Annotated in this window: 95 protein-coding genes and 8 pseudogenes (1 of these 103 cut by a window edge); 57 read left to right on the plus strand and 46 right to left on the minus strand. The window is 62.9% G+C overall.

Annotation, left to right across the window (positions count from 1 at the left end):
* The first annotated feature begins 114 nt into the window (after window positions 1-114).
* The 5 genes and pseudogenes from alaS (at window position 115) to ACHMW6_RS07495 (ending at window position 6900) form a co-directional block, all read left to right on the plus strand.
* On the plus strand, window positions 115-2724 hold the full coding sequence (alaS, locus tag ACHMW6_RS07475; RefSeq protein WP_395406482.1) for an alanine--tRNA ligase: 2610 nt from the start codon (window positions 115-117) through the stop codon (window positions 2722-2724).
* A gap of 157 nt (window positions 2725-2881) precedes the next feature.
* Entirely contained in the window at window positions 2882-3139 is a 258-nt protein-coding gene (locus ACHMW6_RS07480) for a sulfurtransferase TusA family protein (RefSeq protein WP_395406483.1), read from the plus strand.
* 158 nt (window positions 3140-3297) lie between these two features.
* Complete coding sequence (locus tag ACHMW6_RS07485) at window positions 3298-4047, plus strand: electron transfer flavoprotein subunit beta/FixA family protein (protein WP_395406484.1); 750 nt, start codon at window positions 3298-3300, stop codon at window positions 4045-4047.
* Between the two features lie 28 nt (window positions 4048-4075).
* Window positions 4076-5008, plus strand: a complete 933-nt coding sequence (locus ACHMW6_RS07490) for an electron transfer flavoprotein subunit alpha/FixB family protein (RefSeq protein WP_395406485.1) — start codon at window positions 4076-4078, stop codon at window positions 5006-5008.
* Between the two features lie 100 nt (window positions 5009-5108).
* Window positions 5109-6900 (plus strand): annotated as a pseudogene (locus ACHMW6_RS07495) (acyl-CoA dehydrogenase).
* A gap of 43 nt (window positions 6901-6943) precedes the next feature.
* Here the strand turns inward: ACHMW6_RS07495 and ACHMW6_RS07500 are convergent.
* Window positions 6944-7141, minus strand: coding sequence for a hypothetical protein (locus ACHMW6_RS07500; RefSeq protein WP_395406486.1), 198 nt, complete (start codon window positions 7139-7141; stop codon window positions 6944-6946).
* A 593-nt stretch (window positions 7142-7734) separates the two neighbouring features.
* On the opposite strand from ACHMW6_RS07500, the gene ACHMW6_RS07505 reads away from it, so the two are divergent.
* Together ACHMW6_RS07505 and ACHMW6_RS07510 are read left to right on the plus strand one after the other, a co-directional pair.
* The gene (locus tag ACHMW6_RS07505) at window positions 7735-8097 is read left to right on the plus strand and encodes a hypothetical protein (RefSeq protein ID WP_395406487.1); all 363 of its coding nucleotides are present in this window, start codon (window positions 7735-7737) and stop codon (window positions 8095-8097) included.
* Window positions 8098-8149: 52 nt separating this feature from the next.
* Complete coding sequence (locus ACHMW6_RS07510; RefSeq protein ID WP_395408556.1) at window positions 8150-8770, plus strand: LysE family translocator; 621 nt, start codon at window positions 8150-8152, stop codon at window positions 8768-8770.
* A gap of 6 nt (window positions 8771-8776) precedes the next feature.
* On the opposite strand, the gene ACHMW6_RS07515 is transcribed toward ACHMW6_RS07510, so the two are convergent.
* Window positions 8777-9760: an NADPH:quinone reductase gene (locus ACHMW6_RS07515; RefSeq protein WP_395406488.1), complete on the minus strand. Its 984-nt coding sequence runs from the start codon at window positions 9758-9760 to the stop codon at window positions 8777-8779.
* Between the two features lie 42 nt (window positions 9761-9802).
* Between ACHMW6_RS07515 and ACHMW6_RS07520 the strand changes: the two genes are divergently transcribed.
* Window positions 9803-10726: a LysR family transcriptional regulator gene (locus ACHMW6_RS07520; RefSeq protein WP_395406489.1), complete on the plus strand. Its 924-nt coding sequence runs from the start codon at window positions 9803-9805 to the stop codon at window positions 10724-10726.
* Between the two features lies 1 nt (window position 10727).
* On the opposite strand, the gene ACHMW6_RS07525 is transcribed toward ACHMW6_RS07520, so the two are convergent.
* On the minus strand, window positions 10728-11141 hold the full coding sequence (locus ACHMW6_RS07525; protein WP_395406490.1) for a glycine zipper 2TM domain-containing protein: 414 nt from the start codon (window positions 11139-11141) through the stop codon (window positions 10728-10730).
* Between the two features lie 94 nt (window positions 11142-11235).
* Window positions 11236-11652: an NINE protein gene (locus ACHMW6_RS07530; protein ID WP_395406491.1), complete on the minus strand. Its 417-nt coding sequence runs from the start codon at window positions 11650-11652 to the stop codon at window positions 11236-11238.
* A gap of 188 nt (window positions 11653-11840) precedes the next feature.
* On the opposite strand from ACHMW6_RS07530, the gene rpsP reads away from it, so the two are divergent.
* From rpsP to ACHMW6_RS07575, 9 genes and pseudogenes are all read left to right on the plus strand, one after another.
* A complete protein-coding gene (gene rpsP / locus ACHMW6_RS07535; protein ID WP_395406492.1) occupies window positions 11841-12086 on the plus strand; it encodes a 30S ribosomal protein S16 in 246 nt (81 codons plus the stop codon).
* Window positions 12087-12089: 3 nt separating this feature from the next.
* A complete protein-coding gene (gene rimM, locus ACHMW6_RS07540) occupies window positions 12090-12635 on the plus strand; it encodes a ribosome maturation factor RimM (RefSeq protein WP_395406493.1) in 546 nt (181 codons plus the stop codon).
* A gap of 15 nt (window positions 12636-12650) precedes the next feature.
* Complete coding sequence (gene trmD, locus ACHMW6_RS07545) at window positions 12651-13397, plus strand: tRNA (guanosine(37)-N1)-methyltransferase TrmD (RefSeq protein ID WP_395406494.1); 747 nt, start codon at window positions 12651-12653, stop codon at window positions 13395-13397.
* 101 nt (window positions 13398-13498) lie between these two features.
* Window positions 13499-13879: a 50S ribosomal protein L19 gene (gene rplS / locus ACHMW6_RS07550; protein ID WP_395406495.1), complete on the plus strand. Its 381-nt coding sequence runs from the start codon at window positions 13499-13501 to the stop codon at window positions 13877-13879.
* A gap of 139 nt (window positions 13880-14018) precedes the next feature.
* Complete coding sequence (locus ACHMW6_RS07555) at window positions 14019-14678, plus strand: CoA pyrophosphatase (protein WP_395406496.1); 660 nt, start codon at window positions 14019-14021, stop codon at window positions 14676-14678.
* Between the two features lie 125 nt (window positions 14679-14803).
* Window positions 14804-15764: pseudogene (locus ACHMW6_RS07560) on the plus strand (CobD/CbiB family protein).
* 115 nt (window positions 15765-15879) lie between these two features.
* On the plus strand, window positions 15880-16185 hold the full coding sequence (locus ACHMW6_RS07565) for a DUF3579 domain-containing protein (protein ID WP_395406497.1): 306 nt from the start codon (window positions 15880-15882) through the stop codon (window positions 16183-16185).
* Window positions 16186-16226: 41 nt separating this feature from the next.
* Window positions 16227-18938, plus strand: a complete 2712-nt coding sequence (locus ACHMW6_RS07570; RefSeq protein ID WP_395406498.1) for a M16 family metallopeptidase — start codon at window positions 16227-16229, stop codon at window positions 18936-18938.
* Entirely contained in the window at window positions 18935-19474 is a 540-nt protein-coding gene (locus ACHMW6_RS07575) for a GNAT family N-acetyltransferase (RefSeq protein WP_395406499.1), read from the plus strand. Before ACHMW6_RS07570 ends, ACHMW6_RS07575 begins: the two co-directional genes overlap by 4 nt.
* Before the next feature lie 176 nt (window positions 19475-19650).
* Here the strand turns inward: ACHMW6_RS07575 and ACHMW6_RS07580 are convergent, their stop codons facing one another.
* On the minus strand, window positions 19651-20391 hold the full coding sequence (locus ACHMW6_RS07580) for a GntR family transcriptional regulator (RefSeq protein WP_395406500.1): 741 nt from the start codon (window positions 20389-20391) through the stop codon (window positions 19651-19653).
* A gap of 508 nt (window positions 20392-20899) precedes the next feature.
* Here ACHMW6_RS07580 and ACHMW6_RS07585 point away from each other — a divergent pair.
* The 6 genes and pseudogenes from ACHMW6_RS07585 to ACHMW6_RS07610 form a co-directional block, all read left to right on the plus strand.
* A pseudogene (locus ACHMW6_RS07585) lies at window positions 20900-21118 on the plus strand (TonB-dependent receptor plug domain-containing protein); the annotation flags it as partial.
* 206 nt (window positions 21119-21324) lie between these two features.
* A complete protein-coding gene (locus ACHMW6_RS07590; protein WP_395408557.1) occupies window positions 21325-23436 on the plus strand; it encodes a TonB-dependent receptor in 2112 nt (703 codons plus the stop codon).
* The gene (locus ACHMW6_RS07595; protein WP_395406501.1) at window positions 23436-24260 is read left to right on the plus strand and encodes a cupin-like domain-containing protein; all 825 of its coding nucleotides are present in this window, start codon (window positions 23436-23438) and stop codon (window positions 24258-24260) included. Before ACHMW6_RS07590 ends, ACHMW6_RS07595 begins: the two co-directional genes overlap by 1 nt.
* The gene (locus ACHMW6_RS07600) at window positions 24257-24997 is read left to right on the plus strand and encodes a hypothetical protein (RefSeq protein ID WP_395406502.1); all 741 of its coding nucleotides are present in this window, start codon (window positions 24257-24259) and stop codon (window positions 24995-24997) included. The genes ACHMW6_RS07595 and ACHMW6_RS07600 overlap by 4 nt, the downstream gene beginning before the upstream one ends.
* Window positions 24957-25328, plus strand: a complete 372-nt coding sequence (locus tag ACHMW6_RS07605) for a hypothetical protein (RefSeq protein ID WP_395406503.1) — start codon at window positions 24957-24959, stop codon at window positions 25326-25328. Before ACHMW6_RS07600 ends, ACHMW6_RS07605 begins: the two co-directional genes overlap by 41 nt.
* A 20-nt stretch (window positions 25329-25348) precedes the next feature.
* Window positions 25349-26395: an acyltransferase family protein gene (locus tag ACHMW6_RS07610; RefSeq protein WP_395406504.1), complete on the plus strand. Its 1047-nt coding sequence runs from the start codon at window positions 25349-25351 to the stop codon at window positions 26393-26395.
* Here ACHMW6_RS07610 and ACHMW6_RS07615 read toward each other — a convergent pair.
* From ACHMW6_RS07615 to ACHMW6_RS07670, 12 genes and pseudogenes are all read right to left on the minus strand, one after another.
* Window positions 26392-27621 (minus strand): DUF5009 domain-containing protein, encoded by a 1230-nt coding sequence (locus ACHMW6_RS07615; protein WP_395406505.1) that lies wholly within the window; start codon window positions 27619-27621, stop codon window positions 26392-26394. The genes ACHMW6_RS07610 and ACHMW6_RS07615 overlap by 4 nt on opposite strands.
* Before the next feature lie 73 nt (window positions 27622-27694).
* Window positions 27695-28993 carry a tetratricopeptide repeat protein gene (locus ACHMW6_RS07620; protein WP_395406506.1) on the minus strand — a complete coding sequence of 433 codons (1299 nt, stop codon included), beginning with the start codon at window positions 28991-28993 and terminating at the stop codon, window positions 27695-27697.
* A gap of 93 nt (window positions 28994-29086) precedes the next feature.
* Window positions 29087-30184, minus strand: a complete 1098-nt coding sequence (locus ACHMW6_RS07625; protein ID WP_395406507.1) for an ABC transporter ATP-binding protein — start codon at window positions 30182-30184, stop codon at window positions 29087-29089.
* Window positions 30185-30187: 3 nt separating this feature from the next.
* Window positions 30188-31486: an MFS transporter gene (locus tag ACHMW6_RS07630; protein WP_395406508.1), complete on the minus strand. Its 1299-nt coding sequence runs from the start codon at window positions 31484-31486 to the stop codon at window positions 30188-30190.
* A gap of 9 nt (window positions 31487-31495) precedes the next feature.
* Window positions 31496-32983: a beta-N-acetylhexosaminidase gene (gene nagZ / locus ACHMW6_RS07635; RefSeq protein ID WP_395406509.1), complete on the minus strand. Its 1488-nt coding sequence runs from the start codon at window positions 32981-32983 to the stop codon at window positions 31496-31498.
* Window positions 32980-33783, minus strand: coding sequence for a carbohydrate ABC transporter permease (locus tag ACHMW6_RS07640; protein WP_395406510.1), 804 nt, complete (start codon window positions 33781-33783; stop codon window positions 32980-32982). The genes nagZ and ACHMW6_RS07640 overlap by 4 nt, the downstream gene beginning before the upstream one ends.
* Complete coding sequence (locus tag ACHMW6_RS07645; protein ID WP_395406511.1) at window positions 33780-34616, minus strand: carbohydrate ABC transporter permease; 837 nt, start codon at window positions 34614-34616, stop codon at window positions 33780-33782. The genes ACHMW6_RS07640 and ACHMW6_RS07645 overlap by 4 nt, the downstream gene beginning before the upstream one ends.
* 19 nt (window positions 34617-34635) lie before the next feature.
* Entirely contained in the window at window positions 34636-35976 is a 1341-nt protein-coding gene (locus tag ACHMW6_RS07650; protein WP_395406512.1) for an ABC transporter substrate-binding protein, read from the minus strand.
* A gap of 26 nt (window positions 35977-36002) precedes the next feature.
* Complete coding sequence (locus ACHMW6_RS07655; protein WP_395406513.1) at window positions 36003-37016, minus strand: SIS domain-containing protein; 1014 nt, start codon at window positions 37014-37016, stop codon at window positions 36003-36005.
* A complete protein-coding gene (gene nagA / locus ACHMW6_RS07660) occupies window positions 37006-38118 on the minus strand; it encodes an N-acetylglucosamine-6-phosphate deacetylase (RefSeq protein ID WP_395406514.1) in 1113 nt (370 codons plus the stop codon). The genes ACHMW6_RS07655 and nagA overlap by 11 nt, the downstream gene beginning before the upstream one ends.
* Window positions 38115-38793, minus strand: a pseudogene (locus tag ACHMW6_RS07665) (GntR family transcriptional regulator). Before ACHMW6_RS07665 ends, nagA begins: the two are co-directional and overlap by 4 nt.
* Before the next feature lie 60 nt (window positions 38794-38853).
* Window positions 38854-39723 carry a BadF/BadG/BcrA/BcrD ATPase family protein gene (locus tag ACHMW6_RS07670; RefSeq protein WP_395406515.1) on the minus strand — a complete coding sequence of 290 codons (870 nt, stop codon included), beginning with the start codon at window positions 39721-39723 and terminating at the stop codon, window positions 38854-38856.
* Window positions 39724-40014: 291 nt separating this feature from the next.
* On the opposite strand from ACHMW6_RS07670, the gene ACHMW6_RS07675 reads away from it, so the two are divergent.
* Together ACHMW6_RS07675 and ACHMW6_RS07680 are read left to right on the plus strand one after the other, a co-directional pair.
* The gene (locus ACHMW6_RS07675; protein WP_395406516.1) at window positions 40015-40350 is read left to right on the plus strand and encodes a YciI family protein; all 336 of its coding nucleotides are present in this window, start codon (window positions 40015-40017) and stop codon (window positions 40348-40350) included.
* Window positions 40347-41715: pseudogene (locus ACHMW6_RS07680) on the plus strand (RNA polymerase sigma factor). Before ACHMW6_RS07675 ends, ACHMW6_RS07680 begins: the two are co-directional and overlap by 4 nt.
* A 55-nt stretch (window positions 41716-41770) precedes the next feature.
* On the opposite strand, the gene ACHMW6_RS07685 reads toward ACHMW6_RS07680, so the two are convergent.
* Together ACHMW6_RS07685 and ACHMW6_RS07690 are read right to left on the minus strand one after the other, a co-directional pair.
* A complete protein-coding gene (locus tag ACHMW6_RS07685; RefSeq protein ID WP_395406517.1) occupies window positions 41771-43141 on the minus strand; it encodes a GIN domain-containing protein in 1371 nt (456 codons plus the stop codon).
* Window positions 43142-43379: 238 nt separating this feature from the next.
* Window positions 43380-43631 carry a hypothetical protein gene (locus ACHMW6_RS07690; RefSeq protein ID WP_395406518.1) on the minus strand — a complete coding sequence of 84 codons (252 nt, stop codon included), beginning with the start codon at window positions 43629-43631 and terminating at the stop codon, window positions 43380-43382.
* 128 nt (window positions 43632-43759) lie between these two features.
* Here ACHMW6_RS07690 and ACHMW6_RS07695 point away from each other — a divergent pair, with 128 nt between their 5' ends.
* The 10 genes and pseudogenes from ACHMW6_RS07695 to ACHMW6_RS07740 all read left to right on the plus strand — a co-directional run.
* The gene (locus tag ACHMW6_RS07695) at window positions 43760-44677 is read left to right on the plus strand and encodes a LysR family transcriptional regulator (RefSeq protein ID WP_395406519.1); all 918 of its coding nucleotides are present in this window, start codon (window positions 43760-43762) and stop codon (window positions 44675-44677) included.
* Between the two features lie 43 nt (window positions 44678-44720).
* Window positions 44721-44924, plus strand: coding sequence for a hypothetical protein (locus ACHMW6_RS07700; RefSeq protein ID WP_395406520.1), 204 nt, complete (start codon window positions 44721-44723; stop codon window positions 44922-44924).
* A complete protein-coding gene (locus tag ACHMW6_RS07705) occupies window positions 44888-45379 on the plus strand; it encodes a hypothetical protein (protein ID WP_395406521.1) in 492 nt (163 codons plus the stop codon). The genes ACHMW6_RS07700 and ACHMW6_RS07705 overlap by 37 nt, the downstream gene beginning before the upstream one ends.
* An 8-nt stretch (window positions 45380-45387) precedes the next feature.
* A complete protein-coding gene (locus ACHMW6_RS07710; protein WP_395406522.1) occupies window positions 45388-47106 on the plus strand; it encodes an AAA family ATPase in 1719 nt (572 codons plus the stop codon).
* A gap of 4 nt (window positions 47107-47110) precedes the next feature.
* The gene (locus ACHMW6_RS07715) at window positions 47111-48160 is read left to right on the plus strand and encodes a general secretion pathway protein GspB (protein ID WP_395406523.1); all 1050 of its coding nucleotides are present in this window, start codon (window positions 47111-47113) and stop codon (window positions 48158-48160) included.
* The gene (gene mobB, locus ACHMW6_RS07720; RefSeq protein ID WP_395406524.1) at window positions 48157-48678 is read left to right on the plus strand and encodes a molybdopterin-guanine dinucleotide biosynthesis protein B; all 522 of its coding nucleotides are present in this window, start codon (window positions 48157-48159) and stop codon (window positions 48676-48678) included. Before ACHMW6_RS07715 ends, mobB begins: the two co-directional genes overlap by 4 nt.
* Before the next feature lie 52 nt (window positions 48679-48730).
* Window positions 48731-48937, plus strand: coding sequence for a YjfB family protein (locus ACHMW6_RS07725; RefSeq protein WP_395406525.1), 207 nt, complete (start codon window positions 48731-48733; stop codon window positions 48935-48937).
* A 169-nt stretch (window positions 48938-49106) separates the two neighbouring features.
* Window positions 49107-49370 carry a DUF2282 domain-containing protein gene (locus ACHMW6_RS07730; protein WP_395406526.1) on the plus strand — a complete coding sequence of 88 codons (264 nt, stop codon included), beginning with the start codon at window positions 49107-49109 and terminating at the stop codon, window positions 49368-49370.
* A gap of 23 nt (window positions 49371-49393) precedes the next feature.
* Window positions 49394-50905: a DUF692 family multinuclear iron-containing protein gene (locus ACHMW6_RS07735; RefSeq protein WP_395406527.1), complete on the plus strand. Its 1512-nt coding sequence runs from the start codon at window positions 49394-49396 to the stop codon at window positions 50903-50905.
* A 91-nt stretch (window positions 50906-50996) separates the two neighbouring features.
* Window positions 50997-51314 (plus strand): annotated as a pseudogene (locus tag ACHMW6_RS07740) (hypothetical protein); the annotation flags it as partial.
* A 205-nt stretch (window positions 51315-51519) separates the two neighbouring features.
* On the opposite strand, the gene ACHMW6_RS07745 reads toward ACHMW6_RS07740, so the two are convergent.
* From ACHMW6_RS07745 to fumC, 3 genes are all read right to left on the minus strand, one after another.
* Entirely contained in the window at window positions 51520-51804 is a 285-nt protein-coding gene (locus ACHMW6_RS07745; protein WP_395406529.1) for a hypothetical protein, read from the minus strand.
* 26 nt (window positions 51805-51830) lie between these two features.
* Complete coding sequence (locus ACHMW6_RS07750; protein WP_395406530.1) at window positions 51831-52067, minus strand: RNA-binding S4 domain-containing protein; 237 nt, start codon at window positions 52065-52067, stop codon at window positions 51831-51833.
* 63 nt (window positions 52068-52130) lie between these two features.
* Window positions 52131-53528 (minus strand): class II fumarate hydratase, encoded by a 1398-nt coding sequence (fumC, locus tag ACHMW6_RS07755; RefSeq protein ID WP_395406531.1) that lies wholly within the window; start codon window positions 53526-53528, stop codon window positions 52131-52133.
* A gap of 194 nt (window positions 53529-53722) precedes the next feature.
* On the opposite strand from fumC, the gene ACHMW6_RS07760 reads away from it, so the two are divergent.
* Window positions 53723-55024, plus strand: coding sequence for a hypothetical protein (locus ACHMW6_RS07760; RefSeq protein WP_395406532.1), 1302 nt, complete (start codon window positions 53723-53725; stop codon window positions 55022-55024).
* A 426-nt stretch (window positions 55025-55450) separates the two neighbouring features.
* Here ACHMW6_RS07760 and ACHMW6_RS07765 read toward each other — a convergent pair whose 3' ends face one another.
* Together ACHMW6_RS07765 and ACHMW6_RS07770 are read right to left on the minus strand one after the other, a co-directional pair.
* Window positions 55451-55714 (minus strand): flagellar protein FliT, encoded by a 264-nt coding sequence (locus ACHMW6_RS07765; protein ID WP_395406533.1) that lies wholly within the window; start codon window positions 55712-55714, stop codon window positions 55451-55453.
* Window positions 55715-55829: 115 nt separating this feature from the next.
* Entirely contained in the window at window positions 55830-56645 is an 816-nt protein-coding gene (locus ACHMW6_RS07770) for an HDOD domain-containing protein (protein WP_395406534.1), read from the minus strand.
* Between the two features lie 194 nt (window positions 56646-56839).
* Between ACHMW6_RS07770 and ACHMW6_RS07775 the strand changes: the two genes are divergently transcribed.
* From ACHMW6_RS07775 to ACHMW6_RS07785, 3 genes are all read left to right on the plus strand, one after another.
* The gene (locus ACHMW6_RS07775) at window positions 56840-58891 is read left to right on the plus strand and encodes a M13 family metallopeptidase (protein WP_395406535.1); all 2052 of its coding nucleotides are present in this window, start codon (window positions 56840-56842) and stop codon (window positions 58889-58891) included.
* Between the two features lie 9 nt (window positions 58892-58900).
* The gene (locus ACHMW6_RS07780; protein ID WP_395406536.1) at window positions 58901-59515 is read left to right on the plus strand and encodes a class I SAM-dependent methyltransferase; all 615 of its coding nucleotides are present in this window, start codon (window positions 58901-58903) and stop codon (window positions 59513-59515) included.
* 69 nt (window positions 59516-59584) lie between these two features.
* Complete coding sequence (locus ACHMW6_RS07785) at window positions 59585-59800, plus strand: CsbD family protein (RefSeq protein ID WP_395406537.1); 216 nt, start codon at window positions 59585-59587, stop codon at window positions 59798-59800.
* Between the two features lie 6 nt (window positions 59801-59806).
* Here ACHMW6_RS07785 and ACHMW6_RS07790 read toward each other — a convergent pair whose 3' ends face one another.
* From ACHMW6_RS07790 to ACHMW6_RS07825, 8 genes and pseudogenes are all read right to left on the minus strand, one after another.
* Entirely contained in the window at window positions 59807-60466 is a 660-nt protein-coding gene (locus ACHMW6_RS07790; RefSeq protein WP_395406539.1) for a glutathione S-transferase family protein, read from the minus strand.
* Between the two features lie 61 nt (window positions 60467-60527).
* Entirely contained in the window at window positions 60528-61106 is a 579-nt protein-coding gene (locus ACHMW6_RS07795) for a class I SAM-dependent DNA methyltransferase (protein ID WP_395406540.1), read from the minus strand.
* A gap of 8 nt (window positions 61107-61114) precedes the next feature.
* Entirely contained in the window at window positions 61115-61222 is a 108-nt protein-coding gene (locus tag ACHMW6_RS07800; protein WP_395406541.1) for a hypothetical protein, read from the minus strand.
* 7 nt (window positions 61223-61229) lie between these two features.
* The gene (locus ACHMW6_RS07805) at window positions 61230-61685 is read right to left on the minus strand and encodes a nucleotidyltransferase family protein (protein ID WP_395406543.1); all 456 of its coding nucleotides are present in this window, start codon (window positions 61683-61685) and stop codon (window positions 61230-61232) included.
* A 9-nt stretch (window positions 61686-61694) separates the two neighbouring features.
* Window positions 61695-62203 (minus strand): annotated as a pseudogene (locus ACHMW6_RS07810) (hypothetical protein).
* A gap of 87 nt (window positions 62204-62290) precedes the next feature.
* Window positions 62291-62662, minus strand: a complete 372-nt coding sequence (locus ACHMW6_RS07815) for a glyoxalase superfamily protein (protein WP_395406544.1) — start codon at window positions 62660-62662, stop codon at window positions 62291-62293.
* A gap of 2 nt (window positions 62663-62664) precedes the next feature.
* Window positions 62665-62883, minus strand: coding sequence for a hypothetical protein (locus ACHMW6_RS07820; protein ID WP_395406546.1), 219 nt, complete (start codon window positions 62881-62883; stop codon window positions 62665-62667).
* The gene (locus tag ACHMW6_RS07825) at window positions 62880-63107 is read right to left on the minus strand and encodes a hypothetical protein (protein WP_395406548.1); all 228 of its coding nucleotides are present in this window, start codon (window positions 63105-63107) and stop codon (window positions 62880-62882) included. Before ACHMW6_RS07825 ends, ACHMW6_RS07820 begins: the two co-directional genes overlap by 4 nt.
* 55 nt (window positions 63108-63162) lie before the next feature.
* On the opposite strand from ACHMW6_RS07825, the gene ACHMW6_RS07830 reads away from it, so the two are divergent.
* The 3 genes from ACHMW6_RS07830 to ACHMW6_RS07840 all read left to right on the plus strand — a co-directional run bounded on the left by ACHMW6_RS07830 (window position 63163) and on the right by ACHMW6_RS07840 (window position 66972).
* The gene (locus tag ACHMW6_RS07830; RefSeq protein WP_395406549.1) at window positions 63163-63789 is read left to right on the plus strand and encodes a GNAT family N-acetyltransferase; all 627 of its coding nucleotides are present in this window, start codon (window positions 63163-63165) and stop codon (window positions 63787-63789) included.
* A 32-nt stretch (window positions 63790-63821) separates the two neighbouring features.
* On the plus strand, window positions 63822-64886 hold the full coding sequence (locus tag ACHMW6_RS07835; RefSeq protein ID WP_395406550.1) for a rhodanese-like domain-containing protein: 1065 nt from the start codon (window positions 63822-63824) through the stop codon (window positions 64884-64886).
* A 550-nt stretch (window positions 64887-65436) separates the two neighbouring features.
* Window positions 65437-66972, plus strand: coding sequence for a S8 family peptidase (locus ACHMW6_RS07840; protein WP_395406551.1), 1536 nt, complete (start codon window positions 65437-65439; stop codon window positions 66970-66972).
* A 68-nt stretch (window positions 66973-67040) separates the two neighbouring features.
* Here ACHMW6_RS07840 and ACHMW6_RS07845 read toward each other — a convergent pair whose 3' ends face one another.
* Together ACHMW6_RS07845 and ACHMW6_RS07850 are read right to left on the minus strand one after the other, a co-directional pair.
* Complete coding sequence (locus ACHMW6_RS07845; RefSeq protein WP_395406552.1) at window positions 67041-69527, minus strand: DUF5801 repeats-in-toxin domain-containing protein; 2487 nt, start codon at window positions 69525-69527, stop codon at window positions 67041-67043.
* Window positions 69421-72447 carry a DUF5801 repeats-in-toxin domain-containing protein gene (locus ACHMW6_RS07850; RefSeq protein WP_395406553.1) on the minus strand — a complete coding sequence of 1009 codons (3027 nt, stop codon included), beginning with the start codon at window positions 72445-72447 and terminating at the stop codon, window positions 69421-69423. The genes ACHMW6_RS07845 and ACHMW6_RS07850 overlap by 107 nt, the downstream gene beginning before the upstream one ends.
* 518 nt (window positions 72448-72965) lie before the next feature.
* Here ACHMW6_RS07850 and ACHMW6_RS07855 point away from each other — a divergent pair.
* Window positions 72966-73946 (plus strand): response regulator transcription factor, encoded by a 981-nt coding sequence (locus ACHMW6_RS07855; protein ID WP_395406554.1) that lies wholly within the window; start codon window positions 72966-72968, stop codon window positions 73944-73946.
* Window positions 73947-74065: 119 nt separating this feature from the next.
* Here the strand turns inward: ACHMW6_RS07855 and ACHMW6_RS07860 are convergent, their stop codons facing one another.
* The gene (locus ACHMW6_RS07860) at window positions 74066-76282 is read right to left on the minus strand and encodes a DPP IV N-terminal domain-containing protein (protein ID WP_395406556.1); all 2217 of its coding nucleotides are present in this window, start codon (window positions 76280-76282) and stop codon (window positions 74066-74068) included.
* 205 nt (window positions 76283-76487) lie between these two features.
* The gene (locus ACHMW6_RS07865) at window positions 76488-77870 is read right to left on the minus strand and encodes an MATE family efflux transporter (RefSeq protein ID WP_395406557.1); all 1383 of its coding nucleotides are present in this window, start codon (window positions 77868-77870) and stop codon (window positions 76488-76490) included.
* 135 nt (window positions 77871-78005) lie between these two features.
* Between ACHMW6_RS07865 and ACHMW6_RS07870 the strand changes: the two genes are divergently transcribed.
* Genes ACHMW6_RS07870 through ACHMW6_RS07880 form a run of 3 tightly spaced genes read left to right on the plus strand, consistent with a single transcriptional unit; the run spans window position 78006 to window position 80006 of the window.
* Window positions 78006-78734: a beta/gamma crystallin-related protein gene (locus tag ACHMW6_RS07870; protein ID WP_395406559.1), complete on the plus strand. Its 729-nt coding sequence runs from the start codon at window positions 78006-78008 to the stop codon at window positions 78732-78734.
* A gap of 48 nt (window positions 78735-78782) precedes the next feature.
* The gene (locus ACHMW6_RS07875) at window positions 78783-79700 is read left to right on the plus strand and encodes a DnaJ C-terminal domain-containing protein (protein WP_395406560.1); all 918 of its coding nucleotides are present in this window, start codon (window positions 78783-78785) and stop codon (window positions 79698-79700) included.
* 3 nt (window positions 79701-79703) lie between these two features.
* A complete protein-coding gene (locus ACHMW6_RS07880) occupies window positions 79704-80006 on the plus strand; it encodes a chaperone modulator CbpM (protein ID WP_395406561.1) in 303 nt (100 codons plus the stop codon).
* A 47-nt stretch (window positions 80007-80053) separates the two neighbouring features.
* On the opposite strand, the gene ACHMW6_RS07885 is transcribed toward ACHMW6_RS07880, so the two are convergent.
* Both ACHMW6_RS07885 and ACHMW6_RS07890 read right to left on the minus strand, forming a co-directional pair.
* Window positions 80054-80533: a hypothetical protein gene (locus tag ACHMW6_RS07885; protein WP_395406562.1), complete on the minus strand. Its 480-nt coding sequence runs from the start codon at window positions 80531-80533 to the stop codon at window positions 80054-80056.
* A gap of 102 nt (window positions 80534-80635) precedes the next feature.
* Window positions 80636-81552 (minus strand): annotated as a pseudogene (locus ACHMW6_RS07890) (LysR family transcriptional regulator).
* A gap of 107 nt (window positions 81553-81659) precedes the next feature.
* Here ACHMW6_RS07890 and ACHMW6_RS07895 point away from each other — a divergent pair.
* The 5 genes from ACHMW6_RS07895 to ACHMW6_RS07915 all read left to right on the plus strand — a co-directional run bounded on the left by ACHMW6_RS07895 (window position 81660) and on the right by ACHMW6_RS07915 (window position 87932).
* Window positions 81660-82274, plus strand: a complete 615-nt coding sequence (locus ACHMW6_RS07895) for an FMN-dependent NADH-azoreductase (protein ID WP_395406563.1) — start codon at window positions 81660-81662, stop codon at window positions 82272-82274.
* An 84-nt stretch (window positions 82275-82358) separates the two neighbouring features.
* Entirely contained in the window at window positions 82359-82853 is a 495-nt protein-coding gene (locus ACHMW6_RS07900; RefSeq protein ID WP_395406564.1) for a nuclear transport factor 2 family protein, read from the plus strand.
* Between the two features lie 46 nt (window positions 82854-82899).
* On the plus strand, window positions 82900-83757 hold the full coding sequence (locus tag ACHMW6_RS07905) for a cysteine hydrolase (protein WP_395406565.1): 858 nt from the start codon (window positions 82900-82902) through the stop codon (window positions 83755-83757).
* Window positions 83758-83760: 3 nt separating this feature from the next.
* Window positions 83761-84954 (plus strand): nicotinate phosphoribosyltransferase, encoded by a 1194-nt coding sequence (pncB, locus tag ACHMW6_RS07910; RefSeq protein ID WP_395406566.1) that lies wholly within the window; start codon window positions 83761-83763, stop codon window positions 84952-84954.
* Between the two features lie 125 nt (window positions 84955-85079).
* Window positions 85080-87932 carry a TonB-dependent receptor plug domain-containing protein gene (locus tag ACHMW6_RS07915; RefSeq protein ID WP_395406567.1) on the plus strand — a complete coding sequence of 951 codons (2853 nt, stop codon included), beginning with the start codon at window positions 85080-85082 and terminating at the stop codon, window positions 87930-87932.
* A gap of 123 nt (window positions 87933-88055) precedes the next feature.
* Here the strand turns inward: ACHMW6_RS07915 and ACHMW6_RS07920 are convergent, their stop codons facing one another.
* Entirely contained in the window at window positions 88056-89018 is a 963-nt protein-coding gene (locus ACHMW6_RS07920; protein ID WP_395406569.1) for a GlxA family transcriptional regulator, read from the minus strand.
* Between the two features lie 12 nt (window positions 89019-89030).
* Window positions 89031-90038: an SLAC1 anion channel family protein gene (locus ACHMW6_RS07925; RefSeq protein ID WP_395406571.1), complete on the minus strand. Its 1008-nt coding sequence runs from the start codon at window positions 90036-90038 to the stop codon at window positions 89031-89033.
* 216 nt (window positions 90039-90254) lie between these two features.
* Between ACHMW6_RS07925 and ACHMW6_RS07930 the strand changes: the two genes are divergently transcribed.
* Entirely contained in the window at window positions 90255-90581 is a 327-nt protein-coding gene (locus tag ACHMW6_RS07930; protein ID WP_395406573.1) for a DMT family transporter, read from the plus strand.
* On the opposite strand, the gene ACHMW6_RS07935 is transcribed toward ACHMW6_RS07930, so the two are convergent.
* From ACHMW6_RS07935 to ACHMW6_RS07950, 4 genes are all read right to left on the minus strand, one after another.
* Complete coding sequence (locus ACHMW6_RS07935) at window positions 90578-90877, minus strand: hypothetical protein (protein ID WP_395406574.1); 300 nt, start codon at window positions 90875-90877, stop codon at window positions 90578-90580. The genes ACHMW6_RS07930 and ACHMW6_RS07935 overlap by 4 nt on opposite strands.
* Before the next feature lie 124 nt (window positions 90878-91001).
* Window positions 91002-91301, minus strand: coding sequence for an antibiotic biosynthesis monooxygenase family protein (locus ACHMW6_RS07940; protein WP_395406576.1), 300 nt, complete (start codon window positions 91299-91301; stop codon window positions 91002-91004).
* Between the two features lie 197 nt (window positions 91302-91498).
* Window positions 91499-93583, minus strand: a complete 2085-nt coding sequence (locus ACHMW6_RS07945) for a TonB-dependent receptor (RefSeq protein ID WP_395406577.1) — start codon at window positions 93581-93583, stop codon at window positions 91499-91501.
* Window positions 93584-93699: 116 nt separating this feature from the next.
* Window positions 93700-93948, minus strand: a complete 249-nt coding sequence (locus tag ACHMW6_RS07950; protein ID WP_395406579.1) for a hypothetical protein — start codon at window positions 93946-93948, stop codon at window positions 93700-93702.
* A 222-nt stretch (window positions 93949-94170) separates the two neighbouring features.
* Between ACHMW6_RS07950 and ACHMW6_RS07955 the strand changes: the two genes are divergently transcribed.
* Together ACHMW6_RS07955 and mgtA are read left to right on the plus strand one after the other, a co-directional pair.
* Complete coding sequence (locus ACHMW6_RS07955) at window positions 94171-107166, plus strand: Ig-like domain-containing protein (protein WP_395406580.1); 12996 nt, start codon at window positions 94171-94173, stop codon at window positions 107164-107166.
* Window positions 107167-107477: 311 nt separating this feature from the next.
* Window positions 107478-110147, plus strand: coding sequence for a magnesium-translocating P-type ATPase (gene mgtA / locus ACHMW6_RS07960; RefSeq protein ID WP_395406582.1), 2670 nt, complete (start codon window positions 107478-107480; stop codon window positions 110145-110147).
* Here mgtA and ACHMW6_RS07965 read toward each other — a convergent pair whose 3' ends face one another.
* The gene (locus ACHMW6_RS07965; RefSeq protein ID WP_395406583.1) at window positions 110148-110894 is read right to left on the minus strand and encodes a hypothetical protein; all 747 of its coding nucleotides are present in this window, start codon (window positions 110892-110894) and stop codon (window positions 110148-110150) included. It abuts the gene before it with no gap.
* 126 nt (window positions 110895-111020) lie between these two features.
* On the opposite strand from ACHMW6_RS07965, the gene ACHMW6_RS07970 reads away from it, so the two are divergent.
* From ACHMW6_RS07970 to ACHMW6_RS07980, 3 genes are all read left to right on the plus strand, one after another.
* A complete protein-coding gene (locus ACHMW6_RS07970) occupies window positions 111021-112631 on the plus strand; it encodes a hypothetical protein (protein WP_395406584.1) in 1611 nt (536 codons plus the stop codon).
* 77 nt (window positions 112632-112708) lie between these two features.
* Window positions 112709-113089 carry a four-helix bundle copper-binding protein gene (locus tag ACHMW6_RS07975; RefSeq protein WP_395406586.1) on the plus strand — a complete coding sequence of 127 codons (381 nt, stop codon included), beginning with the start codon at window positions 112709-112711 and terminating at the stop codon, window positions 113087-113089.
* A gap of 36 nt (window positions 113090-113125) precedes the next feature.
* On the plus strand, window positions 113126-114169 hold the full coding sequence (locus tag ACHMW6_RS07980) for a LacI family DNA-binding transcriptional regulator (RefSeq protein WP_395406587.1): 1044 nt from the start codon (window positions 113126-113128) through the stop codon (window positions 114167-114169).
* Window position 114170: 1 nt separating this feature from the next.
* Here the strand turns inward: ACHMW6_RS07980 and ACHMW6_RS07985 are convergent, their stop codons facing one another.
* A protein-coding gene (locus ACHMW6_RS07985; RefSeq protein WP_395406588.1) for a glycoside hydrolase family 88 protein crosses the window boundary here: on the minus strand, window positions 114171-114918 show its 3' portion. The gene runs 452 nt beyond the window's last position; the window shows 748 of its 1200 coding nt (coding positions 453-1200); its start codon lies beyond the right edge, outside the window; the stop codon is at window positions 114171-114173.

A 114918-nucleotide genomic window follows, 5' to 3' on the forward strand; every position in this document is an offset into this window, starting at 1 on the left:
ACCCAGGTGGCAGGCACGATGTGCCAGCCACCTGGCATGGGCCACCTGCTTTTCGGTTCTGGGTTCACGTATAATCAACCCTTTGCACCAGCTTGCAACCTAATCCAATACGACATGAAATCTGCTGAAATTCGCGAAAAGTTCCTGAAGTTCTTCGAATCCAAGGGTCACACGATTGTCCGTTCCAGCCCGCTGGTGCCAGGCAATGACCCGACCATGCTGCTGACGAACTCCGGCATGGTGCAGTTCAAGGATGTGTTCCTCGGCCTGGACACCCGCCCTTACTCCCGTGCCACGACCGTGCAGCGCTGCGTGCGCGCCGGCGGCAAGCACAACGACCTGGAGAACGTGGGCTACACCGCGCGCCACCACACCTTCTTCGAAATGCTGGGCAACTTCAGCTTCGGCGATTACTTCAAGCGCGACGCGATCCAGTACGCCTGGGAGCTGCTGACCAAGGTTTATCAGCTGCCGGCCGATAAGCTGACCGTCACCGTCTACCAGGAAGACGACGAAGCCTACGATATCTGGGCCAACGAAATCGGCGTGCCGCGCGAACGCATCATCCGTATTGGCGACAACAAGGGCGCGCGCTACGCGTCCGACAACTTCTGGCAGATGGCCGACACCGGCCCTTGCGGTCCCTGCACCGAGATCTTCTACGACCACGGCCCGGATATCTGGGGCGGTCCTCCAGGCTCGCCAGAAGAAGACGGCGACCGCTTCATCGAAATCTGGAACCTGGTGTTCATGCAGTTCAACCGCGACGAAGCCGGCAACATGACCAAGCTGCCGAAGCCTTGCGTCGACACCGGCATGGGCATGGAGCGCCTGGCCGCCGTGCTGCAGCACGTGCACTCGAACTACGAGATCGACCTGTTCCAGAACCTGATCAAGGCCGCTGCGCGCGAAACCGGCGCGACCGACCTGGAAAACAAATCGCTACGCGTGATCGCGGACCACATCCGCGCCGCTTCCTTCCTGATCGTCGACGGCATCATCCCGAGCTCGGAAGGCCACGGCTACGTCCTGCGCCGCATCATCCGCCGCGCGCTGCGCCACGGCCACAAACTGGGCCAGGCCAAGCCATTCTTCTACAAGCTGGTGGAAGACCTGAACACCGAAATGGGCGCCGCTTATCCGGAACTGGCTGAAGCCAAGGACCGCGTGGCCCAGGTGCTGAAGGCCGAGGAAGAACGTTTCGGCGAAACCCTGGAACACGGCATGAAGATCCTGGAAGCGCAGCTGGCCAAGGATCCGAAGAACCTGGACGGCGCCACCGCCTTCACCCTGTACGATACCTACGGCTTCCCGCTGGACCTGACCGCGGACATCTGCCGCGAGCGCAACGTGACGCTGGACGAGGCAGGCTTCGACGCCGCCATGGAAAACCAGAAGAAGATCGCCCGCGCCGCCGGCAAGTTCAAGATGGCCGCCAACGTGGAATACAGCGGCGACAAGAACAAGTTCGTCGGCTACGACCAGCTGCTGCACACCTCGAAAGTGATCGCCCTGTACGCCAATGGCGCGCCGGTGCAGGAACTGAAGGCCGGCGAACAGGGCATCGTCGTGCTGGACATCACTCCGTTCTACGCCGAATCCGGCGGCCAGGTCGGCGACCAGGGCCTGATCCAGGCAGCCGGCGCCAAGTTCGCCGTGGAAGACACGCTGAAGATCCAGGCCGACGTGTACGGGCATCACGGTGAAGTGACCTCCGGCGTGCTGAAGGTCGGCGATGAAGTGGGTGCCGAAGTGGACCAGCACCTGCGCGGCCGCACCATCCGCAACCACTCCGCGACCCACCTGATGCACAAGGCCCTGCGCGAAGTGCTGGGCGGCCACGTGGCGCAGAAAGGCTCGCTGGTCGACCCGGACAAGGCCCGTTTCGACTTCAGCCACAACGCGCCGATGACTACCGAGCAGATCGCGCAAGTGGAAGCCATCGTTAACAAGGAAATCCTGGCCAATACCGCGACCGAGTCGCACCACATGTCCTTCGACGACGCAGTGAAGCATGGCGCGATGGCGCTGTTCGGCGAGAAGTACGGCGATGAAGTGCGCGTGATGGACATCGGTACTTCGAAGGAACTGTGCGGCGGTGTGCACGTGCACCGCACCGGCGACATCGGCCTGTTCAAGATCGTGTCCGAAGGCGGCGTGGCGGCAGGTATCCGCCGCGTGGAAGCTGTGACGGGCGAGGGCGCGCTGGCGCTGGTGCAGAACCTGAGCCGCAAGCTGAACGAAGCTGCCGCTGCGCTGAAGTCCAACCCTGAAGAACTGACCGCCAAGATCTCCGGCGTGCAGGACCAGGTGAAGGCGCTGGAAAAGGAGCTGGCTGCACTGAAGTCGAAACTGGCTTCCGGCCAGGGCGACGAACTGGTGACCAAGGCTGTCGATGTGAAAGGCCTGAAAGTGCTGGCTGCCACCATGGAAGGCGCCGACGTGACCGCGCTGCGCGAAACCATGGACAAGCTGAAGGACAAGCTGAAGTCCGCCGCCATCGTGCTGGCCTCCGTCAACGACGGCAAGGTAAGCCTGATCGCCGGCGTGACCCAGGACTCGATCGGCAAGGTGAAAGCCGGCGAACTGGTGAACTTCGTCGCCCAGCAAGTGGGTGGCAAGGGCGGTGGCCGTCCGGACATGGCCCAGGCCGGCGGCACCAATCCTGAAGCCCTGCCCGGCGCTCTCGGTGGCGTTGCAGCATGGGTTGAACAGCGCCTTTAAAATCAATAAAGCCGCGTGCCTTAAGGCGTGCGGCTTGTTAGAAATACAATCGCGTTGTGAGTTTGCAACGATGTACTAACTATTTTGGTGCGGTGCGTCACGCGCTGCGTTTTGGAGTAGTATGTCGTAGAACTAGTAGTAACCAAGTGAGATTTAGATGAGCGACACACTACTTGAACCCGAGACCATGGACTTTCACAAGGACCTCGACGCCAGAGGGCTGAACTGCCCATTGCCGATCCTGAAGGCAAAGAAGGCGCTGGCTGAACTGGAAAGCGGGCAGGTGCTGCGCATTGTTGCAACCGATCCGGGCTCCGTGCGCGACTTCCAGGCTTTCGCCAAGCAGACTGGTAACGCCCTGCTGTCCCACGTGCAGAACGGCACCGAATTCACCTTCCTGATGCAGCGCAAGTAAGCAGCGCGCTAAACCGTATGTATAATTCCGGCAGTGGATATTTTGTCGCCGGATCACGCTTGAAAAACGCACGATCGTGCTATTATTCGACTGGACAAGTTGAATTCAGCATATAATCTAGCCCACCTTTTACTTATCACTTTTTCAAAGGCACACCTATGAAAGTCCTGGTACCTGTCAAGCGCGTCGTCGACTTCAACGTCAAAGTGCGCGTCAAATCCGACGGCACTGGCGTGGATATCGCCAACGTCAAGATGTCGATGAACCCGTTCGACGAGATCGCCGTGGAAGAGGCGACCCGCCTGAAGGAAGCCGGTAAAGTGACCGAAATCGTGGCCGTTTCGGCCGGCGTGACGCAGTGCCAGGAAACCCTGCGTACCGCGATGGCGATCGGCGCCGACCGCGGCATCCTGGTGGAAACTGCGACCGAACTGGAGCCGCTGGCCGTGGCCAAGCTGCTGAAGGCGCTGGCCGACAAGGAACAGCCGCAGCTGATCATCCTGGGCAAGCAGGCGATCGACGACGACTCCAACCAGACCGGCCAGATGCTGGCTGCGCTGCTGGGCTGGCCGCAAGCGACCTTCGCGTCCAAGGTCGTGCTGGAAGACGGCAAGGCAACCGTGACCCGCGAAGTGGACGGCGGCCTGGAAACCCTGGCCCTGACCCTGCCGGCCATCGTCACCACCGACCTGCGCCTGAACGAGCCGCGCTATGTGACCCTGCCGAACATCATGAAGGCGAAGAAGAAGCAGCTGGATACCGTCAAGCCGGAAGACCTGGGCGTCGACGTGACCCCGCGCCTGAAGACCATCAAAGTGACCGAGCCTGCCAAGCGTTCCGCCGGCATCAAGGTGCCGGATGCAGCGACCCTGGTGGCCAAGCTGCGCACTGAAGCAAAAGTCATCTAATTCAGGCTAACTCAAAGGATTCTCCATCATGGTCGCACTCGTAATCGCAGAACACGACAACGCAAGCCTGAAAGGCTCCACCCACCACACCGTGACCGCAGCCGTACAATGCGGCGGTGAAGTACACGTGCTGGTTGCAGGCTCCGGCTCCGGCGCCGCCGCAGAAGCCGCCGCGCAGATCGCCGGCGTCACCAAGGTGCTGCACGCCGATGCCGCCCAATTTGCGGACGGCCTGGCCGAAAACGTGGCCGAGCAGATCCTGGCGATCGCCGGCAACTACTCGCACATCCTGGCGCCGGCAACCGCCTACGGCAAAAACATCCTGCCGCGCGTTGCCGCCAAGCTGGACGTGGCCCAGATCTCCGAAATCACCAAGGTCGATGCGCCGGACACCTTCGAGCGTCCGATCTACGCCGGCAACGCGATCGCCTACGTGCAATCGTCGGACAAGATCAAGGTCATCACCGTCCGCACCACCGGTTTCGATTCCGCAGCCTCCACCGGCGGTTCCGCTGCCGTGGAAAGCCTGGCAGCCGTTGCCGATTCCGGCAAGTCCGCCTTCGTCAGCCGCGAAGTGGCCAAGTCCGACCGTCCGGAACTGACCGCCGCCAAGATCATCGTTTCCGGCGGCCGCGGTATCGGCTCCGCCGAAAACTTCAAGGTCCTGGAACCGCTGGCCGACAAGCTGAACGCCGCCATGGGCGCCTCCCGCGCCGCCGTGGACGCAGGCTTCGTGCCGAACGACTGGCAGGTCGGCCAGACCGGCAAGATCGTCGCTCCGTCGCTGTACATCGCCGTCGGCATCTCCGGCGCGATCCAGCACCTGGCCGGCATGAAGGACTCCAAGACCATCGTCGCCATCAACAAGGATCCGGAAGCGCCGATCTTCTCCGTGGCCGACTACGGCATCGTGGGCGACCTGTTCGAAGTCGTGCCGCAACTGGTAAAAGAACTCGGTTAAAACCACCAGCTTGAACCGGGTGTCTGCCACATCGTGGCAGACACCTGCTTCACGCCTTTGGTTTTGAGATAGAAGCGGCCCTTCCGCTTTGGAGACATAGATGAGCTATCAAGCCCCAATGAAAGACATGCTGTTCGTGATGAACGAACTGGCCAACCTGTCCGGCGTGAGCGCGCTGCCGGGCTGCGAGGACGCAACGCCGGAAACCGCGGAAGCCGTGCTCGAAGAAAATGCAAAGTTCGTCAGCGGCGTGATCGCGCCGCTCAAATCACGAGGGCGACAAGGCGCCCAGCTCCTGGGCTGATGGCAAGGTAACGACCTCCAAGGGTTTCAAGGAAGCGTTCAAGCAGTTTGGTGAAGCAGGCTGGCAAGGCCTGCAGCACCCGACCGATTTCGGCGGCCAGGGCTTGCCGAAGCTGGTAGGCACGCCATGCGTGGAAATGCTGCACGGCTCCAACCTGTCCTTCGCGCTGGTCGCGCTGCTGACCGACGGCGCCATCGAAGCGCTGCTGACTGCAGGTACCGATGAGCAGAAAGCCCAGTACCTGGAGCCGCTGATCACCGGCAAATGGACTGGCACCATGAACCTGACCGAACCGCAAGCCGGTTCCGACCTGGCCGCCGTGCGCTCGCGCGCCGTGCCGCAGGGCGACGGTTCGTACAAGATTTCCGGCACCAAGATTTTCATCACCTACGGTGAGCACGACATGGCCGAGAACATCATCCATCTCGTGCTGGCGCGCACTCCCGATGCGCCACCGGGCGTGAAGGGCATCTCGCTGTTCATCGTGCCGAAGTTCATGGTCAATGCAGATGGCTCGCTGGGCGAGCGCAATGACGTGCACTGCGTGTCGATCGAACACAAGCTGGGCATCAAGGCTTCGCCGACCGCCGTGCTGCAGTTCGGCGACCATGGCGGCGCCACCGGCTACCTGGTGGGCGAAGAAAACCGCGGCCTGGAATACATGTTCATCATGATGAACGCGGCCCGCTTCGGCGTCGGCATGCAGGGCGTGGGCATTGCGGAACGCGCTTACCAGCAGGCCGTCAACTTCGCCAAGGAGCGCGTGCAGTCGAAGGACCTGGCGGGTTCGCCGGCGCCTGTGACCATCATCAACCACCCGGACGTGCGCCGCATGCTGATGTCCATGCGCGCCCAGATCGAAGGCGCCCGTGCACTGGCCTACGTTGCCGCGGGCATCTACGACCACGCACACCACGCCGCCGATGCCGATGAGCGCGCAACGAACCAGGCGATCTATGAATTCCTGGTGCCGATCGTGAAGGGCTGGTCGACCGAGATGTCGGAGAATGTCACCCGCGACGGCGTGCAGGTGCACGGCGGCATGGGCTTCATCGAGGAAACCGGCGCTGCGCAGCACTACCGCGATTCCAAGATCCTGACCATCTACGAAGGCACGACCGCCATCCAGGCGAACGACCTGGTGGGCCGCAAGACCTTGCGCGACGGTGGCGCTGTAGCCAAGGGCCTGATCGCCGAAGCCCGCGCCACCGCTGCCTCCCTGGCCGACGCGCAGGGCGCCGATTTCGCGGCGATCCGCAAGCAGCTGGAGCAGGGCCTGAATGATCTGTCCGATGTGGTGGACTTCGTGGTCAACAACACGAAGAGCGACATCAAGGCTGTCTTCGCGGGCTCCGTGCTGTACCTGAAGCTGGCCGGCGTCGTGCTGGGCGGCTGGCAGATGGCGCGCGCTGCACTGGTCGCGCAGCAGAAGCTGGACGCAGGCAGCGGCGATGCGGCCTTCTACAAGGCCAAAATCACCACCGCACGCTTCTTTGCTGAACACATCCTGTCGCAGTCGTCCTCACTGCGCACCGCCATCGTCGAAGGCAGCGCCGGCGTGCTCGGTCTGCCGGAAGATCAGTTCTGATCAGGGCTTAACCTTGTCGAGGGCGGCGATTTCATAGTCGCCGTCATCGACGAGGCGCTCGCCGCCGGGAAATTTGCGGCGTAGTGATGGTCCAATCCATCTCCTTGAACTGCGCAATCACATCATCGAGCCACATGGCGTTGATCAGGTTGTGGTGCAGCAGTATCACCTGAGCGATATCCCGTCCCTGGAGTTTTTGCGACAGCTCGCGGTAGGCGGCGCGGATCGCTGACGTCGGCATTAGCGTCAGCGCGCAGCGTGGCGACCAGGCGCTCGTTGAGCCGCCAGTCGCTGGTATCGAGACTGACGTAAGCATTGCGATAACCTTGCTCGCTCAGGAATGCGCGCATGCCATCGCGCTTCTCCGGCGTATTCCCTTCACGAAGAAAAGTAAGCCGGGCAGGGTGCTGATGATCCTGTCGCAGTCAAGCAGCAGCTGCTCGTATTGCGCTAACTCGGTCTTGTGCAGGTCCGGGTGCGTCATCGTATGGTTGCCTCTCCAGCGCCGCCAGCATGGCCGCGTTGCGCCGCGCGGTGCTCATGCGTGGAGTGGCTTCCATGTTTGGATCGTCATCGAAGGTGAAAGCTACCGACTGTGCATGTGCGTTGACGGTGCAAGCCAATGCGATGGCGGCCGCAATGCGGACCAGGTTAATGCACACTCCATTTCCTCCTCATGCATTCGCAGTTCATCCGCCTTGCTGGCGATTGAACCCTCAAAACTGACCATTCGTCGTTTCCGGCTGTGAACCGGCAGTTTCCTTTGCTACCTTAAGACCGTTCCCGCACATTAAAGAGATGCGGGAGCGCCCAGGCAACCAATCGGAAGAGATGATGAAAAAAGTTCTGTTCAGCGCTCTGGCGGCGCTCGCCCTCGCCAGCACAGGAGCTGCGTATGCAGCTGACGACTACCGGCTAAAGCCCGGCGAGTTCGAGAGTTTCGGCTATGGCTACAACCTGAGCACAGGGGACAAGGTCTACTTTTCCCAGCAAGGCAAGCAGCGCTTCTTCGTGCAGCTGGACAGCCAGAAGCGCGAGCGCATGTATGCCAGGTCCAAGGGCGTGTTCATAACCCAGAGCGGGGCCCGCGTGGAGTTCTCGGAGCAGGGCTTCGACGTCACGATTACTAACTTCGAGCTGATGTCACAGGCGGTTGCGCGGCAGGGACTGAAGAATATTGAGGTAGCCAGCCGCTGAGATTGCGGCGGCGTAGCTGAAGCGTCGTATAGTATCCATCACGGAGGCAATGATGGATATTTCGACGCTTTTAATCTTTGTGCCGGCCTGCTTCGCCCTGAACATGGCGCCGGGGCCGAATAACCTGCTATCGGTCAGCAATGCGACGCGCTATGGCTTCAGGCGCTCGTGCAGCGCAGGTGCGGGACGATTGCTGGCGTTCATGGGCATGATCGCGCTGGCGTCGGCGGGGCTGGCCGTGGTGCTGCATGCGTCCGAGCTACTGTTCTACGGGATCAAGACGGCGGGCGCGCTCTACCTGTTCTATCTGGCATGGCAGTTGTGGCGCGCGCAGCCGGGAGGGGAGGGCGCGCCAGCGCAGGCGAGCGTTGGATGGTGGCGCCTGGCGCGGCAGGAGTTCCTGGTGGCCGCGGGGAACCCCAAAGCCATCCTGATCTTCACGGCCTTCCTGCCGCAGTTCGTGGATCCGAATCGCCCGATGGCGCCGCAGTTTGCCGTGCTGGGCGCGCTGTTCCTCGTCCTGGAAGTAGTGGCGATGGCGATCTATTCGTGGATGGGCGCGCGGATGCGCCACTGGATCACGCAGCCGCGCGGCAAGCGCATCTTCAACCGCAGTTGCGCGGGATTGCTGGCCGGCGCGGGACTCGGCCTGCTGCTGTCGCGCCGCAGCTAGGCCGCGTCAGGCCACACGCAGCAGCGCCTTGCCGATGCCGCCCGCTTCCACGTGTCGGTGGGCCGACGCGATTTCGTCCAGCGCGAATTCGGCAACGGGCAGGTGGCGCAGGCGTCCCGACGCCAGCAGGGCGTTCATGGATTCCGCAATCGCTCGCCGCTGCTCCGGCGTGAAAACGTAAACCAGAAAGAAGTGCAGGCTGCCGAACACGCGCATCATGCCGCGGTAGCTGACAGGGATTTCCGCTGCCTGCGAGCCGTAAATGATCACGCGCCCGCCGTGCGCCAGCAGGTCGGCGTGGCCGGGCGCATTGTGGCCTGCGTTGACTTCGATGATCACGTCCACGCCGGCGCCGCCGGTCAGTTCGCGCACCGAGCGGGCGAGGGCGGCGGCATCGCCATATTCGAGTACATGGTCGGCGCCTGCTTCGCTCGCCAGGTCGGCTTTCGCTGCGCTGCTGACGGTGGCGATCACGCGGGCGCCGGCCAGTTTGGCCAGCTGGATGGCGTAGAAGCCGACGGCGCCGGCGCCGCCTGTTACCAGCACCGTTTTGTCGACCACGCTGCCGTAGCCGTGCACGGCGTGCCAGGCGGTCATCAGGGGAATGCCGATGGCGGCGCCGGCTTGCAGGGGCACGCCGTCGGGCAATGCAAGCACCTGCGAGGCAGGCAGGCAGACATATTCGGCCGCGGAGCCGTGCTGGCGCTGCCATTGGGCGAGGAAAAACCATACGGGGGCGCCGGGCGTGAGGCCGGACACGCCTTCGCCCAAGGCATCGATGATGCCGCTGCCGTCGCTGTGCGGCACCACGTAGTCGTAAGCCAGGGTGGGCACGCTGACGCCGGCGCGGGCCTTTACGTCCGACGGGTTCACGCCGGAAAAGGCAACGCGAACGCGCACCTCGCCCGGCCCCGGCTTGCATTTCGCCAGTTGAACTATACTCAAGACATCATCGGCGGGGCCGTTGCGGCGGTAGACGGCTGCTTGCATGAACGTGCTCCTGTTGAAAAGCCCATTCTAGGAGGCCGCATCGTGGCCACCAAAGATCAGAAAATTGCCGGCGCTGTCAAAAAAATGCCCTTGCACTGGGATGATTTGCTGACGCTGGCCACACTGGCGCGCGAGGGTTCCTGGCGCGAGGCGGCGGTTGCGCTCAAGCTGACGCGCAACACTGTCCTGCGCCGCATCCAGCGGCTGGAACTTTCCCTCGATGCGCAATTGGTGGAGGAGAGCCAGGGCAAGGTGGTGCTCACACCACGGGGGCAGGAGGCAGTGGCGGTGGCCCAGGAGATGGGGGAGCTGGCGGATGCCATTGGTGGCGCGGCAGCTGCAGCGGGCGCGCGGCGGCGGGACACAGCCGGCGGCGCAGCCGATGAAGTGCACGGCCTGGTGCGCATGACCGCGCCCGAAGGGATTTCGGCCCATATCATCGCTCCGGCGCTGGGCGGCCTGCTGCGCCAGTATCCGGCGCTGCGCATCGATCTCGTTGCCGCGTCGGCGGTGCTGAGCATCAGCCACAAGCAGGCGGACGTTGCAGTGCGCCTGACGCCGCCGGAAGATGAACACCTGATTGCACTGCGCGCGGGCACACTGACTTACGCCTTGTACGGCTCGGCGGATGCAGCCCATGGTGAAGGGCTGGTCGGCTATGACGCATCGGGCGCGCGCCATCCGGAAACCCTGGCGCTGCAACGAATGTTCCATGAGCGGCAGCAGCAGGTGCGCAGCAACAGCCTGCTGGCGCAAGTGGAAGCGGTGCGCGGCGGGGCAGGCGCTTCGCTGTTGCCGGACTATCTGGCGCGGCAGCTGGAAGGCCTGAGGAAGTTATCGGATCTGGTGCTGGAAAAGCCGGTGTTCGTGATCTTCCACGCGAAGCACCGTGACACGCCGCGGGTGCGGGCGGTGACGGCCTGGCTGCAGCAGCTGTTGCTGCGCAGCCTGGGCCAGGAGGACTAACTTAGATGCGGGCGAGGTCGCCGTTCTGGCGGCGTACGCGGTCGCCATTGCGCAGTTGCGGGTCGTGGCCCAGCACCACGGTGCCGTTCTTGCCGTTCTCGTAGTGGACGTTTACGTGCCACTCCTTGACCTTGTTCATCTTGCCTTCGATGGTCTTGCCGGCATAGGCGCCGCCGACGGCGCCGGCCACGGTGGCCAGCGTACGGCCCGTGCCGCCGCCAACCTGATTGCCCAGCAGGCCGCCGGCCAGGCCACCTGCCACGACGCCAGTCGCGCCGCCTTTGCCATCCTTCTCGATCATGCGCACGGAAGTGACGGTGCCGCACTCATTGCACACCGGGCGTTTGCCTTCAGCGTGGGCGCCGGTAACGGTGATGGCCAGCAGGGCCGGCAGGAGCAGATTGCGAATTTTCATTTTATATTCCTCGTACAAGTTCTTTGGTGAGTGTGAGTATAAGTCAACAATTTCCAAACGGAACACGCAATTGAAACAAGACGTTGCAGGAAAATCAGCCGTAGATCCCGCCGGTATAGAGCAGGTCGAACAGGCGTGCAATGGACGCGATCAGACCGAAGGCGCCGACCATGAGAGCGGCCACCAGCACCAGGGCCAGCGGCCAGCGCGAGTTTGATTGCTTGCCCGAAGCTGGATTGAATGTGGCATCCCATTTCTCATCCGACATCAGGCCCAGCACCAGCGCCTCCAGGAAGCCGACCAGCACGGAAATAATCAACGGCAGCAGTTTATAGAAAGGATCGGCGCCGGACGCGGTGAGCGCCACCAGTCCGGTGACGGGCAGGGCGGCCGCATGCAGCCAACCCCACTTGTCGCCGAAGCCACGCAGGTAGAAGCGATGCAGGCCGAGGCCGCCGCCAAGTGCCGCGAGCAGGGTGGCGAGGGTTTTGTTTTTGTGCGAAACAGGCATGATTTCCGGGCCGAAAATACTGAAAGCGTGCAGTATAGAGCAACAAAGCTGTTGCCGCCGAGGCCAGATCGGGGGATAATCTCGGATTGCCCCAACACTCACCCCTTGTTATTAATGCTTCCCGTCGGAGGAAAAGCACGCTATAATTTGCGGCTTTTTCCGGCTTAGCTCATTTTTTTGGAAATATTATGGTCGTTATTCGTTTAGCTCGTGGTGGCGCCAAGAAGCGTCCTTTCTACAACATCGTTGCAACCGATTCCCGCAATCGTCGCGACGGCCGCTTCGTTGAGCGTATCGGCTTCTACAACCCGATGGCTACCGGCCAGGCAGAAGGCTTCCGCGTTGCTGAAGACCGTCTGGCTTACTGGCAAGGCGTTGGCGCACAGCTGTCCCCAGCTGTTGCCAAACTGGTTGCTACCAAGAAAGCAGCCTAAGGCTTGAGCGAGAAAGCAGCATCCGGCGCCAAGGCCCCGGAAGATCTGGTGCAGGTAGGCTTCGTCTTCGGAGCCTACGGCATTGTCGGCGGAGTGAGGGTGCGTCCCTTCTCCGCGGAAGCAGATGCGCTGCTGCACGCGAAAACCTGGTGGATTGACAAGCCGAGCCTGCATGACGTCGACGTCAAGCGGGCCAAGCTGCATGGTGGCGACGTGGTCGTCACGATGTCCGGTGTTGCGGACCGCAATGCCGCAGAAGCGCTGAAGGGCGCCTCGGTCTTTATCCCGCGCAGTGAATTCCCCGCGCTGGACGAGGAAGACGAGTTTTACTGGGCCGACCTGCTCGGTCTGGCAGTAGAGAATCAACAGGGCGAAAGCCTTGGCACGGTCGCGGACATGATGAGCAATGGACCCCAATCCATCCTGCGCGTCGAGTACGAGGCCGAAGGAAAGGCGCAGGAGCGCCTGATCCCGTTTGTAGACCAGTACGTTATCAAGGTGGACAAGGACGCGAAGAAAATCATCGTGGACTGGGGCCTGGATTACTGATCCGGAACCGCAGCGATGCAATTCGACGTCATCACCCTGTTCCCTGAAATGTTCGCTGCCCTGACGCAGTCCGGCGTTACCCGCCGTGCGTTCGAGCAGAAGAAGTGGGGCCTGTCGCTGTGGAATCCGCGCGATTTCACCACCGACAATCACCGCACCGTGGATGACCGCCCCTATGGCGGCGGTCCCGGCATGGTGATGCTGGCCAAGCCGCTGGAAGCGACGATCAATGCCGCGAAACAGCGCCAGGTGGTCTCCGGACTGCCCGAGCCGCGCGTGGTGTTCATGTCGCCGCAAGGCAAGCAGCTGACGCACGAGCGCGTGATGCAGCTGAAGCAGGAACCCGGCCTCGTCGTACTGTGCGGCCGCTACGAAGCGGTGGACCAGCGCCTGCTGGACCGCTGCATCGATGAAGAAATCAGCCTCGGCGATTTCGTGCTGTCCGGCGGCGAGCTGCCTGCCATGGCCCTGATGGATGCCGTGGTGCGCCAGCTGCCCGGCGTGCTGAACACCGACGCTTCCGCCGTTGAGGACAGCTTCGTCAACGGCCTGCTGGATTCGCCGCACTACACGCGGCCCGAGATTTACGAAGGCGAGGGCGTGCCGCCGGTTCTGCTGGGCGGCAACCACGCCGAAATCGAGAAGTGGCGCCGTGAGCGCATGCTGGAAGCGACGGCGCGCAAGCGTCCCGACCTGCTGGTGAAGGCGCGCGAAGCGGGCCTGCTCTCGAAGAAGGACGAAAAGTTTTTGGCGGGTTTGTAAACCCGTCGTAGTACCGTGGCAGGCGTTTTTGCCTGCCGTGTTTAACCCCATCCTCTACCGGGCAACCTTGGCGCCGGCACGATGGTTTATGGAGTCATAAAATGAACCTGATTCAACAACTCGAGCAAGAAGAAATCGCTCGCCTGGGCAAGAACATCCCTGAGTTTGCTCCTGGCGACACCGTGGTCGTGAACGTGAACGTAGTCGAAGGCACCCGCAAGCGCGCCCAGGCTTACGAAGGCGTCGTGATCGCCCGCCGCAACCGTGGCCTGAACTCGAACTTCATCGTTCGCAAGATCTCGTCCGGCGAAGGCGTTGAGCGTACCTTCCAGCTGTACTCCCCGCTGATCGCTTCCATCGAAGTGAAGCGTCGTGGTGACGTACGTCGCGCCAAGCTGTACTACCTGCGCGACCGTTCGGGCAAGTCGGCTCGTATCAAGGAAAAACTGCCGAACCGCAAAGCTGCTGCAGCGGCAGAATAATCCAAGTCATAATGATTGGATCGAAGGGGCGCCGTCGGTGCCCCTTTTTTGTTTTAGGAAAACCAGAGGCGGAAGAGCAGGTGGCTGCCACGACGTGGCAGCCACCAGGGTCACGCCTCTGGTTTTGAAGGAGGACAGATTGGCCAGACCCCATTTCGACCCCACCCAACTCCCCGTCGAAGCCATCGCAGGCGAGGCGGCAGTGATGCTGGAGCGCCTGGCGCCCGCATGGCTGCGCGAGCGCTTCGCCAATCCGCCGGAATGGTCGCCGGAGGGCAATGAAACGGTCTTCCTCGACCATCCCAGCCCCACGGCCGCCTCCGTGCTGGTGCCCATCGTGTTGCGGGAGGAGGGCCTGACCATGCTGCTGACCCAGCGCACGGCCCACCTGAACGACCACGCCGGCCAGGTGGCCTTCCCCGGCGGCCGCGCCGAGGAAACCGATGCGGACGCCATCGACACCGCCCTGCGGGAAACGGAAGAGGAAATCGGCCTGGACCGCCGCCATATCGAGGTGATCGGCACGCTGCCCCTGTACTTTACGGGCACCGGCTATGAGGTCACGCCCGTAGTTGGCCTGGTGCTGCCGCCGTTCGAACTGAAGCGCGATCCGTTTGAAGTGGCCGAGATCTTCGAAGTGCCCTTATCCTTCCTCATGGATGGGCAGAATCACCAGCGCCTGTCCGCGCAGTTGCCGAGCGGACGCCGCAGCTTCTATGCGATGCCGTACGAGAATTATTTTATCTGGGGAGCAACGGCCGGCATGCTGCGCAATCTGTTTCATTTCTTGCGTGCTTAAGCTACCCTAGCGGGCATTGCGAGACTGTTAAAACCAACGGCGTAAACCAGCGCCGCGTGATAGGTGACTGCCACGTCGTGGCAGTCACCAGCTTCTGCCTTGGGTTTAAAAAAAAAAGGAATTCGATGACTTTTCTCTCCATTCTATGCGCATTGCTAATCGAGCAACTTAAGCCTCTGCGGGCCGACAATCCGATCTATGCCGAGATCAAGGCTCTGGCAATCCGCATGGAGACCTGGTTCAATGCCGGCCACGCAAGCCATGGCCGCATGGGCTGGTTCCTGATGATGGCCGCGCTGATGGTTCCTGCCGGCCTGATCTACTGGGTGCTGGTCAGCTACGGCCTGCTGCTCGCCGCTTTCGCCTGGAATGTGGTGATCGTCTACCTGACGCTCGGCTTCCGCCATTACAGCCACTACTTCACCTCCATCCAGCTCGCGCTGAACGCCGGCGATGAGACCGCGGCCCGTTCCCTGCTGGCCGAATGGACCAAGCTCGATACCGTGGGCATGGATGTTTCCGAAATTTCGCGTATCGCCGTCGAACGTGCCTTGATCACTACCCATCGCAATGTCTTTGGTGTGTTCTTCTGGTTCCTGATGCCGCTCGGCCCGACCGGCGCCATCCTGTACCGCGTGTCCGAATACCTGGCCCGCGCCTGGAACGAACCCGAGCACATGCGCAATGAAGCCTTCGGCGAGTTCGCCGCCAAGGCCTTCTACTGGATCGATTACATCCCGGCCCGCCTGACCGCCGTGGCCTTCGCCGTGGTCGGCAACTTCGAGGACGCCATCTACGCCTGGCGCAATTTCGCCCACCGCTGGAAGGATGAAGCGATCGGCATCATCCTGTGCGCCGGTGGGGGGCGCCATGGGCGTGCGCCTCGGCACGCCGATGGAGAACGCAGCCAAGATCGTCACTGCCGATGCGGCGACTGTCGACATCAGCGATATGGAAGTGGAAACCATGCCGGGCGAAGAGCCGGGCGTGCGTGCGCTGCAGAGCACGGTTGGCCTTGTCTGGCGTGCATTGCTGCTGTGGATGATGCTCCTGCTGCTGCTCTCCGGCGCGGCCTGGCTAGGCTAAAATGCAGGACTCGCGGCCGCTTTTTTTGCGGCTGCGGGGCGCGGGAAATAGCGCTTAGGTCTTCTATAAGATATAATACCTAAGTTCCACCACGCAACAGAAAGCGCCCCCCAATATGGACAGCGAGTTCTTCATTCTTGGCCTGACTGCCGAAGGCAAACAGTTCCGTCCCAGCGACTGGGCAGAGCGGCTGTGCGGTGTCATGGCCTGCGTTGCCCCTGCAGGCAGCGGCGGTCCCCATGCACACCTCGGTTACTCCTCGATGGTCACGCCCACCGTCGTCAACGGCGTGAAAGCCGTTGTCGTCAACCACAAGCTGCGCGAGATGCAGCCGATGGCGTACAACTTCGTCGTCGAATTCGCCAAGGATAACAATCTGCAGGTCGTGGACGCATGCCTGCTACCTGACGCAAAGGGCTGATATGGCGTAGCATAGGGTTTTGCCAATAAAAGCAGAATCCTATGCAAAAACGCCTAATCGCCGCGCTGCTGCTGTCCGGCGCCAGTTTCCTCCCTCCCGCCTTCGCGCAAACGCTGCCGAAGGGCGTCACAAAAGGTCCCTCGGTCGAGGGCATCACCGAATACCACCTGCCGAACGGCCTGAAAGTCCTGCTGTTCCCCGATGCGTCCAAGCCCACCGTCACCGTCAATGTGACTTACCTGGTCGGCTCGCGCCATGAGAACTATGGCGAGACGGGCATGGCGCACCTGCTGGAGCACCTGATGTTCAAGGGCGCACCCGGGCACCGCAATATTCCGCAGCAGTTCTCTGAGCGGGGCATGGAGTTCAACGGCACCACGTCCTTCGACCGCACCAATTACTACGAGGTGTTCCAGGCCAGCCAGGACAACCTGAAGTGGGCGCTGGAAATGGAAGCCGACCGCATGACCAGGTCCTTCATCGCGAAGAAGGACCTGGACTCGGAAATGACCGTCGTGCGTAATGAATACGAGAGCGGCGAAAACGATCCGTTCGGCGTGCTGGTCAAGCGCATGGAGAGCGTGGCTTACGACTGGCACAGCTACGGCCGTTCGACGATCGGCAACCGCAGCGATATCGAGAATGTGAAGATCTCGAACCTGCAAAATTTCTACCACACCTGGTACCAGCCGGATAACGCCGTGCTGCTGGTGGCGGGCAAATTCGACCCGTCGCAAACCCTGGCCTGGATCAGCAAGACCTTCGGCGCGATTCCCAAGCCCAAGCGCAAGCTGCCCGAATTCTGGACCGTGGAGCCGACCCAGGATGGTGAGCGCAACTTCACCGTGCGCCGCAAGGGCGACCTGCAGATCGTGCTGGTGGCCTACAAGATTCCGTCCGGCCTGCATCCCGATGCCGACCCGCTGGCCTTCATGGGCCAGATCCTCGGCGACACGCCGACCGGCCGCCTGCACAAGGCCCTGGTCGAAACGGGCAAGGCGGCCCAGGTGTTCAGCTTCGGCCAGACCGGCTATGCACCCGGCCTGCATATGTTCGGCGCGGTCGTGAAGGCGGGTCAGCCGGTGGAACAGGTGCGCGATGAACTGGTCGCCACGGTGGAAAGCTTCGGCAAGTCCGAGCCCACCGAAGAGGAAATGGAGCGCACCCGCCGCGAATACAGCAATATGATCGAGAAGCAGCTGAACAACCCGCAGCAGGTGGGCGTGGCGCTGTCCGAGCATATCGCGCTGGGCGACTGGCGCTTGCTGTTCCAGGGGCGCGACGACCTGCCGAAGATCACGGCCAAGCAGGTGGCCGATGCGGCCGCGCGCTACCTGAAGCGGGACAACCGCACCGTTGGCATCTTCCTGCCCGAGGACTCGCCGCAGCGTGCGGACATTGCGCCGGCGCCGACCGCGGTAGAGATCCTGAAAGACTTCAAGGGCAAGGAGAGCGCGCTCACGTCCGAGAACTTCGATCCTAGCCAGGACAACATCATGAAGCGCACGGAGCTCAAGCAGGTCAATGGCCTTAAGCTCGCGCTGCTGCCGAAGAAGAACCGCGGCGAGATGGTGTCAGTCGACCTACGCCTGCACTGGGGCGACGAGAAGAACCAGTTCGGCAAGCAGCTGATTGCCGCAGCCACGAACGAAATGCTGACGCGCGGCACCAGCAAGTACACGCGCACCCAGCTGGCGGACCAGATGTCGAAGCTGAAGATGTCCGGCGGCGGCGTCTATCACTTCGATACGACGCGCGAAAACCTGAATGAAGCGCTGCGCCTGGTGGCGCATGTGCTGAAGGAGCCGAGCTTCCCGGCGGCGGAATTCGAGCAGCTGCGCCAGCAGTGGATCGTGGGCATCGAGGCCATGCGCAGCGATCCGCAGGCAATGGCCTCGCAGTCGCTGGCCGAGTACTTCGACCACTGGCCGAAGGGTGACCCGCGCAGCGTGCTGACGATTGACGAGCAGATCGCCGGCATCAAGGCGCTCAAGCTGGAAGAGCTGAAGGCTTACCACGAGCAGTTCTACGGCGCTTCGCACGGCGAACTTTCCATCGTCGGCGATTTCGACAAGGCGGAAGCGGTGAAGACCATCGAGCAGGAACTGGGCGGCTGGCAGAGCAAGGCTTCCTATGCCCGCATTCTCGATACCTATGTCGACAAGCCTGCGACCAAGAAATCCATCGAGACACCGGACAAGGAAAACGCCTTCTACACGGCGCGCATGAACCTGGACCTGAAGACCGATGATCCGGACTATCCGGCGCTGGAGCTGGCCAACTTCATCTTCGGCGACGGCGGCCTGAAGTCGCGCCTGATGGACCGCATCCGCCAGAAGGATGGCTTGTCCTACGGCGGCGGTTCGCAGATCGAGGCCGGTGAACTGGACCGCGCGGGCAGCTTCAGCATCAGCGCCATCGCTGCGCCGCAGAACATCGCCAAGCTGGATGCGGCCGTGAAGCAGGAACTGGCGCGTGCGCTGAAGGATGGCTTCACCGCAGCCGAAGTGGCGGGCGCCAAATCGGGCCTGCTGCAGCAGCGCATCCAGAACCGTTCGAAGGACGGTATCGTGGCGTCGGCCTGGAACCGCTTCCTCGACCTGGGCCGCACTTTCGAGTGGAGCAAGCAGCATGAAGCCAAGCTGACTGCGCTGACGGTGGACCAGGTCAACGCGGCCTTCCGCAAGGCGATCGATCCGTCGAAGCTGACGGTGGTCACCGCGGCCGATCCGTCCAAGGCCAAGGGCAAATGACGATACTCACCACGGCGCGCCTGCGCGTGCGCCTCATGGAGGAGAGCGACGCGGCTTTCATGCTCGCGCTGCTGAACGATCCGTCCTGGCTGAGCATGATCGGCGACCGTGGCGTGCGCACGGAGTCTGGTGCGCGCGAATATATTCGGTCGGGGCCGATGGCCAGCCAGGCGGCGCATGGCTTCAGCTTCTATATCGTGGAGCTTTCAGGGGAGGGCACGCCGGTCGGCATGTGCGGGCTGGCCCAGCGCGATTACCTCGATGCGCCGGATATCGGGTTTGCTTTCCTGCCGCAGTTTTGCGGGCAGGGGTATGCGTTTGAATCGGCGGCGGCCGTGCTGGAATATGCGCTCAAGGAATTGCATCTTCCGCGCGTGCTGGCCACCACGCGGCCCTACAACAGCAGCTCGGCGAAGCTGTTGACCAGGCTTGGGATGCATTACGAACGCCGCATTCCGCATCCGGGCGGGGAGGGGGAGCTCATGCTGTTCGCCACCCCGGCTCCCGGTAGCGCCGCATGTGCGGCGGATCAATGATCCGCCCTACAGCCCTTCGGGCCATTGAAATATCCACGGCGCGTATGGCGGATCAATGATTGGCCGTGCGGCCCGACAGGGCATTGAAAATTATCGGTGCGTGTGCGGCTGGTGGGGCAAGGCCCGAAGGGCTGTAGGGCGGATCATTGATCCGCCGTGCATGCGTCGTCCGCGGCTTATGGCGTGCTCAACTCCGCCACAAAATCGTACATATCCCCTCTGAAAATTGACCGGCAAAACTCCACCGCCCGTCCATCGCGGATGAAACCGAGGCGCTCAACGGCCAATCCCGCGTCACCCTCCCGCGCCTGCAGCAGCTTCGCCTGCTCCGCATTCAGCAGCAAGGCCGATAAACGCTGCAGCGCGCGCACTGGCCGGCAGCCGTTGGCCTCCAGCGCCTCATACATCGAAACATCCACCGCATCCAGCGACGGCAAGGCGCTCGCCACGATGGTCGCGTATTCGAGGCACATTGGCACTTCGTCCGCAAAGCGGATGCGGTTGAAGCGGTAGACCGGCGCGCCCGGGCTCAACCGCAGGCGCAAGGCTTCCTCCGGCGTCACCGTCCCCTCCGAACGCTTCAGCCAAACGCTGCGCGGCGTGCGTCCCCGCGCGCGCATGTCCTCGGAAAAGGACGTCAGCTTGGCGAAATTCTTCTCGACTTTCGCGTTGATGAAATTCCCCGATCCAGGCCGGCGCACCAGCAAGCCTTCCTCCACCAGTCCATCAATCGCCTTGCGCACCGTGATGCGCGAGATCGACAGGTCCGTCGCCAGCTGGCGTTCGGCGGGCAGGGCTTCGTCCGGGCCGAACACGTGCTGGTTGATCGCTTCGCGCAGCGCCCGCTGCAGCAACTGGTATAGCGGCTGGCTGCTGGACTGCGAGAGGTCCTCCATGATCTGGGCAAGCGAGGTCATTGATACTCCTGAGAAATGGCGAGCTGATAATACCAAAAAAAGACCGTGCTACCAGCGGTATGCATTGAGATATCTCAATCTTGCCTTGAGGTAGCGCTAACAATGCCGGTTTGTAGATGAAGTGGTATGTATTTTCAGTACAACATATGAAAAAAATATGAAAATTGGTAGTGTTCTGGTATTGGTTGGGGGTATATTGGCGTTCAATTGGTTTTGTAGTGGAGTAGAACTTGAGTTGAACGGACCACAACTGGTCCACATCTAGGGGGAGTAAATGAAGGACTATCAGGTAGCAGCACATGGCAAAACCCGCCTGACGCCAATCGCCATCGCAACCGCAGCCCTGGTGCTCGGCGTGGCCTTGCCGGCCCAGGCCCAGCAGCAGACCGAACAGCCGACCGAAGTGGTGGTCGTAACTGGTATTCGCGGTTCGCTGCAGCAGTCGCTGAACGTCAAGCGCAATGCCTCGGCCAACGTCGAAGTCATCACGGCGGAAGACGTGGGCAAGATGCCTGACAAGAACGTTGCGGACTCCCTGCAGCGTCTCCCTGGCGTGAACATTTCGACGTCCGCTGCCGGTTCCGGTGGCTTCGACGAGAACGATCGCGTCAGCCTGCGCGGCACCGCGCCGTCGCTGACCCAGACCCTGATCAACGGCCACGCCATTTCGTCCGGCGACTGGTTCGTGCTGGACCAGGTGGGCGGCGCCGTGGGCCGTACCGCTTCCTACTCCCTGCTGCCATCCGAGATCGTGGGCCAGGTTGTGGTGCACAAGAGCCCGACCGCCGACCAGATCGAAGGCGGCGTCTCCCGGCACCGTCGATGTGCTGACCCGCCATCCGCTGGACTTCAAGCAGCCGCTGGCGCTGGAAGGCTCGGTGCAGTGGGTGCACTCCCACGCTGGCCAAGAAAACCGATCCGCAGTTCTCCGGCCTGGCGAACTGGAAGAACGAGGCCGGCACCATGGGCGTGCTGCTGCAAGGCTTCTCCGAGAAGCGCCACCTGCGCCGCGACGGCCAGGAGCTGCTGCAATGGACGCAGATTGCGCCGACCAGCGATCTGGCCAAGGCCAAGCCTGACCTGGCCAATGTGTGGTATCCGCGCCTGATCGGCTCCTCCCTGTTCGAGCAGGAGCGCGAGCGCAAGGGTGGCATGGTCGTTGCGCAGATCAAGCCAAGCCGCGCTTTCGAACTGGAAGGCACGTACTTTAACTCGAAGCTGGAAGCGGGCAACTACAACCGCAACTACATGACCGACATGGCGGCCAGCGGCACCATCACGGCCAATGTGATTCCGGATTCCTACACCGTGAAGAACGGCACGCTGACTTCCGTGAGCTACTCCAACAAGGGCACGGCTGCCGCCCCGCTGCGCTACGGTATCGTGGACGAGATCGTGCGTGAAGGCGCTTTTGCCAAGACCGAGTTCGCGGACATTTCGGGTAAATGGCGTCCTTCCAATGAGCTGACCATCAGCGGTTCCTTCGGCCGCACCAAGGGCTCGGGCGAGACCCCGTCCCAGGGCGTGTACGAAGGTGACGTGAACAACTCCGGCGTGAGCTACCAGCTGAACGGCATGGGTTCGCCGGCCACCGTGAAGTTCCCGAGCATCGATACCTCGAAATTCACCGGCACCATCCTGGACTGGGTGTTCGGCTACAGCCCGGCCACCACCTCGGATGAAGAGAACTACGGCCGCCTGGACGCATCCTTCAAGCTGGATGCCGGCCCGCTGCGCGAACTGAAGTTCGGCCTGCGCGGCACCAATCACAAGCGCAGCAACTTCGCCGTGGCGCAGGGCCCGAACTGGGCCAACACGGTTCCCGGTTCCGCTTCCACCAACCCGGCCTGGAGCGGCACTACCTATCCGAGCAATTTCGCCTCGGACCTGGGCGGCGATTTCCCGCGCAACGTGTGGCAGCTGGACCGCGACATCCTGCAGCAGTGGGGTAACGATCACTCCAACCGCAGCCTGGAACGCACCTATTATCCGGACATGTTCAATCTGAAAGAGAAGACCAAGGCGATCTACGCGACGGGCGACTTCGAGGGCGAAGGCTGGAGCGGCAATGCCGGCGTGCGCGTTGTGCGTACCGAGGGCGAGTCGAACGGCTACCAGATCCTGCCGAACCAGCTCCCGGGTGGGAACTTGCCGGCCTTCCCGTGGGGCGGTTTCGTGCAGCAGACCCACATCGAGAACAACCACACCGAAGTCCTGCCGAGCGCCAACCTGCGCCTGGACGTGATGCAGGATGTGGTGGGCCGCGTAGGCGTTTCGCGCACCATGACCCGTCCTGACTTCGGCGCCCTGGGCGGCACGGTGTCGCTGACCGACGAAACCCACACCGGTAACGGCGGTAACGCAGCCCTGAAGCCGACCGTGTCCAACAACCTGGACGCGACGCTGCAGTGGTATTTCGCGCCGCGCGCCCTGGCTTCCGTTGGCGTGTTCTACATGGACCTGCGCAACTACGTGGGCTTCGGCACCAGCAAGGGCACCTTCATCGACTCGCGCGCCTCGCAGCAGCAGAGCCGTCCGGTATTTGCGGAGTATACGATCACGTCCCCGATCAATGTGGATGCGGAAGTGAAGGGACTGGAACTGAACCTGCAGATGCCGCTCGGTACCACGGGCTTCGGCTGGGATGCCAACCTGACGCTGGCGGATTCGAAGCAGAAGTTCGGCAGCTGCCCGGCGACCCAGACTTCCACCTCGGCTGATCCTTGCGACATGCTGGGCGCTTCGAAGACCACGGCCAATATCGGTGGTTACTTCGAAAACGATAAGTTCAACGTGCGCGTCAGCTATGCATGGCGTTCGGACTTCCTGGCGGCACAGGACCGCGGCACGCCTTTGTACCAGCAAGGCGCAGGCCAGCTGTCCGCTTCGTTCAACTACAACGTCACGAAGAATGTGGTGTTGACGTTCAGCGGCCAGAACCTGAACAACCCGATCCTGAAGAACTACGTCTACAATAAGGACCAGCCGGCACGCTTCTACGCCAACGGTGTTCAGTACTACGCCGGCCTGCGGTTCAAATATTGATGACGACACTGGCACGCACACCCGAGATCTTCAATGCCGACGCCGCAGCCTTTGCGGCGGCGACGGCGGCGCAGCGTCCCGTGGTGCTGCGTGGCCTGGTGCGGCACTGGCCTTCGGTGCGCGAGGCGATGAAGTCGCCGGAGGCCCTGTGCCACTATCTGATGGGCTTCGATGGCGGTGGAGCTTGCGACACGGTGCTGATGCCGCCTGAAGTCCAGGGGCGGCTTTTTTATTCTGCGGACATGAAGGGCTTCAACTTCGCCCGCAGCAAACGCACGGTGCCTGCAGTGATCGAGCAGATTGCGCGGTATTCGCAATTCCCCGTGGCGCCTGCGGTGGCAATGCAGAGCGCTTTGCTGTCGGAGTGCCTGCCTGGATTCGCGGCGGGCAATCCGGCGCCTTTCTTGCCGCCCGACGTGCAGCCGCGCCTGTGGCTGGGCAACGAGGTGGTCACACCTGCCCATTTCGACGAGTCGCATAACCTGGCTTGCGTTGTGAGCGGGAATCGCCGTTTTACCTTGTTCCCGCCGGAGCAGGTGGGCAATCTGTACATCGGTCCCCTGGATTTTGCGCCAACGCCGACGCCTATCAGTCTCGTATCCTTCCGCGCCCCGGACTTCGGGCGCTTCCCGCGCTTTCACGATGCGCTGGCGGCGGCCCAGGTGGCCGAGCTGGAGCCGGGTGATGCGCTGTACATTCCTACGCTGTGGTGGCATCACGTGGAGTCGATAGGCTTGCTGAACACCATGGTCAACTACTGGTGGAGCGCGCCGGCGGCCAATGGCCTGTCCAAAGCATCCGTGCTGGCGCAAGTCGAACAATGATCAGAAACTTTTTTGCGGCGGCACGCGCTGGCGTGCGCCGTCTTGGGTGGGCGCTTGCGCCTGCGTTGCTGGCTTGCGGCGCTGCGGTTGCGCAGCCACGCGTTGTGTACAGCCCTTATCAATTCCTCGGCCTGCCCGGCGGGACGGGGCGCGCGGCCGTCGTTGCGCCCGATGGTGCGGCCTTCCCGTCCGGCGTTGCGCTGACGTGGGCCTTTGCCACCGGCGAGTGTGGGGACGAAGTGTGGTCCGGCGTGCCTGGCCAGCAGGTGGCCGATGCCAATGTTGCCGCGTTCGAGCGTGCTGGCCTGGACTTCATTATCTCCACTGGCGGGCAGGGGGGCGTTTTCACCTGCGCGTCCGATGAAGGCATGGCGCGCTTCCTGGCGCGCTACGCGTCGCCCCGTTTCGTCGGCGTCGATTTCGATATTGAGGCGGAGCAGACGCCGGCGCAGATCGATTCGATCGTGGCGCGCGCCCGGGCCGCCCAGCGCTCGGCGCCGCGCCTGCGTTTTCAGCTTTACAATCGCATCCTTTGCTGCTTCCGACGGCAGCCGCCGCAGCCTGAACGCCACCGGCGAGGCCGTGCTGGCGGCGGCCCGCAAGCATGGCTTGCAGGACTATGTGCTGAACCTGATGGTCATGGATTATGGGCCTGCGAACGCGAAGGTGTGCGTTGTGCGGGCAGGGCGCTGCGATATGGGCGCGTCGGCGCTGCAGGCGGCGCGCAATGTGCATGAGAAGTACAAGGTGCCTTATGCTCAGATCGAGCTGACGGCGATGATCGGCATGAACGACGTGGTCGAGAATGTGTTCTCGCTAGCCGATGCGCGCACGGTCGCGGCGGCAGTGCGGAAGCAGGGCATGGCCGGGCTGCATTTCTGGTCGCTGGACCGCGACAAACCGTGCCCATCGCCCATGACCGCCGCCGACGGCAACTGCAACGGCCTGCCCGGCGCCGGCCCCGCCGTCTTCACCCGCGCCATGGCCGCCCACGCGCGTGCCGGCGGTGGCGCAGCGGCCGGCGCGGCATCGGCCGAGGCTGAGGGGCTGGCTGGCAGGACACGATGAGCGGAGCGGCGGCGAGGTATTTGTCGCTTGACGTGCTGCGCGGGCTGACGGTGGCGCTGATGATTGTGGTGAACACGCCGGGCGACTGGGGCCACGTTTACGCGCCGCTGCTGCACGCGGACTGGAATGGCTTTACGCCGACCGACCTGGTCTTCCCGACTTTCCTGTTCGTGGTTGGCAACGCGCTGGCATTCGCGTTGCCGAAGTACGCGGAGATGGGCAACCGGGCCGTGGTGGCGAAGATAAGCAAGCGCGCCGCCATCATCTTCCTGCTTGGCTTCCTGCTGTTCTGGTTTCCCTTCACGGGACCGCTGTCGGAGGCGCGCATACCGGGCGTGTTGCAGCGCATCGCGCTTTGCTTTGCCTGCGCAGCGCTGGTGCTGCACTATGCCGGCCAGCGCGCAGTGATGGCTTTCTGCGTGCTGGCGCTGCTGGGGCATTGGCTGGTGCTGGCCGCGTTCGGCGACCTGACGATGTCCGACAACGCGGGCCGGCTGCTGGACCTGTGGCTGCTCGGCGAGCGCCACCTTTATCACGGCGAGGGCATCGCCTTCGACCCGGAAGGCATCCTCGGTACGCTGCCGGCGACGGTCAACGTCATTGCCGGCTATTTTGCAGGAAGGCTTGTGCTGTCCAAAGGCGCGAGTTATGAAACGCTGGCGAAGATGATGATGTCCGGCGCGGTGCTGCTTGCGCTTGCGATGGGCTGGAGCACCGTCCTGCCGATCAACAAGAAATTGTGGACAGGCTCGTATGTGCTGTTGACTGTCGGCCTGGATTTGCTGATTCTGCCGCTGCTGATTTATGCAATCGAGATGCGCGGCTGGCGGCGTGGCACGTATTTCTTCGAGGTGTTCGGCAAGAACACGCTGTTCATTTATCTGTTCGCCGAGCTGGCCGTGATCGTGCTGGATCGCGCGGGATGGTATCAGCGGCTGCACGAGGCGCTGTTCGTGCCGCTGGCGCCGGCCAGTCCGGCGTCGCTGATGTTTGCAGTGACATTCATGATGGCTTGCTGGCTGGTGGCCTGGGCGATGGACCGCCGGCGCATCTATATCAAGGTCTAGAACTTGAGCTTCAGCCCTGCGCGGTTGGCCAATGCGACCAGGGACATCATCAGCACTGTCAGCAACGCCGCGTTCAGCAGGCCTGCGACGCCGCCTGTGCCGAGGTAGGGCCACCAGAAGCGCGGCAGGCGCAGGACCGCTGCCGCCTGTTCCCACAGGTCGGGCAGGATATAGGCGAGCAGCGCGTTTGCGCCGGCCGGCAGCAGCCATTTCGCCCAGCCTTTGTATTCCATCACGTCGATCAGCAGGTAGAACAGCAGGAAGAGCGCGAGCATGATGCCGGAGCAGACCAGCGTGTACGATGCCGTCGCCTGGATCTTGTTGATGGCGACCCAGGGGCGGAGCAGCATTCCTGCCGCGAACAGGCCTACCGCCAACGATGCCAGACGCCAGCAGCGCGCGCCATGCTCCGCCGCAGGCAAGCCCGCCGCGACGGCGGCGGTGGGCGCTGCAGCGGTTGGGGCGGGGGAGCGCGTGACGGACGGCGCCGAAGTCAGGATGAGGGTGGCGAGCGTGCCTGCGAGAACGTTGGCGGCGGTGGAGCCGAGGACTTGGGGAATGTTGACGAAGCTGTTCACCGCGTCCGGCAGCCAGGCGAGGGCGCCGAACGAACCGGCGAGGGACAGCGCGATCATGCCGGCGAACACCATGGCCAGCGGACCGGCGCGGCCGCGCACGGCGAACCAGGCGAGGGCGCAGGCGAGATAAGCCCAGCCGATCATGCCGAGTATGCCCCACCACGTATGCTGCAGCCACGCGCTGTTGAACTCCGCATTGAGCGAGCCGCGAAAGGAAACGAGCAGGAAGGCCATCAAAGCGGCGCCGAGCCAGCGCGGCCAGGCCGGCGCCCGCGGACCGCCCTGTCGCCAGAGCAGAATCATGGCGACATAGAACAGCAGGAAGTACCAGGCGCGCGGCAGCAATGAGATGGACGCGTTGTAGCGGTAAGCGTTGGCCAGCACGACGCCCGCCAGCATCAGGCCCGCTGCGCGCCATGCAAGGCGCAGGTCGGGAGCAGATTGCCGGCGCAAGGCAAAGGGAATCGACATGCCGACAATGAAGAGAAAACCCGGAAATACCAGGTCCGGCAAGGTAATGCCGTCCGCCCGCGGCCCGGCATGCTCCAGCCAGTAAGGAATCCCGGGCATGCCTGCCACATAGTTCACCCAGATCATCAGCAGGATTACGAAGCCCCGGAAAGCGTCGAGGCTGAGCAGGCGCGGCATAGGGACTCCCCAAAGAAAAAGCGGGAAAGGCACAAGGCCGTTTCCCGCTTCCGTGTCTTACAAAGACAAAGGATTACTGCTTGGCGTCTTCACCCGGCGGGGTTGCCTTCGCCGGATATGGACGGTTCACCCACAGGATCCAGTAACGAGCCATGTCGCCACGGCCGTCGGCGCCGGTCACGCCGCTCAGGGTTGCGACAGCGTCTTCCTTCTTGTTGCCCAGTGCCTGAGCCACGCCCAGGCGCAGCTTGGCGTCTTCCGCGTTCTTCAGGCCACCCTTGGCGATACCCTGCTTGATCAGGTCAATGCCTTTGTCGTACTCGCCCATGGTCACGTAGGCGTAGCCCAGGTTGACCAGGCCGCGGCCGTCCTTGGACTTCTTGGCCGACGCTTCGCCGGAAGCGATGTTTTTCAGGTCGTCAGCAGCCTGCTTGTCGGCTTGCGCCTTCAGCTTCTTCTGCTTGTCGGTCTTGATCAGGCCTTGCGCGGAAGCTGCGTCCATTGCCTGCTTGGCTTCCGTCGGCTGGCCTTCCAGCAGGGCCAGTTCAGCCATGTCGCTGTAGTCGTCGGCGTCCATCTTGGTCAAGGCGACCTTCTGCAGGCGGTACACGTCCAGCGCAAAGCGGTTGGAGTAGCTGTCCTTGCCGCGGGTGCGGCTCAGCAGGTCCAGCCAGTAAGCATCGGTCGGATACCAGCGCACCAGGGCCTCCAGTGCGGTCATGTAGGTGTCCTTGTGTTTCAGCTTGTTGGCCGAGCTGCCCAGCAGGTGCAGTTCGTCGGCGGACATCGGCTTGTTGTTCTTGACTGCTTCAGCCAGGTCCTTGCCCAGCTCCGCTTCCACGGCGGCGAAGTCGTTATTCAGGTAGTTCGCGCGCTGGATCAGGGGGTGCAGCTTCTTGTCGCCGGTTTCGGTTTCATAGCGCTTGAACCACTCGATCGCTTTCGGATAGTTCTTCTGCTCGAAGTAGGTCGAACCCACGGCTTGCGTGAAGTTGGCCTTTTCAGCGGCTTCCAGGCGGCCGGAATTGATAGCGTTTTCCAGCAGCTTCACCAGGGTTTCCTTGTCGCCCAGGTTCAGGGCAACCGGAATGCGCATGCGGTTGATGATGTAGGTCTCGTAAGGAGTCTTGTCCGGCATGGCTTCGGCCTGGTCCAGCAGGGCCTTCACGTCGGCGTACTTCTTCTGGTCCATCAGGGCCTTGACCGTTGCGCCGTCGAGCAGCTTGGCCATTTCCTTGCGGACGGTCTCCTGCGGTGCGGCGGGTGCAGCTTTCTTGTCTTGCGCGTGGGCGGATTGCATCAGGGCCGGGGCGGCGCTCAGGCCGATGGCGGCAACCAGCAGACCTACGCGGGCGAAACGGAATTGGGACATGGTTTCTTAATCCTTAGATCAGGGACAAACGTGTATTTTCCCATAAATTTAGCATGGGACAGGAATTCAACAGGACGCAATTGTAACGAGAGCTTACGGGCGCGCGAAAACATTTCCGTCCGCGCCAAACAGCAGGCAACGTTCGGGTGGCAAGTGCAGCCCCATCGCGGCACCCGGTTCCGGTGGCGCGGCGTCCGGCGGGAGCCTGGCAGCGATCATTTCCGGCAGACCTGGGCGTGACAGATAGGCAATCGTCTGGTCGCCAAGATACTCGATATGGCCGACGCTGGCGACGACGTCGTTGAAGCCGGCGGCGGAGGGCTGCAGGTGCTCGGCGCGCACGCCCAGCGTGACCTTGTCCCCGCGCTCCGCCTCGCCGGGCAGGGCCGCTACTTCAACGATGGCGCCGCCGGCCAGCTGCACGGCGGCGTGTTGCGCACCCAGTGCCATGATCTCGCCGGGGATGAAATTCATCTTCGGCGAACCGAGGAAGCCGGCCACGAACAGGTTGGCAGGGGCGTTATACAGCTCGTGCGGCGTGCCGACCTGCTCGATATGGCCGCCGTTGAAGACGACGATGCGCTCGCCCAGCGTCATCGCTTCCACCTGGTCGTGCGTCACATAGATCATCGTGGTCTTCAGCTCGCGGTGCAGGCGGCTGATTTCAACGCGCATCTGCACGCGCAGGCTGGCGTCCAGGTTGGAGAGCGGCTCGTCAAACAGGAACAGGCGCGGCTTGCGCACAATGGCGCGGCCGATCGCCACGCGCTGGCGCTGTCCGCCGGAGAGTTCCTTCGGCTTGCGCTGCAGCAGCGGCGTGATCTGCAGGATGTCCGCGGCGCGTTCCACGGCCGCCCGCACTTCACCGGACTTGTGCCCGGCCAGCTTGAGCGCGAAAGCCATGTTCTCGTACACGGACATATGCGGATAGAGCGCATAGGACTGGAACACCATCGCCAGTTCGCGCTTCGCAGGCGGCACGTCGTTGGCGAGGCGGCCGGCGATATGCAGCTCGCCGCCGGAGATCTGCTCCAGGCCCGCGATCATGCGCAGCAGCGTGGACTTGCCGCAGCCGGACGGTCCGACGAAGACCACGAACTCGCCCTCACGGATATCGAGGTCGATACCGTGGATGACCTGGTGCCTGTCGTCGTAGCGCTTGACGATGCCCTTGAGACTGACGCCGGCCATCGCTCAGGCCACCGTGGCGGCTTGTGCGTCCGCTTCGGCGCCGGAGCGCTGGCGGGCCGTCATCGGGATGAACTGCGACAGCACGGCCACGGGAATCGCGGCCAGCAGCACCCATACGAAGAAATTCTTGTAGCCCAGCGCTACCTGGATGTCACCGCTGATCCACTTGAACAGCACGAAGCCCAGCTGCATCACGCCGGTGGAGAAGGCATAGTGGGCGGTCTGGTATTTGCCAGGTGCGACCACCTGCATCATGTACAGGATCACGCCAACGAAGCCGAAGCCGTAGCCGAACATCTCCAGGCTCAGCGCCGCGCCAATCATGGTCAGGTCCGTCGGCAGCGCATGGGACAGGTAGTAGAACACCAGGTTCGGCAAATTCATCGCCAGGATCAGGAACAGGATGGCGCGGCGCAGGCTGAGCCAGGACGTGAAATAGCCGCCGGCGATGGAGCCGATGATGAAGGCGATGGTGCCGGTGGTGCCGTACACCGTGCCCACTTCGGCCGTGGTCAGTCCCAGTCCGCCGACCTCGCGCGCATCACGCAGGAACAGCGGGCCGATGGTCTGCACTTGCGCTTCGCCGGCGCGGAACAGGATGATGAAAAGGATCGAAATCCAGATGCCCGGCTTGCGGAAGTATTCGATGATCACGTCCTTCAGCGTGCGCGCGACGCCGGCCACGGTGTGGTCTTCCAGGCGCGCATTGGGCGCCGGCGGCAGCGCCCAGCTGTGGTACATGCCCAGCGCGATCATGGTGGCGCACAGGATGCAGAAGATGATGGTCCAGGCGGGAACGATGCCCTGCGATTTTTCCAGAATGCCTGCCAGGATCACCAGCCCGCCCAGTGAGATGAAACGGCCGGCGTTGAAGAAGGTGCCGGTCCAGCCGGCATATTGCGCCTGCTGCTTTTCCGTCAGGCTGAAGATGTAGAGACCGTCGCAGGCGATGTCGTGGGTGGCGGAAGCAATCGCCACCAGCGCTAGCATTGCCACGCAGGCCGCCAGCCAGAAAGGCAGGTGCAGCGAGATCGCGACAAGGCCCATGCACAGGCCGCCGATCAGCTGGAAGCTCACCACGATCAGCTTTTTGCTGGGCGCCAGTTCGAGGAAGGGACTCCAGAGCGGCTTGAAAATCCACGCCGTGCCGATGTAGGCGGTCCAGTGCGCAATGTCTTCATTCGGCACGCCCAGGCTCTTCAACATCAGGCTTGCGATCAAGGCGACGGAGAAGTAGGGCAGGCCTTGGGCGAAGTACAGGGTCGGGACCCAGAACAGCGGGCTGCGGCGGTTGGCGCTCATTGGTGGTCCTTATTCGAAACCGGGTACGGGAGCGCGGCCCTGGGCTTCCAGCTCGCCGGACAGCCAGGCATTGATGGCTTCCAGAGCCGGTGCGGCGAAGCCGTAGGTCATCAGGGCGGCGGACTGGATGTCCAGCGCCTGATACGGGTTCCACAGGGCCAGGTGCAGGTCCGGCTTCCAGTTGTTGCGGGCGTTCTCGCCGTAGCGCAGGCGCGAGGTGGAGGCGAGGAAGGTGAAGCGGCCGTCCTGCGGCAAGGTGATCCAGTCGAAGGTGTTGGCGTCGGCGAAGGTGACCAGTTCCACGTCGTACAGCTTGCCCAGAGAGGCGGCTACAGCGGCCGCCGGCACGCCGGCTTCGGAAACCCCATCGCTCACCACATCCTGGCGCGCCACCAGGCGCACCTTGGCGCCTTTTGCCGGACGCTGAGGATTGCCGCGCGCGGTCAGCGCCTTGCGCCAGCCTTCGGCCATGATTTCGCGGTCCGATGCATCTTCCTTGTAGGCGCGCGGCTTGCACGGGTAGGCTTGCGCCAGTGCGGCCAGGCGGGCCAGGCGCTCGTCGATCTGCTGCTGGCTCAGCGTGCCGTTGGCGATTGCGTTGGCGATGGCATCCAGCGTTTCGTCCTGGGTTTCGGTGGTGCCGAGGGCCATGACCATGTCCGCACCGGCGGCCAGCGCGCGCACGGCGGCGTTGCCCACGCCGTAGCGGCCGGCGATGGCGTGCATGTCCATGCCGTCGGTGATGATCACGCCCTTGTAGCCCCACTGCTTGCGCAGGATGCCGTCCAGGATGGCGGGTGACATCGTGGCCGGATTCTCCGCATCGATGGCCGGATAGACGATGTGCGCGGTCATGATGGCTGGGGCATGCGGCGAGGCGTCGCGGAAGGGCGCCAGCTCCAGCGCTTCCAGTTCGGCGATGGACTTGTCCACGGTCGGCAGGTCGCGGTGGGAATCGACGTGGGTGTCGCCGTGGCCGGGGAAGTGCTTGACGCAGCACGCCACGCCTTCGGCATGGCTGCCCGCCATCCAGGCCGTTGCCAGTTCGGCCGCCTGTTTCGGTTCCGCGCCGAAGGAGCGCTCGGCGATGACCGGGTTGTCCGGGTTGTTGTTCAGGTCCAGCACGGGGGCGAAGTTCCAGTTGAAGCCGAGCGACTTCACGGCGCGTGCCACGGCGGCGCCGGTGCGGCGCGACAGTTCGATGTCGTTCGCTGCGCCCAGGCCCATCGCGGCGGGCGGTGCGGGCACCCAGGTCGAGCGCACCACGGCGCCGCCTTCCTGGTCGATGGCGATCAGCGATTCCGGACCCATGACGGCGCGCAGGTCGGCGGTCAGCCTGGACAGCTGCGCGGAATCGGTCATATTGCCGCGGAAGAGGCATACGCCGCGGATGCCGTTTTCCTTGATGAATTCAGCGGTGGCGGCATCGAGCTCGGTGCCGGGGAAGCGGATCATGATCAGTTGTCCGGCAATTTTTCTCAGTTCTTTATGGGTCATTTAACAGCTCCGTCCATGCCGCGCATGAAGTAACGTTGGGTGAATAGGAAGGCCGCAAGTGTCGGCAGGATGGTGATGATGGTGCCGGCTGCGATCACGCGCGTGCTGCTGCCGAAAGTGCCGCGCAGGTAAAGCACGCCGACGGACAGCGGAAATTCGTCCGGCTTGCTCATCACGATCGAGGGCCAGATGTATTCGTTCCAGGCCTCCACGGCGGTCAGGATGCCGACGGTGGCCAGCCAGGGTGCGATCAGCGGCAGCATGATGCGCGTGAAGATGGTCCATTCGGAAGCGCCGTCCACGCGCGCGGCGTCGATCAGGTCCTGCGGCACTTCCTCGAAGGCTTGCTTCAGCAGCAGGATGGCGACGGCCGTGACTACGTTGGGCAGGATCACGCCCGTGTAGGTATCGACCAGGCTCAGTTTCGTGACCGTGATGAAGTTGACCAGGAAGTTCACCTCGGACGGCAGCACCAGCGTGGCCAGGATCAGGCCGAACACCAGCTTGCGTCCGCGGAAGTGCATGCGCGCCAGCGGGTAGGCGGCCATGGAGCACAGCACCAGTTTCCAGAACACGGTGAACACGGCGATCAGGATCGAATTCTTGAGGAAGGACAGGATCGGGATCACGCGGAACACTTCCTCGAAATTCGCCAGCGAGGGGGATTTCGGCCAAAAAGTGGGCGGATAGGCGAAGATATTGCCCTCGGTGGAGAGGGCCGTCACCAGCGTCCACCAGAAGGGGAAGACGCATAGCAGCGCGATGGCGCCGAGCAGCAGGTAATGGGCGGCAGTCTTCATCGGTGCCTGGGTTTCAGGTAGCGCAGGCAGAGCAGGGCTATGCCGATGCAGATCAGCGAAACCACGAAGCTCGCGGCCAGCGCGCGCGGCAGCTTCAGGTGCTTCAGGCCCTGGTCGTAGGCGTAGTACAGGGCGGTGAAGGTCGAGTTCATCGGACCGCCTTGCGTGAGCACGTCCACTTCCTGGTAGGCTTTCAGGGCGGCCAGCACGGAGAGGATGGAGCAGACCATGATTGTTGGCCGCAGCATCGGCACTGTGATCTTCCAGAAGCGCTGCCATTTCGTGGCGCCGTCAAGGATGGCGGCTTCCTGCATGTCCGCCGGCACGGATTGCAGGGCGGCCAGGTACATGACCATATACCAGCCCAGGCCGCGCCACATGGTGACGAACATGATGGCGGCCAGCGCCAGAGTTGGGTCCTGCAGCCAGCCCACTGGCGCATCGACTATTCGCGCGGCCATCAGCACATAATTCAGCGCGCCCTGTTCGTGGAACATGAAGCCCCACATGATACCCACGACCGACACCGTCGTCACCACAGGGACGTAATACGCGGCGCGGAACAGCTTGATGCCAGGGAGCTTGTTGTTGACCAGGACCGCAAGGTTTAGCGCACCGATTTGCACCAGCGGGACCATGATCAGGAAGATCAGCGAGTTGCGCAGGCCGGTGACGAACATCTCGTTTTCGAAGATGTAGCGGAAGTTGTCCAGCGCGACCCAATGCGTTGGGCGGATCAGGCTATAGTCGGTGAAGGCCAGATAGCTGCCGTAGCCGACGGCCAGAACGAGAACACCGCGAGCAGTATCAGCGCGGGCGCCAGGAATATCCAAGCTGTCACCGAGCGGCCCATCAGCGGGCCCCCATCAATTTGGGGTCAGGCACGAAATGTTTCATGAGCCTGCTTCCGTCGCAAGGCACAGAAGAGCCCGTGTTACATTTCGTGCCTGACCCCATTCGGGAGAGTTTTTTGTTCCAGGTGGCGACGGCGGTGTCGAGGGCTTGCTGGATGTCCTGGCGGCCGGTGACGGCGGCTTCGACGGCTTTCACGAGCGCGCGGCGCAGTTCGTCGTAATCTTCGATGCCGGAGACGTACATGGTGCGGGCATGGGGCATCGAGACTGCGCCGGCGGCGACGGCTTTTTCGGCGGCGCCGGCGCCGGGCGGCACGGATAAAAAGAACGGGTCGGCGGACGCGCGGGCGGCAGAGGGGAATACGCTGGCCTGCTTCGCGAAAGCGAAGGCGTTTTCGTCGCTGGTCAGGTAGCGGGCGAACTTGCCGATGGCCGGCAACTGGGCGGACGGCACGCCGGCGGGAATGCCGAAGTGGATCAGCCAGCCCCCATCGGCAATACCGGTTGGCCCGAGGGGCGCGGGGGCGACGTCGGTGATGGCGTAGATGTCCCGTGAATCGGACTGGATGCGTTTCAACGCGGTCGGCGGCGCGAGCAGCATGCCGAGACGGCCGCCCTTGTAGGCATCGATCGCGGCGGGGAAATTGTCCTCGGCGAACAGGCTGTCCTTCAGCAGACCGCCGACGCGGTAAGTGTCCGCCAGCTTGCGGATGAAAGCCACGTGCGCGGGCGAGTTGAAGACTGCGCGGCCGCCCGAAAGAACGGGCAAGCCTTGCTGCAGCATCAGGCCATCGACTTTGGCGAGGGCCGGACAGAGTCCGGCCTTGCCGGTGCGTTGGGCGATCTGGCGCGCGAAGGCCAGTTGCTCGTCCAGGTTGCGCGGCGCATGGGGAATGCCGGCAGCGGCGAAGAGCTCGCGGTTGTATGCGATGACGGCGACATTGCTGTACAGCGGGAAGCCGTACGTCTTGCCGCCAAAGTTCAGGTCTTGCAGCGCGGCGGGCAGATAACGCGAGCCGCCGAGCAGCGCATCGACAGGCTGCAGCAGCCCGTCGCGGGCGAATTCATCGGCCCAGGGAACGTTCAGGTTGACCAGCGCCGGCGGCGTGCCGGCCACGATGCGCGTCACCAGCTTGGTCTGGATGATATCCCAGGGGAAGTCGACCCACTCGAGCTTAACGTCGGGATTCGAAGACTCGTAACGGCGCACCAGGTCCTCGAAGTAGGGCGTGAACTTGGGCTTCATGCTGAAGGTCCAGAATTCGATCTTCTGGACCGGCGCGGCCGAAGCAAGCGATGCGGTGGCCATCAATGCAGCAAGCATGGTCTTGATCTTCATTGATGGCCGCGATGGGACGAGTGGGGTTAGTTGGTCTTGGTGACTTTTTGCAGGTGGCGCGGACGATCCGGGTCCAGGCCGCGCGCAGCCGACAGCTTGGCAGCCATCACATAGAACGCCTGGATCGCCACGATAGGATCCAGGTCCGGCGTTGCCGCCACCGGCAAGGTCAGGTCGCGCGACGCCACGTCGGACGGCGCCGCCAGCAGCACGCGCGCACCGCGGCCGCGCATCTCGTCGGCCAGTGCCAGCAGGCCGGCCTGGGTCGGTCCACGGGTGGCGAAGATCAGCAGCGGGTAGCCTTCTTCGATCAGCGCCATCGGACCGTGCTTGATCTCGGCGCCGCTGAAAGCTTCCGCCTGCAGTGCCGAGGTTTCCTTGAACTTCAGCGCCGATTCCAGCGCCACCGGGAAGCTGATGCCGCGGCCCACCACCATGATGTTCTTGGCAGGAGTCAGCACGTCCAGCGCGGCGCTCCAGTCGGCATTGCCGGCCACGCGCAGCGCTTCGGGCAGTGCCTCCAGGCCGGCCTTCAGTTCAGGATCGTTCTGCCATTCGGAGACCATGCGCGCACCGGCCACCAGCGACGTGATGAAGCTCTTGGTCGCGGCCACGCTCTGTTCCTTGCCGGCGCGCAGCGGCATCGCCCATTCGGCGGCCTGTGCCAGCGGCGAATCGATATCGTTCACCAGCGCCACGGTGGTGGCGCCGCCATCGCGGAAGTAGCGGATCGGTTCCACCACGTCCGGGCTCTGGCCGGACTGGGACACGGCAATGGTCAGCGTGTCGCGCGTGATCAGCGGCGACTTGTGCAGCGTGACCAGGGACATCGGCAGCGAAGCGACCACGCGGCCCAGGCGGGACATGATCAGGTAGGCGATGTAGTTGGAAGCGTGGTCCGAGCTGCCGCGCGCCACGGTCAGTGCAGTCGAGAAGGACGTGCTCCTCAATTTACGACCCAGGTCCGCATAGCGGTCCGCATCATGCGCCAGCTGTTCGGCGACGCATTCCGCGGAGGACAGGGCTTCTTTAAGCATCATTGAGGTCACAACGTTCTCCTTCGATATAAACGGCTTTCAGATTCAGGTTCCGGTCCATCACGACCAGGTCGGCGTAAGCGCCAGGCTTCAGGCGGCCGCGCTCTTCGATGCCGAGGTAGTCGGCGGCGTTGGTGGACACGCGCTTGACCGCATCGGCCAGCTCCAATCCCAGGCCAACGAGGTTGCGCAGCGCCTGGTCCAGCGTGAGCGTGGAGCCGGCCAGCGTGCCGTCCGGCAGGCGCACGCCGCCCATGCATTTATGGACGATATGGCGGCCCAGCATGTACTCGCCGTCCGGCATGCCGGTGGCGGCGGTGGAATCGGTCACGCAATAGAGACGCGGAATGGCGCGCAGCGCGGTCTTGATGGCGCCCGGGTGTACATGCAGCAGGTCCGGAATCAGCTCGGCATATTCGGCGTGGGCCAGCGCGGCGCCGACCATGCCGGGCTCGCGGTGGTGCAGGGGGCTCATCGCGTTGAACAGGTGGGTGAAACCGGATGCGCCATGGTCCAGCGCAGCCACGCCTTCCTCATAGGAGCCCAGCGTATGACCGATCTGCACGCGCATGCCTTCGTCGGCGAGGGCGCGCACCAGTTCCAGGTGGCCGGCGATTTCGGGCGCCACGGTAATTACTTTCAGCGGCGCCATCGCTTCCAGGCGCTGTACTTCGGCCAGCGTGGCGGGACGCGCGAAATTCGGCTGCGCACCCAGCTTGCCGGAGTTGATGTACGGCCCTTCCAGGTGAGCGCCCAGCACGCGCGCTTCGTCCTTGCCGCGCTGCTTGACGGCATTGCCGATCGCGGTCAGTGCGACGTCGATGTCTTCCGGCGGGGCGGTCATCGTGGTGGCCAGCATGCTGGTGGTGCCGTGGCGGGCGTGGATGCGGGCGATGGTGTGGACGGCGTCGCCGCCTTCCATCACATCCTTGCCGGCGCCGCCGTGCACGTGCAGGTCAATGAAACCAGGGAGGATGTAATCGTCGCTGTTGTGCTGTGGATCGGTAATGCCGCCGCTGATGTCTTCGATGCGGTCGCCGAACGCGATCGCACCGTGGACCCAGCCGGACGGTGTGAGGATATTGCCTTTGATTGACTCGGTCATCGACGCGACTCCGCTACAAATTCATAATAATCACTTCGGCAGAAGGAGTGGGTCAGTTCCACTGCTGCGCCGTTTTCCAGATAGCTCACGCGCGTGATGTGCAGCATGGCTGTGCCGGGGGGCGATGTTCGCCAGCCGGGCTTGTTCAGTATTGGCGTTGATGGCGCGGATGTGCTGCAGTGCGCGCATCGGCACCGTGCCATTCGCTTCCAGGTAGCCGTACAGCGAATCGGTCACGCTGTGCGGGTTGGGCATGTAGGCGGCCGGGATGGTGGAGGTTTCGATCGCCATCACCACATCGTCCGCCGTGCGCAGGCGCTTCAGGCGCGCTACCGGCATATTGGGCGACAGGCCCAGCGACAGCAATTCCAGCGGGGCGGCCACGCCGATTTCCCTTTGCAGCCAGCGCGAACCGGCGGTGAAGCCGCGCTGGCGCAGCTCTTCCGAAAAGCTGGTCAGGCGCGACAGGGGCTGTTCCAGCTTGGGCGTGATATAGGTACCCGAGCCCCGCTTGCGCGTCAGCATGCCGCGGTCGCACAGCATGTCGATCGCCTTGCGCGCCGTTACGCGCGAGATGTCGAGCATTTCGGACAGCACGCGTTCCGAAGGCAGGGCTTCGTTCGCGCGCCAGTCGCCGCTGGCGATGCCGTCGGACAGCTTGTTCGCCAGCTGCATATACAGAGGGGTGTCGCTGCCGTGGTCAGGCTGGAAGTCGCTCAACTGGGATAGCACGGGCTACTCCTTCAGGTGTTGTTGGATCAGCCGCAGGCCGCCGGCGGCGGAATCGCCTTTGGGCGCCACGATCCTTTGCAGCAGTCCGGCCGGCAGGTAAGGGCGCATTGGTTCACCCAGGCCGCCGCACAGCGCGATCGGCAGGGTGCGCGACGGGTCCAGCGCATCGGCGATCAGGGCGACCTGCTGGCCGGCTTCGAGCAGGAAGCCGCGCGCGGTTTCGTTCGTGTCCGCATGCAGCAGCACGATGCGGGTCAGCTGGGCGTAAGCGGTCTGGGTGGCATTGGCCAGCCAGACCTGGATGGCGTTGCGGTTGCCGCCGCAGGCTTCGATCACGGCGCTGGCGAAGTCGCTGGCCGGAACGCGGCCGTCGATCACTTGCTGGATGTGGTTCACTGCTTTCAGTCCGATCCAGGCGCCGCTGGCCTCGTCGCCTGCCGGGAAACCCCAGCCGCCGACTTCATGACGCGTGCCGTCCGCGTTCAGGATTTCGCCGACGCTGCCGGTTCCAAGCGCGATGATGGCGCCGGCGCGGCCTTCGTGGGCGCCCAGCACGGTGGTGAAGGCGTCCGTTTCCAGCGCTACGGCGGCGTAGCCGGGATTGGCGGTCACGAAGTTCGCGGCCCATTCGCGGTTATGCACGCCGGCCAGGCCCAGGCCGATGGCGATGTTCTCGCGCGGCGGCTGCGTGATGCAGGCGGCGGCGAAGGCTTGCGCCATGGCGTCTTCCACCGAGGCCCAGGCGTTCTTGATACCGTGCAGCAGGCCGGATGGGCCGGCGCTGCCTTCGGCCAGCTGGGTGCCGTCTGCGCGGGCGAGCCGCACGCGGGTGCCGCTGCCGCCACCGTCCACGCCGATGAGGAATTCGATCATATTGGATTGGATTTAAGGAGCTGTGGGGCACTATATGGGCGACCACACCAGATTGTCAACAGGTATTTAACTGGTATTGTAATGCATCTTGCCGCCCGCTGACGCACGCACGGGAATGTTTGGTTAACTTATTGATTTATATGTGATTTTTGTGTCGCAAAAATGGTATGGTCTTTGGTATGGATTGGTGCTGGTTTATGATGTTGATTTTGCAAATGTCGAAATCGCGCCCCGCCGAACGACATTGTCATGACGGAGCATGGTGCCCGTCCTAACTGAATGGAGATGACTATGGAATTCCTGCTGATGCAGTATTGCGAAGAGAAGAAGATGATGGCCATGCCGCGCGAGGACGCGAAGCACTTCCACGGGGCATACATGGCTTATACGGCGGCGCTGAAGGAGGCGGGAGTGTACGTGTCCAACCGCGGCCTGAAGCCGATCGGTTCCTCGACCACGGTGCGCAATACCAGCGTGCTCGATGGCCCGTTCGCTGAAACGAAGGAGCAGTTCGCTGGCTTTTACCTGATCGATGTGGAGGATCTTGATGCGGCTTTGGCTTGGGCGAAGCGCCATCCGGCGGCGCCTTATGGCGCGGTCGAGGTGCGCCCGGTGTGGGGCGCATGAACGCAGCCGAGAAAGTGGCGCGGGGAGAGCTACGGCAAGCTCGTGGCTTTTCTCGCGGCGCGCACGCGCGATGTGGCGGGCGCGGAGGATGCCTTGTCCGAAGCGTTTGCTGCGGCGCTCGCTGAGTGGCCGGTCAGCGGGGTGCCGCGCACGCCCGAGGCCTGGCTGCTGACCGTCGCCCGCCGCCGGCTGGTCGATGCCGCCCGCCACCGCATCGTCGCCGACGCCGCCGCGCCCACCTTGCTGCTGCTCGCCGACGAGATCGCGCCTGATGTGCTCTCCGCCGGCGGCGGCTTCCGTCCCGACAGCCAGCTCGGCGTCGGCAGCGCTGTCGGCCCCGGTGGCAGCACCAGCCCTGGCAGCTTGACCGGGCTCGCAGGCTTCGGCAACGAAATACCGGATGACCGCCTGCGCCTCATGTTCGTTTGCGCCCACCCGGCGCTGGAAGCCGGCGTCCGCGCACCCTTGATGCTGCAGACGGTGCTCGGCTTTGACGCCGCGCGCATCGCATCCGCTTTCCTGGTCGCGCCTTCCGCGATGAGCCAGCGCCTGGTCCGCGCCAAATCGCGTATCCGGCAGGCCGGCATTCCATTCCGCGTGCCGGAGCGCGACGAGCTGGCCGAGCGGCTGGATGCCGTGCTGCAGGCGGTGTATGCGATCTACTCGGAAGGCTGGTCCGACCCGGCCGGCGCGGTAGCTGCGTCACGCGGACTTACGGAAGAGGCAATCTGGCTTGGCCGCCTGCTCGTGGCCTTGCTGCCGGAGGAGCCCGAGGCGCTTGGCTTGCTGTCGCTCATGCTGCTCGCCGAAGCGCGGCGCGCAGCCCGCCGTGACACGCAGGGCGAATTCGTGCCGCTGGCGCAGCAGGACCCGGCGCTATGGGATGCAGAGTTTATCGACGAAGCCGAATCCTTGCTGATGCGCGCGGCGTCACACGGCCGGGCGGGGCGCTTTCAGCTCGAAGCGGCTGTGCAATCCGTCCACGCCGCGCGCCGCCGCAGCGGCGCCACCGACTGGACGGCCATCGTGCAGCTCTACGATACGCTGCTCGCGCTGACCGGCTCAGTCGTCGTCGCCATCAACCGCGCCGTTGCCCTCGCCGCAGCGGAGGTCGCGATTGCGGCGGCCGGGGCGGGCGCGGAGGTGGGGCTGGCGGAGCTGGACAAACTGACAAACGACGCGCGGATCGCGGAGTATCAGCCCTACTGGGCCGCGCGCGCAGCGCTGCTGGCGCAGGCGGGACGCATCAAGGAAGCCGCGCAGGCCTATGAGCGCGCGATCGGACTGGCTGACGACCCGGCGCTGCGGCGCCACCTGCAGCGCCAGGCCGAAGCCGTGGATGGAGGCGGACGCCCAAATAACTAATCGCTGCCAGCACCTCAGATGCCCGCAGCGATTTCGTAATAGGTACAGGGAAGGATCAGTTGCGTTCTTCGCGGGTGCCGCTGCGGTCGATCCACACCAGCCGCTGCTGGTCCGTCGTGATCTGACGGCCCTGGGCATCGACCTTGCCTTTCACATTGACGACCGCGCGTCCCGGCCCGTGCACGACCACGTCCGCCTGGGCGGTCAGCATGTCGCGGGCATCGAGGTTGCCCGAGCCGCTCAGCTGGGCGTTCAGCGTGGCGGACTTGCCGCGCAGGTGCACGCCGCCTGGTCCGCTCATCGTCACTTTCACGTTCTTGCATTCCGTTTCGGCGTTCACATCGCCGGAGCCCTGGACCTCGGCATCGAGGGTCTCGCTGACCTTCTGCAGATAGATATTGCCGGGACCCTTGCTGCGCGTGATGGCGCGCGCCACCTGCAGGCCCTTCGCATCCAGGTCGCCCGAGCCGGTGACGTCCGCACTCAGCGTGGCGGAGGTGCCGGACAGGCTGATGCCGCCCGCGCTGCTCATGATCACGCGCGCATTCTGCGCCTGCAGGCCGCGCGCTTCGAGGTCGCCGGAGCCATGCACTTCCGCGTCGAAGCGCTTGATCGCGCCGCTGACGCAGGCGCCGCCCGGGCCATTCAGGATCGCGCTTACATTTTCCACTGCCAGCGAACAGGCTTCCAGGTCGCCCGAGCCGGCAATCTCGGCGCGGATCTCGCGGCTGCTGCCGCTCAGCGACACCGAGCCGGGGCCGCGCATCATGGCGTTGATCTTGGCCGCGCGCAGGTCGTTCACTTCCAGGTCGCCGGAACCGGTGACAACGGCGTTCACGTCGGCAGTCATGCCGGAGGCTTGCACATCGCCCGGGCCGCTCATCGCCAGGTTCAGGCTGGCGGCGCGCAGGCCGTGCAAGTCCATATCGCCGCTGCCGCTGGCGCGGACCGTGAGGTCACGCGCCACTCCGGAAGCATGCAGGTCGCCAGGGCCGCTGGAGCTCAGCTTCAGCTCATTGCCCTCGAAGCGGTCGAGGTCCACGTCGCCACTGCCGGACATGTTCAGCGCCTTCAGGCCCGAAGTCGCAATATTGATCATGACCGGATCGTGCCCTTTGCCCCAACGCAGATTGAAGGTGGCATTGCGGCGCGGGCGGATGATCAGCGTGTCCTTCTCGACGATCGTTTCGATATCGGCAAAATCCTTGCGCAGGCCGTTCAGTTCCAGGCCGCGCGTCGCGCTGGACGCATTGATCAGCACCTTGTAGGGGCCGGACACATCGATCTGCGTGAATGCCGCGACGGTACGTGTTTCGCGGCCATAGTCGACGGACGCCGGCGCGGCATCGTTCGGGCTCGCGTGCAATGCGCTCACGCCAAGGGCGGCGATGGACAGGGCCAGGGTGGTGGTGATCAGCATTTTCATTTTGTTTATCACTTGTTCAAGTGGCGACAGATGAACGATATGACAAACCTCCGCAAGCCTGGTGCGGAAAAGACAGACGCGCGAAAACGCGGAGCCAAATGCAGAAAAGCGCGACTGAACTGCATTCAGAACCCAAGGCGTGAACCTGGTGTCAGGCACATCGTGCCTGACACCAGCTTCTGCCGTGGGTTTACAAAAAAGGCCGCCATCAGGGCGGCCTACAGAGGAGAAGCAGGGTTTACTTCAACAATTCGAACTGTTCCGACAGCGTGGATTGGTGGTGTTTTGCTGCCTCCACCGCTTCGGCTTTCACCTCCGCACGGCTGCGGGCGGTGGTGGCCTTGAAAGCGGCGGTCGGGAAGTCCACGGTGCGGATGGCGACTTCGGTGTCGTCGGCGCGCTGCGGCTGTGCGGTCTTCGGCTGCTCGGCGGCGAAGCCCGAACCAGCGGCGGCAGCGAGAATCAGCGCGGCGATGTATTTGATAGTCATGTCTTTCTCCTTCTAGTCTGTTGCTGGGCTGTGCCCATCGATGAAGCTAGTCTATCGATTGCGGCTCCCGCAAAAAAGACGAATAATGGCAATGGACGATTTCTGAATCAGAAATAAAGGAGACCGCCATGGACCGGCTGCAATCGATGCGGGTGTTTGCCAAGGTGGTGGAGCAGGGCAGCTTTGCCAGGGCCGGCGTCCAGCTAGATATCTCGAACGCGGTCGTCACGCGCCACGTGGCAGACCTGGAACAGCACCTCGGCACGCGGCTGCTAAATCGCAGCACGCGCAAGCTCTCGCTGACGGAAACGGGCCAGCAGTACCTGGAGCGGGTGCGCCAGATCCTCAACGATATTGACGATGCCGACGCCATGGCCGCCCAGTCTGCCCGCTGTCCCAGCGGCACCCTGCGCATTTACTGTCACCCGAATTTCGGCCAGGTTGCGCTGGCCAAGCTGTTGCCCGCATTTTCAGCGCTGGAACCGAAGGTTGTGCTGGATGTGACCCTGGCCGACCGCCCGGTCGACCTGGTGGAAGAGGGATTCGACATCGGCATCTTCATCGATGTGCAGAAGATCGACAGCAGTATGATCGCCCGCAAACTGGCAACTTCCAGTGTAGTACTCACGGCATCGCCTGACTACGTCAAGAGGAAGGGCGAACCCAGGACGCCGCGCGACCTGAGCCAGCACGATTGCCTCAATCACGCCTGGGAGCAGGTGCGCCATACCTGGCCGGTGCAGTGCGGCGGCAAGCCGGTGGAGGTGCCGATCAAGAGCCGGATGGTGTCCAATAACAACGCCGTGCTGCGCGAGGCTGCCATCGCGGGGATGGGCGTGATGATGCGCCCGACCTTTACGCTGGGCGACGATATCGCCCAGGGCAAGCTGGTGCGCCTGCTGGGCGACCATTGCGTGGGGCGGCTTGGGGTGTATATGGTTTATCCGAGCCGTAAGCTTCTGTCGGCCAAAGTGCGTGCTTTCACCGGTTTCATGACGAAGGAGTATCCCGATCCGGATGCCGACCCATGGCTGAAATCATTGTGATTTGGCCCTGAAATGTCATAATGCTCGTCAGGAGATTACGACGATGATCAAGTACCTGGGCACCAAGAAGAACGAACAAGGCGGGACCTTGTACGTGTTCTTGATCAATGGCCTGCAAAAGGAAATTCGCGAAAGTGCCTTGAAGCAATATCCGGGCTGCTATGAAGCATTGCCGGCGGCTGCCAAGGCGCAAATCAACGCGAACCGGGCGTGGATGCAGAAACTTCGATGCTGCTGCCGCGCCTGACCTGTCTCGCCTTTCTGGCCCTCTCTCCGCTCGCGCTTGCCGCCCCGCCTTCCCATTTTGGTACCGTGATGGGGAGCGGGCTGCTGTGCCGCTCGGAGACATCCAACCGTTATTTCTTCGACTACATGGTCCAGCATTTCGGCCAGCCCTACAAGCGCGAGGGCGGCGCCTACTGGTTCCGCACCCAGGATGCGATGCTGTGGAATACGCCGATCCTGGAAGTGATGGTCAGCGACGAAAGCTTCCCTTACAGCTTCGTCGGGGCCGTGGCCGATACCACGCCGGAGAAGCTGGAACAGGCGATTCAGGGGCAGGATGGCCTGCAGTATGCGAAAATCGACTCTTCGCGCTTCCCGGTCCGGGAGACAAAGGCGGGCAGCCGCATCGTGTATTTCAACACCCGTTCCAAGATTTTCTGCGCCAAGTTCAAGCCCCTGCCACCGGCCTTGCGCTAAAGGTTTTCATGTACACGCAATTCTTCCAGCTGAAACAGTCGCCGTTTTCCATTGCGCCCGATCCGCGCTACCTGTTCATGAGCGAACGCCATCGCGAGGCCCTGGCGCATCTGCTGTATGGCGTGGGCAGCGGCGGCGGCTTTGTGCTGCTGACCGGCGAGATCGGCGCGGGCAAGACGACGGTGTGCCGCTGCTTCATGGAGCAGATTCCTGAGAACTGCCGCCTGGCGTATATCTTCGATCCCAAGCTGACGGTGGAGGAGTTGCTGCAGTCGGTTTGCGATGAGTTCCGCATCGACGTTGGCGCCGGCGGGCCGCTCAGCGTGAAGGGTTATGTCGACGCGATCAATGCCTATCTGCTCGCCTCCCACGCGCAGGGCTTGAACAATGTGCTGATCATCGACGAGGCTCAGAACTTGTCGGCGGAGGTGCTGGAACAGTTGCGGCTGCTGACCAATCTGGAGACGTCCGAACGCAAGCTGCTGCAGATTATCCTGATCGGGCAGCCGGAACTGCGTGGCATGCTGGCGCGTCCCGAGCTGGAGCAACTGGCACAGCGCGTGATCGCGCGCTATCACCTCGGATCCTTGTCCGAGGCGGAGGTTGGCGCCTATGTTGAGCATCGGCTGGCCGTGGCCGGATCTTCCGCCGTGGCGCCGTTTCCGCGCTCGCTGATGTCGCAGCTGCACCAGCTGACCAAGGGCGTGCCGCGCCGAATCAACCTGCTGTGCGACCGGGCGCTGCTTGGGGCGTATGTCGAGAACCAGCATCAGGTGTCGCGTAAGATTTTGCGGCGCGCGGCTGAAGAGGTGTTCGCAGGCGAGGGACGCGTTGCCAGCGCCGGCGTCCTGGCAGGCGCGGCCGGCATGGGGCGCGGGCCGTGGCCATATGTCGCCGCCGGCGTGCTCGCTGGCGTGGTGCTTACCGGCGCCGCGGCCTGGCAACTGATGCCTGGCTCGCCATCCCGTCCCGCGACCATCGCCAGTTCGCCCGCTGTCGCGCGCGACGTTGCCGCCACCGTCAACGCCCGCGCCGCGTCCAGCGCCACGCCAACCGGCCCCGCTGCGGCGCCGGCAAGCGTCGCCGGAGCAGTCGCCACCACGGCGTCCGCTGACCGCTTTGAAGACGCAGTTCGGACGCTGGCAAGCCAATGGGGCGTGCAACTGTCCGATGGCGAAGGCTGCGCCGAAGCGGCCAGACAGAACCTGCGCTGCCTGCAAACCAAGGGTGGCCTGGACGAGATCCGCCTGCTCGACCGTCCAGTGCTGATCAAGCTGCGTGATGATCCGGTGCGTCCCGGCTATGCGTTGCTGACCGCGCTGGAGGCCAACAGCGCTACGCTGTTCGTTGGCGGCAAGCGCGAAACGCTGTCCACCGAGGCGCTGGAAGCGCGCTTTGACGGCGGCTTCCTCACGTTCTGGCGCGCGCCGCGAGCCTGGCGCGATGAAGTGTCCCAGGGCGACCGCGGGCCGGATGTGGACTGGCTTGCCCGTCGCCTCGCTCAGCTGCGCGGCGCGAAGAAGCCACTGGATAATCAGCCGCTGGACGATGGCACCTTGCGCGCCTTGCGCGAGTTCCAGTCCAGCCAGCGCCTGAAGGCGGACGGCGTGGCCGGGCCCAAGACATTTATTCGCCTGAACCAGCTGGGCGGCGTGCAGGAACCGCGCTTGCGCGCGCAGGCGACAGCGGCTGCGAATTCGACCGCTGCGGTCGTGGCGGGGAAATAACGATATGTCCTACATACTTGAAGCTTTGAAGAAGGCCCAGGCCGAGCGGCAGATCGGCGAGACGCCGACTATCCACGCGCCGACCATTTCTCCGGCCTCCGACGACCGGCGCTCGGCAGGCAATCGCAAGCCACTGCTCGTTGGCGTTGGCTTGCTCGGCGGGGCGGTGGTGGTAATGGGGGCCATGTTGCTGCGGCAGCAGTCCCCAGCGCCTGGCGCGTCTGCCCCCACCGCCGGCACTTCGCCCGCCGTGTCCCGCGCCTCCAATGCCGGCCAGCCGATGTCCGCGGCCCCCGTCGCCACCGCCGGCCAGCCCGACGCCGCGGCGACCGTCGCCCCGCCCTCGGACCTCGCCGCCAGCCCAGCCTCCGCGGGCGCTGCCCGGCCCCTCGACGCTCAGCCATCCGCAGGCCTGCCGCCCGTCGGCCAGCCACCCGCCGCCGCTACACAACCATCCGCTGCCGGACAGCCGCCCGTCGCCGCCGCGCAGCCGAACACCGCGGTCCAATCGACCGTCGCGGCTCAGCGATCCGCTGCCGCGCAACCGTCTGCCGACGCTGCGCGATCGTCGGCCGGCCCGCAGCGCTCAGGCATCGCGGCGCAGGGGGCGGCCGACAGCCCGTCCGTGAGCCCTGGTGCGACGTCCGTCGCTGCTGGGCCGCGCTTGGTAGCAGCGCCGACGCAGGAACGTGCGACAGACGGGGCAGACGTGGGGGCAACGTCGCGCAAAAGGCGCAAGGAAGACGAAGAGGGCGCCCGCGTAGCAAAGGCAGCGAGTGCCATAGCAGCACCGGCGGCTACCGCGGCAACGGCCGCGGCGGAAGAGCATATCCAGACCGTGCGCGAGCTCCCCGAGCCGATCCAGCGCGCCATCCCGCAAATCACCCTTGGCGGCTATATGTATTCAAAGAATCCGGCCGACCGGCTGATCCTGATCGACAAGACCCTGCGCAAGGAAGGCGATGAAGTCGCGCCGGGACTGCAGCTCGAAAAGCTGCTGCCCAAGGCGGCGGTGTTCAGCTTCCGCGGCTACCGCTACAAGGTGCCCCTGTGAGCGGGGCGCGAACCAGGGTGCTGGGCGTGGTTGGCACGTCCGGCAGCGGGAAGACCACGTTGCTGGAGTACCTGGTGGCGAGGCTGGCGGAAGAGGGCGTGAAAGTGAACGTGATCAAGCACAGCCACCACGACTTCGAACTGGAGCCGCCGCGCAAGGACAGCGCCCGTTTTCGCCAGGCCGGCGCCGCCGAAGTGATGATCGCGTCGCCGTACCGCTTCGCCATCATCCACGAGCTGCGCAACCACCCCGAGCCGACAATGGACGAGCAGCTGGCACGCCTGGCCCCGGCCGACCTGACCCTTGTCGAGGGATTCCACGGCTGGCCTATCCCCAAGATCGAGGTCTACCGCCGCGAAGTGGGCGAGGGACCGCGTTATGGAAGTGATAACAGCATTGTGGCCGTGGCCAGCGACCAGCCGCGTCCTGCAGACGCAAGGGAGGGATTGAACTGGCTTGACCTCAACCAGCCCGAAGCCGTGCTCACCTGGCTGAAAAATTTTGCACTGAAAGGCTAAAGTTCCCCAAAACCCGTCCGTAAATCAGGATAAGTACATATGGAGAACCACCATGGACGTTACCGGAATTGCAAGGCTTGCCACCACGATGGCTGAAACTGGCACGCGCCAGGAAGTCGGCCTGACCGTGCTGAAAAAAGCCCAGGACGTGCAGGCTTCGACCGCCACGGCGCTGCTGGAAGCTATTCCGCCGACCACGCCGGCCACGTCCAGCAACCTGCCGTCCCACCTGGGCACTCGCATCAACACCACCGCCTGAGCAGCCAGCCCGGCCCGCATAGGAAGCCCGCAGCGTCGTAGAGGCGCCGGCGGGTTTTTTTACGCCCTCAAAAAATTTTCAAAAAACCGTGTAAGGAAATCTGTTGGTTGCGCGACAATCGTGCAGCCGCAGACTTCTGCGTCCATTCAACTGAAAGAGGAGACTCACCATGAACAAGCGTCAAGCCCTGATCGCCGCCGCCCTGGCAACCGTATGCGCCGCTTCCGTCGGCACCGCTGCTGCGGCCGACAAGAAGGACCAGGAAAAGTGCTACGGCATCGCCAAGGCTGGCCAGAACGACTGCGCCGCCGCCAACGGTACGCACAGCTGCTCCGGCCAGGCCAAGATGGACAACGCTCCGGGCGACTGGAAGTACGTGGCCAAGGGCACTTGCGAGAAGGCCGGCGGCAAGGTCACCCCGCCAGCCAAATAATCACCGGGTAAGGGAGCGGAGCCATGACTGGGAATCAGGACAGCGTCCTTTCCGGCGCCGGCATCGGCCTGCGGGCTCCGCATTACCGCCAGTTCCTCGAGCAGCGGCCGCGTGCCGCCTGGCTCGAGGTGCATACCGAGAATTTTCTCGACCAGGCAGGTTGGGATTTCCATGTGCTGCAGGAATTGCGGCGCGATTATGCGATCAGCCTGCACGGCGTCGGCCTGGGACTGGGCTCAGCGCGCGGGTTTTCGGAGCGGCACCTGGAGCGGGTACGCAGCCTGGTGGCGCGCATCGAACCGGCGCTGGTGTCCGAGCATTTGTGCTGGGGCGCAGTGTTTGACCGCCACCTGAATGATTTGCTGCCGCTGGCGCTGGATGGCTCCGCGCTCGATCTGATGTGTGAGCGGGTGGAGCGGGTACAGGAAACGCTCGGCCGGGCAATTTTGCTTGAGAACGTGTCCACCTATGTGCGCTTTGCTACGGATTCAATAAGCGAGGCGGAGTTTCTGGCGGAGCTTTCGCGCCGTACGGGGTGCGGGTTACTGCTGGACGTGAACAATCTCTTTGTGAACCAGTGCAACCACGAAGAGGACGCGCTGGCGGCGATTGCTGCCATAGCGCCTGGCACAGTGGGCGAAATTCACCTCGCCGGACATCTGGTCACGCCCGCGGCAGTGATCGACCACCACGGCGACCGCGTTGCCGAGCCGGTGTGGCGGCTCTACGAAGCCGCGCTCGCCCGCTTCGGCGCAGTCCCGACCCTGATCGAATGGGACACCGATATTCCCGCCCTCGAAGTCCTGCAGGACGAAGCCGCCAAAGCGCAGTCGCTGATGTCCGCCGCCAACCGAGCCCATGTAACATTTGGGGTCAGGCACCAAATGTTACATGAGGCTGGCGCGGCGGGAATGAGCGCGCTGGCGGAAGGGCAGGAGACGTTTGCGGGGGCGCTGTTTGACGCAGGCCGCGAGGCGGACGTGGCGCCGCGGCTCACGCGGGCGGAGCGGTTTGCGCTGTATCGCGGGAATCTGAGCGCGACCTGGACGAAGGCGCTGGGCGCGGCTTATCCGGTAATCCGCCAATTGGTTGGCGACGAATTCTTCGAGGCGCTGGCCAGGGAGTATGGCCGCGCGCATCCGTCCGATGATGGCGACTTGAATCGCTTCGGTGCGGACCTTGCCGGGTTCCTGGAGGGATTCCAGTACACGACCGACCTGCCGTATTTGCCGGATATGGCCCGGCTTGAGTGGCTGCTGCACCGCGCGCATTACGCACCTTCAGCGGACACGGTCGATGCGCAGGCACTGGCCAGGATTCCGGCTGAGGAAATCGAGTCTGTAACGATGGAGTTGGCGCCCACGGTGCAGTTGTTCGCGTCCGATTGGGCTGTGGTGCAGCTCTGGCTGGCGCACCAGGATGAGCAGGGCGCAGAGTTCCCGCAGGAGATGCGGCAGGCAAGCCACGCAGTGGTGGTAAGGCCGAATGGAAGACGGCCGTCGTGCCGCAATCGGCGGCGGCGCACGGCGCGCTGAGCGTGCTGCAACAAGGCGCCACCTTCGGGGAAGCGCTGGATGAAGCCTTCGAGCGCGACGAGGCATTCGACGTGGCCGCGCACTTGCAACAGTGGCTGGAGCAGGGCGTGTTCAGCGCCGTGCAGCAGCCAGAGGGGAGGAGAAAGAACATGAACGCAATTCTGCAAGCACACCGCCAGCTGAGCCGGTTCGACGAAGCACTGAGCGACTGGGGCGCGTCGCTCGCCAGCCTGGCCCTGCGCTGGTACATCGGCTGGCAATTCTTCAAGGCCGGCCTGACGAAGATCCGCGACTGGACGCCACGCTGGCCCTGTTCCAGGATGAATATCATGTCCCGCTGCTGCCGCCGGAGCTGGCCGCGTATATGGGCGCAGGCGGCGAACTGCTGCTGCCGCTGCTGCTGTTCGCCGGCGTGATAACAAGGCCGGCCGCGCTGGCGCTCTTTTGCGTGAATGCGATGGCAGTGATTTCGTATCCGCAGCTGTTCAGCTTTGAATGCCCGGCCGCTATCAATGACCACTTCTTCTGGGGCGCTGGCCTGTTACTGCTGGTGGCGTACGGACCCCGGCCGCTTCTCGCTGGACGCGATGCTGTCGCAGCGGCCGAAGTAGGGCTTAGTGGAAGGCTCGCATCAGCCTGGCTTCGCCGGACGTGTCCTGATGCTGCAGGTTGGCCTGGTGGGTGGCGGCGATCATGCGGTCGAGCTGGGCGTCTTCGAATCGCTCCAGCTCCGCGGTGGCGGCCAATAGTGCCTGCGCCAGCTTGGCGCGTGCGCTCTGGTAGGGCAGGCTCTTGTAGTGGTCGGTGTTTTTCAGCAGTTCCTCCGCGTTCTCGATGACTTGTCGCAAGTCACCGATCAGGCGTTCCTGAGTCTGCATATCGCGTTCAGGGCTGTCCATGCTGCTCCCCTTAACCGAAGTGGTGGTCAGGCCCCGTCTGCGCCGCCTTCGCCGATCACCGTGATGAGAACGTCACCAAGCCGGACTTGTTGTCCGGCCCGGATCTTGCAAGTTTTGCGCAGCTCCTGCTTGCCGTCGACGTAGACTTCACCGCTCGCGACGATTTGCTTGCCAGCGCCGCCACTGTCACATAAACCGACTACTTTCAGGAGCTGATTCAGCTCGATGTACTCGGCTGTCAAATCAAAACTTACTTTCTGCATTGTATTCCTCTTTGCGTTTGCTTGCGCTCGCATGGATCAGTTTGGTGCCGTTTCTACAACTCATTAACCCTTGGCTCCCGGCTTGGTCATTGCCAAAGGATCAATCCATTGGTCGAATTGCCCGGATGTTACGAAAGCCAGCGCCAGAGCCGCTTCCTTCAGCGTCGTGCCCTCGTGTTGTGCCTTCTTGGCGATTTGAGCGGCGCGATCATAACCGATATGCGGCGCCAGCGCAGTGACGAGCATCAAAGAGCGCTCCATCAGCTCGCCAATGCGTCCATGGTTGGGCTCAATGCCGTGGACGCAGTGTTCTTCGAAGCTGACCATGCCGTCGGCCAGCAGGCGTGCGCTCTGCAGGAAGTTGTGCGCAATAAGGGGCTTGAAGACGTTCAGTTCGAAGTTGCCGGAAGCGCCGCCGACGGTGATGGCGACGTCGTTGCCGAAGACCTGGCAGCACAGCATGGTCAGGGCTTCGCACTGGGTCGGATTGACCTTGCCCGGCATGATCGAGCTGCCCGGCTCGTTTTCCGGGATGGTGATTTCGCCCAGGCCGGAGCGGGGGCCGGACGCCATCCAGCGGACGTCGTTGGCGATTTTCATCAGGGCGGCGGCCAGGGTTTTCAGGGCGCCGTGGGCGGCGACGAGCGCTTCGTGTCCCGCCAGGGCGGCAAATTTATTGCCGGCGCTGCGGAAGGGCAGCTTCAGGGTGTGCTCGAGCTCGGCCGCGATGCGGGTGGCGTATTCGGGATGGGCGTTGAGGCCTGTGCCCACAGCGGTGCCGCCAGCCGCCAGTTCCAGCACGGCAGGGAGAGTGGCCTTAATGGCGTGCTCGGCATAGTCGAGCTGGGCGACGTAGCCGGAGAATTCCTGGCCCAGGGTCAGCGGCGTCGCGTCCTGCAGGTGAGTGCGGCCGATCTTGACGATATCGGCGAAGGCCGCCGACTTCTCGGCGAGCGTGGTGCGCAGCTTGTGCAGGGACGGCAGCACGTGGTTGTGCACGGCCTGGGCGGCGGCCACGTGGATGGCGGTCGGGAAGATGTCGTTCGAGGACTGGCCTTTGTTCACGTCGTCATTCGGATGCAGCATGCGCGACTCGCCGCGCACGCCGCCCATCAGCTCGGAGCCGCGGTTGGCCAGCACTTCGTTCATATTCATGTTCGACTGCGTGCCGGAGCCGGTTTGCCACACGGCCAGCGGGAATTCCGCGGCGTGCCTGCCCTCAAGGACTTCATCGGCGGCCTGCATGATGGCGACGGCTTTGGCATCGTCCAGCATGCCGAGGTCGAGGTTCACCTTGGCGGCGGCGCGCTTCACGCTGGCCAGTGCTGCCACCAGTTCGGGCGGCATTTTCTCGGTCGAGATCTTGAAGTGCTCCAGCGAGCGCTGGGTCTGCGCGCCCCACAACTGGCCGGCGGGCACTTTGATCGGGCCAAAACTATCCTTCTCGATGCGAGTTTCCATGGCGACCTCTTGTTGGTTGGTGATCATTTAATTCTAACCCGCGAGGGAATTTCCGTCTGGCAGGGGTTCATATTCACGTTTTTTCGCCGTTATAGCCGTTACACCTTCGAAACTGCTCTGAACCATGCCGCGTTTATTTGTTCCTGCCTTGATGATGTCTGTGGCCCTGTCTGCGTCCGGGGCGGAACTCGGGGATGTTTCGGTCCGGTCGCATGTCCGGACAGCAGCTTTCGGCGGATATCGAGCTGCTTGATCTTTCTTCGGCGGACCTGGCCAATCTCCAGGTCCGGCTGGCGTCGCCCGACGTGTTCGCCGGCGCGCGCGTGACCATGAATCCGGCGCTGGCAGGGCTGAATATGTCCGTTTATAAGGACGGCTCGCGCCGCGTGCTGCATCTGACCACTTTGCAGCCGGTGAACGCGGAGCTGGTGCACATATTTTTTGAGCTGAGCAGCGGCGGCAGGCAGATTGTCCGTACCGCCAGCCTGTGGTTGACGCGCGAGACTGTGCCGGCGCGGACGGCCATTGCCGCCGCTCCCGCAGTTCCCGCCGCGCTCGTCGCTCCCGCCGCCTCCGCCGCCAGTGCGGCGCCATCCGTTGCCGCGACCGTGCCGGCGGCCAGTTTGTCCGCGCCGGCAGTTGCGTCGCCCACTGTTGCCCGGGCGCCCGTGAGCCCGGCGTCACGGCTCTTGGCCGCGCCCCAGCAGCAGGCCACCCCATCCCGCCCGTCGCCGGACGAGGAAATGATGAAGGCCGCTGCGGAGCGCGCATTTGCCGCGCGCCGTCCGGCACTTGCAAGCCCGACAGCAGCCCCCGTTGCCCGCCCGATTGCCCCTGCCGCTGTCCAGCCTGCGAAGCTGGCCATGGCGCCCGCGCGTCCAGCCGAGGCATGCTCGCCGGCCCTGATCGAGGCGCGCGCCCAGCAATGCGCGGCGATGGACGCGAGCAATAAGGAACTGACCACCAAGCTGGTGGACCTGGAGGGCAAAGTGAAGCGCTTGCAATCGGCAATGGTGGCGGCGCCTGCCTCAACGCCAGCCCAGGCGACGTCGTCCCCATTCGCGGCGAAGCCGGGCGCAGCGCAAAAAACAGAGCCGGCGCGGGAACCGGTTATGCCTGATAAGACGGCCGCCACACAAACCGCATCTGGCGCGATCACGGACGCGCGGGCCCGCGCCCCCGACAAGCCTGCCGAGCCTGCGAAAAAGCCTGAAGAAGCCAGGCACACGAAGGACGCCAGGCCGGCCGCCGCGTCCGCTGCGCCAGAAGAAAAGCCAAAGAAAATGTCCCGTCCCCGCCTGATCAGCCTGATCGCCGGCGGCGCGCTGGGTTTGCTGGCGCTGATGGGCGCGACAGTCCACCTGGTACGCAAGCGCCGCGCCAAAGGCGGTCCATTGAAGATCTGGCAATCCTTCCGCAGGAAAGACAAGGCCGAAAGCCCGGTCGAGCCGACGATGAGCGAAGCCACCGAAAGTGCTTTCGAGGCCACTTCCTAAAAGTAAGTTGTGTTGCCTTTTTGGCCCTCGACATGAATTTTTGAGCTGCGTTATACTGGGCTCACACGGACCGGGTTCTGCCGCAGCCACCACCGATAGCGTGGCGCGATCAGCGGAGTTCCGTTGACGAAACGACCCGGCCTGGAAGCAGTTCATAGCCGACTGAGCGCATATGAACGCCGGGTGCAACCGGCGCTGAGGCGACGCCAGGAGATACCTGGTGTTCGCCCCACCCCAATACCTGAAGAAGCGCCTCCATCGAGGCGCTTTTTTTCATTTAAAACCCACGGCGTGAACCAGGTGTCTGCCACATCGTGGCAGACACCAGCTTTTTGCCTGTGGTTTTGTTTAGTGTCAGCGGCGCGCAGGCGGTGAAAAAGCAAAAAGGCGCCGGGAGGCGCCTTTGAAGGTGGAAGAGCAGGGCAATCAGCCGTTCAGTCGCCCCATCCAAGGTTCGGTCACGTCGCGGATAGCGCGGTCGTTGGCCATGATTTGCTTCAGCAGGGCGATTTTGCGTGCGCGGGCGTCACCTTGCAGGGGAGCGGCGCCGCCGATTACTGCCACCGACTCAGCGGCGCATTGATTTTCCAGGCTGTTCAGGCTGCTCCAGTCGTTCGCACGTGCGGCCGCGACCATTTGATTGGTCAAACCGGCAATGTTTTCGTACATCGAGAGAACCTGATTGCTCATTTTCATCCTGACAAGTGGAAACGGAGTACCGCTTGTCAGGATTTACGTCAGGCGCGGGAAGAACTTTAGGGTTTTTTCAAAATATTTTTAAAAATATTTAGATGTTGCCGAAAAGTTACTTGATCAGCTCGTCCAGGCCGGCGCTCAGCTCGTCCAGCGGCGGCATTTCGTCGATCAGGGCGTTGTCTTCGAGCCCCAGACTGTCGGCCACATCGGTCGGGTAAACGGCTGCGATTTCTTCCGAGCCCAGCTTGTTTTCGTCGACGCGGGCGCGCCACGCGGCCAGGTGGACCACGGCGGCCAGCGCGTCGTCGTCCGGGGAGGGGATGGCGGAAATGGTGCTGGAGAAGATTTCCGGGAATTTCCAGCGGCGCGCCAGTTCGGCGCCCACGTCCGCATAGTTATAGCCGAAGGATGCCAGCTCGGCATCGAGACGGCGCTCGTCCAGCGGCGCGGCGATCTTGTCGAGCTGCTGGGCCTGCTCGGGCATGCCGGCGTGGATCACCAGCTGGCCGATGGCGTGCATCATGCCGATGGTGAAGGCGAGGTCGGTGTTCTGCTTGGTGTGGCGGGCGATCCATTTGGCGCCAACGGCGGTGCGCAGGCTGTAGCGCCAGAACTGGCGCAGGTCCATGCCGGGCACGGTCTTGAAGCCGCTCACCATGCCAGAGCTGATGACCAGGGTGCGCACGGTCACGAAGCCCAGCATCAGGACCGCATCCTCCACCGTGCCGATGCTGCGCGACACGTGGTAATAGGCGGAATTGGCCAGGCGCAGCAGTTTGGCGCTCAGGACCGGGTCAGCCGAGATTTTCTTGGCAATTTCCTCCGTCGATACGCTGGCCTTGTCGAAGCTGCTGATCAGTTCATCGACGACCTTGGGTGCGGTGGGCAGCGCGGTCGGATGCTGGAACAGGGCTTCGAGTTTCATAAGGTTCTCCTTGGTAGTGATGTTTCCTAGATGAACTATATAGCGATTCCGTCCGGCCGGGGACGTTTTTATGCGGCCGGTCCCCGGAATTTGCATTCTGTCGCAACAGGGTCGCATTTGAAATGCTCTGCCATTAGAGTGCAGGCTGGCCCACCACGCCAATAAATATTTCAAATTTAATAAGGGACCCAATCATGCAAGCATCCATCCGCTGGACGCCGATCAAGACCGCCATTACCCTGGCGATGTGCGGCGCCACCCTGGCCCTGACCCCGGCCATGGCGCAGCAAGCCGCCTCCGGCTCCGTCCAACAATCCGCGCCGGCCGCCGTGCAGGCGGGCGACGATTTCTTCGGCTATGTGAATGCAGACTGGCTGGCCAAGACCGAGATCCCGGCCGACAAGGGCAGCTGGGGCGCCGGTTCGGCGCTGGGCGACGCCACCAATGAGCGCATCGTCAAGCTGATCGAGGAAATCGGCGCCAAGTCGCCGAAGGGCGACGCGCTGCGCGTAGCCGACTACTACCGCAGCTTCATGGATGAAGCCACCATCGAGTCGAAGGGCGCGGCCGTGCTGAAGCCCTCGCTGGAAAAGATTGCCGCCATCAAGGACAAGACCGCGCTGACCAAGGCGCTGGGCGCCAGCGTGCGCGCTGACGTGGACCCGCTGAACGCCACCAACTTCAACACCGAGAACATCTTTGGCCTGTGGTTTGCCCAGGGCCTGACCGACCCTGACCATTACGTTCCCTACATCCTGCAGGGCGGCCTGGGCATGCCGGATCGCGCCTTCTACCTGGAAGAGAACGAGCATATGAGCCGTATCCGCACGGCTTACCAGGCGCATATCGCTGCCATCCTGAAGCTGGCCGGCTTCAGCGAGCCGGAAGCGCGTGCGGCCCGCATCTTCGCCCTGGAAAAGCGCATCGCCCAGGTGCACGGCACCCGCGAGGATTCCGCCGACATCCAGAAGGCCAACAATACCTGGATGATGAAAGACTTCGCGTCCAAGGCGCCGGGCATGGACTGGAAAGCCTTCTTCCACAGCGCGGGCCTGGGCAAGCAGCAGAAGTTCATCGTCTACCATCCGGGCGCCATTACCGGCACCGCAGCGCTGGTGAACGAAGTGCCGCTGCAAGACTGGAAAGACTACATGGCCTTCCACACGGTGAATCACTTTGGCTCCGTGCTGCCGAAAGCCTTCGTCGACCAGCGCTTCGAATTCTATGGCAAGACGCTGAGCGGCACGCCGCAACTTTCCCCGCGCTGGAAGCGTGGCCTGGGTTCGATCAATGGCGCGCTGCCGGATGCGGTGGGCAAGGTGTATGTGGAGCGCTACTTCCCGGCCGAAGCGAAGGCGCGCGTGCAGCAGATGGTGGCGAACATCGTGGCTGCCTTCCACAAGCGCATCGACCAGCTGGACTGGATGGCGCCTGCAACGAAGAAGGAAGCGCATGAGAAACTGCGCACCCTGTACGTGGGCGTGGGCTATCCGGACAAGTGGACGACTTACGATGGCCTGGAAATCAAGGCCGGCGACGCCTTCGGCAATATGCAGCGTGCGGAAGAATTCCACTACAAGCAGGAGCTGGCGAAGCTGGGCAAGAAGGTCGACCCGACCGAATGGTGCATGCCGCCGCACGTCGTGAACGCGGTGAACATGCCGATGCAGAACGCGCTGAACTTCCCGGCCGCGATCCTGCAGGCGCCGTTCTTTGACATGGGCGCCTCCGATGCGCTGAACTATGGCGGCATCGGCGCCGTGATCGGCCATGAAATCAGCCACAGCTTCGACGACCAGGGCGCGCAGTTCGACTCCAAGGGCCGCCTGCGCGACTGGTGGACTCCAGCCGACGGCGAGCATTTCAAGAAGGCGTCCGCCGCGCTGGTGGCGCAGTACAACGCGTACGAAGCCTTCCCGGACCTGCACCTGAACGGTCAGCTCACACTGAGCGAAAACCTGGCCGACCTGGCGGGCCTGGCTGCGGCGCTGGATGCCTACCGAACCTCGCAGGGCGGCAAGGCGACCGTGCAAGCCGACCGCGAATTCTTCCAGGGCTATGCAGCCAGCTGGCGCAACAAGCAGCGCGACGCGGCCCTGCGCAACCAGATCAAGACGGATGGCCACTCGCCGGCCAAGTGGCGCACCTACACCGTGCGCAACCTGGACGCATGGTATCCGGCCTACGACGTGAAGCCGGGCCAGAAGCTGTACCTGGCGCCGGAACAGCGCGTGCGCGTCTGGTAAGCTGGAGGGATGGACGATATCGAGCAGATCACCCGGCGCACGCTGGAACACTATGAACGCAATGCGCGGGCCTTCCTGGAGGGCACGCGCGATCATGATGTGAGCCAGAATGTGTCGGCCCTGCTCGATGCGATCGAGGGCGCGGCGCCGTTTCGCATCCTCGATTTGGGTTGCGGTCCCGGCCGCGACCTGCGTACCTTCAAGGCTTTGGGCCACGAGCCGGTCGGCATCGACGGCTCCGCGCAGTTTGTCGAGATGGCGCGCAGCTGGAGCGGCTGCGAAGTGTGGTTGCAGGATTTCGTCGATCTTCAGCTTCCCGCCGGCTCTTTCGATGGCGTGTTCGCCAATGCTTCCCTGTTCCATGTGCCGAGTGCCGCGCTGCCGGACGTGCTGTTGCGCCTGTACACGTCGCTGAAGCCGCGCGGTGTGCTGTTCAGCTCCAATCCGCGCGGACACAACGAGGAAGGCTGGAACGGTTCGCGCTACGGCAGCTATTACGATTACCCGACGTGGGAAGCCTATTGCGTTGCAGCCGGCTTTGCGCCGGTTCAGCACTATTACCGTCCTGCAGGATTGCCGCGCGAACAGCAGCCCTGGCTGGCCAGTGTTTGGCGTAAGTGTTAGCTTGCGAACGGATGGAAACAATGCCTGTTCGTATGATTGCCTCTCGGCTTAACTTTTAAGGAGAGCATGATGAACAAGGACCAAATCAAGGGCAAGGCCAAAGAGGTCGGCGGCAAGATTCAGCAGGAAGCTGGTGAACTGGTCGGCAGCTCGAAGCAGCAAGCCAAAGGCGTAGCAAAGCAGGTCGAAGGCAAGCTGCAGAAAAAAGTGGGCGACGCCCGCGAAGCTGTCGATGATGCGACCGATGAGCTGATCGATCGCGGCAATCGCCAGGGCCGCCCGTAATCCGGGTTAATCCCTGTCCGGCGCGCCCAGCGGGAACAAATGCCTGTAGGGCCGCGCCTCATCCACGGCGCGCTTGAATGCCGGGCGCGCCAGCAAACGCTTCCGGTATTCCAGCACGTTGCTGAATTTCGGATCGATCCTGTGCGTCCAGTCCGCGTAGAACAGGAAGGGCCCCGCGCCGCAATCGGCCATTGAGAAGTCTTTCCCCGCCGCCCACTCGCGGCCTTCCATGTATTTATCCAGCCAGCCGTAGGCGCGGTCGAGCAGGTCGCGCGCGTCCTGCACGCCTTGCGGATCACGCTTGTCCTCCGGGCGCAGCGAGTCGTAGACGGGCTTTTGCTGCGGCGTGGAGATGTAATTGTCGAAGAAGCGGTCCATATTGCGGACTTCCAGCGCCAGATCCGGATCGTCGGGCAGCAGCTTCACGGGCCCAGGGTAGTGCAGGTGCAGGTATTCGATGATGGTCGTCGCTTCCGTGAGGATGCGATCGCCGTCCACCAGCAGCGGAAAGCGCTTGATCGGCCACATTTCGCAAAACGCCGAATAGTGTTCCGGATGCTCCGGTGACAGTTCGCACCATTCAAACGGGGTCTCGTTCTCGTAAAGCGCGGTCAGCACCTTCTGGCTGTAGGACGAGAAAGGGTGGGCATACAGTTTCAGCGTCATTGTCGATCTCCTTTTGTCGGGTAAGTATCCCACGACGCGCCAGCACTCCGGAATTCGACAATCATCCTACGTTTTCGGCATCAAAATAGTGATTCTCGCCTTCGTCGACGTAGGTATTCATGAGGCGCATCCCAGCCTCCGCTAGTAATTCCCGGTATTTCGCTTCCCCCAGCGACAGCGAATGCCGGCCAGTTTGAGCGTCATTCCATTCGCACGGAATGCGGGGCGAGCTGAACAGGAAGCGTCCTCCCGGCTTCAGCGCTCGCCCGACACTGTCAATCACCGTCCGCTGGTCGTCCTCCGAAAGCAGGAACATGAGCCCCACCGCAATCGCACCATCGAATTCCCGCCCGAAAAAGATGCTGCTCTGCGCTGCTTCACAAGCCGCATGAGCTCCGGGGAATCTGCGACGGAACGCCGCCAGCAACGTCGGGGAGGCATCAATTCCAAAGATCACGAGCCCTTCCTGCACGAGCGTCAAGGAAACCGGCACACCCGAGCCGCAACCAATGTCCACGACATCACCTCCCGGCCGCAGCCTTTTCGCCCACTGCCTTACAACGCCACGACCGATGTCGGAACGGCCGGCAATGAAGTGACTGGCAATGGCTTCCCAACCGCCCGATGGATCATCAATCACCGTGGGCCTCACTCACACGGAATTATCGAAAGCATCGGCCAACGTTTCGCAAAACGCTTTGACCTGACACGTTCCGTGAATAGGGCGGCGCTGGCTCGAACAGGGTTATGCCTCACACGCAGGTCAAATAAGTCGGCCAGACCCGTAAGGTGCGATGACCTCGATTGAATCGTCCTTCTTCAGCGTGATGCCCACGCAAGTCGCATATTCCGGCCACGTCGCGACGCCGTCCGCCAAGGAACGCAAGGGCGGCACAACTGCCGCATGCTCGGTTAGAAACCAGTGGTGAACCAGGGCTTGATTAGTCACATCCCATCGGACGGAAGGGTACGAAGCTGAGAGACGCATTGAGAGCTCTCTTTCCTGATCGTGTCCCGCCATATTGTCGAAGTATGCGACGTCAACATCCTCGAAATGGCCAAGGGCGGCAAAGCCGTGCAAATTGTCCCAAACCAGGGACCTCACGGCACCGGCGCCTATGCACCATGACGACAGTTCCAGGTCCCTTGCGATGCTCAACAACTCCATCAACGCCGGCGAGGAGCGAACAAGTTGGATGAGGCGGTTCTCTAGTGTCATACCTGTAGTTTACCTGCCTTGCACCTTGCCATCTTCAGCCTGGGCCTCTTTCATGGCGGCGGGCTCCAGCTCCTCTGCCGAGCGGTTAAGGTGGACGAAGATGCCCACGCCGCCAGCAGTACGCCAACGCCCGCAATGAGTGCTGCGACGTAGAGCAGATCGCCAGCATCGTCATGCACAGCGCGGAAGGTGGCGACCAGACCTTCGATGGCCAGCGCCACCACCACGACCACGAAGAAGCGTGACAGGAAGCGCCGCACGCGGGTTGGCGCGCTGATGTCCGCATCGCGAATCACTTCTTCTTCAATGACGGTTTCGGCGATCTGCAGGGCCACCACGGCAGCGGCAAGAATGCCGATTGCCTCGATCACCTGCTGCGCCGCTCCCAGTCCAATTTCGCCAGTTGCCGCCTGCCAGCCCAGGTGCGCTCCTATCACGATCAGGAACAGGGCCCCGGCCGTGAACAGCAGCGCGATCAAGGCGTGAACGATGCCGAAAGCGAGCATCAGCTTTTTCATTGTTGGGGATTCCGCAGTCTGAAATGTCAGACCATTCTAGAGCGAACTTTCTCTCTGCAATGTTTGCTGCCTCGCATATGGCGCTTGCTAGTCATCAGGACGATGAGTGAAGAAGATCAAGCGGTTGCCAAACGGGTCTGCGATCGACATTTCCCGGCCGCCCCACGGCACTTCCTCCACGCCTGGACGAGCATTCTTGTATCGCATAGCGAGGAGCTCTGCCTGGTATGCGTCAACGTCATCGGTGGCGACGCGCAGGGCAGCGCCGGGGCAGCAATCGCCATGGTGTTCGGACAGGTGCAGCACGCAGCTGCCCCTGGATACCTGCATGTATAAGGGGAGATCCGGCTCGAAGCGATGTTCCCAGTCGATCTTGAATCCAAGAAAGCCGATGTAAAACTCACGGGTCTTGGCTTCGTCGAAGCAGCGCAAGATGGGGGTAACGGTGCCAAGGCTCATGGTCAGGAGATCCTCTCAGCGGTGCTGTTGCGTGGTGTTGCGTTCTCATGGAACAGGTCCGCCAGGTACTCGCAGAGATCGTCCTTCGCGATATCGTTCGGGACGATAAAGTCGGCCGGGCGGCGCTTGCCATCGGGGCCGAGATGGTATGCCTTCCATGCTCCTGGTGAGCCGCTGACGGCAATCAGTGCCCCGAAAATGTTGAATTTCGATTCGTTCATTTGTCACTTCCCCAAAGGCGCCATCTGCCCAGTGCCGCTACCAGCATCAGATAGACGGCGAGAACCGCGCCGGATGCGTCCAGAAGACCAAAGCCGGGAGCGGGCGAGTCAGGGTGGTAGGCGATTCTCAGCGCGCCGGCGATACTGGACGCCATAACTTGCGCTGCGATCCAGAGCGCTCCAGCGCAGCCGAAAAACAGGCGCCAGTACCATTTGAGTTTCATATGATCCCCTTTACGAAACTCTAGCTCATCTGCGAGCGTCAGGTAAGATTATTCAATGAACAGTGTCGAACCAGTATTGATTGAAGGGTGGCTGCGAGCGCGTTCGGTGGCGCGCGGCCTGCCCATGCCGGTCGCGGATCACGGTGGCTGGCGCGTGGACACGCAGCAGCCGGAAGAGCTGCGGCGCTATGTATTCGCGAGGGCGGAGGAGGGCTTGCGTGCGCTGGCCGTGACAATCACTACGCCGAAGGTATTCCTGAAACTCTGCGGCAGCGAGCAGGAGATGCGCGCCCTGGTCGGCTCGCGCTGGCAAATCAAGGAGCCGCGTGTTGTGATGACAGGGGAGGGCTTCGACGCAGTCCAGCGGCCCCTGGCGGCGGGCTACAGCCTGCAACTGACCCGCTACGGCCCCACCGTCGCAGCGCGCATAGTGACTACCGGCGGCGAGCTCGCCGCGAGCGGCTACGCGGCCGAGTCATCAGGCGTATTCATCTACGATCTGATCCGCACGGAAGCGGGCCACCGCCGCCGCGGACTGGCGGCGCATCTGATGCAGACGCTGCGAACGGCGCGCCAGTCATCGGCATCAAGACAAGTCCTCGTTGCCACCGCCGAAGGACGAGAGTTGTATTCGACGCTGGGATGGCACACCCTCTCGCCTTACACTACCGCTGCGTTGTAAACTGGAAGCCTCGGCTAACAGGGAGTAATACCATGATCTTCCGCCAGCTGTATGATTCCACCTCGTCCACCTATACCTATCTGCTGGGCGACAGCGGCGAAGCGCTGCTGATTGACCCCGTCTACGAGCAAGTGCCGCGTGACCTGGCACTGCTGCAGGAGCTGGGCCTGAAACTCGTTGCCACGCTCGATACCCACGTTCACGCCGACCATGTGACAGGCGCCTGGCGCATGCACCAGCGCTGCGGCAGCCGCATTGCACTGTCGGCAGTGGCAAATGCCGAGCTGGTCGACCTGCCCCTGCGCCACGGCGACCATGTCGAATTCGGCAAGCGCTACCTCACCGTGCGCGCCACGCCCGGCCACACCAACGGCTGCCTGACCTTCGTCCTCGATGACAAGAGCATGGCCTTCACCGGCGACAGTCTGCTGATCCGCGGCTGCGGGCGAACCGACTTCCAGCAGGGCAGTCCGCAGCAGTTGTTTGAGTCGGTGCGCGAACAGATCCTGTCGCTGCCGGACGACTGCCTGCTCTATCCCGCCCACGATTACCGCGGCATCACCGTTTCCAGTGTGGGGGAAGAAAAGCGCTTCAACCCGCGCCTGGGTGGCGATGTGGACATCGGCGATTTCAGCGGCTACATGAACAACCTGAACCTGCCGCACCCGAAGCTGATGACGGTCGCCGTGCCCGCCAATATGCGCTGCGGCCAGCCCGAAGGCGAGGCGCCGCCCATCGAAACGCCGGACTGGGCGCCGCTGACCCTGCGTTTCAGTGGCGTATGGGAAATCGAGCCCATGGCGCTGCTGGAGCATGCGTCCGACGCCCAGATCGTGGACGTGCGCGAAGCCCCGGAATTCATCGACCGCCTGGGCCACCTGCAAGGCGCGCGCCTGATGCCGCTGTCCAAGCTGATGGAACGCGTGGACGAACTGGATAAGCAAAAGCCCGTGGTCGCCGTCTGCCGCTCCGGTGCCCGCTCGGCCCAGGCTTGCGTCCTGCTGAGCAAGGCCGGCTTCACCCAGGTCGCCAACCTCGCCGGCGGCATGCTGCGCTGGAAGGTCGAAGGTTTGCCGGTCGCCGCCGAACCAGTCTGAACTATTCCTCGTCCGAGCCGCGATGTTGGCCCTGGCCTTCATCGCGCGCCTCACTATGCCTTGGGTCAGCTAGAACGACCACTCAGGGCATTCCCATTTCCCACATTATCTTCGCGCCGGCGATTGGTTGTGCAATATTGTCGGCTTAAAAAGTATGTTTCGGAATTCCTCAGAGTATTTTTAAATAAGTGCGCGCTGTTTAATTATTGTTTAATATTGCCGGACTCAGCACTTAATCTGATTAATTCCGAGTTAATCTTATTGGAATACGGGCAATTATAATTGCCCTGCATGTTGCGAAAACACGATATGAAACAATTGGTTTCATAAAAAAAATTGCCGCACGTCAAATTACGTGGGAAACTGCTGAGTAGCTATTTCCTTGATAGTAATAATTCCTCCCGTATTTATTCGCTGATATTGAGGTAATCTTGCCTCGGGGTTTTTGCTATTCTTATAGGAGCAACATTGCTTCCCAATAAATGCATATATTCTGCGTTTGTGCGCCTCGGCCTTCATTAATTCATTTTTTCTTTCTTCAGCCATTCAAATGATTTCTAAAGCTCTTTGCCGTCGCCTGGCGGCCGTCGCACAAGCGACTCTGGTCCTTACCGCCCCCGTGGCTTATGCGCAAGGTAATGGTACCGCTGCCACTCATCCGTTCGGCCCTTCGCGTCCAATAGCTGGCCAGTACGTCATCGTGTTCAAGGACAGCGTCGCCAACCCAGCCGCAGAAGCGGAAAACATGATGAAGGGCCGCGGCGGCAAAGTGCTGCGCACCTTCTCCAAGGCAGTGAAGGGCTTCTCGGCTAACCTGCCGGATGCCGCAGCCCAAGCTTTACGCAATAATCCGAACGTTCGCTTTGTCGAGCAAGACCAGACGGTGACGCTCAATGCGACCTCTCTCGAGAACAACGCCACCTGGGGCCTGGACCGGATCGACCAGGCCGACCGTCCGCTCGATTTGCTGTACCACTACTCCGGCACCGGTGCAGGCGTGACGGCATTCATCGTCGACACCGGCATCCGCGCCGATCACACCGAATTTACCGGCCGTATCCTGCCGGGCGCTGATTTTGTCGGCGACGGCAACGGCACCAACGATTGCAATGGCCACGGCACTCACGTCGCAGGCACCGTTGGCGGTACTACCTGGGGCGTTGCGAAGGGCGTCAGCATTGTGCCGGTGCGCGTGCTCGATTGCGCTGGTGCGGCTTCGTGGAGCACGGTAATCGCGGGTATGGACTGGGTAGCGGCCAGCACTCAGCGTCCGGCGGTGGCAAACCTCTCTCTCGGTGGCGGCGCATCAGAAGCGGTCGACGCCGCTGTCGCAGGCGCAATCAGCAAGGGCGTGACAGTAGTAGTGGCGGCGGGTAACAGTAACGCTGATGCTTGCACTGTTTCGCCTGCTCGCGAATCAGACGCAATCACAGTTGGCGCAACTAACGGCCTCGACGCACGTGCATCGTATTCCAACTATGGCACTTGCGTGGATCTGTTTGCGCCAGGCAACAGTATTACTTCGGCTTGGAACACAGGTCCTACTGCATCGAATACGATCGGTGGTACCTCTATGGCTGCACCGCACGTGGCTGGCGTTGCTGCATTGGTGCTTGCAAAGAACCCAACAGCCTCGCCAGCTGCCGTAGCGTCGTGGATCGTCACAAACGCCACACCGAATCGAGTCCTGGCCGCCAGCATCGGTCCTGGTTCTCCCAACCTTTTGCTGTTTACAGGTAGCGAGACCCCAGTGCAACAGCCGGCCAACAAGGTGGTTGCGCTGCAATCGATGGTCGGCAACGCAACTAAATCCGGAGGCAACTGGAAAGCGGCAGCGGTTGTAAAAGTGCGCGATATCAATACCGGCGCCGCCGTTGCCAACGCCACAGTGGAAGGCAGTTTCTCGGCTGGCGGCAATGCAAGCTGTAACACCGACAGCACGGGTACCTGCACGCTTAGCAGCGGCGCGCTCAAGTCGAGCAACACGTCGTCGACCACTCTCACCGCCACCGGCGTGAGCGGAACGCTGATGAGTTACGACCGTAGCCAGAACGCAGTATCGCAAATCGTCATCGCCAAGCCCTGATCAGGCTTAGGCAAAGCCCCGAGCCGGCGCGGTGGAACACCACACCGTCCGGCGCAGGGCGTTCGGGTTCAGACGATTGTCGCGATGTCCGCCGCTGCAATGTGAACACCGACAACCGTCACGAACGTGTGTTGACCTCCTGTTTCTGTAATATCGACGATGGTGTTGGCCGTGCTGGTGTCAAGCGTGAAGGTATTAGTCCCCAACAACACCAGCTTGTCTGCGCCAAGCTCGAAGCCGTTGACCTGATACTTCGACTCTGTTGGCGCGAGATCGACGTCGAATGCATCGGCCTTGCCTGCAACCCCCGTCAGCACGTAGTCGAACGTTCCCAGCTGGTTCGGCGACAGGTTAGCCAGGAACGAACTGCTGGCCGTGTCGCCATCGCCATCGGTCAAAGTGGCCGTGAAATCGAGCTTGATGCCGTTAGCCAGGTTGTTGATCTTGGTAATGAACTGGATCTCAGGAATCTTCACGGTACCTGTGGCCATCGTCAATTGGAGTGCATCGATCAGCTTGCCGGATGCGGCGTCGACGGTGAAGGACTCCAGCTTATGGTCCGCGCCGACGTTTTTGTCGACCAAGACCTGTCCTGAGTCGGTGCCATCCGAATAAATCAGACGATAGTACAGGCGTTCGCCGCCCAGGTAGTCGTACCCGGTGACGGAGTTATCGACAAATATCTTCGCGCTGGTGAACAGCGTGCCTGGATTGGCAACGAAGCTCTCGTCCCCGGTCGTTATGGCGGCGTTGCTGTCGCCTTGCAGATTATTGTTCTTGTTGCCGATCCCGGCAGTGCTGACATTCAAGGCTTTGGTGCCGTCGACGGCTACATGCAATGGTGTTTGCAGATAAGCCTCTGTGCGGTCAGGAGCCCCGAGCTGAACTGCGTCCACCAAATCACTGAGTGGTGCCGTGGGCTTGGCAGCGAAGAACACGACGCTGTCGCTGCCGATGGTCAAGGTGCGTACTGGGTCCGGGCCGCCTGCATCCAGTGTGCCGTTAGCTGTACTTTCCGTCACAGTGGACTGGAAGCCTTCCAACAGGTCGATCGAGTAGGAGCCGTTGGCAAGTGCTGTCAGGGTGAAGTGCTCGACCGTGTTGGCGGTGGCGGCGTTATTATCAAAGTCCCCGGTCAGAGCTCCGGTGAACTGGTAATTGCCGTTGGCATCAGGCGATGCGGCCAGTTCGGTGAATGTCGATGCCGCTCCAGCCAGCGTTGTGCCGTCCGGCCGCACCAGCGTGAACGAATTGAGCGTGATATCGAGCCCCGTCGCGCCCAGCTTGTCCACACCTGAGGCACTGGTCCAGTAACCGAATTGCGGATCAATGACGCCTGTACCAATCAGGTTGCCGAATGCCAGCGACGGCCCATCGTCCTGGATCGAGACGCGTGCACCGATGCCCACGGATGCGGCACTGGTGTCGCCGTCACCATCGGTCACGGTCGCTACCGCCACGAGGGCGGCACTGGCAATGGACAGCGACTCGTCGGGGCTGGCAGCGCCGCCAGTTGGATGCTTGATGGCGTTGTACTGAGCCATGCTGAGCACACCGCTGGTCGAATTGATGGCGATCGCAAACGCGGCCAGCCCACTGGACGATCCGACTCGGCCGACCACCAGACTACCTTCCTTGAACAGGAAAATGCTATCGCCGGCGACGGTGTCGAGGCCGGAGTCAACACCCGCTGCCGACACGTCAAGCGAGTAGGCGGTACTGGCGAGGCCGTCCACGCCGCCAGTGCTCGCACTCGAATTGATTACGGATGCCGTGCCTTGCGCATACCCGGCCGTCATTTGGGTACTGGTGTTAGTGACCCCACTGAACAGCGCGGACACGGCAGCAGCCGTGGTATCGTCCGCATCGGCCTGGACGCCCGCTGTCTCATCATGCCGGACCTGGCCGGTGCCGAGGGCCGCAGCGGCTGTCGGTCCATCATCCTGAATCTGTACGCTCGCGCCGATTGCCGTCGATGCGACAGCGGTGTCGCCATCACCATCGGTGACGGTCGCTACCGCCAGCAGTGCGGCATTGGTAATCGACAGCGAGTCGTCAGGATTGGAAGTATTCGTATGCTTGATGGCGTTGTACTGCGCCATGCTCAACACGCCTGTGGAAGAATTGATCGCGATCGCGAACGCTGCCTGGCCGGCGGCAGAGCCGATCCGGCCGATCACCAGATCGCCTTCCTTGAACAGGAAGATGCTGGTACCGGCAACGGTATCGAGGCCGGAATCGACACCCGCAGTAGATACGGCAAGAGAATAGGCGGTGGTGGCCAAACCGTCCACGCCGCCTGTGCTGGCGCTCGAATTGAGCACAGCCGCCGTGCCTTGCGCGAAACCGGCCGTCATCTGGCTGCTGGTGTTAGTGACCCCACTGAACAGGGCGGAGACGCCGGCGACAGTAGTATCGTCAGCGTCGCCTTGTACTCCCGCTGTTTCGTCATGCCGGACCACGCCGGTGCCCAGGATTGCAGAGGCCGATCGGGCCGTCGTCCTGGATCGACACGCTCGCTCCAATTGCCGTCGATGCGACAGCGCTGTCGCCATCCCCGTCGGTGACGGTCGCTACCGCCAGCAATGCGGCGTTGGTAATCGACAGCGAGTCGTCAGGATTGGAAGTATTCGTGTGCTTGATGGCGTTGTATTGCGCCATGCTCAGCGCGCCTGTGGAAGCATTGATTGCGATCGCGAACGCTGCCTGGCCACTGGCAGAGCCGATGCGGCCGATTACCAGATCGCCTTCCTTGAACAGGAAGATGCTGACGCCAGCGACCGTATCGAGGCCGGAGTCAACGCCTGCGGTGGACACGGCAAGGGAGTAGACGGTGCTGGCTATACCGTCGGCGCCGCCGCTGCTGGCACTCGAATTGATCACCGCCGCTGTGCCTTGCGCGAAGCCGGCCGTCATCTGGGTGCTGGTGTTGAGCACCCCGCTGAACAGGGCGGAGACGCCGGCGGCAGTAGTATCGTCAGCGTCGGCCTGCACGCCCGCCGTTTCGTCATGCCTTACCACGCCGGCGCCCAATGTCGCAGAGGCGGTCGGGCCGTCATCCTGGATCGATACGCTCGCGCCGATTGCCACGGATGCTGCGCTGGTGTCGCCATCACCATCGGTGACGGTCGCTACGGCCAGCAATGCGGCATTGTCAATCGACAGGGACTCGTCAGCGTTCGAAGTCGTCGGATGCTTGATGGCGTTGTACTGCGCCATGCTAAGCACGCCGGTGGAAGAATTGATCGCGATGGCGAACGCTGCTTGGCCGCTGGCAGAGCCGATACGGCCGACTACCAGATCGCCCTCCTTGAACAGAAGAATGCTGATGCCTCCGACAGTGTCGAGGCCAGAGTCGACGCCCGCAGATGAGACGGCAAGAGAGTAGACAGTGGTGGCCAGCCCGTCCACACCGCCAGTGCTGGTGCTTGAATTGATCACGGACGCCGTACCTTGCGCGAAGCCGGCCGTCATCTGGGTGCCCTTGTTTGTCACTCCATTGAACAGGGCGATTACGCCGGCAGCCGTGGTATCGTCCGCGTCACCCTGTACGTCTGCCGTTTCGTCATGCCGGACGATGCCAGTTCCCAAAGTTGCGGCGGCTGCCGGCCCGTCGTCCTGAATCTGTACGCTCGCGCCAATTGCCACCGATGCGACACTGCTGTCGTTGTCGCCATCTTTGACGGTCACAACCGCCAGCAGTGCGGCATTGGCAATCGACAACGAGTCGTCAGGGTTGGAAGTCGTCGGATGCTTGATGGCGTTGTACTGGGCCATGCTGAGCACGCCCGTGGTGGAGTTGATGGAAACCGCAAACGCTGCCTGCCCACTGGAGGAGCCTATCCGGCCGACTACCAGATTGCCTTCCTTGAACAGGAGGATGCTGGTCCCGGCGACCGTATCGAGGCCGGAGTCGACGCCTGCAGCCGACACGGCAAGGGAGTAGACGGTGCTTGCCAGGCCGTCGACGCCGCCAGTACTTGTGCTCGAATCGATCACGGATGCCGTACCTTGCGCATAGCCGGCCGCCATCTGGCTGCTAGTGTTAGTGACTCCACTAAACAGGGCGGACACGCCGGCAGCGGTGGTATCGTCCGCATCGCTTTGATTGCCGAACGTTTCGTCATGCCTGACCAGACCTGCGCCCAGCGCTGCTACGGCCGTTGGCGCGTCGTCTGCAAAACCGATATCTTCTAGCGGGGTTGCGCTGTCACTGCCTGTCTGAAGCTTGAAATTACCGATATCAAATTTTGCGTTATTTGCGCCAGATCCTGTGTTGTCGAGCTCAACTCGATTGTGCGTCTGGGTCGTCGTGTATTCAACGGTGTAGTTTGCCTTCACCCCGGTAACAGTGGCAATGCCGGTGCTGTTATCAATCGAAATGCTCAAGTTCGGGTCGTTAACCGATCCATCTGATTTTTCGATAATGGTGCCGGCGGAGTTCCTGATGGTGACCGACGTGATTTTGATGGGTGTGCCGTCATTATGCAGACCACTGATATAGTTGGCGCCTGTTTCCAGCGCTGTGTTGAACGCGGTGATCTTGAGGGTGCCGGCCCCACTGGCAGGTTGCGTTTGCGAAACGACGAAGGACGCCATTGTCGCGGCGGCCAGCCCCTTAAATTGGATGTCTGCTGCAGTCGTGGCCTCAGCGTGGGTGAGATCCGGCACGGTGTAGCGCGGGTCGGCATTGGTCACGAAGGTGAAGATCAGCCCCTTGCCCGGAACGATCATCTGGTTGTCGGTACCGATCGTCGCATCGGTACCGCCCTGGCTTGAATTGACTGTGCCACCGTTCTCGGCATTAGCTGACGTCACCACTAGGGCCACTTCGTCCCCGGCGGTATTGGTGTCCTCGGGCTTGCCAAACATCAGGAACAGGTTTTGCCCGGAGGGCGCCTTTTCAAGGCTGAAGCTTTGCAGAGTGTTGACTTGGTATTTTAATTTATTTGTTAAAAAAACAAGCTCATTCGTGTCATTAGGATCCGGGTGAGCTAGTGGGCCATACTGTGCCAACCACAACTTAGCACCGGTTGCTCCGACATCACCCCCGACACCAGTGTCAATGTAAAGGGCAAATGACAATTTGCCGTTCGGATCCGCAGCACCGCCGGCAGTCCCTTCCCTCGCGAGGACAACATTATTGTTGTCTTGATACACATACAGGAAGATTTTCCTGCCTGCCGTAGTGGTGAGCCCGCTGTCGGAACCGTTGCCATTAGAGATTACGAACCCAACATCACTCACATTTGGGCCAAACGACAATGCATTGGCACCGTCCGGAGTTGCACTGGTGGCGCCGCTGACTGCAGCGCCAGTTGGGCTTCCCTGTCCGGTTCCCGTGTTTGCCGCCGTTACCAATCCGAGAACAGTATCGAACGGGTCTGGAAGGTTGCCAACCGATGCGTCGTTGGTGGCAAGAGTTCCTTGGACATATTGAAGCCCGCCTGATTCGTCGATCTGAAGAACGCTCATGATTGCCTACCTCGAAAAATGACCACGGCCGCAATGGCTGACCGCGAGGTCGAACTAGCGAAGAAAATCGATTCTTTTCGTTAAATGAATTGATAGTTAATTTATCAACTATTGCCGTCAATTCACCCAGCTTTGTTGCAATGCAACCATTGAAGCGTAACCCTTCTGGTACAAGTCGGTAATACGTCAAATGCGCTATATTGAAATTGACTAATCGCCAATGACAATTTCGATTTTTTGGTGTTGGCAGGGAGATAAAACCAGCAGTTTTTACGCCGCTGGGTACTATTGGTTGATTGCGGCGGCATTATTACTTTTTCAAACGAAATAGATATTCTTCTAAACTCCGTTGAGATTAGCTGGAGGAAATTTAGATAGAAATAATATTTCAAATTATTCAAATATTAATTTTATGTTCTTGTTAGCTTTTTACAATTTGATATCTAATTTTGGCCGTATATGCTAACTATCGATTGGCAAGTGCTGAGTGACACAACAAAACTAGGGTGGGGGGTCATATGCACTTATTTTCGAGCGCGTTGCTCGCGATCTATCGCGCGTCCACAGAGGAAACGCTGCAGGAGTTCCAGACAGCGGCGATCCACTCGTTGCATGAGTGTTTTCAATTCGATGCCGTGGTCCTGGGAGCGACGCAGTTTTATTCCAGGCCAGGCATTTACATAATTGGTGCGCATATTGATGGGTTGCCGCGCACTTTTATGGATGACTATCTTCCGCTTTTATCGCGTGACCCGATCATGCGGTCGCTGCTTGCCGGTTTGAATCGCCCGTTGCTGGCAGATCTGCATTTTTATTATCAAAATCTTAATCTGGTGGCGCTGGCTGATTTTGCGGATCAATATCATCTGCATCAAGTTATGACTTTTGGTGATATGCCTCGCTCGGGACACCCGACCAGGTGGATCATGTTTTTCATGGACGGGGAGTCAGGTTTCTCTCCGGCTCAGCAGAAACGCCTGGCAAACTTATGGCCGCATATTTCCCAAGCAACATCGATCTGCGACGGAAGAGTTACGGCGCTGCGCAACCTGGCTCCGCCGACCTTCGCATTGGCGCTGCTTAATCATTGCGGAGAGATTGAGTATGCCGATGCGCGGTTCGTTGAACTGTTGCAGCTCGAATGGCCGGAGCGCGACATTGCATGCGCGGCCCGGCAGGTGCAGGCGCAGTTGCTGGAGGCGCGCACATTCAAAGGGAAGTGCATCGAGATCACGATGGTGCCCGACTCCGCATCCGTTTGCCAGGCGCGGCCGACTGCAGCCTTGGCGGCCATGACTCCGCGCGAAACCTTGGTGGCCCGGCGTTTCGCAGCGGGCTTAAGCCACAAGGAAGTGGCCCGCGAACTCGGCATTTCTCCCAACACGGTGCGCACGCAGCTAACGCACATCTATTCAAAGCTCCGCCTGCACGACAAGGGCGCACTCGCCAACTACCTGCTGTCGCAAACTGCAGGCGGTTCGCCCGACCGACCTCACTAGCAGCCCCGGACAGAACATGGCCGAATAGCCGGGGGCAATAGCCCGGGGGCAGATCTGACCCCAAAAAAATGCCCGCCAAGGCTTGCGCCAGGGCGGGCGAAGTGCCAAGCCGGGAAGGCTTAGTTCGATTCGGGGTGCAGGTTCTTGCGGAAGAACGCGTCGATGTAGGTTTGTACGTGGCGCTTGGCGGTGCGCGAGGATACGCCGTGCTTGGCGCCCGGGTAGGTCATCAGCTCGAACTGCACGCCGCGGTTTACCAGCGCGTCGATCATCTTGGTCGTGTTGGTGAACAGGACGTTATCGTCGGCCATGCCGTGGATCAGCAGCAGCTTGGATTTGAGGCCGTCCACGTGGGCGAACACGGTGGACTGCTTGTAGCCGTCTTCGTTCTCGGACGGCTTGTCCATGAATTGCTCGGTGTAGTGGGTGTCGTACAGGCGCCAGTCAGTGACAGGTGCGCCCGATACGCCGGCTGCGATCTTGTCCGAGCCTTGCGACAGCAGGCGCAGGGACATGAAGCCGCCGTAGCTCCAGCCGTACACGCCGATGCGCTTCGAATCGACATAGGACTGCGTGCCCAGCCAGTCAACGCCTGTCAGCTGGTCTTCCACTTCCACCTTGCCCAGGTTGCGGTAGATGGCGTCGGTGAATACGCGTTCGCGGCGCGAGGAGCCGCGGTTATCCAGGCGGAACACCACATAGCCCTGCTGCGCCATGTACTGGTCGAAATGGGCGCCGTCCCACTTGCGCTGCACGTGCTGGGCGTGCGGACCGCCGTAGGTCGACAGGTAGACCGGGTATTTCTTGCTCGCGTCGAAGTGCCAGGGCTTGATCACCGAGTAGTACAGGGTCTGGCCATCCTTGGCCTTCATGCTGCCGAATTCCACCGGCAGCAGGTCGGACTTGTACTTGTAGTACGGATGCGATTCGTTGACTTCATTCTTCTCCAGCCACGCAACCAGCGAACCATCCGGACGGCGGATCGAAACCTGTGGCGGATTGGCCGGATCGGACCAGGTGTCCACGAACACTTCGCCGTGGCGCGAGAAGGAGGAATCGTGCCAGCCATCGGCCTGGGTCACGCGCTTCGGCTTGTCGGCAGTGGAGCCGTTCAGGGCCAGCGCGTACACCTGCTTGTCGTACACCGCATCCTTGTTGGCGGACACGTAGACCTTGCCGGCTTTTTCGTCCACGGCCAGCAGGTCGTCGAAGCCCCACTCGCCCTTTGAGATGGCGTGCTGCAGCTTGCCGTTCATGTCGTACAGGTACAGGTGGTTGCGGCCGGTGCGCTCGGACGACCAGATGAAGCCCTTGCCGCTATCCAGGAAGCGCAGGTCGTCGCTGATGGTGGTCCAGGTCTTGGCGGTTTCGGTCAGCATGGGACGCTGCGCCAGCGTGCCGGCATCGACGGAGATCAGCTCCAGCGTTTTCTGGTCGCGCGACTGGCGCTGGAAGAACAGGGCTTTCGCATCGGCGCTCCAGTCGGCGCGCACCAGGTAGATATCCTTGTTGGCGCCCAGGTCCACGTCGCGGATCACGCCCGTTTCAGGCGACACGATCTTCAGGCCCACGACGGCGTTCTTGTCGCCGGCAGCGGGGTAGCGCTGCTCGACCACGTCGGTGCGGTCGGCGTAGATTTCGAAGCGGCGCGCGACAGGCACCTGGGCTTCGTCGTACCAGCGGAAGGCGAGGGCGGAATCGTCCGGCGCCCAGTAGTAGCCGGTGAACTGGTGCATCTCTTCCTGCGCCACGAATTCCGCTTCGCCGTTATGCACGGTGCCCTTGCCGTCGGTGGTCAGCTGGCGTTCCTTGCCGGTCTTCAGGTCGATCACGAACAGGTTCTGATCGCGCACGAAGGACACGTATTTGCCCTTTGGCGAAATCTTCGGATCGATCACATTGCCGGTGGCGACCAGGCGGGCCTGGTCAGGTTTGGTCAGGTCAACCAGGTACAGGTTGCCGGCCAGTGGGACCAGCAGTTGCTTGCCGTCCGGCGACCAGCTGTAGGAAATGATGCCTTTCAGGGCGGCGGTGCGGGCGCGCTCGCGGCGGGCTTTTTCCGCGTCGGACAGGTTTTCTTCAGGCGCCAGCACCTTGGAGTCGACCAGGCGGCGCGCGGTCTTGTCCTTCATATTGTATTCCCACAGGTCGAGCTGGTACTGGTTGTCTTCACGGCCACGCAGGAAGGTCACGCGGGCGCCATCCGGCGACACTTTCAGCGCGCGCACGCCCGGGCCGGACAGGGACGGGTCGGCGTGGATGCGGTCCAGGGTGAGGCGCTCAGCCGAAGCAGAACCGGCGGCCAGCAGGGCCAGGAAGGAGAGAATAAAACGCATTTATGTCCCGAAGAATTTTCTGGTTACGAATCGCAAGACAATACCAGAGCTTGCTCCTCTGGATATTCGGAATCGCGGGGATTCGGCCAACTTTCGTTCGGCTAAAACCGGAAGGGCTAGTGTCAGCCTGGATGTGGCAGACACTTGTTCAGCGCCCGCGGCAGGGAACAAGTGTCTGGCACTTTAGTGCCTGACACTAGCTTTTTCAGGTTTCAAGGCGGCGCAGAGTCAGCTTGTGCATCGACCACGTCAGCAAAACAGCCGCCACGGTGAGCCCCACCACCAGCCCAATCCAGAACCCGGCCGCCGCCATCGGCTGCGCCGGCGCGAACGGCACCCATGTTGGCGCCAGCCCCAGCACGCAGCCCAGCGGCAGCGCGAACACCCAGAACGCCAGCAACTGGATCTGCATCGGCTGCCGCGTCACCTTGTAGCCCCGAATCGCGCAGGAAGTCGCAACCTGCGTCGCGTCGGACAACTGGAATATCGCGGCGAACAGCAGCAGGTGCACGCATAGAGCCTGCACCGCCGCGTCGCTCGTATAAGCCGCCGCGATCTGGTAACGGAACAGTGCAATAAAGACCGCCGACAAAACGGCGAAAGCGAGCGCCATCCCCACGCCCACCCACGAAGCAAAGCGCGCCCGCGCCGGATTGCCTTCACCCATGGCCTGGCCGACGCGGGTCACGGTGCCGATGCCGAAGGAAAGTGGCACCATGAACACCAGCGAGGAGAAATTCAGCGCGATCTGGTGCGCGGAAACTTCCTCCACGCCAAAGCGCGCCACCAGCAGGCTCACCGCGCCGAACGCGCTGACTTCCGCGAAATAGGTCACGCCGATCGGCAGTCCGAGACGCAGCATGCTGCGGATCTCGGGCCAGTGCGGCCATTCCCAGTGCGTGAAGGGATAAGTCTGGCGATAGGGCTCGGCGAAGCGTATCCACGCCACCATGCAGGTCAGCATCAGCCACATGCAGCAAGCCGTGGCGACGGCGCAGCCGACGCCGCCCATGGCGGGGAAGCCGAAGCGGCCGAAGATCAGCACCCAGTTCACGCAAATATTGAACAGCAGCCCCACGATGGCGATCACCATCACGGGCTTGGTCTGGTTGATGCTGGCGCTGTAGCCATACAGCGCGCGGTAGGCCGCAAAGGCGGGCAACCCGAAGCTGATGATGTGGACGAACAGCGAAGCGCGCGCATTCACTTCCGGCGCCATGTGCAGGTGGTTGAACAGCAGCGTGGCGAGGTTGGCCAGCAGCGCCGCAACTACGCCGACAGCCAGTGAAGTCCATAAAGCCTGCCGCACGGAATGGGGAATCCTGCCGAATTCGCCCGCGCCCACCTCGTGCGCTACCACGGTATTCATCGCCATCATGGTGCCGCTGACCGTAACGATGATGATGGACCAGATGGACGCGCCGAGCGACACGGCCGCCAGTTCGGCGGCGCTGGTGTGGCCTGTCATCGCCACGTCGGCCACGCCCATGCCCACCGTCGCCAGCTGTCCGATCAGCACCGGCCAGGCCAGCTTCCACAGGGAGGCGGCTTCTTTGCGGATATTCCCAATCGTGAAGGTGTAGGGCATGCGGATGTTGTATCGTTGACAAAAAGAGCGATTCTACTGGAGTAGGAAATTGTTACAAGGTCCTGTATGCTCACGGCCCTTTTACCGCGTTGGATGAGCATGACGCCGGCGCGGCGCATGAATATTGGAGATAGCATGAAACGCCTGATTATCCTGGCCAGCCTGGCCGCCACCCTGCTCAGCCAAGCCGCTGCCGCAGGTGAATTAACCCTGTTTGCCGGCGAAGGTTTCCGCGGCCCGTCCGTCACCTTGCGTGACGGCAGCAACAACTTCGTAGACCTGGGCTTTAATGACCGCGCCTCGAGCATGATCGTGCGCTCCGGCCAGTGGGAAGTGTGCGAGCACCGCGACTTCCAGGGCGCCTGCGCCGTATTCGGCCCCGGCGAATATCCGCGCCTGGCGCGCTTCGAGAATGCCATTTCGTCGGCGCGCCAGGTTGGCGGCGGCGGCGAATGGCGCGAACGCCATCGTGACCGCATGCGCGACCGCGACCACGATGGCGTCGATGACCGCTATGAGCGCGATGACCGCGACGGCAACTGGCAGGGCGGCTATCAGGGTGGCCAGGGCGGCTATCAAGGTGGCCAGGGCGGCTACCAGGGCGGCGGCCAGGCCCGCGGCGCAGTCGAACTGTTCGACGGCGATAATCTGTCCGGCCGCGCCATCGGCATCAGCGGCGACGTGCGCACGCTGCAGGACGTCGGCTTCAACGACCGCGCCAATTCCATGATCATCCACGAAGGTGTCTGGGAACTGTGCGAGCACGCCGACTACCGCGGCCAGTGCTTCACCTTCGGCCCGGGTCGATACACCTACCTGCCGAATTTGCGCGACCGCCTGTCCTCTCTGCGCCGCGTGCGTTAATCCTCTGCTAAGCTATGCTCTCCCGGATCTTCACCTGGAGAGCAAGCCGTGGAATACAAGGATTACTACGCGACACTTGGCATCCCCAAGACCGCCGGCGAAGATGAAATCAAGAAGGCGTACCGCAAGCTGGTGCGCAAGTACCACCCGGACGTCAGCAAGGAACCGGATGCGGATGCCAGAACCAAGGAGCTCAACGAAGCCTACGGCGTGCTGAGCGACCCCGAAAAGCGGGCCGCCTACGATGAGCTGGGGCAGGGCGGTTTCCGCGCCGGCCAGGACTTCCATCCGCCGCCGGACTGGGGTTCCACCTTCGAAGGCGATCCCAGCGATTTCTTCGCCGACCTGTTCGCCCATGTGGGCGGCGGGCGCGGCCGCGGCGGTGGAGGAGGTTTCCGCATGCGCGGTGACGACAGCCACGCCACCATCCAGATCGACCTGCAGGACGCCTACAACGGCGCCCAGCGCACCATCAGCTTGCGCATGCCCGAGGTCGACGAACAGGGCCGCGTGGTCACGCGCGAGAAAACCCTCAACATCAATATCCCCAAGGGCGTCACTGCCGGTCAGCAATTGCGCCTGAGCGGCCAGGGCCAGCCCGGCGCGGGCGGCGGCGAGCCGGGCGACCTTTATCTGGAAATCGCGTTTACGCCGAGCACCATCTACCGCGTGGAGGGGCGCGATGTGTATGAAAACGTGCCGGTCGCGCCGTGGGAAGCCGTGCTGGGCGGCGAGATCGATGTGATTACGCCATCAGGAAAGGTCACGGTCACGGTGCCGGCAGGAAGCCAGGGTGGACGCAAGCTGCGCCTGAAAGGCCGCGGCATCCCGGCGGCTGGCGCCAGCGGCACGGCGGGCAATCTGTATCTGATCCTTGAAGTCGCGCTGCCGCCGGCCGACAACGACAAGGCGCGCGCGCTGTACGAACAGATGGCGCGCGAGCTGAACTTCAATCCGCGAGGCTAGATCATGAATACCATCTTCAATTGCGTGCTGCTGGACGAGTCGGCGCTGAACCTGGAAGAACTGGCCCGCGCCTGCGCGGTGGAGCCGGAGTGGGTAGTGCACCATGTGCGTTCGGGTATTTTGCTGGGCGGGACGGAATCGCGTCCGGAAGCGTGGCGCTTCACCAGCGTGGACCTGGTACGGGCCCGCCAGATCAGGCGTATTGAACAGGATTTTGACGCCAACGAAGAACTCGCGGCGCTGGTGGTGGACCTCAGCGAGGAGGTGCAGCGCCTGCGAACCCGCCTGCGCGCCCTCCACGGCTGACCCCGTGTAACGTCCGGGGTCAGGCACAATTTGTTACATCAGCCCGCTTAGCGGGACTGATCGTTGCCGCCGCCGCGCGAGCCGGAATTCTCGCCGCGCGACTGGTTGCCGCTGCCTTGCTGGCCGGCGCCACGGCCCGATTGCTGGTTGCCCTGGTCATCGGAAGACTGCTGATTGCGCCAATCGTCCGATTGCTCGTTGCGCGATTTGTCCGACTGCTGGCTGTCGCCGCGATTGCCCATGCCGGAACGTTGGCCACCTTCCTGTGCCTTGCGCATGTCCTCATCTTCCGCGGTCAGTTGGCGGCCTTTCTGGCCCGACTGCTGGCCTCCGGATTGCTGGCTGCCGGATTGCTTGTTGCCTGATTGCTGGCTGCCTTGCTGGCCCGACTGGCGGCTGGACTGATTCTGATCCTGTTGGGAGTTGTCGTCATCGCGGCTGCCGCTGCTGCCTGCGCCGCTGCTTTGCTGGTTACCGCTCTGCTGGTTGCCACGGTTCTGGTTGTTGCCTTGGTTCTGCGATGCCATGATCTGTCTCCTTTCTGTTCGGTGTGAAGCTAGGGGTCATGCTAGGCTTCTGACCGGGCAGGGGGTGTAGGCGCACGCCCCGGTGCCTTGTAGGACTGGCTCCTAGAAAGGACGGTGAGGCAGGTTATGGTCGAGGGTGATAAATTGCTGCCTCAGCCACTTGCCGGCCGGACCTAATTCGTTGTCGCCGCGATGGATCACGTACATCGGATACATCAATTCGCTGCCTTCCTGAACCTGCAAGCGGACCAGCCGGCCTTCCCGCAAATCGTCCGCTACCATGGCCTCCGGCATCTGCCCCAGCCCACGCCGCCGCGCAGCAGCGCATGTTTCGAGCCGAGGTCGCCCAGCCGCCAGTCGCGCAGGGCCTGCACGCCAAAGTCCTGGCCTTCCGTCAGGTGGGAGCGGTCGGTCACCACCAGCTGCAGATGCTCGCGCAGTAGCGAGGTTGGCAGCACGCCTTCGATCTGCGCCAGCGGATGCCGGGGTGAGCAGACGGGCATCATCTTCACATGCCCTGCCGCGTGCCGCTCCAGGTCAGGACCACCCGCGGTCACCAGTCCGGCCACGCCGAGCTGGCAGCGGCCTTCCTTCACCAGCAGGGTCACGCCGCCCAGCGCTTCCGTATGCAGCCGCAGCGACACGGTCGGGAACTCTGTCTGGAAGGCTTCCAGCACGCGCACCAGCAGGCAGGTGGGGAACATGATGTCCACCACCAGGGATACCTCAGGCTCCAGTCCCTGGCCCAGCGCCTTGGCGCGTGAACGCATGCCGTCCACCTTGCTGGCCACGGCGCGCGCGTCGGCCAGCAGCGCCTTGCCCGCCTCGGTGAGCACTGGCTTGCGCTTGCTGCGGTCCAGCAGCTCGATATTCAGCTGTTCTTCCAGGTTGGCGATCGTGTAGCTGACCACCGATTGCGTGCGGTGCAGGGCGCGCGCCGCGTGGGCGAAGCCGCCATGTTCGATGACGGCAATGAAGACGCGCAGTTGTTCGAGGGTGGGCAGTCCGGGGTCACGCATAATCAAGAATATCGATGCTATTAATAGATAAAAACCAGGTTTTCTCGATATTAAACCCGTTCTATGATGACTGCAATCTACTAATTGTTCCTCTAAGGAGTCCCAACATGGCAAAAGTTCTGCACATCAATAGCAGCGTTCGCACCGAAGGTTCCCTGTCGCGCCAGCTGTCGTCCGAGTTCGTAGCAAAGTGGAAAGCCGCCAACCCGGCTGACACCGTCGTCGAACGCGACCTGGCCGCCAACCCAGTGCCGCACCTGACCGAGCAAATGATGGGCGCCTTCTTCACCCCGGCCGAGCAGCGCAACGCCGAGCAAGCCTTCGTGGTGAAGACTTCCGATACGCTGGTCGACGAGCTGCTGGCTGCCGACGTGATCGTGATCGGCGCACCGATGTACAACTTCTCCGTGCCGTCCACCCTGAAGGCATGGATCGACCACGTAGCCCGCGCCGGCCGCACTTTCCAGTACGGCGCCAACGGCCCTGAAGGCCTGGTCAAAGGCAAGAAAGTGTATGTGTTCACCGCTTCCGGCGGCGCCTACAGCGAAGGCCCGGCAGCAGCCTACGATCACCTGGTGACCTTCCTGCGCACCTTCCTGGGCTTCATCGGCCTGACCGACGTGAGCTTCATCCGCGCCGAAGGCGTGGCAATGGGCGAACAGGCTGTGGCGGACGCCATCGCCAAGAGCCGCAAGTCTATCGACGAGCTGGTAGCTGCGTAAGCGACCGCACTGTCTTAACCCTGAAGTGACCTTGGGCAAGGAAGCGGCTGGCTTTCTTGCCCTTTTTTCATTATGCTGATGAGCATGAAAAAATTGCTCACCATCATTTTTGCCAGCCTGCTGTGCTCCGCCACGGCTATCGCCGCCCCCGCCAACAAGCCGGAAGAAATCAAGGCCATCACGCAGGTCGCCGACGATTTCCAGTCCGCTCTCAAGACCAAGAACCACAAGCAGCTCGCCTCGCTGATGCTGAACGCGAACATCCTGTTCACGTCGCCGGCATCGGACGAGTACGTGCGGAAGGCGCGCGAAGAGTCCGATCCGAACACCGATGGTGTGCGCGCAGGCGGCTTCCACGACTTTGCCGGCTTCCTCAAGCGCGAAAAGCGCCAGGTGGAAGAGCGCTTCAGCAACCTGAAGATCACGCAGGACCGCGACGTGGCCTGGATGCTGTTCGACTATGAATTTGTCATCGACGGCAAGGTGCAGAACGATGGCGTGGAAGCCTGGCAGCTGGTCAAGCGCGACGGCAAGTGGAAGATCTACTCGGTGACCTGGTCCGTCAATCCACGCGATTGAGCCCCGGCAGGTATCATGTAAACAATATGCCCGCTCCGGAGAGTCCATGAAACGCCTGCACATGCTCGTCATCGACCCGCAGAACGACTTCTGCGACCTGCCAGTGAGCTATCTGCCGGAGAACCCGGCCACGCGTACCGCGCATGCGCCGGCCCTGCCGGTGCCAGGCGCGCACCAGGACATGCTGCGCCTCGCAGGCCTGATCAATCGCGGCCGCAAAGGCATCGCCGCCATTACTGTCACGCTCGACTCGCATCACCGCTACGACGTGGCCCATCCCACCTACTGGGTCGCCAGTGACGGCGGGCCGGTACAACCCTTCACGCAGATTGCCGCCGCCGACGTGCGCGCCGGGAAGTTCACCCCGCGCGACGCCGCCGTGCGGGAACGCACGCTCGCCTATCTGGATGCGCTGGAAGCAGCAGGGCGCTACCAGCTGATGGTCTGGCCCGTGCATTGCGAGATCGGTTCCTGGGGCCACAATGTGCACGAGGATGTGCGCGAGGCCTACAACCACTGGGAAGACCAGAAGCTGGGGGTGGTGGAGAAGGTGAGCAAGGGTTCCAGTCCCTGGACCGAACACTATTCCGCCGTAATGGCCGAAGTGCCCGACCCGCAGGACCCGCACACGCAGCTGAACCGGCAACTGATCGACAGCCTGTCCAGCGCGGAGCTGATTTTCATCGCTGGTGAAGCCAGCAGCCATTGCGTGAAGGCGACCACCGAACACATTGCCGATCACATCGACCCGGCCAAACTCGTGCTGATCACCGATTGCATGAGCGCCGTCACAGGCTTCGATAGCCAATTCAAGGACTTCATCCAGCGCATGCAGCAGCGCGGCGCGCGCCTCGCGCAGTCAGGCGACGTGCTGCAGGAATTGCTGGTGAACGCAGGACGATAAATCATGATTCCAGTTGTACGCAGTCTGCTCGAAACCGACCTTTATAAATTCACGATGTGGCAGGCGCTCCTGCACGGCCACCCCAACTCGATCACCGAATACGAATTCGTCTGCCGCAACAAGCCGGCACTGATGCCGCTGGCGGACCTGAAGGCGGAAGTGGAAGAACAGCTGGACCATCTCTGTTCGCTGTCCTTCAAGGAGGACGAGCTCTCCTACCTGCGCTCCCTGCGCTATATGAAGAGCGACTTCGTGGACTTCCTGACCGTATTCCGCTTCCAGCGCAAGTTCATCCACGTGAGCACCGAAGGTGAGTCGCTTGTCATCCACGCTGCCGGGCCGCAGGTGCACGTGATGGCCTTCGAGATCTTCGTGCTCTACATCGTCAATGAGTTGTATTTCCGGCGTGCGGAGCAGAAGGCGGCATGGGACGAAGGTTGCAGACGCCTGGGCGTAAAGATCGCCGCGCTGCAGAAATTCGGCGCAGAGACGCGCCTGCGCCACCCACTGGAAATTTCGGACTTCGGCTTGCGCCGCCGCTTCTCTGCTGCCTGGCACGATGAAGTGGTGCAGCGGCTGGCGAAGGAAGTGCCGGAGTATTTCAAGGGCACTTCCAACGTCTACCAGGCATTCAGGTTCGGCCTGGTGCCGATCGGGACCATGGCCCACGAATACATGCAATCCTTCCAGGCCTTCGGCGTGCGCCTGCGCGACTTCCAGAAGGCGGCGCTGGAGGAGTGGGTGCAGGAATACCGCGGCGATTTGGGCATCGCACTGACCGACGTCGTCGGCATGGATGCCTTCCTGGACGACTTCGATCTCTATTTCGCCAAGCTGTTCGACGGCCTGCGCCACGATTCGGGCGATCCCATCTTGTGGGGCGAAAAGGCCATCGCACACTACACGGCGCTGCGCATCGATTCGAACACCAAGCGCCTGGTGTTTTCGGACGGCCTCGATTTCGATACGGCCTTCCGTATCTATCAGCACTTCGCCAACCGAATCATGGTCGGTTTCGGCATCGGTACCTGGCTGACCAACGATATGGGCGTCACGCCATTGAACATCGTGATGAAACTCATACGCTGCAATGGGCAATCGGTGGCCAAGCTTTCCGATTCTCCGGGCAAGACGCTGTGCAAGGACGAGACCTTCCTCGCCTACCTGCGCCAGGTATTCCACCACACGGCTTCCTGACACCTCCGCGCAACACTCCTTTTTAATTGCGTTGACATGGCAAAAACGCACTGTTAGCATCCGCGTTATCGATAACAGTTAACGATAACAAGCGGCGGCATTCGCCGACAATAAAAGGAGACGCAATGAGGAAGACCCCCAAGCGGTGCGGGCGGCCAGTCGCCACGCACACGCCCCAGTTCGCGCTCGCGATTCTTGCCAGCGCCGGTTTGTTCAATGCCCATGAAGTACTGGCGCAGGAAGCTGGCGCCAAACCGCCTTCGGAAAGCCAGACCGTAATCGTTACCGGCACCGTTGGCGCCACCGAAGCAAAGCGCGCCAACGTGTCCTATTCGGTGCTGGACGCCAAGGACCTGGGCAAATTCACCCCCATGAGCGCGGACGACTACCTGCGCGATATGCCCGGTGTGGTCGTGGAATCGAATGAAGGCGTGGCGCGCAATGAATCGTTCACGCGCGGCATGACGGTAGGCACCGGCAGCCCGACTTCGGGTAATTTCTGGACCAGCTATCTGGAAGACGGCCTGCCCGTGGTGGCCGTCAAATTCAACAACTTCCAGGACTCAAACTTCCTGCGCACCGACCTTAGTATCAGCCGCGTGGAATCCGTGCGCGGCGGCTCCGCCGGCACTTCAGTCGCTTCGTCGGCTGGCGCTGTATTCAACTACATCAATGGGCCCATCAAGCCGGGCGCCACGGTGTCCACCCGCTTCGGCTTCGAGGGGGACGATCCACATCTCTCGTGGAAGCAGGTCGACGCGCTGTACGGCTGGCGCAACGAGGCCGGCGACCTGCGCGCCAGTGTCTCCGGTTTTTATCGCACTTCGACGGGCGCTGCCGATCCGGGCTATCCGCTAAACCTGGGAGGACAGGTCAAGGCGCGCGTGATGAAGGACTATCGCACGGATTCGGGTGGCAGCGGCCGTATCGGCGTCACGCTCAAGCACCTGGATGACCGCAACTCCTGGAATGGACAGTTCACGGTCCCCGTCTATGGCTACCTGAATCCCACGCCGGCGCCAGGCTTTGGCCGCAATCCGGATTTCTTCCTGCATGGCGGCCAGCACACCGTTCGCACCGATGCAGTGAACGGTCCGGGCAGCACGGTCTACCACGATCCGGAGAAGGGCGCGAACTACAAGCAGGATGCGATCTGGATCACCTGGGACCACGAAACCGGCGGCCGCTGGAGTTTCAATACTGCCCTCAAGGCACAGGACAGCCTGGCTTATGTGCAGCAGGGGATCGCCGGCGCCAGTCCGATCTCGCTGTGGGACGTGAATACCTTTCAGTCGGCCTTCATCGTCAACCAGGGCGTGGGCGCGGCAGCTACGGCCAATCTGAATCGCAAGGCCGGCTACTACGAGCTGTATGACATTGGCACCGGAGCCCTGCGTGCCCGGGTAGCGAACAACGTCGGCGTTTCGAACGGCATCAACTACCGCACCGGCGGCGCCTGCCCGGCCGGCACGGCCACCAGCCCGGCGCAGTGTGTGACCTTCACCAATCTGCCGAACGCTGACTATGACCTGGGTGGCGGCGTGGTGAACGGCGTGATGATTCCATCCACCAGCGGCATCACCAATCGCGATGTCGTCACCCAGCCCAATTCGAACGTGGGCACGCGCGGCTCGCGCGACCTGATGCTGAACTTCACGGCCAACTACAACGCCGATGATTTCAACCTGCAGGCGGGCCTGTTCGCTGTGCAGGCCAACCAGCGCTGGTCCACGTATTTCAATGGTCGCGGCCTGTCGGCCTTCGCGTCCGGCCAGCAGTCCAACCTGGGGGTGCGCTACGTAACCTCCGACGCGACTTACCAGCTGACCGACGAAGGCGGCTGGGGACGCGTTGGCGGCGCCTACCTGGATGGCGCCAATCCCTTTATCTGGCGCTCGCGCGAACGCGATATCTCGCCGATGCTCGGCGCCCAATGGTCGCCGGGGAAGTGGGACTTCAACGGCAGTTACAAGGGCACTTACACCGAGGCCCGCACCACGGCCATTCCGCTGGTGACGACACCGGAAGCCACGAACGCCAGTTCGCGCACTTATGGCGGCCTGGATGGCAATCCGCTGACCTGGTACGACAACCAGAACTATGTGCGCGGTACGCCGATCGAGGCGAAGAAGAGCGTCTATCTGCAGAACTGGAGCCTGTCCGGCGGCTATAACCTCACGCCGGCGGACAAGGTCTACTACCGCCGCAGCACTGCCGGCAACAATATCGCCGGCATCCTGACCCGCTATGGCACCCAGTTCAATGCCGACAACAAGCCGCTGTTCCCCCAGGCTGACCTGAAGCAGGATGAAGTGGCCTATGTGTTCGGCCGCGGTTCGATTTCAGGCCAACTGACGGCCTACCGCACCGAACTGCTGTTGTGGCAGCAGCAAACGCCGCTGAATCCGGACGGCAGCAGCTATGTGGTCGAATACCAGGACCATTACGTGTCCAAAGGCCTGGAAGGCTGGCTGAAATGGCGCATCCTGCCGACGCTGAGCTGGAACTCGTCCCTGCTGTATTCCGAGGGCCGCGCAATCGCGGTCGGCAGCTTCGCCGCCGGCAGCCCCGGCCCGCAGGACGATGTACTGACCACGGTGAGCGGCATCATGTCGCGCACGCCGCGCTGGACCACGTCGAATACCATCTCGTATGAAATGGGCGACTTCCTGTTCAACCTGCGCCACCGCTTCATGTCGAGCCGCAAGCGCAGCAACGATCCGAAGGACCTGAATTACCTGCCGCCGCAACGCAATACCGACCTGTCGGTGCAGTATGCAGGCTTCAGGAACTTCCGCATCTCGTTCGAAGTGCGCAACCTGCTGAACGACCAGTACATCAGCAACTATGGCACCTTGCTGCCTACGGCCACCGGCGTGACCACGGCCGACATCTTCCAGCAATTGCCGAATTCGGCGGGCTGGGTGTCGATCAATGCACCGCGCTCTTACTGGCTGACTGCGCGCTACGACTTCTAGACTTGTTGAACCCACTGCAAGAGCTGGTGGCAGGCACGATGTGCCAGCCACCTGTTTAGGGCCACGGACTTCGACCAGGTGGCTGGCACCTTGGTGCCTGCCACCAGCTTCTGCCTTGGGTTTTCAGGCAGCTTCCTTCTGAAAGCGGCTCCGATAATCCCCCGGCGTCACTCCAAGCCGCCTCACAAAAGCCCGTCGCAAGCTGTTCGGATCATGAAAACCCGAGCGTGCCGCGACCCGCTTGAGCGGCGTAGGCGAATCCTCCAGCATGCGCCGCGCCGCGTCGATGCGGGCGCTTTCGACGAAATCGGCTGGCGTCATCTCCGTATCGCTCTTGAACAGGCGCGAGAAGTTCCGCACGCTCATCCCGGCCTGAGCGGCCAGTCGGTCGACGGAGAGGTTCTGCTCCAGGTTTTCCAGCACCCATTCCTGCAGCGCGCGGATGGCCGAGCGTTCGGCGGTTTGCGCCGCCAGGTGGGCGCTGAACTGCGACTGTCCGCCGGGACGCTTGAGGAACATCACCAGCTCGCGCGCCACCTTCAGCGCCGTTTCGCGGCCCAGGTCTTCCTCCACCAGGGCTAGCGCCAGGTCCAGGCCCGCACTGACGCCGGCCGAGGTGTAGAGCGAACCGTCGCGGATATAGATGCGGTCATGCTCCATATTCACTTTCGGGAAGCGCCGCGCCAGGTAAGCGGAGATATTCCAGTGCGTGGTCACATGGCGGCCGTCCAGCAAGCCGGCGTTGGCCAGCAGCAGGGCGCCCGAGCATACGGACCCCAGGCGGCGCACCTGGCCAGCCTGGCGCACCAACCACTGCGTCAGGCGGTCCTGCGGTTCCATGTCGCGGATCTGGGGGCCGCCGGCCACGAGCAGGGTGTCGATATCGGACGGCGCCGTGGCGATGGTGCAGCTGGGCTGGAAGACGATGCCGTTGGACGCGGTAATCGGCCCCTCGTCCAGCGCGATCAGGTCGAACTGATAGAAATCCGGCTGGCCGGACTGCCTTGCCCCCTCAGTGAACACATCGAGGGGGCCGGAAACGTCCAGCATCTGGACGCCGGGGAAAACGAGTACGGCGATACGCATGGCAACCTCCCATCAGGCGGACAGCAGCTTGCCCGAGAAAAGGGAATGCAGGGTCCGCACGAACAGCACAGCAATGGCGACGGTCAGGAAAGCCAGGATCAGGCCGGCCAGGATCATCAACGGCGTGCTGCCGTTAACGGAAGCATACTTCAGAGCGGCATTGGAAAGTGCAGCCAGCGGAAAACTGATGCCCCACCACGACGGGGCGAACGTGACCGAAGGGCGGAACACGCGCACGCCGACCACCAGCGTCATGAACATGCCGAACCAGAACAGCAGGGCGGAGAACATGTCCACCTGATGAGTGACGTTGGTATAAGCCAGGAAGCCGACTTCGAACGGTGCAATCATGACCATCAGCGAAGGAATCATGGCGGTCGGCAGCGGATCGCCGTGCACCAGGCGGCTGAAGATCATGGTGAAGAACACGATGGCGACAATGGTGCCGATGGCGAGGGCGATCAGGTTCACTTGCGGGGCCCAGGCCATGGGCATGGTGGCGCCAGTGACGGCGATGTCCAGCGAGGCCACGCCCGGGATCAGCCAGGCCGGCACCACATTATTGCCGGCCATCTGGCCTTGCATGACACGAGCAACCACGATATAGCTGAGTATCAGGGTGGCAATAGCGCCCACGGTCCACAGCAGTTGCTGCGCCGTCACGCTCCACGGGGCGACCACGGACGAGAGCAGCAGCACGGCGATCGTCACCGTGCCAAAGAAATTGCCGGCCACCGGATGAGTGAACTCAGCACGAACGACTTGCGGGAACCTGCTCCATTTGGCCAGGTAGCCGGCGGCCATGGCAATGAAGACCAGCACCGTGACGACGCCGATGCCATTCGCGATGGCGTCGCTGGCGCCGAACATATGCGTGGCGCCGCGCCAGGCCGAGGTCAGGCCTGCCAGTCCCATTACGGAAGCGAACAGGTTGACGGGCAGGTTCTTGATCGAAGCGGTAGCGGCGGCAGCACTGGCGGGCGTGGCGGCGGCGGACGGGATCGGGCTGGAACTGGACATAATGCTGAACTCCTTGTGATTGGCCGAAAGTGGCGGTGAGTTCATTATCAGCCGCCATTCGCCGTGCCGACAGCTGCATAATGCGTCAGTTCCGGCCAAAACCCGCCCGCTGCTGGCCGTGGCCGAAACTGGCTTCCGGGTGGCCGTTTTGTCCAGCGCAGCCGGCGGAAAATGCCGGTCCCGCGCCACTTGCGCGCCTTTATTTCTGGATTCGATATGTCCTGGTTATTGTTGACTGTTGCCGGCCTGCTGGAGATTGCCTTCGCCTTCGGCATGAAATGGTCGGCCGGTTTTACGCGGCCTGTTCCCGGCGTGCTGACCGCGATTGCGGGCATCGTGAGTATTTATCTGTTGTCGCTGGCGTTGCGTACGCTGCCTGTCGGCACGGCCTATGCGGTGTGGACGGGTATTGGCGCCGTGGGCACGGCGCTGGTGGGCGTGCTGTTCCTGGGCGATTCGGGATCGCCCGCGCGGCTGGCCTGTATTGGCGTGATTATCTGTGGCCTGATCGGCTTGCGGCTGGTGTCCGGCGAGGGCGCCTAGGCTTCCACGCCGCCGTAGCGCAGCATGATAGTGTTGGCCTGCTCGCGCTGGATATCGTTGTCCACGTCCACTGACAGCAGGGCAGCGGGGCGGTCCGGCCTGTCGGTGGTATCGACATCGTCCGGCGTCAGCGAATCCATGATGTTCTGCACGGCGGCCGCCGTTGTGGTGATGGGACGCGCATCGTGCAGGTTCAGTTGCACGGCCGTGCCGTGGAAGCCTGCGTCCAGCAGCGCTGCGCGGGCTGATTCAGCGTCGGCCACCTGCTTGAAATTGCGATAGATAGTGTCGGGCATGATCGTGATCTCCTTTGCGGCCATTTTCGCGCAACGGCCGCGCTGCTGGCGCGCGCTTACTTCGCCTTGCGCGAGGACCAGTGCAGGTGCACGATCAGCCAGCCCTCGCCCTGTCGCGCATTGTTCAGAAGCCTACCAGTGCCGTGGCCGAGTGCTCGACACGCGGCGGCTCTGCGAAGAAACCGCCCACCAGCCCGCGCCACGCCTGGAAATCGTCGCTGCCGCGGAAGTCCACCGTGTGGTTCTCCAGCGTCTCCCAGCTGATCACCAGATGATAGACATCCGGACGCTCGGTCAGACGCTCCAGCTTCATGGCCGTGCATCCCTTCGCCCGCTTAAACAGCGGCACCGCTTCCTTGACGGCAGCGAGGAAGGCGTCATGCGAATCAGGCTTGATGGAGAGTTCGGCGATTTCGGTGATCATGGTCGGTCCAGTTTTCGAAGTGTCAAAAACACCATTGTGCCTCAACCGCCAGGTTCCCGCATGAGAGCCGCAGGCGACGCACGCACGGCGGGGCTCGGCGCCCCCATATGATCCGCCCTACAGCCCTTCGGGCCTGATCCGAGATGCAGCGTAGGGCGGATCATCGATCCGCCGTTTCTCCGCAGCCCGCGGCCCGCTTAGAACCGATAGCGCGCGGTCAGCTGAATAGCGCGCGGAGCACCGGGCAGGTTAAGGAATTTGCTGGACCCGTGTCCGGCGACAATGTAGCGGCGATCCGCCAGATTAGTCAGGTTCAGCTGCACATCGTAAGCGCCCGCGCGGTAATAGGCCATCGCGTCAACCGTGGTATAGCCCGGCAGCGTAACCGTATTACCCGGATTGGCAAAGCGCGAGCCGACAGAATTCACGCCAGCGCCCACGCCAAACCCGCCGCCCAGCGCCTTGCTCACCCACAGGCTCGCGCTGTTGCGCGGCGTGAGGGTAGGGCGCTTGCCCTGCACCAGCTGCCCGTCATCGCGTGCGATGGACTCGGTGATTTCCGCATCCAGCCACGAGTAACCGGACACCACCTGCCAGCCATCGCCCAGCTCACCACTGAACGTCAGCTCCACACCATCGGTACGTTGCGTGCCGATCGGCAGCAGTCGATTGGTCACCGGATCGGTAGACTTGATATTCGTGCGCTCCAGACGGAACAGCGAAGCGCCCAGCGACGCCATGCCGCCAAACAGATCCAGCTTCGCGCCCACTTCCTTGTTGGTGGTCTTCTCCGGCTCGATCGAAGCGTTATTGGCCGCGAGCGGGAAGCTCTCGCCCGACGGCTGGAACGATTTGCTGAACGACACATAATACGATTGCGCGGCAGTCGGCTGATACACCACGCCCGCGCGCGGCGACCATTCGCGGTCCGTGCGATTCAGGTTCGACTGGCCGGCGCGGCGCTCGCGCGTCTCCTGCTTGAAATCGTCGAAGCGCACGCCTGCCAGCACTTTCCAGTGCTCGGACAAGGTAGCCAGATCCTGCACATAAGCCGACGCCACTTTCAGGATGCCCAGATTGTCCGTCGATGGCGCCGCGGTCACATTCAGCGGCACCACCGGCAGCACAGGATTGAACAGGTCCACCGTCGCGATATTGTTCTGCGTGCGGAACAACTGGTCCTTATTCTGCTTGCCGATCTCGATCCCGTAGAGCAGCTGGTGCATGCCCGTCTTCTGCACCAGTTCCAGCTGGTTGAACCATCCGTCTTCCGCGCGCTTCACATTGCTGCGGTTGAGGGACGCCTTCAGAGTCGCCTCGTTGACAGAGCCGACCAGCGTGTTGTTGCGGTCCAGTGTGTAATCGTAATAGCGGAAGTTATCGCGCAGGGTGAACTCGTTATTGAAGCGGTGCTCCAGCTGGAAGCCGCCGGACTTCACCTTCGCTTCACTCACATCGTTATCGCGCGCGTTGGCCGCGCCGTAATATGCCGACGGATCCACATCCACCGGACGGCCCTTGTAAGCGGGCACGCCGAAGTCGGTGAGCCGGCGGTCGTGCAGGTACTCGCCCTGCACCAGCACCTTCGTATCCGCACCGAGTCGGAAGGAAAGGGAAGGCGCGAACGCTTCGCGCTTGAGGAATTGCTGGGGGCGATAGCTGTCCGAATCCTCCACCGCACCGGTCACGCGGAACGCCACGCCGCTGTCATCGAGCTTGCGCGCGAAATCGAATTCGCCGCGCTTCTGGCTCCAGCTGCCCAGCACCAGGCTGACTTCATTGCGGTCGATGCCAGGCTTTTTCGTGATGCGATTGATCAGGCCACCGGACGAACCGCGTCCGTACAGCACGGAAGCCGGACCCTTGATCACTTCCACTTGCTCCACGTTCGACAGGTCGCGGAAATACAGCGCATCGTCGCGCATGCCATCGATGAACTGGTCCGCAATGGCGCTGAAGCCGCGGATGGTCACCTGGTCGCGCTGGCCATCGCCATGCGACAGGCCCACGCCAGGCACATTCTTCATCACATCCTGCATCGAGTGCACGCCCTGGTCGCGCAGCACCTGCTGCGGCACCACGTTCACCGTCTGCGGAATATCGCGCAGCGGCGCATCGATCTTGGTCGCGCTGCTGGCGCTGGTCGGGTTGTAGGCGGCATCGCGCGCACCGTTGACGGTAACGGTCGGCAGGCTGGCGTCTGCTTCGTCGGCAGCCAGAGCGGGTAAATGGGGAAGCGCCAGCGCGATCGCCAGCGCGAGTGGGGTCTTGGTCAATGCCATCGTGTTTTCCTGGTGTGGTGCGGCTGGCGACCGCACTTCAGGAAGACGGATGGCTGGCTATTTAATGAGAATAATTCTCATTATTATCCGTCACTTGCTTCTCCGTTGCAAGCGGATTAACGGTTGCTGGGGACAACATGGCCCCAGTTCTGTGTACCGCTCTGGAAGCCATGATCGCGGTCTTTCTCTTCGACGCCGCCGGAAAGAAGGTCATCCGTCCTTCCTGCCGATTGTTCATTGCGGGTGGTGTCGCCCTGCAGCGAGTGGTGGCCGGTGCAGCCGTCGCCCATGGTGCCGATGCTGCTGGTGCCGTCGCGGGTCTTCTGCTCGAGGCTGCGGCCGCGTGTTGTATTTGGAGTGGACATGATGCCCTCCCGTTTGAAGGTTGGGGTGTTTATTCTACGCCCGCTGCGGCCTGCAATCCCATTCTGGTGACGTGATTTTTTCGTGACATTTGTCATGTGATTCTCACAAAAAACCACGCAATTGTCCTACAAGGAAAGGTGTTTCCTCCCATGCATTGAACGTTACCGAAGAGTTAAATGGCTTTGTGTTTAGGACAATTTAACCCGGGGAAACTTCCAATCATGGCTACCGCGCGCACCGTATTTCTGGACAGCAAGCTGTCCGACTACCAATCTCTGGTTTCCCACTACGATGCCAGCCTGTACGAGGTGGTGGCGCTGACCGGCGGCGCGCAGCAGATCCAGGATTATCTGACCGCGCACCAGCTCACTGCCGCCAGCATCAACGTGATTTCGCCCAGCACCGGCATGGACGGCCTGTTCACGCCGCGTGTGGTGTTTGTCGATCCCTCGGTGGCCGACTACCAGACCATCATCGCTGCGCTGCCGGCCAATACCACGGCCGTAGTGCTCGATGCCACGCGCGATGGCGTGCAGCAGATCCGCGACTACCTGGCGCACAACACGGGGCAGGTGGGCGCCATCGACATCATTACCGATATCGCCAGCCTGGACGTGGTCTCGCACGGCTCGCCCGGCGAAATCATGCTCGGTTCCACGGTCCTCAACAGCGCCAGCGTTGCCAGCTACAGCACCCAACTGGCCGAAATCGGCAGCCACCTGACGGCAGGTGGTGACATCCTCTTGTACGGCTGCGACGTCGCGGCCGGCACCACGGGCCAACAGTTCATCGCCGACCTGGCGCACGCCACCGGCGCCGACGTGGCGGCGTCCACCGACACCACCGGCAGCGCGGCCGCCGGCGGCGACTGGGTACTGGAAGCAAGCACCGGCACTATTGAAACCGTCGCGCTGAGCAGTGCTAGCTATGGCGGCACGCTCGATGCGGCCACGGGCGCGATAGCGCTTACCCTGTCGGACGACACTGGCAGCTTCAGCAGCGATTTCGTCACCAAGACGGCTGTGCAAACCATCACCGGCAGCTTCACCGCTTCCACTAGCGGCAATTCAGTACCAACCCTTTGGGTATCGACCGACGGCACGGGGGCCAACCGGACGCAGGCCACCATCACCTACACTGACAACGCCGGCAGTGGCACGTTCACTGTACCCGTGACGCTGTCCCAAGGTACCAAAAACATCCAGTTCTGGAGCGCGCAAAACGGCAATAACCAACTCGGCACAGCCAAATCGTACACACTGGACACCACGCCCCCCGCCGCCGTCAGCTCGGCCAGCTTCTCCAACGACAGCGGCGCCAGCAATACAGATTTCACCACCGCCACGGCGGCGCAAACCATTTCCGGCACGCTGAGCGCGGCCACGCTAACCGGCGAAGTCGTACGTGTTTCGCTGGACGGCGGCTCCACCTGGCAAACCGCCAGCAACACCATTGGCAGCACCACCTTCAGCCTGTCCGGCGTCACGCTAACCGGCAGCAACACGCTGAAAATCCAGGTGGAAGACCTGGCAGGCAATGCCGGCACCACTTACTCTCGCGCCTACGTGCTCGACACATCGGCGCCCTCGGCCGGCACGCTCGCTTTCAGCAACCTGACCGACACCGGCACGCCGGGTGACGGCATCACCAGCGACCGTACATTCGACCTGGCGCTGAGCGGGAACGAAGCCGGCACCACGGTCGTCTATCAAGTCTCCACCAACGGCGGCGGCAGCTGGACCACGACCAGCGTGGCGCAAAGCAATCTGGCCAATGGCGCCTACCAGTTCCGCGCGCTGGTGACCGATACGGCCGGCAACACGTCCACCAGCAATACCGCCAGTGTGGTGGTCGACGCCAGCGCACCAAACGCCCCCACTATCACCGGCTTCAGCATCAACAGCGGTTCGACGCTCGACACGCTGACCAATGACAACACACCGACACTAACCATCACTGCGGAGGCTGACGCCACGGTAACGGTGTATCAGGCAGGCGTGGCGGTAGGCAACGCCACGCAGAGCGCGCCGGGCAGCGGCATCTATACCTTCACCAGCGCCGTGCTCGGTGACGCCAACTACAGCTTCACCGCCAAGGCGGCCGACGCCGCCGGCAACCTCAGCGCAGCATCCGGCGTGCAAAGCATTACGATTGACACGACCGCCGACGTGGGCGGCAACCTGGCCGTGCAGGTGTCCGACAGCCTGGTCAGCAACGCCGAGAAAGGCGCTGTTGCTTACACCGTCATCGGCCTGGATGCCGACGCCACCGCCACCGTCACCTTCAAGGACGCCAGCAACCATTCGGTCACCGGCAGCAACGGCACCGTCAACCTGTCCACGCTGACGGATGGCCCGATCACCGTGTCCATCTCGGCTACCGATGCCGCCGGCAACAGCGCCACCGGCGCAGCTGCCGCCACCGTGCTCGATACCACCGCCGACGTGGGCAACAACCTCTCCGTGCAGGTCGGCGACAGCCTGGTCAGCAACGCCGAGAAAGGCACGGTCGCCTATACCGTCACCGGCCTGGATGCCGACGCCACCGCCACCGTCACCTTCAAGGACGCCAGCAACCATTCGGTCACCGGCAGCAACGGCACTGCCAACCTGTCCACGCTGACGGATGGCCCGATTACCGTCTCCATCTCGGCCACCGATGCCGCCGGCAATAGCGCCAGCGGCACCGGGGCCGTCGCCGTGCTCGATACCACCGCCGATGCGGGCAACAACCTCGCCGTGCAGGTCGGCGACAGCCTGGTCAGCAACGCCGAGAAAGGCACGGTCGCCTACACCATCACCGGTCTGGACGCTGACGCCACCGCCACCGTCACCTTCAAGGACGCCAGCAACCACTCCGTCACCGGCAGCAACGGCACCGCCAACCTGTCCACGCTGACGGATGGCCCGATCACCGTCTCCATCTCGGCCACCGACACCGCCGGCAACAGCGCCACCGGCGCAGCAGCGGCCACTGTACTCGATACCACCGCCGATGCCGGTAACAACCTCGCAGTGCAGGTCGGCGACAGCCTGGTCAGCAACTCCGAGAAAGGCACAGTCGCCTACACCATCACCGGTCTGGACGCTGACGCCACCGCCACCGTCACCTTCAAGGACGCCAGCAACCACTCCGTCACCGGCAGCAACGGTACCGCCAACCTGTCCACGCTGACGGATGGCCCGATCACCGTGTCCATCTCGGCCATCGACACCGCCGGCAACAGCGCCAACGGCGCTGCTGCCACCACCGTGCTCGATACCACCGCCGATGCAGGTAGCAACCTCGCGGTGCAGGTGTCCGACAGCTTGGTCAGCAACGCCGAGAAAGGCGCGGTTGCCTACACAATCACCGGCCTGGACGCCGATGCTACGGCTACCGCCACCTTCAGCGATGGCGTGCACTCCGTCACCGGCAGCAACGGTACTGCCAACCTGTCGACGCTGACGGACGGCCCGATCACCGTGTCCATCTCGGCCACCGATGCCGCCGGCAACAGCGCCAGCGGCACCGGGGCCGCCACCGTACTCGATACCACCGCCGATGCGGGCAGCAACCTGGCAGTGCAGGTGTCCGACAGCTTGGTCAGCAACGCCGAGAAAGGCGCGGTTGCCTACACCATCAGCGGTCTGGACGCCGACGCCACTGCCACCGTCACCTTCAGCGATGGCGTACATTCCGTCACCGGCGCGGCCGGCGTAGCCAATCTGAGCACACTGAGCGACGGTCCCATCTCCGTGTCCATCTCCGCGGCGGACATCGCTGGCAACAGCGCCACCGGCACCGGAACCAGCACTGTGCTTGATACCACCGCCGATGCGGGTAGCGACTTGGCCGTGCAGGTGTCCGATAGCTTGGTCAATAATGTCGAGAAAGGGGCGGTTGCCTACACTATCAGCGGCCAGGACGCCGATGCTACTGCCACCGTCACCTTCAGCGATGGCGTGCACTCCGTCACCGGCAGCAACGGCACCGCCAACCTTTCCACGCTGACGGATGGCCCGATCACCGTGTCCATCTCGGCCGTCGACGCCGCCGGCAACAGCGCCAACGGCGCAGCTGCGGCCACTGTGCTCGATACGACCGCCGATGTGGGCGGCAACCTGGCAGTGCAGGTGTCCGATAGTCTGGTCAATAATGCCGAGAAAGGCGCGGTTGCCTACACAATCACCGGCCTGGATGCCGACGCCACGGCCACCGTCACCTTCAGCGATGGTGTTCACTCCGTCACCGGCGCGGCCGGCGTAGCCAATCTGAGCACACTGAGCGACGGTCCCATCTCGGTCACTATCTCAGCGGCGGACATCGCTGGCAACACCGCCACCGGCACCGGAGCCGCCACCGTGCTCGATACCACCGCCGATGCGGGTAGCGACTTGGCCGTGAAGGTGTCCGATAGTCTGGTCAATAATGCCGAGAAAGGCGCGGTCGCCTACACAATCACCGGCCTGGATGCCGACGCCACCGCCACCGTCACCTTCAGCGATGGTGTGCACTCCGTCACCGGCGTGGCCGGCGTAGCCAATCTGAGCACACTGAGCGACGGTCCCATCTCCGTGTCCATCTCCGCGTTGGACATCGCTGGCAACACCGCCACCGGCACCGGGGCTGCTACTGTGCTCGATACCACCGCCGATGCGGGCAGCGACTTGGCCGTGAAGGTTTCCGATGGCCTGGTCAATAATGCCGAGAAAGGCGCGGTTGCTTACACCGTTCTTGGCCTCGATAGCGATGCCACCGCCACCGTCACTTTCAGCGATGGCGTGACCTCCGTCATCGGCAGCAACGGTACTGCTAACCTGTCCACGTTGAAGGATGGCCCGATCACCGTCTCCATCTCGGCCACCGATGCTGCTGGCAACAGCGCCAACGGCGCAGCTGCCGCTACCGTGCTCGATACCACCGCCGATGCAGGCAGCGACTTGGCCGTGAAGGTGTCGGATAGCCTGGTCAATAATGCAGAGAAAGGCGCGGTCGCCTACACCGTCACCGGCCTGGACGCCGACGCTACTGCCACCGTCACCTTCAGCGATGGCGTGACCTCCGTCACCGGCAGCAACGGTACCGCCAACCTGTCCATGTTGAAGGATGGCCCGATCACCGTCTCCATCTCGACCACCGATGGCGCCGGCAACAGCGCCAGCGGCGCAGCTGCCGCTACCGTGCTCGATACCACCGCCGATGCAGGCAGCGACTTGGCCGTGAAGGTGTCGGATAGCCTGGTCAATAATGCAGAGAAAGGCGCGGTCGCCTATACCGTCATCGGCCTGGATGCCGACGCCAGCGCCACTGTCACATTCAACGATGGCGTGACCTCCGTCACCGGCAGCAACGGTACTGCGAACCTGTCCACGTTGAAGGACGGCCCGATCACCGTCTCGATTTCGGTCACCGACGCCGCTGGCAACAGCGCCAACGGCGCAGCTGCCGCCACCGTGCTCGATACCACCGCCGATGCAGGTAACAACCTCGCGGTGCAGGTGTCCGACAGCTTGGTCAGCAACGCCGAGAAAGGCGCGGTTGCCTACACCGTCATCGGCCTGGATTCCGACGCCACCGCCACCGTCACCTTCAGCGATGGCGTGACCTCCGTCACCGGCAGCAACGGTACTGCCAACCTGACCACGCTGACGGATGGTCCGATCACCGTCTCCATCTCGGCCACCGACGCCGCCGGCAACACCGCCTCCGGCGCAGGTGCGGCCACCGTGCTCGATACCACCGCCGACGTGGGCGGAGACTTGGCCGTGAAAGTGTCCGATAGCCTGGTCAATAATGCCGAGAAAGGCGCGGTTGCCTACACCGTCACTGGGCTGGACGCCGACGCCACTCCTACTGTCACCTTCAGCGATGGTGTGCACTCCGTCACCGGCAGCAACGGCACCGCCAACCTGTCCACGTTGACGGACGGCCCAATTACCGTCTCCATCTCGGCCACCGATGCCGCCGGCAACACCGCCACCGGTGCTGCGGCCGCCACCGTGCTCGATACCACCGCCGACGTGGGCGGAGACTTGGCCGTGAAGGTGTCCGATAGCCTGGTCAATAATGCCGAGAAAGGCTCGGTTGCCTACACCGTTCTCGGCCTCGATAGCGATGCCACTGCCACCGTCACCTTCAGCGATGGTGCGCACTCCGTCACCGGCAGCAACGGTACTGCCAACCTGACCACGCTGACGGATGGTCCGATCACCGTCTCCATCTCGGCCACCGACGCCGCCGGCAACACCGCCTCCGGCGCAGGTGCGGCCACCGTGCTCGATACCACCGCCGACGTGGGCGGAGACTTGGCCGTGAAAGTGTCCGATAGCCTGGTCAATAATGCCGAGAAAGGCGCGGTTGCCTACACCGTCACTGGGCTGGACGCCGACGCCACTCCTACTGTCACCTTCAGCGATGGTGTGCACTCCGTCACCGGCAGCAACGGCACCGCCAACCTGTCCACGTTGACGGACGGCCCAATTACCGTCTCCATCTCGGCCACCGATGCCGCCGGCAACACCGCCACCGGTGCTGCGGCCGCCACCGTGCTCGATACCACTGCCGACGTAGGCGGCGACTTGGCCGTGAAGGTGGCCGACAGCCTGGTCAGCAACGCCGAGAAAGGCGCGGTCGCTTACACCGTTCTTGGGCTTGATAGCGATGCCACTGCCACCGTCACCTTCAGCGATGGTGTGCACTCCGTTACCGGCAACAACGGCACCGCCAATCTGTCTACGCTGACGGATGGCCCGATCATCGTGTCCATCTCGGCCACCGACGCCGCCGGCAACAGCGCCAACGGCGCAGGTACGGCCACCGTGCTCGATACCACCGCCGACGTAGGTGGAGACTTGGCCGTGAAAGTGTCCGATAGCCTGGTCAATAATGCCGAGAAAGGCTCGGTCGCTTACACCGTTCTCGGCCTGGATGCCGACGCCACCGCCACTGTCACCTTCAGCGATGGTGTGCACTCCGTCACGGGCAGCAACGGCACCGCTAACCTGAGCTCGCTGACGGACGGTCCGATCACCGTCTCCATCTCGGCCACCGACGCCGCCGGCAACACCGCCTCCGGCGCAGGTGCGGCCACTGTGCTCGATACCACCGCCGATGTGGGCGGCGACTTGGCCGTGAAGGTGTCCGATAGCCTGGTCAATAATGCCGAGAAGGGCGCGGTCGCTTACACCATCAGCGGCCTGGACGCCGACGCCACCGCCACCGTTACCTTCAGCGATGGCGTGCACTCCGTCACGGGCAGCAACGGCACCGCCAACCTGTCCACGCTGACGGACGGTCCGATCACCGTCTCCATCTCGGCCACCGACGCCGCCGGCAACACCGCCTCCGGCGCAGGTGCGGCCACCGTGCTCGATACCACCGCCGACGTGGGCGGAGACTTGGCCGTGAAGGTGTCCGATAGCCTGGTCAATAATGCCGAGAAAGGCTCGGTTGCCTACACCGTTCTCGGCCTCGATAGCGATGCCACTGCCACCGTCACCTTCAGCGATGGTGCGCACTCCGTCACCGGCAGCAACGGTACTGCCAACCTGACCACGCTGACGGATGGTCCGATCACCGTCTCCATCTCGGCCACCGACGCTGCCGGCAACACCGCCTCCGGCGCAGGTGCGGCCACCGTGCTCGATACCACCGCCGACGTGGGCGGAGACTTGGCCGTGAAAGTGTCCGATAGCCTGGTCAATAATGCCGAGAAAGGCGCGGTTGCCTACACCGTCACTGGGCTGGACGCCGACGCCACTCCTACTGTCACCTTCAGCGATGGTGTGCACTCCGTCACCGGCAGCAACGGCACCGCCAACCTGTCCACGTTGACGGACGGCCCAATTACCGTCTCCATCTCGGCCACCGATGCCGCCGGCAACACCGCCACCGGTGCTGCGGCCGCCACCGTGCTCGATACCACCGCCGACGTGGGCGGAGACTTGGCCGTGAAGGTGTCCGATAGCCTGGTCAATAATGCCGAGAAAGGCTCGGTTGCCTACACCGTTCTCGGCCTCGATAGCGATGCCACTGCCACCGTCACCTTCAGCGATGGTGCGCACTCCGTCACCGGCAGCAACGGTACTGCCAACCTGACCACGCTGACGGATGGTCCGATCACCGTCTCCATCTCGGCCACCGACGCCGCCGGCAACACCGCCTCCGGCGCAGGTGCGGCCACCGTGCTCGATACCACCGCCGACGTGGGCGGAGACTTGGCCGTGAAAGTGTCCGATAGCCTGGTCAATAATGCCGAGAAAGGCGCGGTTGCCTACACCGTCACTGGGCTGGACGCCGACGCCACTCCTACTGTCACCTTCAGCGATGGTGTGCACTCCGTCACCGGCAGCAACGGCACCGCCAACCTGTCCACGTTGACGGACGGCCCAATTACCGTCTCCATCTCGGCCACCGATGCCGCCGGCAACACCGCCACCGGTGCTGCGGCCGCCACCGTGCTCGATACCACTGCCGACGTAGGCGGCGACTTGGCCGTGAAGGTGGCCGACAGCCTGGTCAGCAACGCCGAGAAAGGCGCGGTCGCTTACACCGTTCTTGGGCTTGATAGCGATGCCACTGCCACCGTCACCTTCAGCGATGGTGTGCACTCCGTTACCGGCAACAACGGCACCGCCAATCTGTCTACGCTGACGGATGGCCCGATCATCGTGTCCATCTCGGCCACCGACGCCGCCGGCAACAGCGCCAACGGCGCAGGTACGGCCACCGTGCTCGATACCACCGCCGACGTAGGTGGAGACTTGGCCGTGAAAGTGTCCGATAGCCTGGTCAATAATGCCGAGAAAGGCTCGGTCGCTTACACCGTTCTCGGCCTGGATGCCGACGCCACCGCCACTGTCACCTTCAGCGATGGTGTGCACTCCGTCACGGGCAGCAACGGCACCGCTAACCTGAGCTCGCTGACGGACGGTCCGATCACCGTCTCCATCTCGGCCACCGACGCCGCCGGCAACACCGCCTCCGGCGCAGGTGCGGCCACTGTGCTCGATACCACCGCCGATGTGGGCGGCGACTTGGCCGTGAAGGTGTCCGATAGCCTGGTCAATAATGCCGAGAAGGGCGCGGTCGCTTACACCATCAGCGGCCTGGACGCCGACGCCACCGCCACCGTTACCTTCAGCGATGGCGTGCACTCCGTCACGGGCAGCAACGGCACCGCCAACCTGTCCACGCTGACGGACGGTCCGATCACCGTCTCCATCTCGGCCACCGACGCCGCCGGCAACACCGCCTCCGGCGCAGGTGCGGCCACCGTGCTCGATACCACCGCCGACGTGGGCGGAGACTTGGCCGTGAAGGTGTCCGATAGCCTGGTCAATAATGCCGAGAAAGGCTCGGTTGCCTACACCGTTCTCGGCCTCGATAGCGATGCCACTGCCACCGTCACCTTCAGCGATGGTGCGCACTCCGTCACCGGCAGCAACGGTACTGCCAACCTGACCACGCTGACGGATGGTCCGATCACCGTCTCCATCTCGGCCACCGACGCTGCCGGCAACACCGCCTCCGGCGCAGGTGCGGCCACCGTGCTCGATACCACCGCCGACGTGGGCGGAGACTTGGCCGTGAAAGTGTCCGATAGCCTGGTCAATAATGCCGAGAAAGGCGCGGTTGCCTACACCGTCACTGGGCTGGACGCCGACGCCACTCCTACTGTCACCTTCAGCGATGGTGTGCACTCCGTCACCGGCAGCAACGGCACCGCCAACCTGTCCACGTTGACGGACGGCCCAATTACCGTCTCCATCTCGGCCACCGATGCCGCCGGCAACACCGCCACCGGTGCTGCGGCCGCCACCGTGCTCGATACCACCGCCGACGTGGGCGGAGACTTGGCCGTGAAGGTGTCCGATAGCCTGGTCAATAATGCCGAGAAAGGCGCGGTTGCCTACACCGTTCTCGGCCTGGATAGCGATGCCACCGCCACCGTTACCTTCAGCGATGGTGTGCACTCCGTCACCGGCAGCAACGGTACTGCTAACCTGTCCACGTTGAAGGACGGCCCGATCACCGTGTCCATCTCGGCCACCGATGCCGCTGGAAATAGCGCCAGCGGTACCGGAGCCGCCACCGTGCTCGATACCACCGCCGATGCGGGCAGCGACTTGGCCGTGAAGGTTTCCGATGGCCTGGTCAATAATGCCGAGAAAGGCGCGGTTGCTTACACCGTTCTTGGCCTCGATAGCGATGCCACCGCCACCGTCACCTTCAGCGATGGCGTGACCTCCGTCATCGGCAGCAACGGTACTGCTAACCTGTCCACGTTGAAGGATGGCCCGATCACCGTCTCCATCTCCGCGTTGGACATCGCTGGCAACAGCGCCGCCGGCACCGGAGCCGCCACCGTGCTCGATACCACCGCCGATGCGGGCAGCGACTTGGCCGTGAAGGTGACCGACAGCTTGGTCAATAATGCCGAGAAAGGCGCGGTCGCCTACACCGTTCTCGGCCTCGATAGCGATGCCACTGCCACCGTCACCTTCAGCGATGGCGTGCATTCCGTCACCGGCAGCAACGGCACCGCCAACCTGTCCACGCTGACGGATGGCCCGATCACCGTCTCCATCTCGGCCACCGATGCCGCCGGCAACAGCGCCAGCGGCACCGGGGCCGCCACCGTGCTCGATACCACCGCCGACGCGGGCAACAACCTCGCCGTGCAGGTGTCCGACAGCCTGGTCAATAATGCCGAGAAAGGCACGGTGGCCTACACCGTCACCGGCCTGGATGCCGACGCCACCGCCACCGTCACCTTCAAGGACGCCAGCAACCACTCCGTCACCGGCAGCAACGGCACCGCCAACCTGTCCACGCTGACGGATGGCCCGATCACGGTGTCCATCTCGGCCGTCGATGCCGCCGGTAACAGCGCCACCGGCGCCGGAGCCGCCACTGTACTCGATACCACCTCCGATGCAGGTAGCAACCTCGCGGTGCAGGTGTCCGACAGCTTGGTCAGCAACGCAGAGAAAGGCTCGGTCGCGTACACCGTCACCGGCCTGGACGCCGACGCCACGGCTACCGTCATCTTCAGTGATGGCGTGCACTCCGTCACGGGCAGCAACGGTACCGCCAACCTGTCCACGCTGAAGGATGGCACGATCACGGTGTCCATCTCGGCCACCGATGCCGCCGGCAACAGCGCCAGCGGCACCGGGGCCGCCACCGTGCTCGATACCACCGCCGATGCGGGCAGCAATCTGGCCGTGCAGGTGTCCGACAGCCTGGTCAATAATGCCGAGAAAGGCACGGTCGCCTACACCGTCATCGGTCTGGATGCCGACGCCACCGCTACTGTCACCTTCAGGGACGCCAGCAACCATTCGGTCACTGGCAGCAACGGTACCGCCAACCTGTCCACGCTGACGGACGGCCCGATCACGGTGTCCATCTCGGCCACCGACGCCGCCGGCAACAGCGCCAACGGCGCTGCTGCCGCCACCGTGCTCGATACCACCGCCGATGTTGGAAGCAATCTGGCCGTGCAGGTGTCCGACAGCTTGGTCAATAATGCCGAGAAAGGCGCGGTCGCCTACACCATCACCGGCCTGGATGCCGACGCCACCGCCACCGTGACGTTCAAGGACGCCAGCAACCACTCCGTCACCGGCAGCAACGGCACCGCCAACCTGTCCACGCTGACGGATGGCACGATCACGGTGTCCATCTCGGCCACCGATACCGCCGGCAACAGCGCCACCGGCACCGCAGCCGCCACCGTGCTCGATACCACTGCCGACGTGGGCGGCAACCTCGCCGTGCAAGTGTCCGACAGCCTGGTCAGCAACGCCGAGAAAGGCGCGGTGGCCTACACCATCAACGGCCTGGACGCCGACGCCAATGCCACCGTCACCTTCAGCGATGGCGTGCACACTGCAATCGGCAGCAACGGCCTGGTGAACCTTTCCGGCCTGACCGACGGCGCGATCGCGGTCAGCGTATCCGCTACGGACTATGCGGGCAATGTCGCGCAGGGTGTGGCCGCAAGCCTGACGCTGGACACGACCGCGCCAGTCTTCACGTCCGCGGCAACGGCAACGCTGGCCGAAAACAGCGGCGCGAACATGCTCGTGTACCAGGCCGGGGCCACCGATGCGCGCGCCTTCAGTTACAGCCTGCTTGCCAACAACAACGATGACGCTGGCCTGGTCAGCCTTGGCACCGACGGCGCCGTGAGCCTGTACGGCAATCCGGACTTCGAGAGCAAGAGCAAATACAACTTCACAATCGTGGCCACCGACGATGCGGGCAACGCTTCGCAGAAAGCTGTCACGCTGAATATCGGCGACGTGAACGAAGCCCCAACGGCTGCGGCCATCTCATTGTCGACGGTGGAAAACGCGGCAATCGTTATTCCCGTCATCCCCGACTATGCCTTCGATCTGGACGCGGGCGATGCCGTGAAGCTGATGAGCGTAGGCCAGTGCACGCTGAGCTGGGCGTCGGATACTACGGCGACCACCTTCGTCAACCCGGTGACCAAGCAGGTGCTGGGCCTGAGCCAGGTCTACGCGAAAGCGACGATGGGCACGGATGGCAAGACCATCACGATTTTGCCATCCGATGAATTCGACTGGGCCAGCACGGGCCAGAAGGTCAACGCCACCGTAAGCTATTCGGTGTGCGACAACGCCGGCATGGTGACCAGCAATACGATCACGCTGACGATTTGGGGCTCGACTGCGGACAAGGGCAAGATCCTGAACGGCGGCAATGGCAACGACACACTGACCGGCACGGACGGCGAGAACGTGATGCAGGGCGCAAACGGCAACGACACGCTGACCGGTGGCGCCGCCACCGATGCCCTGTACGGCGGTAATGGCGACGACAAGGTCTACGGCAACGGCGGCATCGACTACCTGTATGGCGACCTTGGCAACGACCTGCTGGACGGCGGCGCCGCACGCGACGTGCTGTTTGGCGGGAAGGGCAATGACACGCTGATCGGCGGTTACGGCGCGGATTGTTTCGTGTTCGAGGCGCAGATGGGCAACGACCGTGTCAGCGATTTCCGTATGTCCGAAGGGGACAAGCTGTACTTCGTGGACATCTTCAGCAAGCCAATAACGGCGGCCGAATTCGTCAGCAAATACGTGACTCACGTAGGGAATGACCTGCTGATAAGCGTGCCAGGCGGCTCGGTCACGCTGGTTGGCGTGAGTGATACGGCGGCCCTGGTGAACGCCATCGCGTTCACAATGCCGACATAAGACGTTACAAGAAATTGGTTGAGTTCAAGTAATAAATAGGGCTAGAATCCGGGCATCTCAATTTTAGGAGTTCCTCCTGTGGACAGTTCTTGTAGTCGATTTGTTATCGACCTGACCCAGGCAAGGTAAGCCCGAATTCCCCATTCGCCGCTGCCTTGCCGATATCGGCAGGTAGCGGCGGCATCCCCCTCCGCTCCCTGATGACATAGTTCGCGCCGCACAAGCTGCGGTGCAGTAACGGGCTTTTTGCGTCTTTGCGCACTGGCCCGGGAGTGCGTTCGTGCGCGCTCCGCATCATGCTGGAGAAAAAAATGAAAATCGCCTTCCTGAAGGATCTCTTCGCGGGCTTCCTGCACGCCCGCCACTTTGGCCGCCACTTCCGCCGCCTCGTCATGCTCGATTCGATGGCCGAAACGGGCGTCGACCGCGAAGTGCCGCAAGGCCTGACCCAGTCCCTGGTGGCCGCGTCCAACGAGGACAGCGCCGCGCTGCTGCAGCGCCTCGGGACGCGCGCCGATGGCCTCAACGAAGAGCAGGCCGAAGCCGTGCGCGAGCTGGTGGGCCTGAACGAAGTTGAACACGAAAAGCCGCTCACCTGGTACGCCCACCTGTGGCAGTGCTACCGCAATCCCTTCAACCTGCTGCTGACGCTGCTGGCCATCGTCTCCTATGTCACGGAAGACGTAAAAGCCACCATCGTCATCGGCACGATGGTCGTGCTGTCTGCGCTGCTGCGCTTCTGGCAGGAGGGCAAGTCGAACAAGGCGGCGGACGCGCTGAAGGAAATGGTCAGCAACACCGCCACCGTGCTGCGCGCCGGCCAGCGCACCGAAGTGCCTATCCGCCTGCTGGTGCCGGGCGATGTGATTGCGCTGTCCGCCGGCGATATGATCCCGGCCGACTGCCGCGTGCTGTCCGCAAAAGACCTGTTCGTATCGCAGGCTGCAATGACGGGCGAATCACTGCCGGTCGAGAAATATGCCGAGCAGCGCGACGCCAAGGCCATCAATCCGCTGGAGCTGGACAACATCGTCTTCATGGGCACCAATGTGGTGTCCGGCGCCGCCACGGCCGTGGTGGTGGGCACCGGCGCGGCGAGCTATTTCGGCGCGCTGGCCGGCCGCGTTACGGCCGCCGACAAGGCGCCGACTTCCTTCCAGATGGGCGTGAACAAAGTGAGCTGGCTGCTGATCCGCTTCATGCTGGTGATGTCGCCGCTGGTGTTCTTCATCAACGGCTACACCAAGCATGACTGGATGGAAGCGCTGCTGTTCGCGCTGTCCATCGCCGTCGGCCTCACGCCGGAAATGCTGCCGATGATCGTGACTTCCACGCTGGCCAAGGGCGCCGTGTTCCTGTCGCGGAAAAAAGTCATCGTCAAGCACCTGGATGCGATCCAGAACTTCGGCGCAATGGATGTGCTGTGCACCGACAAGACCGGCACCCTCACGCAGGACAAGATTTTCCTGGCCCGCCACATCGATATCTGGGGCGAGGATTCCGATGAAGTGCTGGACCTGGCTTACCTGAACAGCTACTACCAGACTGGCCTGAAAAACCTGCTGGACGTGGCCGTGCTGGAGCACGCCGAGCTGACCGTGGCGCAGGACTACCGCAAGGTCGACGAAATCCCGTTCGACTTCAACCGCCGCCGCATGTCTGTGGTGGTGGCGCGCGACCACAGCCAGCACCTGCTGATCACCAAGGGCGCGGTGGAGGAAGTGCTGTCCGTCTGCACCCGCGTGCGCCATGGCGAGGCAGTGGAAGCGCTGACGCCGGAACTGCTGGAGCGCATCCGCACCGTGACGGCGGACCTGAACGCCGAGGGACTGCGCGTGGTGGCCGTTGCCGCCCGCGAGCACGATACGGCGCGCGACACCTATGGCCTGGCCGATGAATCGGACCTGGTGCTGATCGGCTATGTGGCCTTCCTGGATCCGCCGAAGGAATCCACCGCGCCTGCGCTGAAGGCGCTGGCCGCGCACGGCGTCGCAGTGAAGGTGCTGACCGGCGATAACGAGCTGGTAACGGCCAAGATCTGCCGCGAAGTCGGCCTGGAGCAGAAGGGCGTGCTGCTGGGCGGCGATATCGAGGCGATGAGCGACGAGACACTGGCGAAAGCCGTGGAGCAGCACAATGTATTCGCCAAGCTGACCCCGGCGCACAAGGAGCGCATCGTGCGCCTGCTGAAGTCCAACGGCCACGTAGTCGGCTTCATGGGCGACGGCATCAACGATGCGCCGGCGCTGCGCAAGGCCGATATCGGCATCTCGGTGGACACTGCCGTCGATATCGCCAAGGAGGCGGCGGACATCATCCTGCTGGAAAAGAGCCTGATGGTGCTGGAAGAGGGCGTGCTGGAAGGCCGCCGCACCTTCGCCAATATGCTCAAGTACATCAAGATGACGGCCAGCTCGAACTTCGGCAATGTGTTCTCGGTGCTGATCGCCAGCGCCTTCATCCCTTTCCTGCCGATGCTGCCGATGCAGCTGCTGGTGCAGAACCTGCTGTACGACGTGTCGCAGATCGCCATCCCCTTCGACAATGTGGATGCCGAGCTGCTGACCGGTCCGCAGCGCTGGGACCCGGCCGAGATCGGGCGCTTCATGCTGTTCTTCGGTCCAATCAGCTCCCTGTTCGACGTGACCACTTTTGGCGTGATGTGGTTCTTGTTCGGCGCCAAGACGCCGGCGCAGCAGACGCTGTTCCAGTCCGGCTGGTTCATCGTGGGCCTGCTCACACAAACGCTGATCGTGCACATGATCCGCACGCCGAAGCTGCCCTTCATTCAGAGCCGCGCCGCCATGCCGCTGCTGGTGATGACGGGCCTGATCATGGCAGTGGGCGTGTTCCTGCCCGAAGGCCCGCTGGCGCACTACTTCAAGATGCAGTCGCTGCCGCCGCTGTATTTCGCTGTGCTGCCGCTGATCGTATTCGGCTACATGGGTATGACGCAGCTGATGAAAAAGGTGTATCGCTGATCAGGGCAGGTCGCTGTATTTCTTCAGCAGGGTGGTGAAGCGCTTGTTGCCGGCGCTGCCCAGCCAGTTCCACATCGCCTCCACCTGGGCGGTGTGGCTGTCGTAATAGGCTTTGCTGGCGGCCAGCCAGATATTGGTGCGGATCAGTGGCTTTTCCAGCCGCACGAACTGGCCGCGGTAGCGCTCCGCTACGAAGCGGTCCATATCCGTCTCGGAAATCAGCGACACCACGAAGCCGTCGATGCGCTTCAGGCGCAGCTTCTCCAGGTTGCTGACTACGCCATAGCCGCCTGAATCGATATTGATGCCCAGCTGTTTCATGCGCACTGCATAGCTGGCGCCCAGCGTGGTGCCCACGGTACGGCCGCGGAAATGGGCAGCCGGGTCGGCGGCGGGATCGATCTTGTCCGCCGCGCGCACGAAAGCCACCATCACCAGCGGCACGGCGCGCTTCGCGTCCACTTCGCCATTGGCGTTGAGAGGGAAGGCCACGCCGGGCGTGCCGATCGAGCTTTCGTCGGCAGGGGTGAAATCGGCCACGCCGGCCTGCAGGGCGGTGCGCAGGCGTATGACCGGCAGGCGAAGCAGGGCGACCGGGCAGCCCACGCTGCCGGTGAATTCGCGCACCAGTTCCACACTGGCGCCGGGCGGGTTGGGTACTTCGCTGCCGTTGCCCAGCCAATAGGGCGGCCGGTCCTGGTCCGGATAGGCAAAGCGCACCGGCGCGCAGGCGCCATGCGCTTGCATGGAGGCGGCGAAAAACAGGACTGAGGCGGCGAGGCTGCGGAACATTCGGTAGAAGCGGACACACTGACTTGCCAACATTGTAAGCTATGTTTAGCATGTGTCTCAGCACAACAAGAAGGGGCGGCCATGGAGACAGTGGGTCATGTGGAGCACCTGCGCCAGGTTCTGGTCTGGCCATTGCGGCTCGTACCGCGTGAAGACGAGGAGCGTGCCCACGGCCAGCCCTGGGAGCTGCTGACCGCCGATGAAAGCTCTCCCTGGCGCGAAGTGTCCAGCGCCCGCGATGCCGGCGCATCCTTCCAGGAGCGCTATTACACGGAATTCGTCAGCTTCCTGCCTTATGTGCAGCGCTTCCTGTTTGGTGTCGGCGGCACGGAGGGGGAGGGCCACTTCACGGGCCAGCGCCATATCCTGCGCCGGCGCGACATCACGCAGGTGAGGGTGGCGCTGCGCAGCGGCGAACCAACCTATACACTGGAAGTGCATAACGTCTGCCTGCACTTCTTTTACGACGTGGATATCGTGCTGCTGGTGCTGGAAGTGGGCACTGAAAACCTGCCGCTGGAAACCGCGCAGGATCTGGTCTACCGCTTCGGCCGCGCCTACCCGGCCGGCTGGGATGGCGCCGGCAATGCGCTGCACTGCATGTACAGCGTGGAGTGGATGGATGCCGAAGGCGCCGTGCTGGCGGCCTCCGATGCGCAGGACAAGGACGCCTTCACCCGCCACGTCTGCGAAAACCACACGCCGCTGATCGCCTCCCACTGGCGCTGGCTGCTGCAGCCGCTGGTGCCGGAGGACACTGACCAGCTGGCGCCCCTGCGTTTCCGGCTGGTGGAGTACTACCGCATGCCGATGATGGCCTACCTGTCGCTGCGCCAGCCGGACAAGCTCGATGCTGGCCAGTGGGCCTCGCTCGGCATGGTGGCTGGTGCGCCGGCCACGCCGGGCCAGGCTTCCGCCGAATTCGAGCGCAGTTATTGCTACGACCGGTTCTGGTATGCCGGCGGCGCTGCGCCCAATACGCGCTATCTGTGCACCGGCTATGCGCTGGTCGTCGTTGGCGATGCGGCGTCCGACTTTTTCTGCTGCCGCGAGCGCGGGGTGCTGTCGCAGTTCCGCCACCAGCACTTCCTGCTGTTCATGATCGCCCACCTGCAGAAGGCGTCCCTGCTGATGTTCTCGGACCGGCTGGCCGAAGCGCTCAATTCCCTGAGCGTGACGGACCCGGACAGCGTGCGCCGCTTCAAGCGCCGCATCCGCTATGCCTTCGAGAGCTTCCTGCGCTTCACCCACCGCTACTGGTTCACCGAAATCTCGGACCAGGCCCAGATCCGCGCCCTGTTCAAGATGTCCGCCACGCACCTGGACCTGGAGCGCCTGCACACGGAGGTCAAGGTGCGCATGGCGGACATGAACGGCTACCTGGAAGCGGACAGCCTGCGGCGCCAGGCCAACACCGTTGTCCGCCTGACGGTGGTGACCATCTTCGGCCTGATCGGCACCGTGACCACGGGCTTCCTCGGCATGAACCTGCTGGCGGAGGCGGATGCGTCCATGTCGCGCCGGCTGTGGATCTTCGGCGCCACCTTCCTGATCACGACTGTGCTCACCACCTATACGATGGTCAAGTCCAAGCGCCTGTCCGACCTGCTCGATGCGCTGTCCGATGAGCGCCTGTCCGTCTGGACCAAGCTGAAAGCATTAGCTGCCGTGTGGGGGAAGGGCCCGGCCTGAACTTACTCCAGCGTATCGTGTGGCAGGGACCGCCCGGCGGGGGTAGGCTTTTGCCTTCTCTCGAAAAGGAGGACGCCATGGATCAGCACTATCAATCCTGTATCGATGCGTGCAACGAGTGCGCGGCAGCTTGCGAGCAATGCGCAGCGGCCTGCCTGCGCGAGCCGGAGATTCAAATGCTGGCGCGCTGCATTGCGCTGGATATCGACTGTTCCCAGATCTGCCGCCTGGCCTCCGCCTTCATGTCGCGCGGCAGCACGGAAGCGGCGGAAGTGTGCCGTGCCTGCGCCGAGATCTGCGAGTCATGCGGCTCCGAGTGCGACCAGCACCAGCACGAGCATTGCAAGGCTTGCGCGGTGGCCTGCCACCGTTGCGCGGACGAATGCCGGCGCATGGGCAGCATGGCCCAGGGCGAGGTCCGCAGCACCACGGCCACGGCGGCCGCACCTCGTCATTGATTGGCAGAGGCCACGGGATGGGGTAACATCCCGGCAATGGGAGAAAAGAAAAACGACCGGAACACAGGCGGCGCCACCGTCTACGACGTAGCCCGCGTGGCGGGCGTATCGGCCATGACGGTGTCACGCGTCATCAATGGCAGCGCTCACGTGACGGACGCCACGCGCGACAAGGTGATGGCGGCCGTCCAGTCCCTGAATTACCAGGTCAATGTGGCTGCCCGCGCGGCCCGCGTGGGCACCTTGCGCGTCGGCCTCCTGTACAGCAATCCCTCTGCCGCCTTCCTGAGCGCCTTCCTGGTGGGCGCCATGGATCAGTGCAGCCAGAGCGGCGCCACCCTGATCCTGGAGAATTGCGAAGACCAGCGCAGCCAGCGCGCCGCCATCGAGCGCCTGATCGCCAATGGCGCGGACGGCATCCTGGTGCCGCCGCCGCTGTGCGATTCGAAATCGGCCCTCAAGCAGCTGGACGAAATCGGCATGCCCACCGTGGCGGTGGCGACCGCCAAGCCTGTATCCAGTATGTCCGCGGTGCGCATCGACGACTATGACGGCGCGCTGACGATGACGCGCTACCTGCTCTCGTTGGGCCACCGCGACATTGCCTTCATCAAGGGTGACCCCAAGCACACGCCGGCCCAGCTGCGCTACCAGGCTTTCGTGGACGCTATGGCCGAAGCGGGCATCAAGGTGCCGGCCGAGCGCGTGGCGCAGGGCCTGTTCACCTACCGTTCCGGCCTTTCAGCCGCGCGCGAGCTGCTGGGGCAGAAGGACCGTCCTACCGCCGTTTTCGCCAGCAATGACGATATGGCCGCCGCCGTGATCGCCGTGGCGCACGGCATGCACCTGCATGTGCCGGATGACCTGGCGGTGGCCGGCTTCGACGATACGCCGGTGGCGACCACCGTCTGGCCGGAGCTGACCACCATCCACCAGCCGATCGGCGACATGGCGCGTTCCGCCGTCGAGCTGCTGGTCGAGCAGATCCGCCGGCGCCGGGCCGGCGAGTCCAAACTCGTCCAGCACCGGCTGCTGCCGTACACGCTGATCACGCGCGAATCGTCCACCCTGGGCGAGTGAGTTACCAGTAGGGCTCCCAGGTGCGGCTCAGGCGTACCAGCGCTTCCAGGTAGAAGTAGTCGCCCCAGATGCAGCATTCATCGATGCCGATCCTGTTCGGCTTGTGATAGACGGCGTGCGCCAGCAGGCCGCTGCCCGGCATGCCCGGCTGGGCATAGCGCTGCGACAGTTCCGTGACCATGCCCAGTGCGGCCCGCTCGTACTGCGTGCGCAGCGGGTCCGTCAGCGGCAGGTTTTTCGCCAGTTCCAGCAGTCCGCAGGCGGCAATCGCGGCCGCCGAGCTGTCGCGTTCTTCGCCGCCCCGGGTGAAGATCAGGTCCCAATAGCAGATGCCGTCAGCCGGCAGGCGGTTCAGGTAGTAGTTGGCCAGCACCTTCGACAGTTCAATCAGGCTGGTGTCGCCATTGTGGCGGTACACCAGCGGGAAGCCGGAGATGCCCCAGGCCTGGCCGCGCGCCCAGCAGGAATCGTCGGCAAAACCCTGGTGGGTCTTGCCTTCGCGCGGCGCACCGCTGGCCGGGTCGAAGAAGAAGGTGTGGAAGGTCGATCCGTCCGGACGCACGATATGCCGCGCGGCTGCCGCGATATGCTGGTTGGCCGCATCGCGGAAGGCCGCTTCGCCGCTGTAGTCGCTGGCCCAGTAGAGCAGGGGCAGGTTCAGGTTGCAGTCGATGATCATGCGGCCTTGCTGGGCCGGGTCGCTCAGTTCGCCCCAGGCCTGGATGATGCCGGCGCCGGGCAGGTAGCGC

The sequence above is a fragment of the Pseudoduganella sp. UC29_106 genome, assembly GCF_044055365.1.
In the GTDB taxonomy this organism is placed as follows: Bacteria; Pseudomonadota; Gammaproteobacteria; order Burkholderiales; family Burkholderiaceae_D; genus Rugamonas.

What these genes read in the sequence shown, in the direction of transcription:
- alaS (WP_395406482.1), top strand. Translation starts at nt 115, where the DNA reads ATGAAATCTGCTGAAATTCGCGAAAAGTTCCTGAAGTTCTTCGAATCC.
- ACHMW6_RS07480 (WP_395406483.1), top strand. Translation starts at nt 2,882, where the DNA reads ATGAGCGACACACTACTTGAACCCGAGACCATGGACTTTCACAAGGAC.
- ACHMW6_RS07485 (WP_395406484.1), top strand. Translation starts at nt 3,298, where the DNA reads ATGAAAGTCCTGGTACCTGTCAAGCGCGTCGTCGACTTCAACGTCAAA.
- ACHMW6_RS07490 (WP_395406485.1), top strand. Translation starts at nt 4,076, where the DNA reads ATGGTCGCACTCGTAATCGCAGAACACGACAACGCAAGCCTGAAAGGC.
- ACHMW6_RS07500 (WP_395406486.1), bottom strand. Translation starts at nt 7,141, where the DNA reads ATGCCGACGTCAGCGATCCGCGCCGCCTACCGCGAGCTGTCGCAAAAA.
- ACHMW6_RS07505 (WP_395406487.1), top strand. Translation starts at nt 7,735, where the DNA reads ATGAAAAAAGTTCTGTTCAGCGCTCTGGCGGCGCTCGCCCTCGCCAGC.
- ACHMW6_RS07510 (WP_395408556.1), top strand. Translation starts at nt 8,150, where the DNA reads ATGGATATTTCGACGCTTTTAATCTTTGTGCCGGCCTGCTTCGCCCTG.
- ACHMW6_RS07515 (WP_395406488.1), bottom strand. Translation starts at nt 9,760, where the DNA reads ATGCAAGCAGCCGTCTACCGCCGCAACGGCCCCGCCGATGATGTCTTG.
- ACHMW6_RS07525 (WP_395406490.1), bottom strand. Translation starts at nt 11,141, where the DNA reads ATGAAAATTCGCAATCTGCTCCTGCCGGCCCTGCTGGCCATCACCGTT.
- ACHMW6_RS07530 (WP_395406491.1), bottom strand. Translation starts at nt 11,652, where the DNA reads ATGCCTGTTTCGCACAAAAACAAAACCCTCGCCACCCTGCTCGCGGCA.
- rpsP (WP_395406492.1), top strand. Translation starts at nt 11,841, where the DNA reads ATGGTCGTTATTCGTTTAGCTCGTGGTGGCGCCAAGAAGCGTCCTTTC.
- trmD (WP_395406494.1), top strand. Translation starts at nt 12,651, where the DNA reads ATGCAATTCGACGTCATCACCCTGTTCCCTGAAATGTTCGCTGCCCTG.
- rplS (WP_395406495.1), top strand. Translation starts at nt 13,499, where the DNA reads ATGAACCTGATTCAACAACTCGAGCAAGAAGAAATCGCTCGCCTGGGC.
- ACHMW6_RS07565 (WP_395406497.1), top strand. Translation starts at nt 15,880, where the DNA reads ATGGACAGCGAGTTCTTCATTCTTGGCCTGACTGCCGAAGGCAAACAG.
- ACHMW6_RS07570 (WP_395406498.1), top strand. Translation starts at nt 16,227, where the DNA reads ATGCAAAAACGCCTAATCGCCGCGCTGCTGCTGTCCGGCGCCAGTTTC.
- ACHMW6_RS07575 (WP_395406499.1), top strand. Translation starts at nt 18,935, where the DNA reads ATGACGATACTCACCACGGCGCGCCTGCGCGTGCGCCTCATGGAGGAG.
- ACHMW6_RS07580 (WP_395406500.1), bottom strand. Translation starts at nt 20,391, where the DNA reads ATGACCTCGCTTGCCCAGATCATGGAGGACCTCTCGCAGTCCAGCAGC.
- ACHMW6_RS07595 (WP_395406501.1), top strand. Translation starts at nt 23,436, where the DNA reads ATGACGACACTGGCACGCACACCCGAGATCTTCAATGCCGACGCCGCA.
- ACHMW6_RS07600 (WP_395406502.1), top strand. Translation starts at nt 24,257, where the DNA reads ATGATCAGAAACTTTTTTGCGGCGGCACGCGCTGGCGTGCGCCGTCTT.
- ACHMW6_RS07605 (WP_395406503.1), top strand. Translation starts at nt 24,957, where the DNA reads ATGGGCGCGTCGGCGCTGCAGGCGGCGCGCAATGTGCATGAGAAGTAC.
- ACHMW6_RS07615 (WP_395406505.1), bottom strand. Translation starts at nt 27,621, where the DNA reads ATGCCGCGCCTGCTCAGCCTCGACGCTTTCCGGGGCTTCGTAATCCTG.
- ACHMW6_RS07620 (WP_395406506.1), bottom strand. Translation starts at nt 28,993, where the DNA reads ATGTCCCAATTCCGTTTCGCCCGCGTAGGTCTGCTGGTTGCCGCCATC.
- ACHMW6_RS07625 (WP_395406507.1), bottom strand. Translation starts at nt 30,184, where the DNA reads ATGGCCGGCGTCAGTCTCAAGGGCATCGTCAAGCGCTACGACGACAGG.
- ACHMW6_RS07630 (WP_395406508.1), bottom strand. Translation starts at nt 31,486, where the DNA reads ATGAGCGCCAACCGCCGCAGCCCGCTGTTCTGGGTCCCGACCCTGTAC.
- nagZ (WP_395406509.1), bottom strand. Translation starts at nt 32,983, where the DNA reads ATGACCCATAAAGAACTGAGAAAAATTGCCGGACAACTGATCATGATC.
- ACHMW6_RS07640 (WP_395406510.1), bottom strand. Translation starts at nt 33,783, where the DNA reads ATGAAGACTGCCGCCCATTACCTGCTGCTCGGCGCCATCGCGCTGCTA.
- ACHMW6_RS07650 (WP_395406512.1), bottom strand. Translation starts at nt 35,976, where the DNA reads ATGAAGATCAAGACCATGCTTGCTGCATTGATGGCCACCGCATCGCTT.
- ACHMW6_RS07655 (WP_395406513.1), bottom strand. Translation starts at nt 37,016, where the DNA reads ATGATGCTTAAAGAAGCCCTGTCCTCCGCGGAATGCGTCGCCGAACAG.
- nagA (WP_395406514.1), bottom strand. Translation starts at nt 38,118, where the DNA reads ATGACCGAGTCAATCAAAGGCAATATCCTCACACCGTCCGGCTGGGTC.
- ACHMW6_RS07670 (WP_395406515.1), bottom strand. Translation starts at nt 39,723, where the DNA reads ATGATCGAATTCCTCATCGGCGTGGACGGTGGCGGCAGCGGCACCCGC.
- ACHMW6_RS07675 (WP_395406516.1), top strand. Translation starts at nt 40,015, where the DNA reads ATGGAATTCCTGCTGATGCAGTATTGCGAAGAGAAGAAGATGATGGCC.
- ACHMW6_RS07685 (WP_395406517.1), bottom strand. Translation starts at nt 43,141, where the DNA reads ATGAAAATGCTGATCACCACCACCCTGGCCCTGTCCATCGCCGCCCTT.
- ACHMW6_RS07690 (WP_395406518.1), bottom strand. Translation starts at nt 43,631, where the DNA reads ATGACTATCAAATACATCGCCGCGCTGATTCTCGCTGCCGCCGCTGGT.
- ACHMW6_RS07695 (WP_395406519.1), top strand. Translation starts at nt 43,760, where the DNA reads ATGGACCGGCTGCAATCGATGCGGGTGTTTGCCAAGGTGGTGGAGCAG.
- ACHMW6_RS07700 (WP_395406520.1), top strand. Translation starts at nt 44,721, where the DNA reads ATGATCAAGTACCTGGGCACCAAGAAGAACGAACAAGGCGGGACCTTG.
- ACHMW6_RS07710 (WP_395406522.1), top strand. Translation starts at nt 45,388, where the DNA reads ATGTACACGCAATTCTTCCAGCTGAAACAGTCGCCGTTTTCCATTGCG.
- ACHMW6_RS07715 (WP_395406523.1), top strand. Translation starts at nt 47,111, where the DNA reads ATGTCCTACATACTTGAAGCTTTGAAGAAGGCCCAGGCCGAGCGGCAG.
- ACHMW6_RS07725 (WP_395406525.1), top strand. Translation starts at nt 48,731, where the DNA reads ATGGACGTTACCGGAATTGCAAGGCTTGCCACCACGATGGCTGAAACT.
- ACHMW6_RS07730 (WP_395406526.1), top strand. Translation starts at nt 49,107, where the DNA reads ATGAACAAGCGTCAAGCCCTGATCGCCGCCGCCCTGGCAACCGTATGC.
- ACHMW6_RS07735 (WP_395406527.1), top strand. Translation starts at nt 49,394, where the DNA reads ATGACTGGGAATCAGGACAGCGTCCTTTCCGGCGCCGGCATCGGCCTG.
- ACHMW6_RS07745 (WP_395406529.1), bottom strand. Translation starts at nt 51,804, where the DNA reads ATGGACAGCCCTGAACGCGATATGCAGACTCAGGAACGCCTGATCGGT.
- ACHMW6_RS07750 (WP_395406530.1), bottom strand. Translation starts at nt 52,067, where the DNA reads ATGCAGAAAGTAAGTTTTGATTTGACAGCCGAGTACATCGAGCTGAAT.
- fumC (WP_395406531.1), bottom strand. Translation starts at nt 53,528, where the DNA reads ATGGAAACTCGCATCGAGAAGGATAGTTTTGGCCCGATCAAAGTGCCC.
- ACHMW6_RS07760 (WP_395406532.1), top strand. Translation starts at nt 53,723, where the DNA reads ATGTTTCGGTCCGGTCGCATGTCCGGACAGCAGCTTTCGGCGGATATC.
- ACHMW6_RS07765 (WP_395406533.1), bottom strand. Translation starts at nt 55,714, where the DNA reads ATGAGCAATCAGGTTCTCTCGATGTACGAAAACATTGCCGGTTTGACC.
- ACHMW6_RS07770 (WP_395406534.1), bottom strand. Translation starts at nt 56,645, where the DNA reads ATGAAACTCGAAGCCCTGTTCCAGCATCCGACCGCGCTGCCCACCGCA.
- ACHMW6_RS07775 (WP_395406535.1), top strand. Translation starts at nt 56,840, where the DNA reads ATGCAAGCATCCATCCGCTGGACGCCGATCAAGACCGCCATTACCCTG.
- ACHMW6_RS07780 (WP_395406536.1), top strand. Translation starts at nt 58,901, where the DNA reads ATGGACGATATCGAGCAGATCACCCGGCGCACGCTGGAACACTATGAA.
- ACHMW6_RS07785 (WP_395406537.1), top strand. Translation starts at nt 59,585, where the DNA reads ATGAACAAGGACCAAATCAAGGGCAAGGCCAAAGAGGTCGGCGGCAAG.
- ACHMW6_RS07790 (WP_395406539.1), bottom strand. Translation starts at nt 60,466, where the DNA reads ATGACGCTGAAACTGTATGCCCACCCTTTCTCGTCCTACAGCCAGAAG.
- ACHMW6_RS07805 (WP_395406543.1), bottom strand. Translation starts at nt 61,685, where the DNA reads ATGACACTAGAGAACCGCCTCATCCAACTTGTTCGCTCCTCGCCGGCG.
- ACHMW6_RS07815 (WP_395406544.1), bottom strand. Translation starts at nt 62,662, where the DNA reads ATGAGCCTTGGCACCGTTACCCCCATCTTGCGCTGCTTCGACGAAGCC.
- ACHMW6_RS07820 (WP_395406546.1), bottom strand. Translation starts at nt 62,883, where the DNA reads ATGAACGAATCGAAATTCAACATTTTCGGGGCACTGATTGCCGTCAGC.
- ACHMW6_RS07825 (WP_395406548.1), bottom strand. Translation starts at nt 63,107, where the DNA reads ATGAAACTCAAATGGTACTGGCGCCTGTTTTTCGGCTGCGCTGGAGCG.
- ACHMW6_RS07830 (WP_395406549.1), top strand. Translation starts at nt 63,163, where the DNA reads ATGAACAGTGTCGAACCAGTATTGATTGAAGGGTGGCTGCGAGCGCGT.
- ACHMW6_RS07835 (WP_395406550.1), top strand. Translation starts at nt 63,822, where the DNA reads ATGATCTTCCGCCAGCTGTATGATTCCACCTCGTCCACCTATACCTAT.
- ACHMW6_RS07840 (WP_395406551.1), top strand. Translation starts at nt 65,437, where the DNA reads ATGATTTCTAAAGCTCTTTGCCGTCGCCTGGCGGCCGTCGCACAAGCG.
- ACHMW6_RS07845 (WP_395406552.1), bottom strand. Translation starts at nt 69,527, where the DNA reads ATGGCGACAGCGCTGTCGCATCGACGGCAATTGGAGCGAGCGTGTCGA.
- ACHMW6_RS07850 (WP_395406553.1), bottom strand. Translation starts at nt 72,447, where the DNA reads ATGAGCGTTCTTCAGATCGACGAATCAGGCGGGCTTCAATATGTCCAA.
- ACHMW6_RS07855 (WP_395406554.1), top strand. Translation starts at nt 72,966, where the DNA reads ATGCACTTATTTTCGAGCGCGTTGCTCGCGATCTATCGCGCGTCCACA.
- ACHMW6_RS07860 (WP_395406556.1), bottom strand. Translation starts at nt 76,282, where the DNA reads ATGCGTTTTATTCTCTCCTTCCTGGCCCTGCTGGCCGCCGGTTCTGCT.
- ACHMW6_RS07865 (WP_395406557.1), bottom strand. Translation starts at nt 77,870, where the DNA reads ATGCCCTACACCTTCACGATTGGGAATATCCGCAAAGAAGCCGCCTCC.
- ACHMW6_RS07870 (WP_395406559.1), top strand. Translation starts at nt 78,006, where the DNA reads ATGAAACGCCTGATTATCCTGGCCAGCCTGGCCGCCACCCTGCTCAGC.
- ACHMW6_RS07880 (WP_395406561.1), top strand. Translation starts at nt 79,704, where the DNA reads ATGAATACCATCTTCAATTGCGTGCTGCTGGACGAGTCGGCGCTGAAC.
- ACHMW6_RS07885 (WP_395406562.1), bottom strand. Translation starts at nt 80,533, where the DNA reads ATGGCATCGCAGAACCAAGGCAACAACCAGAACCGTGGCAACCAGCAG.
- ACHMW6_RS07895 (WP_395406563.1), top strand. Translation starts at nt 81,660, where the DNA reads ATGGCAAAAGTTCTGCACATCAATAGCAGCGTTCGCACCGAAGGTTCC.
- ACHMW6_RS07900 (WP_395406564.1), top strand. Translation starts at nt 82,359, where the DNA reads ATGAAAAAATTGCTCACCATCATTTTTGCCAGCCTGCTGTGCTCCGCC.
- ACHMW6_RS07905 (WP_395406565.1), top strand. Translation starts at nt 82,900, where the DNA reads ATGAAACGCCTGCACATGCTCGTCATCGACCCGCAGAACGACTTCTGC.
- pncB (WP_395406566.1), top strand. Translation starts at nt 83,761, where the DNA reads ATGATTCCAGTTGTACGCAGTCTGCTCGAAACCGACCTTTATAAATTC.
- ACHMW6_RS07915 (WP_395406567.1), top strand. Translation starts at nt 85,080, where the DNA reads ATGAGGAAGACCCCCAAGCGGTGCGGGCGGCCAGTCGCCACGCACACG.
- ACHMW6_RS07920 (WP_395406569.1), bottom strand. Translation starts at nt 89,018, where the DNA reads ATGCGTATCGCCGTACTCGTTTTCCCCGGCGTCCAGATGCTGGACGTT.
- ACHMW6_RS07925 (WP_395406571.1), bottom strand. Translation starts at nt 90,038, where the DNA reads ATGTCCAGTTCCAGCCCGATCCCGTCCGCCGCCGCCACGCCCGCCAGT.
- ACHMW6_RS07930 (WP_395406573.1), top strand. Translation starts at nt 90,255, where the DNA reads ATGTCCTGGTTATTGTTGACTGTTGCCGGCCTGCTGGAGATTGCCTTC.
- ACHMW6_RS07935 (WP_395406574.1), bottom strand. Translation starts at nt 90,877, where the DNA reads ATGCCCGACACTATCTATCGCAATTTCAAGCAGGTGGCCGACGCTGAA.
- ACHMW6_RS07940 (WP_395406576.1), bottom strand. Translation starts at nt 91,301, where the DNA reads ATGATCACCGAAATCGCCGAACTCTCCATCAAGCCTGATTCGCATGAC.
- ACHMW6_RS07945 (WP_395406577.1), bottom strand. Translation starts at nt 93,583, where the DNA reads ATGGCATTGACCAAGACCCCACTCGCGCTGGCGATCGCGCTGGCGCTT.
- ACHMW6_RS07950 (WP_395406579.1), bottom strand. Translation starts at nt 93,948, where the DNA reads ATGTCCACTCCAAATACAACACGCGGCCGCAGCCTCGAGCAGAAGACC.
- ACHMW6_RS07955 (WP_395406580.1), top strand. Translation starts at nt 94,171, where the DNA reads ATGGCTACCGCGCGCACCGTATTTCTGGACAGCAAGCTGTCCGACTAC.
- mgtA (WP_395406582.1), top strand. Translation starts at nt 107,478, where the DNA reads ATGAAAATCGCCTTCCTGAAGGATCTCTTCGCGGGCTTCCTGCACGCC.
- ACHMW6_RS07965 (WP_395406583.1), bottom strand. Translation starts at nt 110,894, where the DNA reads ATGCAAGCGCATGGCGCCTGCGCGCCGGTGCGCTTTGCCTATCCGGAC.
- ACHMW6_RS07970 (WP_395406584.1), top strand. Translation starts at nt 111,021, where the DNA reads ATGGAGACAGTGGGTCATGTGGAGCACCTGCGCCAGGTTCTGGTCTGG.
- ACHMW6_RS07975 (WP_395406586.1), top strand. Translation starts at nt 112,709, where the DNA reads ATGGATCAGCACTATCAATCCTGTATCGATGCGTGCAACGAGTGCGCG.
- ACHMW6_RS07980 (WP_395406587.1), top strand. Translation starts at nt 113,126, where the DNA reads ATGGGAGAAAAGAAAAACGACCGGAACACAGGCGGCGCCACCGTCTAC.